This window comes from Amycolatopsis camponoti (assembly GCF_902497555.1).
Taxonomy (GTDB): domain Bacteria; phylum Actinomycetota; class Actinomycetes; order Mycobacteriales; family Pseudonocardiaceae; genus Amycolatopsis; species Amycolatopsis camponoti.
The window spans coordinates 1,593,865-1,709,207 of the sequence record NZ_CABVGP010000002.1; the positions used below are offsets into that span (position 1 = coordinate 1,593,865).

The window sequence follows — 115,343 nt, forward strand, 5'->3', positions numbered from 1 at the left end:
GCCTCGGGGACTTCCGGGTGCCTGCGCACCTGGCGTAGCAGCAGCACGTCGATGAAGTCGCCGTCCCGATGCGTACCGAGCAGCCGCGCCGCGCGTGCGGGGAACCGGTCGGCCGCGGCACGCACCCCACCCGGCACCGCCGGGAGGTCCATTCGGTGCAGCAGCCCGGCGAACGCCGCGTCCGCCGGGATGCGCGTGAGCACCTCGAGGACGTCGTGCCGGACGTCCGGCGCCCAGCGGGACCGGTCCAGCTGACGGAACAGCAGCGGCACGACGTCCTCGCCGGCCGCGTCGAAGGCCGTGATGAACTGTCCCAGCGAGGTCATGTGCCAGCGGGACAACTGCTCGACCGTCGCCATGCTGTAGAAGAGCAGTTCCGGCGATCCCCAGTGGTCGTTGGGGAGATCGTCGAGATTCGCGGCCGCCCACTCCGGCCGGGCGGGGACGAGGTAGGACGTGACGATGCGCTGGCGCAGCAGTCCGCCGCGAAACGCGGCCAACCGGGCGACCGTGTCGTCGTAGACGTCCTGCCGCGCGACGGCCAGCATCGACCGCAGCTGCCGGGCGGCGTCTGTCCACACGGGGTACGCGGCGTCCGTCGCGTCGGTGTGGCGCAGCAGCGGTATGACGTCGTTCGCGCTGACCCGATCGGCGGTGTAGTAAGCGCAGCTCGCCACGAACGCGACAGCGCCGTGGGCCAGCTCTCGGACGGCGACGAGATCGTCGATCGGCGCCATCGAGGTGTTGTAGGCGATGGCACCGCGACACGGGTTCGGTGCGAGCGCGAGCCGGACGCCATCGGCCTCGACGTCCGGCTCCGCTGAGAGCGCCAACGCGCGAAGCGCGGGATCGGTCCCCGTGTGGTGAAGGATCGCCGCCCGCTTGCCGGCCAGGTCCACACCACGAGCGGCGTGCCATGCGGTGAGCTCCGCGAGGCTTTCGTGCTTGACGTCGAGCGGTTCGAGCGCGGCCATCCCGCCACGGCGGGGATGCACGGCACAACGCCACGTATCGGGGATGTCGATCTGGTGCTCACCAGGCATGACGCCATCATGCACGACCGGTCCGGATCCGCCGCGGACCTCGCGGGGCGGCACGGCTCAGCGGTCGGCGGCTCGCTCGCGGCGCCGGTAGCGGGTGGATCAACGGCATGGCTCGCGGTGACGGCGGTTCGAACCGCGTTCGCGGCAGCCTTGACTCTCAAGCCGGTCGAGATCGCATAGTGGGGCGTATGAACGAGCTCTATCCCATCGGCGATGTCGCCCGCCGCACCGGTTTGAGCGTGAGCGCCATCAGGTTCTACGCCGACGAGGGGGTGGTCGCGCCCACCGCTCTCACCGAAGGCGGCTTCCGGCAGTACGACGTGCAGGACATCGCCCGGCTCGAACTCGTGCGCACCCTCCGCGACCTCGGTGCCGGCCTGGACGACGTTCGCCGGGTGCTGGCCGCGGAGGGCACCTTGCGGGATCTGGCCGTCCGGCATCTCCGGCTGGTCGAGGACCAGTTGCGGCAGTTCCACGCGCGGCGCGCGGTGCTGCGGACCATCGTGCGGCAACCCACCACGGCGGAACAGGTGAGCTTGCTGCACAAGCTCGTGTCGATGTCCGACGACGACCGGGACCAGCTCATCAGCGGGTTCTGGGACTTCGTGACCGACGGCCTGGACGTCCATCCCGGCTACCTGGAACGGCTGCGCAGCCGACGGCCGCACCTGCCGGAAGAACCGTCCACCGAGCAGCTCGAGGCCTGGATCGAACTCGCCGAGATCGTGCGGGACGACCAGTTCCGCACAGCGCTGCGGGCCTTCTTCCACCGCGCTTTCGGCACCGAGCAGGGCAAGCTGATGGCCACGCCGGAGATGCTGGCTCGCGCCGAGCGGCAGCGGGTTCTCTACCTGGAGGCGCAGGCCGCGCAGCAGGCGGGTGTGCCGGCGGACTCCCCGCAGGCCCGGGACATCGCCGAGCGCATGGCGGCCGACTCGGCTGATTTCGTCGCCGCCATGACCGGGGACCACGACCTCGACAAGGCCCGCCGCAGCATGGCCGGCTTCGACCGGATCCGGTCGGCGGAGACGCGGGCCAAGATGACCGGGACGAACCTGATGGCCAGGTACAGCACGCTGGTGGCGGTGATCAACGGGACGCCCCAGCCGGACCCGGAGAAGACGGCGACGGTTCAGGAATGGATGGCGTCCGCCCTGCGTCGGGACCCCACCTGAGGGCCGTTTTCGACCACCCGGACGGGGCGACGGACCTCAGGCGAGACAGCTTGCCGCGACGTCGTGGAAGGCGATGGCCAGCGGGTTGGGGTCGTCGGCGCGAGTGGCGAGTACGACCTGGCACGGGTCGATGCCTTCGACGGGCACCGTGGCCAGGTCCGCGCGCACCGTGGGGCGTCGGTCGCCGGCGGGCAGGATGGCGAGGCCGCGGCCGTCGGCGACGAGTTCGAGCTTGTCCTCGAAGCTGTCGTCGAGGCTCGGTTCGAGGGGGCCGCTCCAGAGCGTGGGGGAGCTGGTGCAGGCGGTGAACCGCTCGTCGGCGAGCTCGTCGAGCGTGACGGATTCCTTGCCCGCGAGGCGGTGCGATCTCGGTACCACCAGCACCCTCGGCTCCTCGTGGAGGACGGTGACGCGCAGCTGGTCCGTCCGGAACGGCAGTGGCAACCGCACCACGAGTGCGTCCACCCGGTGCTCGGGCAGGGCGTGCGTGTCCTGCCAGTCGAGGTGGCGGGTGCCCACTCGGGCGTCGGGATGCCGGCGGCGGAGTTCTCGCACCGCCGGGGTGATCACCAGGTCCGCGACATAGCCGACGGTGATCGCCTGCCGGGGCGCGGCCGCGCGCGCGGTCAGCTCGGCTTGGCGAGCGGAGTGCAGCAGCGCCTGCGCTTGGGGGAGGAACGCCCGGCCGGCTTCGGTGAGCCGGCTGCCCTGCGGGGTGCGGTCGAACAGCCGCACGCCCAGCCCGTGCTCCAGGCGCTGGATCTGGCGGCTGAGCGACGGCTGGGCGAGATGCAGCGCGGCCGCGGCGCGGCCGAAGTTGAGGTGTTCTGCGACCACCGTGAAATACCGCACCAGCCGCAAATCGAGGTCCACGCACGTCGAGTCTACGCGTCATGCGTCTCCGGTATGACGACGTGCGGAACAGGTCTTGGACGGCGAGCCGGAAGGGATCTTGACTGGACGTCATGACCGAGTACGAAGGCAAGAACGTCGTGATCACGGGTGGCAGCAGCGGTGTCGGTTTCGCGACGGCGAAGTTGTTCGCCGGCGGCGGAGCGCGGGTTCTGATCACCGGCCGCACCCAGGCCACGCTCGACGCCGCTCTCGAACAGCTCGGGGACAACGCGGTGGCCGTCCGCGGCGATGTGGCGTCGCTGTCCGATGTGGACGCTCTCGCCGACCGGGCGCAGGCGGAGTTCGGTCTGGTGGACGTCCTGTTCGTGAACGCCGGGGTGACTCGGGCCGCGCCCTTCGAGTCGATGTCCGAGCGGGTGTACGACGACCTGTTCGCGATCAACGCCAAGGGCGCCTACTTCACCGTGCAGAAGTTCGTCCCGCTGCTGCGGGAGGGCGGTGGTGTCGTGCTCACCACCTCGGTCGCGAACGTCAAGGGGCTGCCGATGGTCGGCGCGTACGCGGCCAGCAAAGCGGCGCTGCGCTCGATGACCCGGAGCCTGGCCCGCGAGCTGCTGCCGCGGCGGATCCGCGTCAACGCGGTCAGCCCCGGTCCGATCGACTCCGGCATCCTGGAGAAGTCGATGCCGAAGGACGCCGCCGATCAGACCCGGGCGCAGATGACCGCGAACAACCCCATGCTGCGGTTCGGCGACTCGGCCGAGGTGGCGAAGGCGGTGGCGTTCCTGGCTTTCGACGCCACCTACACGACCGGCGCCGAACTTCCGGTGGACGGTGGCGCCTCCCAGCTCTGACTTGGGATGTGGCGAGAGGCGAACATGGTCGGCGCCCGGGGTCAGACGGCCCGCACAGGGGCGGCGGCCAGGCGCCGGGACCGCACGGCGAGGACGATCATGACCGCCGGGATCAGCAGGTCATTGACGAGGACGCCACCGGTGTTGCCGGGGGCATGGTCGCCGCCGGCGAACCACTGGTAGACGTGGCCGGCGAGGGCGCCCCACAGGAACATGCCGCCACCGAGGCCGATGGTGATGCGCTCGCGTGCCGACGCTGAAGCGGCGCGGAAGCCCATGATGGCCAGCCCGAGGTTGGCGAAGGCGATCTCGAACAGGAACGGCGTCCGGGGAAAGCCGATCGCGGTGGCCATCACGTCCGGGAAGGCGAGGAACGCGACGGTCATCCACAGGCTGCCGATGCCGAACGCGCCGATGGCCCACCAGCGTTGCCAGATCTCCAGCCGCTCCTGGGCCGAGGTGACGTGGCGAGCCCGCAGGAAGGCGCCGATGGCCGGGACCACGATCCAGACCAGGGGAAACGCTGACTGGGCGACGTAACCGAAGTTGTCCATGCCCTGAATCTTGCATGGTTAACATTAACTAGTCAACACTCTGTTAGGCTGACGGCGTGGATGACGGACTCGCAGACCTGCTGCACCGCGTGGTCATGCTGCTCGGCGAAGCGGCCCGGCGGCGCACGGACGGCCGGGACGGCCTGACTTACAGCCAGATACGGCTGCTCGGCACGCTGGAGGACATCGAACCGGCGACCCAGCACCGGCTGGCGCAGGCGTTGTCGGTGTCGGATCCGGCGATCAGCCGGGCTCTGCGGTCCCTCGAGGCGGACGGCTTGGTGCAGGTCGTCGTCGACCCCGCCCATGCGCGACGGCGCCTGGTCACGCTCACCGTCGCCGGCCGGAAAGCTTTTCACGACAACGGGAAGCCCCTCTACGACGAGTTCCGTTCCGCGCTCGTCGCCGCCGGGTTCCCTTATGAGCGCTACCTCGAAGACACCCTCCGGCTGGCCGAGCTCCTCGAATCCGGCTGACCGCCTGGGGATCCTCGGCGAAAGTGGACATGATGGGCGGGTGACCACTGAGCCGCCCACTCCGGATCCGCTCGGCCCCGCCCCGCTGCCGGATTCCCCGCCGCTGTCGCTGCTGACGTACCGGCCGCCCGTGGTACCGGCGGAAGAGCTGCCGGTGCTGTCCCACCGGGCGATGGCCTGGGCGGCCGGGGCGCTCGTCGTGCTCGGGGTCGGGCTGGCCGTCGGACTGCTCGTCGCGTTCGGCGGCGGTGGCCACGCCGACCAGCTGGACGCCATCAAGACGGCCGGCACCATCGTGGTCGGCGCCGGGGGCGCGGCGGCCCTGTGGCTGACCGCGCGCCGGCAGCGGACGTCGGAACTGAGCCTGAACCAGGTCCGCGCGGCCCACGCGGCCACCGTCGCCGACGCCGAGGCCCGCAGGATCACCGACCTGTACGGCAAGGCCGCCGACCAGCTCGGCTCGCCGCAGGCCCCGGCCCGGCTAGCCGGGCTGTACGCGCTGGAGCGGCTCGCCCAGGACAACCCGGCCCAGCGCCAGACCATCGTCGACCTGTTGTGCGCCTACCTGCGGATGCCGTACACCCCACCGCGGCGCGAACCGGCGCCGCCGTCGGTGGCCCGGCCGTCGGGGGTGCCGCGGCCGCTGCTGAGCGGCCCGGCCCGGCAACGCGCCTCGGTGCGGCTCGCCCCGCCCGCGCCCCGCGGCGGAACCCCGTCGGCGACCGAGGCGGAACAGGAGTACCAGGTCCGGCGGACCGCGCAGGCCATCTTGTTCCGCCACCTCGTGTACGGCACCGAGGACGGGCCGGTCAGCACGTTCTGGGCGGACATCAGCCTGGACCTCGTCGGCGCCGTGCTCGGGCCGGCCAACCTGATCGGCTGCCGCGTCGTCGCCGTCGACTTCACCAACGTCACCTTCACCGGTGACGTGTGGTTCGACAGGACGCGGTTCGGGCTGAGCGCCGTGTTCACCGGGGCGCGGTTCACGGGCGAAGCCGGCTTCAGCCACGCGCGGTTCGACCACGACGTCCGGTTCGGGCGAGTGACCTTCGACGGCGACGCTCGTTTCGCAGAAGCCGATTTCGGCGGGAGCGCGAAGTTCGACCGGGCGGACTTCCGCGGGCCCGCGGTGTTCACCGGAGCGAAGTTCTCGCAAGCCGCGTCCTTCGCGGATGCGCGGTTCGGGGATCGAGCCGAGTTCGACAAGGCGCGCTTCGTCCAGGGGTGGTTCGGTGGCGCCCGGTTCGGCGGCAACGCCTTCTTCACCCACTCGGAGTTCAGCGCTTACGCGAGTTTCAAGGAGGTCCGGTTCGCCGGTGCGTTCACGCAGTTCGGCAACGCCACGCTCGCCTCGTCGGAGTTCTTCACCGCCGAATTCGGCCGGAACACCGACTTCACCGAAACCCGGTTCACCGGCGACGCTTCGTTCACCATGGCGAAGTTCCCCGAGGGAGTGGAGTTCGTCCGAACGGAGTTCGGCGACGTCAACTTCGGCGGCACCCGGTTCGCGCTGTTCGCGGCGTTCACGGAGGCGAAGTTCGCCGGTGTGACGAGGTTCTACGAATGCCACTTCGGCGATCGGGCCGAATTCCAGCGCACCCGGTTCGCCGCGGACGTGTGGTTCGAGAACACGGAATTCGCCGATATAGCCGTGTTCGGGGCGGCGGAGTTCGGCGGATCGGCGCGGTTCCTCCATACGCGCTTCGGTGACGTCGGCGGGTTCGCCCGCGCGCGTTTCGACGGTGACGTCTTTTTCGACGACGTGCGCTTCGACGGTCCGGTCGGGTTCGTGGGCGCGCGCTTCGCGCGGCCGCTTCGGATCGAGCGGGTGTGGGTCCGCCTGACCGGGCACAAGCGGAAGCTGGAAACGGACAGCACCTGGCCGCCGGGGACGGTGATCCGGGTGCCCGGCGAGGCCGACCCGCTTCCCGAGGGATGGGGAGTGCTGGAGCTGGAGGAAGCCGCCGAGTAGGGGCGGGGCGCGTCGTGCCGATGGGCTCCGACGCGCGGTGGATCGCGCACCGATCAGGTTTCCGCGCCGCGACCGTCTGTACGGGTGAGATCCACTCACGAGAGGCTGGCACGATGCGGAAACTGATCTTCGGCATGAACCTGACCGTGGACGGCTACATCGCCGCGACCGGCGATGACATCGGCTGGAGCGGGCCGCCGAGCGACGAGCTGTTCCAGTGGTGGCTCGACTGGGAGCTGGCGAACGAGCTGTCGCTGTACGGGCGCAAGCTGTGGGAGGCGATGAGCTCCTACTGGCCGACCGGCGACCGGCAGCCCGGCGCCACCCCGGCGCAGATCGCGTTCGCGCGGAACTGGCGGGACACGCCGAAGGTGGTGTTCTCCTCGACGATCGACAAGGTCGACTGGAACACCCGCCTGGTCACCGGCGACGCGGTCGCCGAGATCACCCGCCTCAAGGCCGAGGACGGCGGCCCGATGACCATCGGCGGCGCGACGCTCGCCGGAGCTGCCATGCGGGCCGGTCTGATCGACGAGTACGTCCTGGTCACCCACCCGGTCGTGGTGGGCGGCGGCACGCCGTTCTTCACGGCGCCGCCCAGCTGGGTGAACCTGAACCTGGTGGCGACGCGGACGTTTCCCGGCGGCGCGGTGCTGACCCGCTACGAGACGAGGCGTTGAGCACGGGCCGACGTCGGAGTCCTGTCCGGTCAGAGGGCCGGGGGCAGGTCCAGCCAGGGCTTGCCGGTGACGTCGAAGCCGGTGAGCTCGGCGATCTTCCCGTCGACGACGTGCAGGACCGCTATGGCGAACGGCCGGTACTCGGGGTCGCCGGGGGCGCGGAGGTACAGCGCGGCGGCGGGCATGCGGTTGACCGTCGTGGCGACGCCGCGCCAGTCGTCGTGGCCGCGCTGGAAGAGCCCGCCGGAGACCCAGCCGTCCACCGCGTCCTCGGCCGTCGTGAGCACGGTGCCCGGATCGGGCAGCATCGCGAAGCGCAGGTCGTCGCGCAGCAGGGACGTCAGCCGGTCGAGGTCGTTGCGCTCGTGGGCGTCGATGTAGGACTTCACCACGCCGCGCTCGTCGTCCGACAGCTCGTGGGTGGCCGGGCTCCGCCAGTCGAGGCGGCGGCCGGGCAGCTGTTCTCGCATCGTCACGCGCGCCCGCTGCAGTGCGCTGGTCACCGAGGCGACGGTCAGCTCGAGGGCCTCGGCGGCCTTCGACGCCGGCCAGCCGAGGACGTCGCGCAGGACGAGCACCGCTCGCTGCCGCGGCGGCAGGTGCTGGACGGCGACGATGAACGCCAGCTCGATCGTCTCGCGCGCCACCACCGACTCCTGCGGGTCCTCGGGGAGCATCCGGTCGGGGTACGGCTGCAGGTACGGCAGCTCGGAGTCCGGCAGCTCGGCCGGTACGGGCGTGCGGTCGTTGCGCTTGTCGAGGAAGTCGAGGCAGGCGTTCGTCGCGATCCGGTACAGCCAGGTCCGCGGCGCGGCGTGGCCCTGGAACGTCTCCCGCTTGTTCCACGCGCGCAGGAACGTCTCCTGCGTCATGTCCTGGGCGTCCTCGTAGTTCGCGAGCATCCGGTAGCAGTGCACCTGCAGCTCACGCCGGTGGCGCTCCGTGATGAGCGCGAACCGCGCCGGATCGCCCGAGCGGACCGCCGCGATGAACGTGTCCTCGTCGGCGTCCAGCGGTCCGGCGTTTGTCATGGTCGTCGATCCTTCCACCGGTGCGAGGGGGTCGCCAGAACTGACGACGGGGCGGAGGATTTCTGATCGGTTGACTGCGCCCAGGACTTCGAGGACCTGATCGGCGGGCTGGATCCGGCGTGAGGCCCCGGCTCAGACGGCGGCGAGCCGCCGGAACCGGCTGCCGTGGAACACCAGCGGCGGGGTTCCGGCCGTGCGCACGCGGTGGATCCTCAACAGGGCGATCACGTGGTCGCCGGCCGGGACCTCCGCGTGCGGGGAACACTCCAGCCAGGCACTCGATCCGCTGATGAAGACGCTGTCGTCCGGCCCGGGCTCCCATTCGACGTCGCGGAAGCGGTCGCCTCCGCGGGCGGACAGGCTGAGGCAGGCGTCGTCCTGTCCCTCGGCGAGGACGCTGAGGCCGAGGCGGGGCCGGGCACGCAGCAGGGGCCACGTCGACGACGTTCGCTGGATGCAGATCGACACCAGCGGCGGCGACAGCGAGACCGACGTGAAGGAGCTGGCGGCCATTCCGCGGGGGACTCCGTCGATCAGCGCGCACACGGCGGTGACGCCGGACGGGAAGCAGCCGAAGGCTTCGCGCAGGTGACCTTCGGACGTCACGGGCGGCAAGGCGATCATCGATGTCCTCTCACGATCGGTGGACGCAGGACTCGTACTTCCGGGATCGGGCCCTCGAAACGTTCGACGTCGACGGCCGCGTGCTGGCCCGCGCAGCCCTGTGACAGCCGGGACGACGGGACGTCGGCGGTGAGCACGTTGGGGTTGCCGTGCGCGCACAGCGGACCGGCGGGGTGGTCCTCCACCGGGTCGAACCACGCGCCGGTCGCGAGCTGGACCACGCCGGGCCGGAGAGCGTCATCCAGGACCGCTCCCGCGAGGCAGGCGCCGCGGGTGTTGAACACCCGGACGACGTCGCCGGGCGCGATGCCGCGGGCCGCCGCGTCGGCCGGGTTCAGTCGGATCGGCTCGCGCCCGGCCACCTTGGCCGCCTGGCTTACTTCGCCGGCGTCGAGCTGGCTGTGCAGGCGGGTGCGGGGCTGGTTCGCGATCAGCCACAGCGGTCCGGACTCGGTCGGCGGCAGCCAGGCCGGATGGCCGGGACAGTCCGGGTAGCCGAAGCCCGCCACCGTCGCCGAGGTGATCTCGATGCGGCCGCTGGGTGTGCGAAGCGGGTGGGTGTCCGGGTCCGCGCGGAAGTCGTCGAACAGGGTGTGGTGCTCGCGGCCGGGCGGGAGCCGGAGTTCTCCGTCCGCCCAGAACGCGGCGAACGCCGGTTCCGAGCGCCAGCCCGTGTAGAGGTGTTCCAGCCATTCCCGCGCGGTGCGGCCTTCGGTGAACGCCTCGGAAACGCCGAGCCGAGCGGCCAGCCCGGCGAAGATCGTGTAGTCGTCCTGTGCTTCGCCCGCGGGTTCGGCGATCCGGTGCATCGCGATCACGTGCGTGTCGCGGCGGCCCGAGCCGAGATCTTCGCGTTCCAGCGCGGTCGTCGCGGGTAGCACGATGTCGGCGTGCCGGGCCGTCGCCGTCCAGTGCGGCTCGTGGACGACGACGGTGTCCGGGCGGGTGAACGCGCGGCGCAGGCGGTTGAGGTCCTGGTGGTGGTGGAACGGGTTGCCGCCGGCCCAGTAGACGAGGCGGGTGTCGGGGTAACTGCGGACTTCGCCGTTGTAGTCGTAGGCCTCGCCGGGGTGCAGCAGCAGGTCGGCGATCCGCGCGACGGGGATGAACTCGCCGACCGGGTTCACCCCTTGCGGCAGGTACGGGACCCGCAGTTCGGGTCCGGTGTCGCCGACGTCGCCCATCGAGCCGTAGCCGTGCCCGAACCCGCCGCCCGGCAGGCCGATCTGGCCCAGCATCGCGGCCAGCGCGATGCCCGCCCACACCGGTTGTTCGCCGTGTTCGGTGCGCTGCAGCGACCACGTCACCGTGACCAGTGTCCGGTGTGCGGCCATCTCCCGGGCGAGTGCGACGATGTCGGCGGCCGGGATGCCGGTGATCCCGGCCGCCCATTCCGGGTCCTTGTCGCGCAGGTAGCGCTCGAACTCCGCGTAGCCGACGCAGTAGCGGTCGAGGAAAGCGCGGTCGTGCAAGCCTTCCGCGACGAGCGTGTGGGCCAGGGCGAGCATCAGCGCGGTGTCGGTCGCGGGCCGGATCGGGTACCAGCGGGCGTCCACTGTGGACGGTAGGTCGTCACGCAACGGGCTGACGAGCGCGACGCGGCCGCCGAACCGCGCGAGGTGCCCCGGGGTGCCGTGGACGGTGACCCCGCCGGGGGTGACGAAGACGTTCTTCTCCGGCACGCCGCCGAAGGCGACGATCAGCTCGGTGTGCCCGGCGATCGTCGGCCAGGTCGACGCCTGCCGCAGCACCGCGTGGGTGTCGCCGACGACGTGCGGCAGCAGCACCGACGACGTCCCGTTGCTGTAGCTGTTCCGCGACGCCGTGAAGCCACCGATCGTGTTCAGGAACCGGTGCAGCTGGCTCTGCGCGTGGTGGAACCGCCCGGCGCTGGCCCAGCCGTAGGAACCGCCGAAGATCGCCTGGTTGCCGTGCTCGGTCCGGACGCGGTCGAGTTCGGCGGCCAGGCGGTCGAGGACGTCGTCCCAATGCACCTCGACGAACTCGTCGCGGCCGCGGCGGTCGTCCGGGCCGGGGCCGTCCTCGAGCCAGCCGCGGCGGACCGCCGGCCGGGCCACCCGGCTCGGGTGGTCCAGCGCGGCGGCCAGGTTCCCCAGCAGCGGCGACGGCGCCGGATCGGCCGGGTGCGGCTCGACGCGCAACCGGCCCTCGGCGTCGACTTCGGCCGAAAAGGCTCCCCAGTGCGATGTGCTCGGTTTCATGCCCCGACGGTAACCGCGTCGGCCTTTTCCCTGACCAGGCGAACGAGCGTGCCGTAGTCGCGGGCGTCGGCCAGTGGCGAGAAGCCGCGGATCAGCAGCGTGCCGACGCCGAGCCGGACGTAGTCGAGCAGCGAGTCCGCGACCTGCTCGTAGCTGCCGACCAGCGCGGTCGAGTTCCCGGCGGCGCCGGTCGTCTTGGCCACCGCCGTCCACAGGCGCTCGTCGACCACGTCCCCGGTCGCGGCGGCCTCCAGGAGGCGCTGCGAGCCGACGGCTTCGCTCGAATCGCGGCGGCCCTTGAACTCGCCGGCGCGGTCCTGGGTGAGCCGCAGGATGTCGCGGGCCCGCTCCCACGCCTCGGCCTCGGTGGCCGCGGGGATGGGCCGCAGGCTGACGCTGAACGCGACGTCCCGGCCGGCGGCCGCGCGGACCTGCTCGATGCGCTCGGCGATCCCGGCCAGGGGCTCGCCCCAGAACGCGTAGACGTCGGCGTGCTTCGCCCCGACCCGGATCGCGTCGGCGGACGCGCCGCCGAAGTACACCGGGATCCGCCCGGCCGGGCGGATGTCGGAGATCGCGCCGCGGACCCGGTAGAACTCGCCATCGTGGTCGAACGGCTCGGCCGAGTCCCAGGTCCGCCGGACCACGGACAGGAAGTCGTCGGTGCGGCGGTAGCGGGTGGGCTTGTCGGTGAAGTCGCCGTCGCGGGCCTGGTCGGCGTCGTCGCCGCCGGTGATCACGTGCAGCGCGATCCGGCCGGGGTGGAACGCGTCGAGCGTGGCGAACTTGCGGGCGAGCTGGGTGGGCGCGACGAACCCGGGGCGGTGGGCGAGCAGGACGCCGAGCCGCTCGGTGGCGGCCAGCACCTGGTCCGCGAGCACGAACCCGTCCGGGCTGCTCGCCGACTGGGCGATCAGCACCCGGTCGAACCCGGCTCCCTCGTGCGTGCGGGCGACTTCGCGCAGGTAGCCGGGCTGGATGATCGGCCCTTCGGGCGCGATGATCTCGCTGGCCTGGCGGCCGGCTGCGTAACCGATGAATTCGAGCGTCACGGGGTCTCCTGTCCCAGGGCGCGGGCGGCGGCGAAGATGTCGCCCATCCGCCAGCTTTCGTTGGCGTGGGTGCGGCGCGCCCGGCCCCAGCCGGAGTCGCGCCGGTACTGCGCGGGCCAGTCCGCGGCCCGGACGGCGGTTTCGTCGACGCTGACGGGGGTGCGGCAGTCGGGGTCGACGAAGAGCGCGTCGACCGGGCAGTACAGCTCGCAGAGGAAGCACGTCTGGCAGTCGCTCTGGCGGGCGATGACCGGCGGGGCGTCCGGGACGGCGTCGAAGACGTCGCTGGGACACACCTGCACGCATTTGTCGCAGGCGATGCACCGGTCGGCGAGGACGAGCTCGATCACGCGGCGGCCTCCTGCCCGTCCGTGCGCCAGTGCATGCCGAGGGTTTCCCGCCTGCGCAGCGCCGCTTCCTTGACCCACCGGCCCATGGCGACCAGGGACGCGGTCTCGCGCGCGGCCACGGCGGCGCGGCCTTCTCCGGTCAGCGCGGACTCGACCTCCGTCCACAAGGCATCCAAAGTGGACAAAGAGCGTCGGAGACCGGCTTCGTCGCGGAACATGTTCTTGTCGTACGCGTTCAGCTCGTCCCGGACGACGTCGACCACGGTGGTGGTGTCCACCGCGGACGGCCGTCCGCCCGGCCGGATCCCGGCGCGCCCGATCGGCCGTACCGACGACGAGGAGGTGCCGCGGGCGTACCGGACCGCCGCCCGCCCGGCCCAGGTGCCCGACGACACCGCCCACGCGGAGTTGGGCGAGCCGCCCCCGGAGATCGCGCCCACGACCGGTACCCGGCTCGCGACGTCACCCGCGGCGAACAGACCGGGCACGTCGGTGGCGCAGCCGGGCCCGGTGACGAGCCCGCCGACGCCGCGGATGGTGCCCTCGCCGAGCAGGGTGACCTCGAACGGCTGGGTGTAGGGGTCGATCCCGCGCCGGGTGAACGGCAGCAGGAAGTTGGGCTGCACCAAGGGCATCTTCCGGCGCACCCAGTCCGGCGCCCGGTCGAGCGTGGTGAACACCGGTCCGCGCAGCAGCGCCGAGCCGAGGACGCGGTTGCGGTCCGGCCCGGACGGCAGATCGAGCACGTGGCCGCGGGCGTCGGTGTAGGTGCCGAACAGGTACGTCATCGACCGGGCCATCGTCGAGAACGCCGGGGCGAGGGTGTAGTAGTTCGAGAACTCCATGCCCGACAGCCGCGCCCCGGCCTCGACGGCCATGAGATGGCCGTCGCCGGTGTTGCCGCGCGAGCCGAGCAGGTGCGAGCGGAACGCCGTGCCGCCGGTGGCCAGCACGACCGCGCCCGCGCGCACCCGCCAGTTCCCGCCCGCCTGCCGCCGGACCCCGGCCGCGCCACCGACCGAGCCGTCCGGGCGCAGCAGAAGTTCGAGAGCGGGGTGGTGGTCGAGGATCCGGACGCCGGCGCGGTGGACCAGCCCGCGCATCGCGCGCAGGTACTCGGGTCCTCGCACGTTGTTCGTCCGGTCGGGTTTCCCGTCTCGCACCGGGAACGGGTAGTACTTGTCCAAGGTGGGCAGCCGCTCCCACGTCGTGTGCAGCACCCGTAGCGCCTGCTCGGGGTCCGCGAGCCCACCGGCGTGCGCGTGCCGTTCGGCGACCGCCTGTTCGTGCCGAGCCGGTTCGACGAACCAATGCGTGACCCCGGCGGTCGCGGTGACGCCGCTGGTGCCGCAGTAGCCCTTGTCCACCAGCACGACGTCCCCGCCGGCCTGGGCCGCGGCCAAGGCGGTCCAGGTCGCGGCGAGGCCGCCGCCGACGACGAGCACGCCGGCGCTGAGGTCGAGGTCGTCGCTCATCGGGACTCCGCCAGCTCGGCGACCCCCAGCTCGGCCAGCAGCCGGTGCCGCAGCTCATCGAAATCCGGGTTGCGGCGGGTGCGTTCGCCCTCGAAGTCGACGCGGTGTTCGGCGGCCAGCCGCCCGGACCGCAGCGCGACCACGCGGTCGGCGAGCAGGATGGCCTCGTCGACGTCGTGGGTGACCAGCAGGACGGCCGGGCGGTGCGCGGCGACGAGCCGCCGGACCAGCGCGTGCATCTTGATCCGGGTCAGCGCGTCCAACGCGGCGAACGGTTCGTCGAGCAGCAGCAGCCGGGGTTCGCGGACCAGCGCCCGGGCGAGCGCGACGCGCTGGGCCTCGCCGCCGGACAGCGTGACCGGCCAGGCGTCGAGGTGCCCGGCCAGACCGACCTCGGTCAGCGCGCGAGCCGCGGCCTCGCGGGGAAGGCCGACGGCGACGTTCTGCCACACCCGCCGCCAGGGCAGCAGCCGGTGCTCCTGGAACACGACCATCCGCTCGGCCGGAGCTTCCAGCTCGCCGCCGTCGGGGGTGTCGAGCCCGGCGAGCAGCCGCAGCAACGTCGTCTTGCCGCAGCCGCTTTCGCCGATGAGCGCGACGAACTCGCCGGGCGCGATGTTCAGGTCGAGTCCACTCAGGACGGTCCGGGGCCCGAAGCTCTTGGTCAGCGCACGTACGCGCACGGCGGTGCTCACAGCTTCACCGCGTGGTCGGCGATGGTGATCGGGCCGCTGAGGATCTTGCGCCGCGTGAGCCAGTCGGCCCCGCGCTGCAGCTGCGCGATCCCGTCGTCGTTGATCAGCGCGAGCTTCGTCCGGACGTTCTTGGCGGCCATCTTGTCCAGCACGGCCTGCGGGTAGTGGGAGACGGCGTTGCCGATGTCCAGGGACTCCTCGTAGTGCTGGTTCTGCCACTCGTAGTCGGCCTGGAACGCCGCGATCACCTTGCGGATGGTGTCGGCGTTCCGCTCGGCGTAGTCGCGGCGGACGAGGTAGCTGGTGAAGTCGATCTGGAAGTCCAGCTCGTCGCCGTCGACGAAGATCGGCTTGGCGCCGTACTGCACCTCGGCGATCTCGCGGAAGCCCGACCAGATGGCCCAGGCGTCGATCTTCCCGGCGCCGAACGCGGCCGACGCCTCGGGCGGGTTGAGGTAGGTGACCTTCACCGACTCGCGCGGCACGTGGTACTTCTCGAGCGCGGCGACCAGCAGGAACTCGCCGAGCCCGGCCTTGTTGACCGCGACGGTCTTGCCCGCCAGGTCGGTGACCTTCTCGATGCCGGTGTGGGCCCCGGCGACGATCGCGGTGGTCCGCGGGGTGGACGCGGCCCAGGCGACGTACACGAGGTCGGCGCCGGAGAGGATGGCCTGGTCGGCCGGGGTGGTGCTGCCGCCGAAGCTGAAGTCGGCGGTGCCGCCGACGACGGCTTGCAGGGTGGGCGCGTGGTTGGGGAAGGGGCCGACCCACTCCACGGTGATGCCCTGGTCCTGCAACGTCTTTTCCAGCACGCCGCGGGCCTTGGGGACGGAGATGGTGCTGTAGGTCAGGCGGACCTTGCCCTGCGTGGCACCGCCGGCCGAACCGGTGGCGCAGGCGGCGAGAGGGGTGGCGAGGGCGGTGAGGCCGGCTGCGGCCAGGAACGTGCGGCGCGAGAGTGTCATGGGGGTTCCTCAGGCGGTCAGGCGGGCGTAGGTGGGGTGCCAGCGCAGCAGGCGGCGTTCGAGGAGGCGGGTGACCAGGTCGCAGAGGATCCCGATCACGGCGTAGATGAGCACGACGAGCACGATCACGTCGGTCTGCAGGAACTCGCGGGCGTTGGTGGCCATGAACCCGAGCCCCGCGTCGGCGCCGAGGGTTTCGGCGATGACGAGCGCGAGCCAGGCCGCCGTCAGCGACAGCCGGAGCCCACCGAGGATCGAGGGCAGGGCCCCGGGCAGCACCACCCAGCGGATCCGCGCGGCGCGGCCGAGGCCCACGACGTCGGTCATCTCCAGGAGCTTCGGGTCGATCTGCCGGATGCCGAGCACGGTGGTCAGGTAGAGCGGGACGGCGGTGCCGAGCGCGATCAGGAAGATCTTCCCGGCCTCGCCGATCCCGAACCAGACGATCACCAGCGGCAGGATCGCGAGGAACGGCACCGCGCGGACCATCTGGATGCTGCGGTCCAGCAGTGCTTCGGCCACTTTGGACAGTCCGACGAGCAGCCCGAGCCCGAGACCGAAGCTCGCGCCGATGGCGAACCCGGTCGCCGACCGCTGCAGGCTGGCGAGGAGGTTCGACGGCAGTTCGCCGTCGGCGATCAGGTCGCCCGCCCTTTCCAGTACGCCGCTCGGGGCCGGCAGCACCTGCTCGGGCAGGATTCCGGTCCGCGCCAGCAGTTCCCACAGGGCGAGCACGGCGACCGGTGTCAGCCAGGACACGGCCCGGTGCGGGAACCGGATCCCGCCGGTGCGCGGCCGGTCGAGGGCGCGGGTCATCGCGGATCGAGTCCCGGGTCGACGTACTCGCTCAGCTTCTTGCCGCCGGGGAACAGGCCCTGCCGCACCCAGGTGTCGTAGGTCTTCTGCAGCTGGGCGGCGAGGGCGGCGTCGACGGGGATGCGCTGGTAGGTCGTCTCGTCCGGGCGGACCTGGGCGGCGACGGCCAGGGGCTGGTGGGCGAACTCGGCGTACCACTTGTCGAAGGCGTCGGGGTTGTCCTTCGACCAGGTGTAGCTCTTGTCGACGCGGCTCGCGAAGTCCTGGATGGCCGTGCGCTTGCGTGGGTCGCTCAGCGCCTTGTCGGTGGCCGAGAGGACGTTGAGACCGGAGTTGATCCCGGCGCCGTCGGAGAGGACGCGGGCGCCGAGTTCGCCGCGGGCGCGGGCGGCGTAGACGCTCCAGGTGGCCCAGGCGTCGATGTTGCCGGTCGAGAACGCGCCGTTCGCCTCCGCCGGGGCGAGGAAGTTCAAGGTGACGTCCTTGTCCGACAGCCCGGCCTGCTTGAGCGCACCGATCACGAGGTAGTGCGCGACGCTGCCGCGGGTGGTGGGGGAGATCCGCTTGCCCTTGAGGTCGGCGACGGTGCGGGCGGGGCTGTCCTTCGGCACCAGGAGGTAGGTGCCCTTGCCGCCGTTGCTCCAGGCCGCGGCGACCTTGATCCGGGAACCGCCGGCGATCGCGGTGACGGTGGGGGAGTCGTTGGCGCCGCCGATGTCGATCGCGTCCGCGCGCAGGGCTTCGTGCAGGTTGACCGCCGCGGCGAACTGGGACCACTCGATCTTGTACGGCAGGTTGCCGAGCAGCCCGGCCGCCTTGAGCCGGGACTGCGTGGCGCCGGTCTGGTCGCCCACGCGCAGCACCACCTCGCCGGAAGCGTCCGATGTGGACGAACCGCACGCGGTGAGCGTGGTGAGGCCGAGCAGTGCGGCCACGAGCAGGGCGAGCCGGGGTTTCGAGGGCATGCGGAACTCCCAATGCGGTTTCGGGCCGCGGAGATTCGGTGACGGACGCCGGGCTAAATGGTCACCGGCGTGTGTCTATTTTCCCCCTCGGCCGGGGAGAGTCAACGCCCGCGGCCGGGTTCCCACGAACCGGGAAAGGATCCACTGTGGACCGTAGCGGCGCGCGCGGCGTCGAAGTATTCGCGCAGCGGGCGCCAGCCGGGCACGACGAACCGGCCGCCGGGACCGGTGAAGGTCAGCGTCGGCAGGGCGTAGCGGACGTGGTGTTCGAGGTGCTTCGCGCGGCCGCTGTGCGGCCCGGGCGCGGTGATGTCGAGGACTTCCGGGCACGGGTTCCGCGTCTCGCGCCAGTCCTCACGGACGGCCCGGCGGACTTCGTCACCATCCATGGCCGCGCGCAATGCGTCGACGTCGAGGCCCGGCACGCCCTCGACGGCGGCGAGCACACGCTCGGGGTCGTCGGCCGGGGTGCCGAGCAGGAACGTCGTTTCCCGCAGCCGTTGCAGGACCTGCTCGGCGACGGTTTCCCCTTGCGCCTCGGCGGCTTTCGCGGCGAGCGAGGCGGGCCAGCTCGTCCGGGCCACCCATCGCAGGTGCGGTGGTTTCGGGGCGCCGGTGTGCTCGGTGACGCCGTCGATGAACTTCGCGTACCAGGCGGCTTCCGCGGCCGGGTCCGGTGCTTCGTCCTCGTCGTCGTCGAAGAGGATGCCGAAGACCCGGCGCCACCGGGCGTCCCGCAGCTCCGCCCGCAAGCGGCGGAATTTCGGCTCCGACCCCCACGCCCACGGGCAGGCGGGATCGGTGTATTCGACGACGTCGAGCGCCACGGTCAGTCCTCGGGCACGTCGACCGGGGCCCAGAGACTCGGCAGGTTGACCACGACGCCTTCCTGGCTGCTGCGGGCGATGATGACCACCGCCTCTTCGTCGGTGGGGTTCTCCTCGCGGTGCGGCACGTACGGCGGCACGAAGATGTAGTCGCCGGGCCCGGTTTCGATCCGGATCTCCTCGTCGCCGTCGGCGAAGACGAACACCGGGTGCCCGGACTTGACGTAGATCGCCGTCTCGGCCTCGCCGTGGTGGTGGTCGCCGGAGTTGGTGACCGGCGCGACGTGCGTCTCGCCCATCCACACCTTCGACGAGCCGACGGTCTTGCCCGAGATGGCCTCCAGGCGGGTCATCCCGGTGGTCTGGTTGGTGTCGCCGGTCAGGTCCGCGCCGCGGATGTGCCGCAGCGGCTGGTGCCAGAGGTCGGTCATCGGGTCCCTTTCAGGTCGCGACGCGCGCCGGGGCGGCGTCGGTGAGCAGGTCGGCGATGGTCGTCGCGCGCAGGATCGCGTCGAGCCCGGCTTCGACGTCCGACCAGAACGGGGCCATTCCGGCGGCGGTGCCGTGGTAGCTCAGCGCGGGCCGGGGCTCGCCGCGGACGGAGAGGAACTCGCCGTCGACCGCCACGACGGCGTCCCGCACGGTGACGTCGCCGGCGGCCTTGGCCAGCCAGTAGCCGCCTTCGCAGCCGCGCTGGCTGCGGACCAGCCCGGCCTGGCGCAGGTCGCGGATGACCGCCTTGATGAACCGGGCCGGGATGTCCTGGGTGGAGGCGACGGCTTCGCAGGTGATCGGCCGCGTGGTGTCCGCGGCGAGCTCCAGCAGCACCCTGATCGCGTAGTCCGCCCTGGCCGAGATGCGCATGCCCGCCATCATCCCCGGACCAGGACCGGCCCGCGCGTCCCGGCGCGCAGCGTCTCCAGGAACTGCACGATCTCGGCGGCGACGCTGCGGTGGTCGACGTCGTTGAGCACGTCGTGCCGGCCGCCTTCGACCAGCACGAACCGACCGGCCGGGAGCGTGGCGGCGAACGCGCGGGCGGCCTCGGCGGGCGCCACGCGGTCGGCCTCGCCGTGCAGCACCAGGACGGGAACGTCCGGTGCGGCGACCCGGCCCGCCGCCGGTTCCCGCAGCTCTCCGGGGGCGAACCGGTCGTCGCCGTCGAGCAGGGCGCGGTGGACCGGGCACGCGGTCCGCGCGTCCAGCTCGTCGGCCCAGTCGCCCGGCTCGCCGAGCGGCAGCCCGCTGGCGACCACCGCGGCGACCGGCCGCCGCGTCGCCAGCTCGAGCGCTCGGACGGCACCGGTGTCGTGCCCGAGCAGCACGACGGGCGCCGGTCCGGCCGGATCCGCCTCGCCGGTGGTGACGCGGTAGCCGTCGAAGGCCAGCCGGGTGCCGAGCCGGTGGTACAGCGCCGGGTGTTCGCCGCGGCCGGGCAGCAGCACGACCGTGCCGCGGACGGTCGTGCCTCCGGGTGGGGCCCAGTGAGCGGGGGCGGCGAGGGTCATACGGCGGCCGCCGTGGCGGGCCGGCGCTCGCGGCGGGCCAGTTCCGACCGCACCAGCGGCAGCAGATGCCGGCCGTAGTCGATCGCGTCGTCGAGTGGGTCGTAGCCGCGGATCAGCAGGGTGGTGACGCCGATGTCGACGTAGTCCAGCAGGGCCCGCGCCACCGTCTCGGGCGTGCCGACGAGTGCCGTGGAGTTGCCCGCGGCGCCGGTCGCGGTGGCCAGCGGTGTCCACAGTGCACGGTCGTGGCGGTCGGCCTTCGCGGCCGCGGCCAGCAAGCGGACGCTGCCGACGTTGGCCGGCGGCCCGCCGTCACGCCACTCGCGGGCCGCCTTCGCCGCGCCGCTCGCCGTGATCTTGTCGAGGATCCGTTGCGCGCGTTCCCATGCCAGCTCTTCGGTCGGGGCGAGGATGGGCCGGAAGGACACGCTGATCCCGGGCGGGGTGAGCCGTCCGGCCGCCTTCGCCGCCGCCCGGACGGACGCGATCTGCTCCGCCGTTTCCTTCAGCGGTTCGCCCCACAGCGCGAAGACGTCGGCGTGCTTGCCGCCGACGCGGTACGCCGCCTCGGAGGAACCGCCGAAGTACAGCGGGATCCGCGGGTTCTGCAGCGGCCGCACCTGCGGCGTGTAGTCGTCGAGCCGGTAGTGCTTGCCGTGGTGGGAGAACGCGGACCCGGACGTCCAGGCGCGCTTGAGGATCTCCAGGTATTCGTCGGTGCGCTCGTAGCGCTCGTCCTTGGGCAGGTAGTCGCCGTCGCGGGCCTGCTCGACGTCGCTGCCGCCGGTGATGGTGTGCACCGCGACCCGGCCGCCGCTGAAGTGGTCGAGGGTCGCGAACGCACGTGCCGCCAGCGTCGGCGCGACGAACCCGGGCCGGTGGGCGACCAGGACGCCGAGGCGCTCGGTGTGGGCGGCCGCGTACGCCGCGACCTGCTGACCCTCCGGCCAGCCCGCGCCGTAGCCGATGAGCACGCGGTCGAACCCGCCGTCCTCGTGCGCACGGGCGAACCGGCGGACGTAGGCCGGGTCGATGACCGGCCCTCTGGCGGCCCGGGTCTCGCTCGCGTCCTGGGTGCCGATCATGCCGACGAACTCGACGGGCATCTGCTTTCCTTTCGCCGCGCGGCAAATGCCCCAGTAGCGAACGGCACGGGCGCCCGCGCTGTCAATTGGACATCTCCGGGTGTCCATTTGGTGGACGGCGCTGGCCCGCGCCCGTCCGATCGGCTTATCGTCGGCCCGCTCGCCGACCCTTCCGGAGGACTTCGTGACCACGACCGTCGCCACCGTCCCGCAGCCGGACCTGTCCGCGTTGCCGTCGATCGTCACCCGGCTGGCCGCGCGAGCGGGTGAGCACGACCGGGACGGGACGTTCCCGCACGAGGGCGTCGAACTGGTGCACGCGGCCGGATTGCTGACGACCACGGTCCATCCCCGCTACGGCGGTCCGGGCGCCGGAGTGCTCGACACCGCGCGGTTGCTTTCCGAGCTGGGCCGCGGAGATCCGTCGGTCGCGCTGGTGACCGCGATGACGTTGTTCGTCCACGCCGCGCAAGGCGCCGATCCGGCCTGGCCGGACGAGGTGTACCGAGCGGCGCTCGCGGAGTCCGCGCAGCGGCCGGTGCTGATCAACGCGCTGCGCGTGGAACCGGAGCTCGGCTCGCCGACCCGCGGCGGCTTGCCCGCGACGATCGCGCGCCGGACCGCGGACGGCTGGCGCCTGTCCGGCCGCAAGATCTACTCGACCGGCTCGGTCGGCCTGCGCTGGATGGTGGTCTGGGCCAGAACCGACGAACCCGCCCCGCGCGTCGGCGGATTCCTGGTCCGGGCCGACGCGCCGGGGATCGAGGTCGAGCCGACCTGGGACCACCTCGGCCTGCGCGCCAGCGCGAGTCACGACGTCGTATTCGCCGACGTCCCGGTGCCCGCGGAAGCGGTCACCGGACTGTCCACACCGGACACTCAGCGGCCGCCGGTGCTCACCTTCCCGCTGGCGCTGCCCGCGCTCTACCTCGGGGTGGCGCGCAACGCGCTGGACTGGCTCACGGGGTTCCTCCGGGACCGCGTCCCGAGCGGCCTCGGCAAGCCGCTGGCCACCTTGCCGAGGTTCCAGACCGGCGTCGGCGAGATCGCCGCCCGGATCACCGGCGCGCAGGAGGTCCTTTTCGGACTCGCTCGCCGGGTGGACGAGGGCGACCCGGGGGCCGCGGCCCACGCCGGCGTCGCCAAGGTGCTCGCGACGAGGTTGCTCATCGAGGCGGTCGAGCAGGCCGTCGCCCTCGCGGGCAATCCCGGTCTGACTCGGGCCAACCCCTTGCAGCGGCACTATCGCGACGTGCTGTGCAGCCGCGTCCACACCCCGCAGGACGACGCTGTGCTGACCGGCCTGGGCCGCTCGCTCCTCGGCTGAGTCCTCCGGCCGGCGTCCGAGCGGGCCGGATGCGGGTCAGTCCTGGAGCCGGCAGTCGTCGTGCTCTTCGCGGTGGGCGGTCTGGGCGACCCGTTCCAGCAGGGTTCGCAGCTGTTGTGCTTCGGCGGGATCCAGATCGGCCAGCAGCCGGGCCTCGGCCTTGCCCAGGCGTTCGCGGGCTTCTTCCAGCGCCCGCGTGCCCTTTTCCGTGATGAGCACCCGGCGCGCCCGGCGGTCGACGGGGTCCGGTTGCCGGGTGAGCAAGCCCTCGGCTTCGAGGTCGTCGAGCAGGTAGGTCATCACGGTCTTGTTGAGCGTGAGCTGCTGGGCGAGGGCGAGCTGCGAGCGGGGTGGCCCCGACGCGACGGCCATGAGCACCAGGTAACCCCGGGGGCCGCCGGGCAGGGCGGCGACGGAATCGGTGGCCGTCCGGCGAAACGCGCCGGACACCACGCGCAGCGCCCACCCGAGGTCTCTGTCCAGGCCGAAGGGTTCGTCGGCCGGTGGCTTGCGCTCGGGGGCTCGGGGCGTCACCCGGTGATCGTAGGTGGCGGCCGAGATGGCTTGCAAGGTAGATGAGTTGTCGAGTGGATAGTCTGTCGAGTAGATTATCTGCCATGAACATCGTCCTGTGGGTCATCGCCGGCCTGGTCGCCGCCGGCTTCCTGTTTTCCGGCGGGTTCAAGCTCGCCCTGTCGCACGAGAAGTACGTCGCGGAGCAGCCTTGGGCCGCGGACGCGCCTCGCTGGGCTCCCCGCGCGATCGGCGTGCTGGAGGTGCTCGGCGCGCTCGGCCTGCTCCTGCCCGCGGTGACCGGGGTTGCGCCGGTCCTGGTCCCGTTCGCCGCGGCCGGCCTGGCCCTGGTGATGGCCGGCGCCGTGGTGCTGCACCTGCGGCGTGGTGAGTTCCCGGCGCTGGCGCCGAGCGGGGTGCTGCTGGTCTTGGCGGCGGTGGTGGCGTGGGGCCGGTTCGGGCCGTACGCGTTCTGATCCGGGTCTCTTGCGAACGAAAGGAAATCCCGTGCCCGTAGCCCTCGTGACCGGTGCCAACCGCGGACTCGGCTTCGAAACGGCCAGGCAGCTCGCCGAAGCCGGGTTCGACCTCTATCTCGCTGCTCGTGACGTCTTTTCTCCCGGTCACCCCTTGGACCCCGATCCGGCGCGACTGCACTACCGCGCGCTGCGCGCCGGCCACCCCGACCCCGACCTGACCGCGCGGCTGCTGCGCTACATCCCCGAGCGGGCGGCGCACCGTGCTCGTTTCGAGCCGGTTTTCACCGACAGCCCGGTTCCGCTGTCGTTCCTGTGGGGTATGCGCGATCCCGTGTCCGGGGCCCGGGTCGCCCGGGAACTGCGCAGCCGCAAGCCGGACGCCGACTTCGTCGAGTACCCCGACCTCGGGCACTGCCCCCACATCGAGGCGCCCGAGCGGGTGGCCGCGGACATCCTCGCCCGGACGACGCGGCCGCCTCCGGCAGGTGCAGAAAATCTATGCCGACCGGAGTAGACATTCGCCGTTGGGTGTGTGTAGTGTTCTGTTCATACGGAGAGAGACAACGTCTGGCAGGCGCGGGAGAGGACGTAACTACCCGCGAGGTGAGACAAGACGGTCAGGCAGCGCGGAGCCGATCAAGGAACATGGTTTCGGCTGGTGGCCGGGAGTTGCAGTAACGGTTTTGCAGGACCGGTCAGGTGGCCGGAGCCGATCGGTGAAGGGGCTCCGGGCAGTGACCAGCGGCGTCAGCGTGCTGGGACCGATCAGTGAAAGGGTCCCCGCAGTGGCGTTCGCGGCAAGTGAAGTAGCAGTGCTCAGCAAGAGAAAAACCCAGGAAAGAAGGGAACGGAACCATCATTGGATCGCCCGCGGCGGCAGCACATCGCCGCGCGGGTGCCGCAGTCCCATCGAGTTCGGAGGTGGTGCTCGGTCACGAGTAAGCGATCCCCGCACGATCCGGCTTCGCGCCGGACGCGGGTGCAGGAAGCCGGCGGTCGCGCCGGTTGACAATGGTGAAACCCAACCCTTGAGGACCCCGGGTGCCGTCTTGGCACCCGGGGTCCTTTGTGGCGCGGAGGTGGAATGATTCCTGACCAAGAAGGACCCGGCACGCCCAGCGGAGCCGACAAGTTCGATGATGAGCATTACCCCGCCTACACGATGGGCCGGGCCGCCGACATGCTCGGCGCCACGCAAGGCTTTCTGCGCAGTCTCGACGAAGCGGGCCTGATCACGCCGCAGCGTTCCGCCGGCGGGCATCGCCGCTACTCCCGGCACCAGCTGCGCCTGGCCGCCCGGGTGCGGGAGATGGTCGACCAGGGCACCGCCATCGAGGCCGCGTGCCGCATCGTCACCCTCGAAGACCAGCTGCACGAAGCCCAGCAGCAGAACCGGTCGCGGCGAGATGCCGAAGGCAGCGCAGTCGAAGGCAGTGTCGTCGAAGGCAGCGTCGCCGAATGAAGTGATGCGCCGCCCGGGCGGAACGCGCCGTCGACGTCAGCCGGCCATGACGGGATCGGCGCCGGCCGGCCGGCGGGCGGCGATGACCGCTTCGAGCACAGCGGTCGCGTCGAGACCGGGCTCCCACAGGACGGTGCCGACGACGTGGGCGAGTTTGCGTCGTCGGTGCTGATCGGTGTCGGTGAGCGCGACGTCCGTGGGGCGGCCGTTCTTGACCGCGTGGACCGCGCGGGTCACCAGGACCGCTTCCTGCCGGGTGGTGCCGAGTTCGGCGGCCGCCGCGAAGATCCTTTCGGCCGCGGCGCGTGCGGGGTCGTTCATCGTCGTCTTCCCGGGACGTTCCGGAGCTACGCGGCGGTGAGCCCGGCTCGGTGCAGGGCCGGCCGCCGCGGTTCTTCGGCCAGGACGTCCTCGGCGCGGGCCAGGACGTCGTCGATCGCGCGCAGGCGAGCCGCCGTGCGCCGTTCGGCCTCGGCGGCCCGGTCCCGCACGGCCGCGGCGCGCCGGCGTGCCGTCGAGACGATGGCGTCGGCTTCGGCGCGGGCGAGTTCGAGCATGAGCCGGACGCGCTCGCCGAGCGCGTCCGGGTCGGCGGGGGTGCGGACGAGGCGATTCAGCCGGGCGCGCAGGTCGTCGGCCTCCGAGCGCGCGGATTCGAGGTGCCGCAAGAGAGTTTCGGCCTCGGCGATGGCGGCGTCGCGGTCGAGGGTCAGCAGCCGGATCTCTTCGTTCAGCTCGGCCAGGTGCTCGTCGACCTGGTCACGGTCGTAGCCGCGCACGGCGAGGGCGAAGGACACCGGCAGGGGCAGGGCATCGGAGGTCACCTCGTGCTCCGGTCGCGCAGTGCGGTGTCGAGGGCGGCGAGGCCGGTGGCGGTGCGCAGGGACGGCGGGTCGAGCCGGCCGATGCGGTGGTCGTCTTCGCGCAGCGCGGTGACGAACCGGGCGATGCGCTCGGGTGCCGGGGTGATCGTGGGGCCGCCGAGGTAGCGCACGATGATGAGGTCTTCGCCGGAGCCGGTTTCGATGGCGGCGGCCCAGCCGTGGACTTCGTCCCACAGCAGGGCGACGTCGCGGTCGGGGTAACCGGGCAGGTGCTGGTCGAGGGCGACGTAGGCGGAGACCGGGGTGTCGTGGTCGACCGTGCAGGATTCGAGGCCGATGCCGAGTGCGGTGGTGACGTCGGCGAGGTAGTCCCACAGGGCGGTCAGGGCGGGGTGGCCGGTCGGGATGCGCAGCGATGCGGTCACGGGTGCGGATGCCTTCCAGGACAATGCTTTTGTGGCGGGTGGGCCGGCGCAGGACCGGGCCGGGGTTCCCGGTCCTGCGCCGGGCGGACTCGTCAGGCCCGGATTTCCTTGCGGTCGCCGGTGGTGCCGGCGATGTCGATGCGGCGGGGCTTGGCCTTCTCGGCGATCGGGATGCGCAGGGTCAGGACGCCGGCTTCGTAGCCGGCGGAGATGTGCTCGGTGTCGAGGGTGTCGCCGAGGAACAGCTGGCGGGAGAACACGCCGAGGGGCCGTTCGGAGACCTGCATCTGGACGTCGCCGCCGGGAACGGGCCGTCGTTCGGCCTTGACGGTCAGGACGTTGCGCTCGATGTCGAGCTCGATGGCCTCGGGGCTGACGCCGGGCAGGTCGAAGCAGACGACGAACTCCTCCCCGTCGCGGTAGGCGTCCATGGGCATCGCCGCCGGCTTGGACCAGGTGCCCGGGGTCGCGGTGCCGAGCATCTGCTGGGCGAAGCGGTCCAGCTCACGGAACGGGTCGGTGCGCATCAACATGGGGTTCCACCTCCTGGCTCGATGATCTGGTGTCAACACGCACGACATTTCTAACATGTCATCGGAAGGATGACAAGTGCTGAGTCGTCGAAGGGATGACATCGGGCGGAGCCGGGTCGCTCAGGTAGTGGCGGATGACCGGCGTGACCCACGCTTCCAGCGCGTCACGGCCCATGTTCGCCAGTGGGGGCACCTTCAGCACGTAGCGCGAGATGGCCAGGCCGAGGATCTGTGACCCGAGGAGGGCGGCGCGCTCGGCCGCGCGATCCGGGGCGATCGCGGCCACGGCCGGCGCGACCTGGTCCGTGAACAGCTCCAGCATCTTCGCCGCCGCCGCTTCGCTGGTCGTTGCCGCGCGCAGCAACGACAGGAACCCCGCGTCGTTCTCCCAGACGTCGAAGAAGCGCGGCATCAGCACGCGCCCGAGGTCCTCGGCCGGGACGTCGGTGAGATCGGGCAGGTTCAGGGTGAACTCCGCCGCCGCCGCGAAAAGGCCTTCCTTCGTACCGAAATAGCGGATCACCATCGCCGGGTCCACGCCGACGTCCGCGGCCACGTCGCGCAGGCGGACCCGGTCGAACCCCTGGGCGCCGAAGCGCTTCCGGGCGGCCTCGAGGATCGCGGCGCGGGTCGCGGGGGCGGAACGGCGGCGGGTCTCGGTCATGCCGCCAGCATAAGTCACTGGCGGTTGACTTGCGCTCTCGACAGCCGTTACCGTCTAAGTCACCCGTCGTTGACTTAGGAGGTTTCCGATGGACACCGTGGACGTCGTCGTGGTCGGGGGTGGCCCGACGGGCTGCATGCTGGCCGGGGAGGTGGCGCGGGCGGGCCGGTCGGTCGTGGTCGTCGAGAAGCACGCGGAGGCCTCGCCGCTGAGCCGGGCGTTCGGGACCCACGCCCGGACGCTGGAGGTGCTGGACGCCCGCGGCCTCGCCGACGAACTGGTCGCCACGGGCACCCGGGCGGGCAGCCTGAGCCTGTGGAAGAGCGCGGGCCTCGACCTGACCCGGCTGCCGTCGCGGTTCCCGTTCCTCCTGGTCACGCCGCAGCTCAAAGTGGACACGCTGCTCGAGAAGTACGCGCGGGACCACGGCACGCAGATCGTGCGCGGCGCCGAGGTCACGCACCTCGACCGGCGGGACGACGGCGTCGTCGTGCGGGCCCGGTCCGCGGCCGGGGAAGCGGCGTGGAAGGCGTCCTACGTGGTGGCCGCCGACGGCGCGCACAGCACCGTCCGGCGGCTGACCGGCACGAGCTTCCCCGGCAAGGTCCTGCTGAATTCGATCGTGCTCGCCGACGCGTGGCTCGCCGATCCGCCCGGTGCGGTCATCACCGTGGACGCCGTCAAGGACAGCTTCGCGTTCCTCGCGCCGTTCGGCGACGGGTGGTTCCGCGTCATCGCCTGGGATCGGCGCCACGAAAGCGATCCGAGCCTGGAACCCGGGCTGGTGCGCGACATCCTGCGGCGGACTATGGGTACCGATTTCGGCATGGGGGAGGTCCGCTGGATCTCCCGGTTCCGCAGTGACGAACGGCAGATCGGCGCGTACCGCTCGGGTCGCGTGTTCTTCGCCGGCGACGCCGCGCACGTCCACTCGCCCGCGGGCGGGCAGGGCATGAACACGGGCATCCAGGACGCGGCCAACCTCGGCTGGAAACTCGCCGCCGTCCTCGACGGCGCCGACCCGGCGATCCTCGACACCTACCAGGCCGAACGGCACCCGGTCGGCAAGCTGGTGCTGCGCACGAGCGGCGCCACGATCCGGATGATGACGCTGCGGGCGTGGCCGGCGCGCATGCTCCGCACCCACCTGATCGGCGCGTTGCTGCGCAGCACCCGGTTCTCCCGCAAGGCCGCCGGGATGTTCACCGGGACCGGGATCCGCTACCGCCGGACGTCGTCCGAGCACCGGTTGGCCGGGGCGCCCGTACGGGAGATTCCGTTGCGGGACGGGCGATTGCCGGAAGCGTTGCGCCACGGCGGGTTCGTCCTGGTCGCGGGCAAGGACGCCGGGCACGTGCCCGCGCCGGTGCCGGTGGTGCACCGCACCGACGCCGGGCCGGGGCTGCTGGTGCGCCCGGACGGCTACATCGCCTGGGCCGGCGACGTCCGGTCCGGGGACTGGGCGGCCGTCCTCGAACGGTGGACCGGGCGGAGGGCGGGCTGATGCAGGTCGTCGTCATCCGCTTCACCGTGCGCGAAGAGTGGGCCGGCCGATGGCTGGACCTCGTCGGCGAGTTCACCCGCGCGACGCGGGCCGAGGACAGCAACCTCTGGTTCTGGTGGGCGCGCAGCGTCGACGAACCGAACGTCTTCTTCCTCTTGGAGGGCCATCGCGAGGACGGCGTCGAGGCGCACCTGAGGTCGCCGCTCATCCCGAAGATCCGCCGCGAGTGGCCGGCCGCGCTCGTCGAGACGCCGCGGGTGCTCATGACGACCCTGCCCGGGAACGACTGGCCGGAACTGGCTCTGCTGCCCGTGCCGGGGGCTTCCGGCGGCTGATCCACGGCCGGGTGAACTGCGGCGGAGATGATGTACGCGCCTGTACACCACACCTACTCGCTGGTAGGTTACCGGCCGTCCGGTGTTCCGCCTCATGATTCAAAGGGGAGTCATGATCCGAAAGCCCGCCCGCGTACCGGCGCTCGCCGCCGCGCTCGCGCTGGTCCTCGCCGCCGTGCCCGCCGGGACGGCCGCCGCGCAACCGTCGTCCGATTCCTTCTACTCCTACGACGGTGCCGCGCCGCTGTCGTCGTTCGCGCCGGGGACCGTGCTGAAGACCCGGACGCTGAGCTACCACGTCGTCGGCATCCCGACGCCGGTGCGGGCCGTCCAGCTGCTCTACCGCACCACCGACGCCCAGGGCCGGCCGACCGCGAACGTCACCTCGGTGGTCCGCAGCACCACCGGCGACACCACCAAGGCCGTCTCGTACCAGTCGGCCTACGACTCGCTCGATCCCGCGGACGCGCCGTCGCGGGCGATCGCCGGCGACGTCACCCTGGGCGGCCTGCTGCCCAACGGCGAGTCGCTGCTGCTCACCCCGGCGCTCCTGCTGGGCTACAACGTCGTCGTGCCCGACACCGAGGGGCCGAGCGCCGACTTCGCGGCGGGGCCGGAGTACGGCGCCACCACGCTCGACTCGATCCGCGCCGCGACGAGCTCGCCGGCGACCGGCATGGACGACCGCACGAAGTTCGGTCTCCTCGGCTATTCGGGCGGCGCCATCGCCACCGGGTGGGCGGCCGCGCTCGCGCCCGGCTACGCCCCGGACGTCAACCGGAACCTCGTCGGGTTCACCGAAGGCGGCGTGCTCGTCGACCCCGCGCACAACCTGAAGTACGTCGCCGGCAGCCCGGTCTGGTCCGGTGTCATCCCGATGGCGCTGATCGGCGTCGCCCGCGGCTACGACATCGACCTGAAGCCCTACGCGAGCGCGTACGGCTTGAAGGTGCTGGAGGAGCTGAAGAACGCGTCGATCATCGACGCGCTGGGCCGCTACCCCGGACTGACCTGGCAGAAGATCGCGAAGCCGGAATACGCGAACCCGAACTCCGTGCCGCCGTTCGTCGCGGCGGTCAACCAGGTCAACATCGGCTCGGCGCCGACGCCGTCGATCCCGGGCTTCATCGCGCAGGGCAACGCGGGAATCCTCGAAGGCACCGTCGCCGGGCCGCCGGGCATCGGCGGCGGCGACGGGGTGATGGTCGCCGGTGACGTCCGGGCGCTGGCCCGCCAGTACTGCGCGACCGGCAACGGCTCGATCTCCTACCAGCAGTACGACTTGCTCAGCCACGTCGGTGGCGCGGCGGCGTGGGCGCCGGCGGCGATCGCCTGGCTCGCCGACCGGTTCGCGGGCAAGCCGGCGCCGTCGAGCTGCGGGCGGATCCCGGCGGGCAACTCATTGGCACCGGAACAGCCGGCCTGATCGCGGGTCCGGCGCACGGACCGTCCGTGCGCCGGACCACCCGGCCGGCCCGGTCCGCGCGGTACGGTTCCGCGCGTGACGACCCGGGACCGCAAGCTGCCCAAGGGCCCGCACAGCCTGAGCCGCGAAGAGGTGGCCGAGGCCCAGCGCGCCCGCCTGGTCGAGGCGGTGCTGGCCAACGTCGGCGAACGCGGGTACGCGGCCACGACGGTCGGCCACGTGACGGCGGCCGCGGGCGTGTCCCGCACGTCGTTCTACGAGCAGTTCGCCGACAAGGAAGCGGCATTCCTCGCGGCCTACCGCACGGTGACGGCGGAGTTCCTCGAGCAGGGCGTGGCGCTGGCACTGGCGGCGCCGAACCCGCTGGCGGCGGTCACGGCCTGCGGCGACTTCGTGGTCGGCTACGTGCGCCGGCACCCGGTGGTCGCCCGCGCGGTCCTGCTGGAGATCCACGCGCTCGGTGACGCCGGCCTCGAAGCGCGTGAAGAAGTCCTGCGCGCGGGCGAGGCGGTGTTCGACCGGACGGCGAGCTGGCTGCGCACCACCGAACCGGACTTGGCGCCCCCGCCGCCGTTCACCGCCCGCACGGTCGTCGCCGCGACGATCGAACTGCTGACCCAGGCGATCTGGCTCGCCACGGAAGAGGCCTACGACCAGGCTCGCGAGGCGGTCCGCCACACCTGGCTGCTCGGCCTGTTCGGGCACGGTGCCATTCCCGCGAGTGCCGGCGGGCGCGCTCTGCGACGGTGAAGCGTTCGCCCGCCGCCCGCACACCGGCGAGGTGACGTTCCGGGACGAGCTGCGTCACGGCTGCTCGAGACGGCTGCCCCGGCGCCAGATCGCGCGGGTGTTCAGCGTGTCGCCGATGGTCGTCGTCGGGTCGCCGTCGACCAGCAGGAGGTCGGCGCGGAGTCCTTCGGCGACGCGTCCGCGGTCGGCGAGGCCGAAGCGGCGGGCCGTGGTCGCCGTCGCGGCGCGCAAGGCCCGCTCGGGCGTCAGGCCGGCCGCCACGAGGTACTGCAGTTCCTGGTGCAGGCTCGCGCCGTGTGCCAGACCGCCGAAGAACGTCTCCGCCATCGACGCGTCGGTGCCGGCCAGGATGTCCACGCCCGCGGCGGCCAGCGCCCCCACCGTCTCCAGGACGTCTTCGAGCTTGCCCTGCGGGTAGCGGCCGTAGCTGGAGCGCAGGGTTTCGTCCCACTTCGCGTCGAGGCGGCGGGCGACGCGGGGGTCGTCGGCGAGGGTGCTGCCGGTGATGCCCGTCATCGACGCGTCGAGGCAGACGCACGGCACGACGAACATCCCCGCCTCGGCGATCAGGTCCACGATCTCGGTGGTGTGCGGCCGGTCCATGAACACGTGGACGACACCGTCGATGCCGGCCTCGGCGGCCATCCGGGTGGCGTCGAGGGTCAGCGTGTGCGCCACCGTGAGGGCGCCGTACTTCTTGGCCTCGGCGACGCCCGCGTCCAGCGTGGCCTGGTCGAGCATCGGCAGCCCGGGGTGTCCCTCGACGCTGCCGTCGTCGATCATGAACTTGATGTAGTCGGACCCGCGCGCCAGGAGCTGCGGGACGAACGCGGCGGCCTGCTCCGGCGTGGTGGAGAACGGCATCAGCGGCATGACCGGCGGCAGGTTCCCGGCCGGCCGGAAGCCCTCCGGCATCAGCTCGCTGGGGTGGCCACCGGGCGGGGTGATGGCGAAACCGGACGACCGGATGTCGGCGACCGTGTCGTCCTCGGTGAGGTGCGCCCGGTTCTCGCGCGTGTTCATGCCCTGCATCTCCAGCTCGGTGGTGACGCCGAACCGCAGGGCCAGCGCCTGGGAGCCGGGCGCGGAGTGGACGTGCGCGTCGATCAGCCCGGGCAGCAGGGTCGCGCCCCGGCCGTCGACGACTTCGGCGCCGTCGGGCACCTCGCCGCCGACCTGGCGGATCTTCCGGCCGTCGAGGACGACGGTCTGCACTCCCAGTGTCTTCTCGCCGTCGAAGACCCGGGCTCCGGTGATGGCGGTGACGGCCATGGTGGCCTCGCTTCCTGATTCGCAGTTACATACCTGATGCTATGCAGTTTAAGACTGGTATGCAAATGCGTCAGGTACTACGATCCGGAGGGTGAGTGGTGAGGAGCACCTGCTGGACCAGATCGGCCCGGCCCTGTCGCGGCTGCGCCGGCGCACCCCGGCCTCGGGTCGCGACCTGTCGCGCAACCTGGTGCTGAACGTGGTCGCGGACGCGCCGGACGAGATGACCGTCGGGGGACTGGCCGCCGAGATGGGCGTCGCGCAGCCGGTGGCCAGCCGGACGGTCGCGGCCTGCATCGCCGACGGCCTGCTGCGGCGGGCCGCGTCCCAGGCCGACGGCCGCCGCACGGTGCTCGAGCTCACCGAACGCGGCGACGCAGAGCGGGCCCGGTTCGCGGCCGAGCAGCGCGCGGCGTTCGAAGACATCACGGCCGAGTGGTCGCCGGAGGACCGCGCCCGGTTCGCGCGGCTGCTGGTCCGGTACACCACGGACGCCGGCGTGTGGTCCCGGCGGCAGCGCGGGTGAGCCGGCCGGGACGTAGTTCGTCCTCCAGGCCGCGAAGGACCGCGCTGACCCGGAGGGCTGGCCGCGCCCCCGCTTGACCGCGGCCAGACCTCCGGAACGGTGCGGCTATCGCGTGAACGTGAACCAGTTGATGTTCACGAAGTCCGCCGAGCCGCCCCCGAACGTCAGGTAGACGTCGTGGACTCCGGTCGCCGCGCCGGTGATGTTCGCCGGCACCGTCTGCCACTGCTGCCAGCCGCCGTTGTTCGCGAAGTCGATCTCCGCGAGCACCGGGCCCGACGTGCTGTCCAGGCGGGCCAGGATCGCGCCGCTCACCCCGGCCGCCGCGCCGGAGGCCAGGCGGGCCAGGAACTGGCGCGGCGAGCTGGAACCGAAGTCGATGCCGCTGTACTTCAGCCAGTCGCCGGCGGCGATCCAGCCGACGTCGGTGCCCCCTTCGCTGCACGCTTCGTTCTGCGTGCCGCTCTGGGCGCTGAAGGACTCCGCCTGGATCGTCGAGTAGGCACTGGTTCCCCCGGGCGGGGGAGTCGTGCCGCCGCCCGCGCCCGGGCCGAGCGCGACCGTCCAGGACGTCGGCGCCGGGTCCTGGAGGTGGCCGTCGACCGGCTGGGCGCCCGTCGGGCCGACGTCGTCGTACGGGAAGGCGTAGCCGATCGTCGCGTGCTGGTGGACCAGCCGCGCGTAGTGGTTCGTCGTGGCGTCCTTGTAGTAGTTGGCGGGTGCGACGCCGTCGGGCTGGTTGTTGCCGCCGCCGACGAGCAGGCTGCTGCGGTTGAGCGCGGCGGCGAGGCGGGCGGCGATCGCGCCGCGCGCGTCCCCGCCGGAGTTGTACAGCGGCCCGCTCGCGCAGCCGAAGATGTCGATCGCGCTCGGCTTGGTGAACGGCACGCCGTTGGTGTTGAGCCCGGCGAACACGATCGCGTCACCGCTGACCGTGCCCGTGTAGGAGCCGATGCTGCCCTGGCCGTTGATCGTCAGCGGCGTCGAGCGGTAGTGGTCCCAGACGGCGTTCAGGTAGTTCGTCCAGTAGCCGCCGAAGTCGGTCGGGGAATGGCCGGGCGCGAGCACTCGCACCACCTTGCCGGACGCGTCGGTGACGACCAGCCGGTCCCACGGCGCCCCGTCGGTGGTGTGCTGGGCGCGCAGCCCGTCCGCGATCGCCCCGAGCGCGCCGTCCGGCAGCGGGCTGACCGACTGCGCGCCGGCCGCTCCCGTCGTGGCCATCGACACCGGCAGCGCCACCATGTCGACGTAGCTGATGTTCGCGTAGAGGTTCGCGCTGTTGTAGGTGAACTCGCAGAACGTCCAGTTCGTCTGCCAGTTCGGGTCGGAACTGGTGAAGCCGGGCTGGACGAGCCCGGGTCCCGGGTTGACGAAGAACTGGATCTTCTTGTCCGCCGAGAACCACACCCGGCCGCCGATGATGTAGTCGTGCAGCGTCACCGTGACCTGGGAACCCGAGCCGCCCAGCGGGATGGCGTAGTCCGGGATCGGCGTCACCGGCGAGGACGGGTTGGGCAGCCGGTGGAACTGGCCGTCGGCCGTCACGAAGCCGGGCCAGCCGGAGGTGTCCGCGCCGCTGACGTAGGCGTAGACGGTTCCGTTGCCGGAATTGTTCTTCAGCGTCAACGGCAGTGCCGCCGCGGCCCGCGCTTTCGGCGCGGTGACGGCGGACCACAACGGCGCGCTGGTCACCGCGGCCGCGAGGCCGGCGATGACGAAGGTACGCCTGGACAACATGGCGCCTCCTCGGAGAGGGCGGCGACGTGCGTGGCGGCGACACGTGTCCGCGGGGGTGGGGTCGCCGAACGCTAGGTACGCCGTGCCGGAATGGTCAAGACCACCTGGTCAGGTGGGGTACGAGCGGCCGCCGAGCCTGCCCTCGCGTACAGGCTCGGCATTCGGAGCAATGCTTCGGTGTCCACCCCGAACACCGGGAATCGCAATTCGGAAGATGCTTTCTACTCCATTCGTGGACTACTCATCGGAGACGATCAACTTAGGTTGTCAGCGGCAGCGACCTTTTCCGCTAGCCGTACCACGGCCTGGACCGGTTAGCTGATCACGGGAGCGCGCCGCGCGGGCGGCGCGCGCACAGGGGAGGGGAAACCGATGATCGATGCCACGCCGCCGTAGCGGCTGAAGACCCGGCGGGAGCACTCCCCCCTCCCGCCTGCGAGGTACGACGTCCGGTGCGCCCAGCCCCCAGTACGGTGCGCCGGACGTCGTGCCGCATGCGCGAAGAAGAAGAGTGACCGTCCACAGGGGACGGAGAAGCGTCAGACGCCGGCCGTGGCCTTGAGGTGCCGGCGGGCGCTCTCGGCCAGTTCGTCGATGTTGCGGTCCAGCAACGACTTCAGGTAGCCGGGGCCGATGCCGAAGTCGTCGAACCCGGTGACCAGCGCGCGCAGCTTCTCGATCCGCACGTCGCCGCGCTTGGCCGGCATCTCGACCAGCTTGCGCTCGGCGCGCGTGCCGAGGCGTTCCTCCAGGCCGTCGACGATGTCCTCGATGGCTTCCGACCGCCCGGACGCCACGTTGACGACCTCGTCCCGGATGCCCTGGCCGAGCAGCGAGTCGATCATCAGCATCATGTCGCCGACGTCGAGCAGGTCGCGGGAGACCCCGGAGTGCAGCGTGACCTCACCCGAGAGCAGCTGGCGGGTCAGGGACGGCAGCAGCTGGTGCGACGACTGTCCCGGCCCGACGATGTGCGACAGCCGCAGGACGAGCCACCGCGCGCCCGACAGCGCGCAGACGTGTTCGAGGCACAGCTTGTGGCGGCCGTAGGGCGTGAGCGGGAAGACCGCGCCGCCCTCGCTGCCGACCGACTGGTCGGCGCCGTACATGCCGGTCGAGGCGGTCGACAGGAAGATCACCGTGCGCCCGTCGGCCCGGCAGCGGTTGACGACGTCGTAGACGAGCGTGGACTCGCGCTGGAACGCCGACACGTCGTTGACGAGCACGGTCGACACGCCCGCCGCGATGAGCGTGACGTCCGGGTACCGGTCGCCGAAGTGCTGCCGGGTGTGGTGCGCGATGAAGCCGTTTCCGATGATCTCCATCAGCGGGTCACCGTCCGCTCGTCGGACACTCCGGCCGCGTTCGAGAACACTTCGTCCGCGAGCCGCGCGGTGTCCACGGAAGAGGAGAGCCAAGCCGCTTCGGACTCGTCGCGCCCGGCCAGCGCGGCGACGGCGAACGAGCGCAGCGACAGCTCGAACTGGTGTGCCGGGGGCAGCCAGAGCTCCTCGACGTGGTCCTGTTCTTCGATGCGCAGCACCGGTTGCCGCCCCGGCGGCGGGGTGAAGGCCCGATCCAGCGACAGCGACGCGGCGCTGCCCCACAGTTCGTACCGCGAGCGGTAGCTGTGCTGGAAACCGAAGTCGAGGGACGCGGTGACCCCGCTCGCCGACGTCAGCAGCGCGTGCCCGGCGACGTCCACGCCGCCTTCGTCGAACCGCAGGGTGGCGCCGGTGACCCGGAGATCGGGGCCCAGCAGGAAAAGCGCCGCGCGCAGCGGGTACACCCCGACGTCGAGCAGGGCGCCGCCGCCGAGCGACGGCTGGTAGCGGATGTCGTCGGCGGGCAGCGGCGGGATCCCGAACGACGCGGTGAACGTCCGGAGCTCGCCGAGGCGGCCGGCGTCGAGCAGGTCGCGCACCCGCGTGTGCTGGGGGTGGTGGATGAACGTGAAGTTCTCGCGCAGCACCAGGTTCTGCTTCGTGGCCAGCTCGGCGAGATCCACGGCCTGCTCGAGGTTGAGCGTGAGCGGCTTCTCGCACAGCACGTGCTTCCCGGCCAGCAAGGCCTTCCTGGTCCACTCGTGGTGCAGGCTTGTCGGCAGGGAGACGTACACCGCGTCGACGTCGCCGCTGTCCAGCAGCTCGTCGTAGGTCATGGCGGCGGTGTGGAAGCGGCCGGCGAACTCCGCGGCCTTCTCCGGCGAGCGGGCCGCGACGGCGGTCAGCGCCAGCTCGCCGACGGCGGCCGCGGCGGGCAGCGTGCGCCGCGCGGCGATCGACGAGCAGCCCAGCGCGCCGAGCCGCAGGACCCGGCTCACCGCAGCCCCCGCAGGCACGCGATCAGGCTGCGGGCCTGCACGTTGACGTAGTGGCTGTGCCGCAGCAGCTCGTTGAGCTGGTTCAGGGTGAGCCACCGGAAGTCGGCGAGCCCGGCGTCCGGGAAGTCCGCGGGCACCTCGATGATCTGGTAGTCGCTGTACGCGTGGTGGAACCGGCCGCCCTCTTCGGAAAGCTGGGCGGAGAACAGCACTTGGTCGTCGCGTCTGCCCAGCACCATGTCGAGGAACGGCGGGCGGTCCGCGGCCGGGGTGAGCACGTAGTTGTCGGGGGTGCACTGCACGGTCGGCGCGAGCTCGACCACGTCGAGGTAGCCGGGTTCGACCCGCGCGTTGAGCAGCGCGTGCAGCACCCCGTCGACGCGTTTCACCAGCAGGGCCACCACACCCGCGCCGTGCGGCCGGACCAGCGGCTGCGTCCACTGCGCGACTTCGCGTCCGTTCGTGGTGATGTCGACGGCGATGATGCTGAAGAACAGGCCGAGCTCGTGCGAGATCTCGGCCGGGGTCCGCACCCAGTTCGCGACCTCGCCGAGGGGGAGCGGGCTGGTGCGCACGACGTGCTGGGCCTGGCGCGAGGTGATCCAGCTGAGCACCTCGGTGCGGGTGTGCAGGCTGCCGGTGGGCTGGGCCGACGATCGCGCGACCGCCGCGGCGAGGTCGCTCACGGCGTCGGCCTCGTGGCCCTCGAGCCCGGCGGGCATGCAGGACAGCACCGTGCGGGCGTCCATGTTGACCAGGTTGTCCTGCTTGAGCAGCTCGTGCAGCTGGCCGAGGGTGAGCCAGCGGAAGTCGTCGGGCAGGTCGTCCTCGCCGGCGAACTCCGCGGCCTCGACGATCATGTTCCGGTTGCGCTTGCGGTAGAACCAGGAGCCCTGCTCGGACTGCAGGACGTCGGCCAGCACGGTTTCCGGGTCCGGGTCGCGGAAGTGGTCCAGGTAGGGGACCGGCCGGCCGCCGTGCACGCGCGTGTAGTTGCTCTTGGTCGCCTGGACCGTCGGCGAGACCTGGACGCCGTTGACGTTGCCCGGCTCGGACTTCGCCTGCATCAGGCAGTGCAGGACGCCGTCGATCTCCTTGACGAGGATGCCCAGGATACCGATTTCCGGCTGGTTGATGATCGGCTGCGACCAGTGGGTGACCGGGCCGTGGTCGGTGTCGACCGCCAGCCCTTCGACACCGAAGAAGCGTCCGCTTTCGTGCCGCAGGTTCCCGGATCCGGCGTCGAAACCCCACTGCCGGAGCTCGCCGAACTCGATCCGCTTCACCTCGTGGCGGTGCGCGAGGTTGCGGTCCTCGATCCACTTGGCCACCACGGCGTTCGGCGTCGCGACGCCGTCGGTGGCGGCCGCGGACCTGGCGAGCCGGTGTGGCAACGTCACGTCCGGTTTGCGGAGCAAGCCGGTTCCAGTGTGACGCTCCATGGATTTTCACCTCGCGTGGCCGGCGGACGGGACATCCCTATTTGTAGCGAGGAGAAACTAGGAGGAATGCTGGTCTTTCCGGCGGCGCCGGGGGGACACTAGGCGATTCATTGGATTCCCTGTGCACGGCCCGGTGGGCGCTCCCGGCCGACCTAGGGTGACCGGCGTGGACGTCTCCGGCGGGCATGTCGCCTTCTTCGGTTTTCCGGGCTTCGGGCACATCCGGCCGACGCTGCCGGTCGTGCGCGAGCTGCTTTCGCGCGGGCACGACGTGACGTACGTCGTCGCCGAACGCTTCGCCGGCGTGGTCGCGGAGACCGGCGCGAGAGTGGTGCCCTACCCGTCCGCCTTCCCGGAGTCGATGCCGGACGTCCACACCGCCGACGACCTCGCCGCGGTCCTCGCGCACTACCTCGACGAGGCCTACGCCCCGCTCGCCACCGCGTGGCCGGAGTTCGCGGACCGCCCGGTCGACCTCGTCGTCGAAGATGTGCTGAGCACCGACGTCGGCGGGCTGGTCGCGCGGCGCGCCGGATGTGGCGTCGTCCGGCTGTTCGCCGGGTTCGGCGGCAACGACGAGGTTCCCCTCAACGGCAGCGAAACCGAGCTCGAAGGCCCGCCACTGGATCCCGCGCACCCCGCGCTGGCGGCCTGCGGCGAGCGCGTCACGGCGCTGCTCGGGAAGCTCGGCCTGGACGCCCCGCCGGACTTCCCGCCCGGGGGCGGGGAAGTCGTGGCGAACCTCGTGTTCGTGCCCCGCGCCTTCCAGTTCCGCCCGGAGTGCTTCGGCGACGACTTCGTCTTCGTCGGCCCGACCGGCGACGACGGTGCGGCCGCGGACAGCTGGGCCGCGCCCGGCGCGGACGTTCCCGTCGTGCTGGTGTCGCTGGGCACCTCGTCCAACAGCAACCCCGGGTTCTTCACCGCGTGCGGGCAGGCGTTCGCGGGCACCGGCTGGCGGGTCGTGATGACCACCGCCGGGCACGTCGGCGACGACGTCGCGGCGGCCATGCCCGACAACGTCGAGCTGCACTCCTGGCTCGACCACCGCGCGGTCCTCCCGCACACCGACGTCGTCGTCTGCCAGGCCGGGACGGGCTCCCTGATGGACGCGTTCGGCCACGGCGTCCCCGTGGTCGCCGTGCCGCAGCGCCCGGAGGCGCGGGTGACCGCGCGGCAGGTCGAGCGGCTGGGGCTGGGCCGCGCCCTGCTCGACGACGTGACCGGGGACGACGTGCGCGACGCCGTCCTGGCCGTCGCCGCCGACGCCGCCGTGGCGGCCGAGGTCGCGCGGATGCGGGCGGCCATCAAGGCGTCCGGGGGCGCGAAACGGGCGGCGGACGTGCTCGAACGGGCCGTGCGAGCCACCCATGGGGAGCGGGCATGAGCGACGACGACAAGCTGCGCGGGTACCTCAAGAAGGTCACCGCGGACCTGTACCGGACGCGCGAGCGGCTGCGTGACGCCGAGGACCGGGAGCACGAGCCCATCGCGATCGTGGGGATGAGCTGCCGGTTCCCCGGTGGTGTCCGCTCGCCGGAGGACCTCTGGGACGTCGTGGCCTCGGGCCGTGACGCGATCTCGGGATTCCCCGTCAACCGCGGCTGGGACCTCGACGCGCTCTACGACCCCGACCCGGACCGTGCCGGGACGTGCTACACGCGTCAAGGCGGCTTCCTGCACGACGCGGACGAGTTCGATCCGGAGTTCTTCGGCATCTCCCCGCGCGAGGCGCAGACGATCGATCCGCAGCAGCGGCTCCTGCTCGAAACGGCCTGGGAGGCCTTCGAACGCGGGGGGATCGACCCGGCGTCGCTGCGCGGCAGCAGTACCGGCGTGTTCGCCGGGGTGATGTACAACGACTACGCGACGCGCCTGACCGACCTGCCCGCGAGCCTCGAAGGCTACGTGGGCAACGGAAGTGCCGCGAGCATCGCCTCCGGCCGGGTGGCCTACACCTTCGGGCTCGAGGGCCCGGCGGTCACCGTCGACACCGCGTGCTCGTCGTCGCTCGTGGCGCTGCACTGGGCCGCGCAGGCGCTGCGGCGCGGCGACTGCTCGCTGGCGCTGGCCGGTGGCGTCGCGGTGATGTCGACGCCGGTGACGTTCATCGGGTTCAGCCGGCAGCGCGGCCTCTCACCGGACGGCCGGTGCCGCTCGTACGCCGACGCCGCCGACGGCACGGGCTGGGGCGAGGGTGCCGGGTTCCTGTTGCTGGAAAGGCTTTCCGACGCCCAGCGCAACGGCCATCCGGTGCTCGCGGTGGTGCGCGGATCGGCCGTCAACTCCGACGGTGCGAGCAGCGGGCTCACCGCGCCGAACGGGCCTTCGCAGCAGCGCGTCATCCGCGCCGCGCTCGCCGACGCCGGGCTGTCCGCCGCGGACGTCGACGTCGTCGAAGGCCACGGCACCGGGACCACACTGGGCGACCCGATCGAGGCGCAGGCACTGCTGGCGACGTACGGCCGCGAACGTGCCGGCGGGGCGCCGCTGAGGCTGGGCTCCGCGAAGTCGAACTTCGGCCACACCCAGGCCGCGGCCGGGGTCGGCGGCGTCATCAAGATGGTCATGGCGCTGCGCAACGAGCTGCTGCCGCGCACGCTGCACGCCGAGGTTCCGTCGTCCAAAGTGGACTGGGACGCGGGTGCGGTCGAGCTGCTGCAGGAGGCCGTCGCGTGGCCGGCGGGCGAGCGGCCGCGTCGCGCCGGGGTCTCGTCGTTCGGCGTGAGCGGCACCAACGCGCACACGATCATCGAGCAGGCACCCGCCCTTGAACCCGCTGAGTCCGGAGGCACTGCCGGGCTGGTCCCCGCGGTGTTGTCGGCGAAGAGCCCGGAAGCCTTGCGTGAGCAGGCCGCCCGGTTGCTGTCGCAGGTGGACGGACACCGGCCGGTCGACGTCGCCTACTCGCTGGCCACGACGCGGGCCGCGTTCGAGCACCGGGCCGTCGTGCTGGCGGAGACCGCCGAGGAACTGAAGCAGGGGCTCAGCGAGCTGGCGTCCGTCGGCGAAACCACGCCGGGCAAGACGGCTTACGTGTTCGCGGGCCAGGGAGCGCAGCAGCCGGGCATGGGCCGCGAGCTGTACGCGGCCTTCCCCGTCTTCGCCGAAGCCTTCGACGAGGTCTGCGCGGGCTTCGCCGGACTGCGCGAGCTGATCTTCGAGGGCGGCGACCTGGATCGCACCGAGGTGACCCAGCCCGCCCTGTTCGCCGTGGAGGTCGCGCTCTTCCGCCTGCTGGAGTCGTGGGGACTGACCCCGGACTTCGTCATGGGGCACTCGATCGGCGAGCTGGCCGCGGCGCACGTCGCCGGGGTGTTCTCGCTGGCCGACGCGTGCCGCCTGGTCGCCGCGCGGGCGCGGCTCATGCAGTCGGTGCCCGAGGCCGGCGCGATGGCCGCCCTGCGCGCCACCGAGGAGCAGGTCCGGCCGCTGCTGGGCGAGCGTGTCGCCCTCGCGGCGGTCAACGGGCCCGAGGCCGTGGTCGTCTCCGGTGACGTCGATGCCGTCGAGGAGATCGCCGCGCGGTTCGCCGGGTCGAAGCGGCTGCGGGTCAGCCACGCGTTCCACTCGTCGCACATGGACCCGATCCTGGACGCGTTCCGCGCGGTCGCCGAGACCGTTTCCTATGCGGCGCCGAGGATTCCCGTGGTGTCCAACGTGACCGGTGAGCTGTCGGACGTCGCGTCCGCCGCGTACTGGGTCGACCACGTCCGCGCCACCGTCCGGTTCCACGACGGCATGCGCTGGCTCGCCGAGAACCGCGTGACCCGGTTCGTGACACCCGGGCCGGGCGGCGCGGCCGCCGCGATGGCCGGGGACTGCGTACCGGACGCGGTCGTGGTGCCGTTGCTGCGCCGGGACCGCGACGAGGTGCGCACCTTCACCGAAGCCGTCGGACGGATGCACATCGCCGGGTTCTCCCCGGACTGGGCGGCCGTGTTCGCCGGCCGCGGCGGGCGGGTCGTCGACCTGCCGACCTACGCCTTCCAGCGGGAGCGCTACTGGCTCGACGGGCAGCACGCCGTCAAGCCGGCCGGTGCCCTGTACCGCGTCGAGCAGGTCCCGGCGACCGCCACCAGCCCGGCCGTCGACTGGCACGCCTTGGGCTCCGACGTCCCGCCGGTGGTCTACTTCCGGTGCGAGGCCGAAGGGAACGTCGTCGAAGCCGCCCACCGCTTGGCGCGAGAAGCCCTGGAAGTGCTGCAGACCTGGCTGACCGACGACCGTTACGCGAACTCCAAGCTCGTCTTCGTCACCCGGGGGCTTGCCGGTGCCGCGGTGCGGGGACTGGTCCGGTCCGCGCAGGCCGAACACCCCGGCCGGTTCGTCCTGGCCGATGCCGCCGAACTGCCCGCCGCGTTCGCCGTCGAAGAGCCCGAGGCCACCTACGCCGACGGCGAAGTCACCGTGCCCCGGCTCGTCGAGTCCACTTCGGACGACGTCGGCCGCCTCGAAGGCACCGTGCTCGTCACCGGCGGGGCCGGTTCGCTCGGCGGCGAACTCGCCCGGCACCTGGTGCGCGCCCACGACGTGCGCCGGCTCGTCCTCGCCGGCCGTCGGGGACCGGATTCGCCTGGCGCACAGGAACTTCAGGCCGAGCTGGCGGCCGAAGGCGCCGAAGTCGTCCTCGCCGCCTGTGATGTCGCCGACCGGGAAGCCCTCGCGGAGCTGCTCGGCGAGATCGGCCCGCTGAGCGCGGTGGTGCACGCCGCCGGGGTACTCGACGACGGTGTCGTCGCCTCGCTGACGCCCGAGCGGCTCGACGCCGTGCTGCGGCCCAAGCTCGACGCGGCCTGGCACCTGCACGAACTCACCGAAGGCCTGTCCGCCTTCGTGCTGTTCTCCTCGGCCGCCGGGGTGCTCGGCGGCGCCGGGCAGGGCAACTACGCGGCGGCCAACACGTTCCTCGACGCGCTCGCCGCGCACCGCCGCGCGCAGGGCCTGCCCGCGGTGTCGCTGGCCTGGGGGCCCTGGGTGCCCGACGGCGGGATGACCGGGCAGCTGACCGACGCCGACGTCGCCCGCATGCGCCAGGGCGGCGTCCGGCCGCTGCCGGCCCGCGACGCATTGCGCCTGTTCGACCGCGCCCTGGCCGGTCCCGACGCGCTGGTCGTGCCGATCGACTTCGCCGTCGGCGACCTGGACACCACCCGGCCGCTGCTCGGCGGCCTGGCCGGGGAACCACCCGCCCCGGCCACGCGGCTCACCGGCGATCCCGCCGCCGCCCTCGACCTGGTCCGCGCCCAGGTGGCCGCGGTACTCGGCCACTCGGCGGCGTCCGTGCGCGCGGACCGGCCGTTCGCCGACCTCGGCTTCGACTCGCTGACCGCGGTCGAGCTGCGCAACGCCCTCGGCTGCGAGACCGGCCTCACCCTGCCCTCGACGCTGGTGTTCGACCACCCGACGCCGCGCGCGCTGGCCGAGCACCTGCTCGGCGCGTCCGCTCTCACACCCGCCGAGCCGACGGCCCGGCCGAGCGACGAGCCGATCGCGATCGTGGCGATGAGCTGCCGTTTTCCCGGCGGGGTTCGCACGCCCGAACAGCTGTGGGAACTCCTCGAAGCCGGGCGGGACGTCATCTCGCCGTTCCCCGGCGACCGCGGCTGGGACCTCGACACGCTCTACCACCCGGACCCCGACCACCCCGGCACCTGCTACACGCGCGAAGGCGGCTTCCTCGACGACGCGGCCGGGTTCGACCCGGAGTTCTTCGAGGTTTCGCCACGCGAAGCCGTCGCCATGGACCCGCAGCAGCGGCTGCTGCTGGAGACGTCCTGGGAAGCCTTCGAACGCGCCGGGATCGACCCGTCGGCGCTGCGCGGCAGCCGCACCGGCGTCTTCGCCGGGACCAACGGCCAGGACTACTCGTCGCTGCTGCGGGATTCGGCGGACGACGTCGCCGGGCACCTCGGCACCGGCAACGCGGCCAGCGTGCTGTCCGGCCGCGTCTCCTACACCTTCGGGCTCGAAGGCCCGGCCGTCACCGTCGACACGGCGTGCTCGTCTTCGCTGGTCGCGCTGCACCTCGCGGCGCAGTCACTGCGGTCCGGCGAGTGCTCGCTGGCGCTGGCCGGCGGCGTCACCGTCATGTCCACGCCCGCCGGGTTCGTCGAGTTCAGCCGGCAGCGCGGGCTGGCCGAGGACGGCCGCTGCAAGGCCTTCGGCGACGCCGCCGACGGCACCGGCTGGTCGGAGGGCGCCGGGATCCTGCTGCTGGAAAGGCTTTCCGACGCCCGGCGCAACGGCCGGCGCGTGCTGGCGGTGCTGCGCGGGTCGGCGGTGAACCAGGACGGCTCGAGCAACGGGCTCACCGCGCCGAACGGCCCTTCGCAGCAACGCGTCATCCGCGCCGCGCTCGCCGACGCCGGCCTCGCACCGTCCGATGTGGACGCCGTCGAAGCGCACGGCACCGGCACGCGGCTCGGTGACCCGATCGAGGCCCAGGCGCTGCTCGCCACCTACGGGCAGGACCGCGAGCGTCCCCTGTGGCTCGGCGCGATCAAGTCGAACCTCGGGCACACCCAGGCCGCCGCCGGGGTCGCCGGGGTGCTCAAGATGGTGCTCTCGCTCGACCACGAGGTGCTGCCGCGCACGCTGCACGCCGACGTCCCGTCGGAGCGGGTCGACTGGACCGCCGGGGACGTCCGGCTGCTGACCGAGCCGGTCGCCTGGCCCGCCGATGGCCACCCGCGCCGGGCCGCCGTGTCGGCGTTCGGCTTCAGCGGGACCAACGCGCACGTCGTCCTGGAGGAAGCGCCGGTCACCAGCGCGTCCACTGTAGACAAATCGGCCATGCCGCTGTGGCCGCTCTCCGGCCACACCGAGGCGGCGTTGCCGGCGCAGGCCGCCGCGCTGCTTCCCCTGGTGGGCGAAGACCTCGACGCCATCGGTTCCGCCTTGGCCGCCCGTACGGCGTTCGACCACCGTGCGGTGGTGTTCGCGCCCGACCGGGATTCCGCGCTGCGGAACCTGCGGCTGCTGGCCGAGGGCGGGGAAGGTCCCGGCGTCGTGCGTGGCCGCGTCGCCGGCGAGGGCCGCTCCGCGTTCCTGTTCACCGGCCAGGGCGCCCAGCGCGCGGGCATGGGGCTCGCTCTGTGCGCGGAGTTCCCGGTCTTCGCCGACGCCTTCGACGCGGCCTGCGCGCGGTTCGACCTCCCCTTGCGCGAGGTGATCGCCGAGGGCGGCGAGCGGCTCGACCAGACCCGGTTCACCCAGCCCGCGCTGTTCGCGTTCGAGGTCGCGTTGTTCCGCCTGCTGGAGTCGTGGGGGCTGACGCCGGACTTCGTCATGGGTCACTCGATCGGCGAGCTGGCGGCCGCGCACGTGGCTGGCGTGCTGACCTTGGCCGACGCCTGCACCCTGGTCGCCGCGCGCGGCCGGCTCATGCAGGAGCTGCCCGCGACCGGCGCGATGGTGGCGGTGCGGGCGACCGAGGACGAGGTCCGGCCGCTGCTCACCGCGTCAACGGGGATCGCCGCCGTCAACGGGCCCGCGTCGGTCGTCGTGTCCGGTGTGGAGGACGACGTGCTCGGCATCGCCGCACACTTCACGCGGCTGGGCCGGGAGACCAAGCGGCTACGCACCAGCCACGCGTTCCACTCCCCGTTGATGGACCCGATGCTCGCGCGGTTCGGCGAGGTCGCCGCCGGTCTGTCCTATCGGGACCCGAAGATCGGCCTGGTCTCGAACCTCACCGGCCGGCTCGTCACCGCCACCGGGCCGGAGCACTGGGTCCGGCACGTGCGCGACGCGGTCCGGTTCGCCGAGGGCGTCAGCCTGCTCGCGTCCCGCGGTGTCACCCGGTTCGTCGAGGTCGGCCCGGACGCCGTGCTCTCGGCCATGGTCGGCGACTGCGTCGAGGACGCCGTGTTCGCGACGGCGACCCAGCGCCGGAAGCGGCCGGACGTCGAGGCCCTGCTGACCGCGCTGGCCGAGGCCCATGCCCACGGGTTCTCCCCGGACTGGGCCGCGCTGCACCCCGGCCGCGGCCGGGTCGAGCTGCCCACTTACCCCTTCCAGCGCCGCCGGTTCTGGCCCGGGACGCCCGGACGCGCCGGTGACGTCGCGACGGCGGGACTCGCGGCCAGCCCCCACCCGTTCCTCGGCGCGACCGCCGAGCTGGCCGGGTCCGCCGGCTTCCTCGGCACCGGCCGGCTTTCCCTGCGGACGCACCCGTGGCTCGCCGACCACGGCATCGGCGGTTCGGTGCTGTTCCCCGGGACGGCGTTCGTCGAGCTCGCCGTCGACGCGGGTGACCGCGCCGGCCGCACGCAGCTCGAGGAGCTGACGCTCGGGGCGCCGCTGGTGCTGCCCGCGACCGGGGGCGTCCGGCTCCAGGTCCTGACCGGCGCGCCGGACGAGTCGGGGGCCTGCCCGCTGACCATCCACTCGCGCCCCGAGGACGCGGCTCCCGGCAGCCCGTGGACACTGCACGCGAGCGGCGTGCTGACGCCGGGGCTTCCCGCGCGCGGCGAGGGCCTCGCCGAGTGGCCGCCGCCGGGCGCGGAAACCCTTGATACGGAGGGACTCTACGACCGGCTCGCGGAGAGCGGGTTCGGCTACGGGCCCGTGTTCCAGGGCCTGCGGCGAGCCTGGCGGCACGGCGAGGACGTCTACGCCGAGGTCGAGTTGCCCGAGGATGCCGAAGGGGCGTTCGGACTGCACCCCGCACTGCTCGACGCGGTGCTGCACGCGGCGGCGTTCCTGCCGTTCGCGCCCGCCCCGAACGGGCGGTTGCCGTTCTCCTGGCGCGGCGTTTCCCTGCACGCCGAGGGTGCGCGCGGCCTGCGGGTGCGGCTCACCAAGACCGGCGCGGAATCGCTGGCGATCGCGATCGCCGACTCCGCCGGGCACGCCGTCGCGACCGTGGATTCCCTGGTCCTGCGGGAGTTCTCGCCGGACCAGCTCGCGGCCCGGCCGGACGCGCTGTACCGGCTCACCTGGCCCGTCCACGACGGCGACGCGGTGAACCCGTCGTGGGCGATGGTCGATTCGCTCGCCGAAATCACCGACGTCCCGGACGTCGTCGTGCTGCCCTTCGCGACGCGGCCGGTGCGGGAGGCCACGCACGATGTGCTGGCCCTCGTCCAAACGTGGCTCGCGGAGGATCGCTTCGCCACGGCGAAGCTCGCGCTGCTGACTTCCGGCGCGGTCGTCACCGAAGACGGCGACGGACGGCCCGATCCCGCGCTCGCCGCGGTCTGGGGCCTGGTGCGCTCGGCGCAGTCGGAGCACCCGGGCCGGTTCGCCCTGGTCGACTCCGACGGCTCCGCGGAAGTCGCCGAGGCCTTGGCCGCGGGGGAGAACCAGGTCGCGGTCCGTTCGGGCGTGGTCCGGGTGGCGCGGCTGGCGAAGGAGACCGACGCGCTCACCGTCCCCGCCGGGGACTGGCGGCTCGACATCGCCGACCGCGGCACGCTCGACGGGCTGACCGTCGTGCCTTGCCCCGAGTTCGCCGAGCCGGTCGCGCCGGGCGCGGTGCGGATCTCGGTGCGCGCCGCCGGCGTGAACTTCCGGGACGTGCTCAACACGCTCGGGATGTACCCGGGCCCGGCCACCTCGCCGGGGCTGGAGGGCGCCGGAGTCGTCACGGCCGTCGGCGACGGCGTCACCCGGTTCGCACCGGGCGACCGCGTCATGGGCATGTTCGGGGGCGCGTTCGGGCCGGTGGCCGAGGTCGACGAGCGGATGCTCGCCCGGCTGCCCGCCGGGATGTCGTTCGCGCAGGGCGCTTCGGTGCCGGTGGTGTTCCTGACCGCGCTCTACGCCCTGACCGACCTGGGTGACCTGCGGCCCGGCGAGACCGTCCTGGTGCACGCGGCGGCGGGCGGCGTCGGCATGGCCGCGGTGCAGCTCGCGCGGCTGCTCGGCGCCGAGGTCTACGGCACCGCGAGCACCGGCAAGTGGGACACGCTGCGGGCTTCCGGCCTGGCGGACGACCACATCGCGTCGTCGCGGACGCTCGACTTCGAAGCCGAGTTCCGCGCGGCGACCGGCGGACGCGGCGTCGACGTCGTGCTCGACTCGCTCGCCGGCGATTTCGTGGACGCGTCACTGCGGCTGCTGCCGCGAGGTGGCCGGTTCCTGGAGATGGGCAAGACCGACGTGCGCGACGCCGACCGCGTCGCGGCCGACCACCCGGGCGTCCGGTACCAGGCGTTCGACCTGGTCGAGGCCGGGTACGACCGGATCCGCGAGCTGTTCGACCGGCTGCTGGAGTGGTTCGACGCGGGGGTGCTGACGCCGCTGCCGGTCACCACCTGGGACGTCCGGCGCGCGCCCGCCGCGTTCCGGCACGTCAGCCAGGCCAAGCACGTCGGCAAGGTCGTGCTGACCGTGCCCGCGCCGCTCGACCCGGAAGGCACCGTGCTGATCACCGGCGGCACCGGCGGCCTCGGGCGCCTGCTGGCCCGGCACCTCGCGGGGTCCGGCGTCCGGCACCTGCTGCTGGCGAGCCGTCGGGGCCCGGCGGCCGAGGGCGTCGAAGAACTGCGAGCCGAGCTGTCCTCGCTGGGAGCGGAAGCTTCGGTCGTCGCGTGTGACGCGGCGGACCGGGACGCGCTGGCGAAGGTGCTGGCCGAGGTGCCGGGGCAGCACCCGCTGACCGCTGTGGTGCACGCGGCCGGGGTGCTCGACGACGGGCTCGTCGAAGCGCTCACCCCGGAGCGGCTGGACGCCGTGCTGCGGCCGAAGGTTTCCGCGGCGGCGAACCTGGACGAGCTGACGCGGGACCTCGATCTGTCCGCGTTCGTCCTGTTCTCGTCGGCGGCGGGCGTGCTCGGGGCGCCCGGGCAGGGCAACTACGCCGCCGCAAACGCTTTCCTGGACGGGCTCGCCCGGCACCGGCGGTCGGCCGGGCTGCCCGCGCTGGCCCTGGCCTGGGGTCCGTGGCTGCCGACGGGCGGCATGACGGCGAGCCTGTCCGAGGCCGACGTGCGGCGCATGGCGCGCTCCGGGCTGCCGCCGCTGCCGGCGGACCAGGGCCTCGCGCTGTTCGACGCGGGCCTGGGCGCGCCCGACGCGGTGCTCGTGCCGATGCTGGTCGACTCGCGCGTACTGGGCTCGGGGGACGTCCCGGAGCAGCTGCGCGGAGTGGTCCGGACCGCCGTCCGGCGGCGCACGGCCGCCGCGGGCGCGCCGGAGGCCGACCTGCGGCAACGGCTGGCGGGGACGTCCGGCGAGGACCGGCGGCAAGCGCTGGTGGAGCTGGTGTGCGCGCAGGTGGGCGCGGTGCTGGGCTACGGCGGTACCGAGACCGTCGATCCGCAGCGGGTGTTCAAGGAGCTGGGGTTCGACTCGCTGACCGCGGTGGAACTGCGCAACCGGCTCAGCGCGGCGAGCGGGATCCGCCTGCCGGCGACGCTGATCTTCGACTACCCGACCCCGGCGGCGCTGGCAGGTTACGTCGGCGAGGAGCTGTTCCCGGAAACCGCTTCCGAAGCGCCCGAAGGCGACGAGGACGGGGAGATCCGCGCGGCGCTGGCGGCCATCCCGGTCGCCCGGTTCCGCGAGGCGGGGCTGCTGGACGCGCTGCTGAAGCTGAGCGGGCGCGCACCGGCACCGGCGGCCGATGCCGGGGACGACGAGCTGGGCGACCTCGACGTCGACGACCTGGTGCGGATGGCGCTCGGGCCCGACGAGGCGTGAAACGACGCGCCTGAAACGACGCGCCTGAAACGAGAAGCGGCCGCCCTGGTGACCCCCCGACGGGACACCAGGGCGGCCGTTTCGGTCCGCCGGATCAGTTGTTCAGGAAATGAAGAATCGACGCCGTCCCGCGGCCGTCGTTTTCCGTGACGTCGCACTGCGGACGAAGAACAGCAGGCCGACGACGATGGTGACGCCGCCGCCGATCACGCCGATGGTGTGCTCGCCCGCGTTGATGATGATGGCGACCCCGCCCGCGACGAGGATCAGCCCCATGACGAGGGAAACGAACGGACGGCCGCCTTGTTCTTTGGCCATGGGAAACTCCTTGGAACGATGGACGACGAATCTCTTGTGATCGATTCAAGCACACGGCGATCTGCGTTGTGAGTCCTCGAAAGTCGTCTTCGGACCATCGAAAGTTGACATTCCCGAGTTGCCGGTCGCCCAGGGTACTGGGAAGATCACACCCGAACGGGGGTTGCAACTTTGGTTGCGGTGACAAGCGACCTTGTGATCTAGCACGACGGCGGTGGCTGCCGGTTGACTAGTCCTCAGGCACACAGGAACGGATACGGAGCAGGCGCGTGATCACAGCACGAGATCTGACGAAGCGATACGGGGACACGACGGCCGTCAACGGCCTGTCGTTCGAGATCAAGCCCGGCGTCGTGACCGGTTTCCTCGGGCCCAACGGGGCGGGCAAGTCGACCACGATGCGGATGATCCTCGGCCTGGACGCCCCCAGCGGCGGCTCGGTCACGGTCAACGGCAAGGCCTACCGGGACCTGCCCGCGCCGATGCGGGAGGTCGGGGCGCTGCTCGACGCGAAGGCCGTCCACGGCGCGCGCACGGCGTACCGGCACCTGCAGTGGGTGGCCCAGGCCGGCGGCATCCCGCGCAAGCGGGTGGACGAGGTGCTCGACACCGTCGGCCTCACCGACGTCGCGGGCAAGAAGGTCGGCAACTTCTCCCTCGGCATGTACCAGCGGCTCGGCATCGCGACCGCCCTGCTGGGCGACCCGCCGACGCTGCTGTTCGACGAGCCGGTCAACGGCCTCGACCCCGAGGGCATCTACTGGATCAGGACCCTGATGCAGGACCTCGCCGCCGAGGGGCGGACGGTCTTCGTGTCCAGCCACCTGATGAACGAGATGGAAGAAACCGCCGCGCACGTCATCGTGATCGGCCGGGGCGAGCTCATCGCCGACATGCCGATCGCCGACTTCACCCAGCGCAGCGCGCGCAGCCACGTCCACGTGGTTTCGCCGCAGGCCACCGAGCTCGCCGAGGCCCTCGAACGGGCCGGCGGCAAGGTGACGAAGCTGGACGACGGCTCGCTCAACGTCGTCGGCCTGGACTCGCCGGAGATCGGCGACCTCGCGCTGGAGCGGCGGCTCGGGCTGCACGAGCTGACGCCGGTCCGCGCGAGCCTCGAGGCCGCGTTCATGGACCTCACCAAGGACAGCGTGCAGTACCGCTCGCACAACGGCGCGCCGCCGGAGGAGCACAAGGTACTCGAGACGGTGCGGGCGCTCGCGTCGGAAGGGACTGAATAACGTGACCACCGCAACGGCTTCGCTGCCGGAAACGAAGACCTCGCCCGGCCTCGGCAACACGCTCGCCGCGGAGTGGACCAAGCTCAGGTCGGTCCGCTCGACCTGGCTCGTCGTCATCGCCGCGGCGGTCGTCAGCGTCGGGTTCTCCGTGCTGTTCAGCTTCCTGACCGAGCAGGACTACAAGAACCTGCCGGCCGGGCAGACGACGGACTTCGACTCGGCGGGCACCGCCATGGTCGGGATGAACCTCGGCCTGATCCTCATTTCGGTGCTCGGCGTGCTCGCCGTGTCCGGTGAGTACTCGACCGGGATGATGCGGCTCACGCTGGCCATCACCCCGCACCGCGGCCGGGTCCTGATCTCGAAGGCCATCGTCGTCGGGCTGCTGACGTTCGTGCTCGGCACTCTGTTCGCGGCGGCGGCGTTCTTCATCGGCCAGCTCGTCCTCGGCATCAACCCGGCCATCCCGACGCTGGGCCTCGGCGGCCCGGGCGTGCTGCGCAGCCTGCTCGGCTGGGGCGCGGAGTTCGCGGCGTTCGCGCTGCTGGCCCTGTCGTTCGGCGTGATGATGCGCAGCGCGGCGGGCGCGATCGCCACCGCGATCGGCTTCATCTTCGCCCCGGCGATCCTCGGCGCGCTGCTGCCGACGTGGGTCCAGCGCGACATCCTCGCGTACTTCCCGGCGTCGGCGGCGGAGCAGCTGAGCACGGCCCAGCTCAAGACGGACTCGGTGACGTACCTGGGCCCGCTGACCGGCGGCGGCACGCTGCTGACGTGGGTCGCGGTGGCGCTGGTGGTGGCGTTCTCCCTGATGGGCAAGCGCGACTCCGGCTGAGCGGTCTCCCGCGGCAAGAGGTCGTGAGTGAGAAACAGTGTTCTAACCCTGTTTCTCACTCACGACCTTTTTGCTGCGCCGAGGATGCGGTCGGCGGCCGTGACCGCGCCGCCGCCTTCGTGGGTGTGGTCCCGCATGGCCCGCATGCGCGCGCCGATGCCTTCGTCGGCCGCCACCGCCAGGACCGCGTCGCGGATCGACTCCGGCGTCAGGTCCTCCCGGGGCAGGCGCACGCCGAGGCCCAGCTCCACCACCCGTTCGGTGTTGACCTCCTGCTCGCCGTGCATCGGCACCAGGACGAGCGGGGTCCCGCAGTAGAACGCCTCCATCACGCTCCCCATGCCCGCCGACGTCACGAACGCCGACGCGTGCCGCAGCACCGCCGGGTGCGGAACCCATTGGCGTGCCTCGACATTCGGCGGCAACGTGCCCAGCGACGTCGGGTCGACCCCGCCGCCCAGGGTCATCACCAGGTTCCAGGGCAGGTCCGCGAAAGCGCTTGCGCACTGGCGGAAGAAGTCCGGCTGGTCGTTGAACGCCGACGTCCCCAAGGACACCAGGAGCACCGGGTTGCCGTTCGACGGCGGCTCCCAGCCCGTCAGCGGCCGCTGCGGGCCGAAGCACGGGCCGGTGAACGTGTGCCGGTCGTCGAACGTCTCGCCCGCGTACTGGAAGTCGCGGGGGATCAGGACCAGCTTGTGGTCGCGGCCGTCGTCGAGGAACTGCTCCGCCGTCTGTCCCGGCGCCTCGGCCGCCAGCAGGGCGTTCAGATCGGCCAGGAAGTCGTAGGGCTCGTCGTCGTCCACTGTGGACTTCGCGGGGTAGCGAGCTACGTGCGCGGGCAGCGAGTAGTGCTCGTTGGAGGCGAAACACGCCGACAGCTGGACCGTCGGGCACGTGACGTCGTGGGCGAGCACGCGGCCCGCGATCCACATGGTCGAGTCGAAGGCGAGCACGTCGGGCGGGTCGTCCGCCAGCAGCTTCCGCACGGGCTCCAGCGGCGCGAGACAGCTGGACGCGCCGGTCAGCGCGGCCGCGAGGCGGTGGGAACCCGGGTCGTCACCCGGCTCCCGGTAGCCGAGCGGACGAGCGCCGGTCGCGGCGATCCGGTCGGCGAAGGCGCTGCCGGTCGCGACCGTGACCCGGTGGCCGCGCCGGACGAGCTCGCCGAGCACGTCCAGGACGGGGGTCACGTGCCCGTAGCCGGGCAGGGTGCAGAGCACGACGTGTCGGGTCACCTTGCCATGCTCGCACCGCGCATTCTGGGATTTCGCCAGACGTCCCGCCGCTAGCCTCGGGCGCGAACCCTGGTGGAGGTGGGCGGATGGAGTTCGGCTGGACCGCGGACCAGCGGCAGCGCTACGACCGGACGGTGGCCGACACGCGGGCGGCCTTCCCGGCCGCACCCGAGTACGTGTTCAGCCGCGAGAAGTGGGCCCTGCTGGGCAAGTTCGGCGTCCTCGGCGCCAGCGTGCCCGCGAAGCACGGCGGTGGGGGCCTCACCGCGCTCGACACCGCGCGGGTCTTCGAAGCCGCCGGGCGCGGCTGCCCGGACACCGGCCTCGTCTTCGGGGCCGCCGCGCACCTGTTCGCCTGCACGATGCCGATCGTGGACTTCGCCGGTGACTCGCTGCGCGACCGGCTCCTGCCCGGCCTCGCCGCCGGCGACCTGATCGCGGGCAACGCGATGACCGAGCCCGAAGCGGGTTCCGACGTCGGCGCGCTGCGGACCACGGCCACCCCGGTCGACGGCGGGTTCGTGCTCGACGGCGTCAAGAGCTTCGTCAGCAACGGCCCCGTCGCCGACGTCCTGGTCACCTACGCGGTCACCGACCCGGCGGCCGGCCACTGGGGCATCACGGCTTTCGCGCTCGACGCCCACTCGCCGGGGATCACCTTCGGGGAGCCGTTCGCCAAGCTCGGCATGGAAGGCTGCGTGGCCGCCGAGGTCACCTTCACCGGCTGTTTCGTGCCCGCGGACGCCGTGCTCGGCGAACCGGGCCAGGGCTCGGCGATCTTCCAGCACTCGATGGGCTGGGAGCGGGCCTGCCTGTTCGCGCTGTACCTGGGCGTACAGGACCGGCTGATCGAACGCTGCCTGGAGCACGTGCGCGGCCGCCGCCAGTTCGGCAAGCGGCTCGCCGAGTTCCAGTCGGTGTCCAACCGGATCGTCGAGATGAAGCTGCGGGCCGAAAGCGCCCGCCTGCTGCTTTACCGGGCCTGCTGGGCGCTGGACCAGGGCGAAGACGCGACGCTGTTCGCGGCGCTGTCGAAGCTCGCGGTGTCCGAAGGGATGGTGGCGAGCGCGACCGACGCCATCCAGCTGTTCGGCAGCCGCGGTTACCTGCGCGAGCGGGGGATCGAAGCCGCGCTGCGGGACGCGATCGGCGGCACGATCTTCTCCGGCGCCTCCGACGTGCAACGGCAGCTGGTCGCGATGGAACTGGGGATGTGAGCACGGTGGAACTGCTGCACCAGCTGGTCCTCGCCGCCCGCGAGCGCACTCCGGACGCGCCCGCGGTGCACGACGGCGAGACGACCCTGACCTACCGCGAACTCGACGAGCTGGCCGACCGGCAGGCCGCCGGGCTGCACGCGGCCGGCGTCCGCCGCGGCGACCGGGTGCTGATCTGGGCGGAGAAGAGCGTCGAGGTGGTGGCGCTGATGCAGGCGTCGCTGCGGCTGGGCGCGGTGTACGTGCCGGTCGCGCCGTCGAACCCCGTTTCGCGGGTGCGGCTCATCGCCGAGGGCTGCGCGCCCGCGCTGGTCGTCACCGACACGGTGGCCGACTGGGGCGCGCACCCGCCGCCGCTCAGCTCGTTCGCCGCACTGTCCGATGTGGACGGACGGGTGCCGCTCGAGCACGTCGGGCCGGACGAGCCCGCCTACATCCTGTACACGTCCGGCTCGACGGGTGCGCCGAAGGGCGTCCTGATCAGCCACCGCAACGCGCTCGCGTTCGTCGGGTGGGCCGCGGCGGAGACCGGGCTGCGCGCGGACGACCGGCTGGCCAACCACGCGCCGTTCAACTTCGACCTGTCGGTGTTCGACCTGTACGGCGCGTTCCTCGCGGGGGCGTCGGTGGACCTGGCCGGCGCGGACCTGGCGTATTCGCCCGCCGAGCTGACGGACTTCCTGCACAGCCGCGGGATCACGGTCTGGTACTCGGTGCCGTCGGCGCTGCTGCTGATGATGCGCCACGGCGGCCTGCTCGACCGGCCGGCGCCGTCGTCGTTGCGGGTGTGCGTGTTCGCCGGGGAGCCGTTCCCGATCGCGGGGGTGCAGACGCTGCGCCGCGCGTGGCCGGGCGTCCGGCTGTTCAACTGGTACGGGCCGACCGAGACGAACGTCGTGACCAGCTACGAGGTGACGGCCGCGGATCTCTCGCGAACCGGTGCGCTGCCGATCGGGCGGGCGTGTTCGGGTGCGACGCTGACGCTGTCCCCCGACGGCGAGATCGTCGTCGACGGCCCGACGGTGATGCTGGGGTACTGGGGAGCACCACCGCAGCTGGGCGGCTACCACACGGGCGACGTCGGCCGCTACGACGCGGCGGGCGAGCTGGAGTACGCCGGCCGGCGTGACGCGATGGTGAAGCTCCGCGGCCACCGCATCGAGCTGGGCGAGATCGAGACGGCACTGGCCCGCCACCCGGCGGTCGCGGAGGTGGCGGTGGTGGTGGCGGGAGCGGGCATCGACGCCCGCCTGCGCGCGGCGATCGTCGCGCGCCCGGGCGAGCGCGTGACGCTGCTGGGGATGAAGGCCCACTGCGCGGCGCACCTGCCGAAGTACATGATCGTGGACGAGGTGAGCCTGGTGGCGGAGCTGCCCCGCACGGCGAACGGCAAGACGGACCGGGCCAAGCTCGCCGCCGCGCACTGACTTTCCCGCTGTCCCCAGGGGTCGTGAGTGAGAAACTGGGTTAGAACACTGTTTCTCACTCACGACCGCCCCGGTCTGCAGTGGTGGCAGGTCGTGTCTCGACTGCCCGTCGGGTCCCAGCCTTCGCGAAGCAGGATCCTCCGGACCTCGGCGGCCACGGCGCACGGCGAAGTGTGGACGTCCTGCCAGCCGTAGACCAGTCGCGCTCGCCCGGCGAGTTCGGCGGCGTTGTCGCGGCGACGATCCCGGAAGGCCACGCCGCCGGTTGCGTGGGTGGTACGGCCGTCCAGCCGGATCGTGACCGCGGCGCCATGGCCGTCATAGGTCACGTCCTCCCAGAGGGTCTTCCCGTCCACCGCGAACGGCGTTTGCCGGTCACCGCGGGGCAGCCCGTGCTGCTCCTCGACGTTTTCGAGGTACTCGACCTCGAGTGCGGACATCAACCCGTTGCCGATGAGCTCGAGCCCCCGGCGAATGGCTGCCCGATGGCGATACGGTGGTCGCAGCACGAAACAGTCCTGAACGGCTTGCAACGGAAGCGAACTCCGGCTCACCAGATCGACGACGAGCATCGTCGCCTCGCGGGCGGTTCGCTGTGACACAGCGAGGTCGAGGATGGTGTCCGGTCCGCGGGTACGGGGAGGCGTGGTGTCGAGGGTCGTGTGCCGCAAGGCCCGCGAACGATGAACTACGACACTCGGCGGCTGCGAGACAGCTGAGCTGCTGTAGGGCACGGTGATCTCGACCGGCCGGTCGGCGATCGGCAGCAGCCGCCATTCCTCAGCGGCCGTGTGGTGACTGAGCACCGCGTGAGGCCCGCCGTACAGCAGTGCGGCCGACAGAAGCGCGGACCGAGACGGTTCCCCGGTGAAGGCGGCGTAGATGCGGGGAAGTACGCGTTGCCAGCGTCCGGCGGTCAGGTTGGCCAGGACATCGTCCGGGCTATGGCCATGCGCGCGCAGTTGTCGGAGACTGACTACGCCGTGCTGTCGGGACAGCAGCGTGAGCCAGTCGGGTCTGGAAGCGTCGGGTATCCGGTCAGTCGACCAGCGGCAATTCTGGGGCACATCCCGACGATCCCGCGTCTCGGCGTCACTAAAACGCCGCTCGCGAAATCTGTGGATAACCAAGACCGATGTGGATAACTCGCCCTGGGGTCGTGAGTGAGAAACTGGGTTCTAACCCAGTTTCTCACTCACGACCAGCTGCGGCAGACCGCTCTCAGGAGTTGCGGGCGATGACGTAGTGGGTCGGCAGGTTCAGCCCCGAGCCGTCGGCCAGCGTCTCCGTCGTGCGCAGCAGCAGTTCGCCGCCGTCCACGACGGTGAAGCCCGCTACCTCGTACACCGTCTCCAGCTCGGCCTCGCCCGCCGCCGGCTGCAAGCCGATGCCGAAGTAGATCGACACCCTCTCCAGCTTCGGCAGGTCGTTGGCGGGGTCCGCGATCAGCTGCTGCATGTACGTGTAGCTCGCCGGCGTCAGCTCCTGGTTGAACACGCACCCGCGCGCCCCGGCCAGCGCCGCCAGGTTGCGCGCGCACGCCACCCGGCGGTCGACCGGCAGCTGGTGGATCACGCCCGACAGGTAGATGTTCACGTCGCCGTACCGCGAGCGGAACGCCGCCACCGCCGCGTCGTCGAGCACGTCCAGCAGCTCGAACGCGACGTTGTCGCCGCCGTTCTCGACCCGCGCCCGGTTCAGCGCCGCCTCGGCGATGTCGACGCCGACGACCCGGTCGTACAGCCCGGCCAGGTACTTCGTCTGGGTGCCGTTGCCGCAGCCGAGGTCGACCAGCGGGAGCGCCGGGTCGAAGTGGGCCTTGAACAGCTCGGCGTGCGCCGCCGCGCCGTCGGCGGGCTCGCAGTCCCAGAAGGCCGCGCCCGCGCGGTCCGGGAGGTCCTTCCAGTAGGCCTCCCAGACCTGCCCGTCCTTGTTCGCCATCGTCGGCTTCTCCCGCCGGGTCAGTTCTTCGGCCACGGGATTTCCGGGGCCGCGTAGTACTTCACGCCGAGCGCCGTCCAGCGCGGGCCCTGCGCGGCCAGCCGGGACGCGAACGACGTCCAGTCCTTGCTCGCCTGCGGCGACCAGCCGATCTCGGCGATCGCGGGCAGCCGGGGGAAGGCCAGGTAGCGCACGTCGTCGAAGCTGCGCACGGTGTCCGTCCACAAAGGAGCTTCGACGCCGTCGATGTTCGAGTTCAGCGCGCCGGGCACCACCGCCGTCGGGTCCCAGCCGTACGCGGCCTGGACGCTGATGTCGCCCGCCCACTCCAGGCCGATGTCGGCCGGGACGCCGGGGGCGTACTTCATGTCGAGGTAGGTGTAGACGCACGGCGCCATGATCAGCTTCGCGCCCTTTTGGCTCGCTTCGCCGACCTCGTTCTGGGTGCCGTCGTAGATCCAGAACTCGCCGGTCGCGCCCTTCGGCGGGGTCGCGGTGAGCATCTCCGCCCAGCCCAGCAGCTTCTTGCCGTGCTTGGCCACCATCGGCGCGATCTTCGCCATGAACGCGGTGTACTGCGCGTCGTCGAGGTCCTGGATCTCGTCGCCGCCGACGTCGAGGTAGCTGCCCGGGGTGAGCGCCGCGAGCTGGCCGAGCACGTCGCCGATGAATTTGTACGTGATCGGCTTGTCGACGCACAGGTCCGACCGCGGCGCGGGGGTGAGCCCGGTGTAGACGGGCCCGGCGACGCCGTCGCAGTTGAGCTCGGCGTACGACGACAGCGCGGCGCCGAAGTGCGACGGCATGTCGATCTCCGGCACGACCGTGATGTGGCGGCTCTGCGCGTAGGCGACGATGTCGCGGTACTGGTCCTGCGTGTAGAACCCGCCGGCCCCGCCGCCGGAGCCGGTGCTCGCGCCCTTGGCGGTCAGGTTGGGCCAGCCGGTGATCTGCAGCCGCCAGCCCTGGTCGTCGGTCAGGTGCAGGTGCAGGTTGTTGACCTTGTACAGCGCGATGTCGTCGAGGTACTTCTTCACGTCGGCGACCGGCAGGAAGTGCCGCGCCACGTCGAGCATCGCGCCGCGGTAGGGGTAGCGCGGGTAGTCGAGGATGTGGCCGCCGGGGACCGTGAGCGTCCCGCTGAGCGAGGCGGGCAGGAGCTGACGCAGCGTCTGCACGCCGTTGAACAGGCCGGCGGGCTTCGCGGCCCGGATGGTCACTCCGGACGCGGTGCTGTCGAGCTGGTAGCCCTCGGCCCCGACGCGCGGGTCGGCGCCGCCGAGCAGCAGCGAGATCCCGGGCAGCGTCTGGGCGCGGCCGGGGAAGGCGGGGGCGGTGACCACCGGGACCGCGAACCGGGTCGCGGGGCGGAGCAGCCCGGCGAGGTAGTCGCCGACCTGGCGGGCGTCGGTGCCGCCGGAGGTGAACACCACCGTCGCGGGCCCGAGCCGGTAGCGGACGGCCGGGTCCGGCGTCACCGACACCGGGGCGGGCACGATCTGCTGGAGAGTGGACGCGGCCGTAACCGGCTGCGGTGCGGCGCCGGCGGGCACCCCGGGGGCGAGCAGGCCGAGGAGGGAGAGGAACAGCACCCCACGCCTGACACTTCGAGCGGTCATGAGCCGTCCATTGCGGATAGTGGAAGAAAGTGGCCTCTTTCTCTTAATGGCCTGGTGGGGCGCCAGTCCACCCGTTCGGCCGACGTCTGGGGAGACTGCTAAGCCCGGTTGCTCCGCATGCCGGAACAACTAAGGTTGTGGGCCGACAACCTTCCGTCACCGACTGTCAACCTTTGGCCGTTTTTCGCGCGTGTCCGATCCGCCAAGATCGGGTAGTACGCAATGCCAGGCGCGTCCGCCAGGGGGAAATCCGGCCGGACGCGGTGATCCCGGCCCGTACCGACGACCGACACAGAAACGGGTGACCGACATGACCGAGACGCCGACCGCCGTCCACTACCGCGCGTACCTGCTCGCTTACGACCTGGAGAAGGAAGACCTCTACGACCGCACCCGCACGGCGTTCCTGACCCGCGCCGGAGTGCTCACGGAGCTGGCGTTGCGCGGCAACATCGCCGACGACGACGGCGACGCCGTGCTGGTCAAGTCCGACCCGACGGGCGACCCGGTGCTCGACCGGGTGCTGGCGCAGATCGGCAACGAGAAGCGCAGCTGGAAGTCGTGGCTGCGGCACGACTACAAGGAGACCCTCGACGCGATCGAGGAGCAGCTCGTCGAGCAGAAGCTGCTGACGGTCGAGGAGAAGAAGGTCCTGGGCCTGGTCCCGAAGACCCACGTGACCGTCACCGACCCGGCGCTGGCCAAGGCGCTGCAGGAGCACGCGGTCGAGGTGCTGCACGGGTCTACCCCGGCTTCGCAGGTCGGTGCGGATGATGCCGCGCTCGTCGCGCTGGCGGCCGCTGGGACGGTGCCGAGTGTTGTGACGCGCAAGGAGAGCAAGGGCGAGTATAAGGAGCGCATCGAGGAGCTGACCGACCGGGTGGGCGAGGTGGCGCCTGGGTTGGAGAAGGCGCTGCGCGGTATTCGGTTGACGATGATCGCTGCTCAGGGCGGTCTCGGCTTCAGCGGCTGACGGGCACCCCGAAGCCCCATTGTGACTACGGCCGTGTTCTGGCTTCGGATCGGGGTGCAGGGGGGAGTCTGGGTTCACGCACGGAAGGGCCGGGGCCTCGCGGCCACCGGCCCTTCCGCTTCTTCACCCCTGGGAGGGGTCAACCGAGTGCGGGCATGACCTTGTCCGCGAACAGGTTCAGCGTGCGGGACATCGTCTCGTACGACTGGCCGCCGAAGTCGAGGTTCCACAGGATCACGTCCGGGCCCAGTACGTCGCGGACCTCTTCGATGCGGCCCAGCACCGTGTCCGGTGAGCCCACTACGGCCTTGGCCTCCAGCCCGTCGGTCTCCAGGTCGAAGCTCGCCATCTGGCGGGCCATCGCCGTGTAGCCCTCGTACGCCGGCGACTCCACGTTGTGCCAGGACAGGATCGCTTCCTTGAACGCGTTGAACGACTTCACCATGAACGGCACCGCCAGGTCGCGCGCCTCTTCGTCGGTGTCGGCGATCAGCAGGGGGATGCTCACCGCGAACTTCGGCTTGCGGCCGGAATCTCCGTGGTTCTCGAGGAACGCGCTGCGGTACAGCTCGACGTACTCGCGCTTGCGGGCCATCTCGTTGAGCTGGGTCGAGCTGATCAGCAGGTTGAAGCCCTTGCGGCCGGTCCAGTCGAAGCTGGCCGGGGTCGCCAGCGCGGCCACCCACACCGGCGGGCCGTCCTCCTGGACCGGCGCGGGCAGCGAATTCGCGTTCTCGTACTCGAAGAACGGCGTCTTCTCCGTGACGTCCTTTTCGTTCCACAGCCGCACGACCGCTTCGATCGTGGCGAGGAACCGTTCGCGGCTGGTGTCCATGTCGACGCCGAACGCCTCGAACTCGTACGGCAGGAACGCCCGCGCGAACCCGACGTCCAGGCGGCCGCCGCTCATCACGTCGACCTGGGCCGCGTGCGCGGCTATCTGGATGGGGTGGTGGAACGAGGCCTGGATGCCGCCGGTCATCAGGCGGATGGACTCGGTGCGCGCGGCCACGGCCGACAGGAACGCCAGCGGGCTGGGGGAATATCCGCCGTAGGAGCGCAGGTAGTGCTCGGTCATCTTGACGTAGTTCAGGCCGAGCTGATCGGCGAGCACACTGACTCGCAGCACATCCTGGAAGTACTGCGAGGCGGTCGTGGTCTCCGGGTCGCAGTCCGGCAACAGCGAGACGCCATACTCCACGTTCTGATACCTCCGGCGAATAGGGTGACGAGCCTGGATGGGCCGGCTGCCACCTTTTTCCCCTCGCCGGACCCGCGATAGTGGCCCTAGCAAGCCAACCCTGGGGGAACTCTTAAAGAGTCCCGCACCCGGAGCTGAGGTTTTGCCTAGAGACCCCATGCTAGCCCGGCTTCGCCTCGGAGCGCGTGCGTAGCGTCGCGGCAGCCGCGTCGACACGTCAGGAGAATTCGGTGACTCTGGGATATCTGTTCGGTGCGAACATCTCCGATCCCGACCCGGAGCACGGCGCGAACCTCTACGAGGCGTACCCGGCCATGCGCCGCTCCTACGAGCAGGTGCGCGACTGGACCGGCATCGAACCGCGCGCCCTGCTGCGTGGCGGGCTCGAGTCCCGCAACGACCACGACCGCTTCAGCCTCGCCGGCATCCGGCTGGCCGCGCTGGCGTTCGGCATCCACGACGTCCTCGCCGAGTCCGACATCCACCCGGCCGTCGCCGGCGGCATCAGCCTCGGCGGCCTGATCGCGAGCTCCGTCGCCGGTGCCGTGGACCGCCGCACCCTGTTCGACCTGCTCGTGCGCGAGGCCAAGACGCCGGTGCCCGACCCCGCCCCGCCGGCGCAGGGTGCGGCCATCGCCTTCCTCCCGGTCACCGAGGACCCGACGTTCTACTACGGCGACCGGCGCCCGGGCGTGTACCTCGGCGGCGACTTCGGCGTCCTCGCGAACGGCACCGCCCGGCTGCTCATGCTCAGCGGCACCGCCGAAGCCCTGGACAAGCTGGTCGCGCAGAGCCCGCCCGGCATGATCAGCGTCATCGACGGCCAGCCGTTCGCCGTGCACTCCCCGCTGCGCCAGTACGCGACCGACTTCATGGCGCCGACCGTGAACGCGATGGCCGTGGCCGACCCGCGGATCCCGGTGTGCTCGTTCCTCGAAGAACGCGCGCTGACGACGGCGGACGAGGTCCGCGATCTGTTCCGCCGCAACAAGACCACCACGATGAGCCTGCCGCACGTGTGCGCCGGCCTGAAGGCACAGGGCGTCCGGCTCGCCTTCGTCCTCGGCCCCACGCTGCCCGCCGGCGTCCTCGACTTCCCGTTCCCCGTCGTGCGGATCACCGAACCGCACCACGTCACCGAAGCCATGACCGCGATCTACGACTACGCGGTCGACCTCGTCGCCCCCGGCGTCTGAACCAAGGAGAGTCCGTGAGCACCCGCACGCACGAACGTGCCAGCCTGACCGACCACTGGTTGTCCCTCGACCTCGACGCGTGGACGAGGCACGTGGTGCGGCGGCACTTCAACCCCGAGCTCGGCAGTCCCTACTGGCTCAAGCGGGCGACCGAGCTGTCGTTCGACCCGATGGACATCACGCGGTACGACCAGCTCGCCGAATTCGGGCCGTTCCCGCCCGGCGACCTGCGCGGCATGGACCCCGGCGACCTCGTGCCGCGCACCGTGCCGCGGCCGCTGATCGGGCGCGTCTGGGAGTCCGGCGGCACCACCGGCGACCCCGTGCGCGTGTTCTACACCGAAGACATGATGACCCACCGCGTCGAATGGCGGCGCTGGTCGTACCTGTTCGACGGCTACCGGGCGGGCCGCACCTGGCTGCAGGCGACGCCGAGCGGGCCGCACCAGATCGGCAACGGCGCGATCGAGCTGTCCGAGCAGCTGGCCGGGCTCGTGTACGGCATCGACATGGACCCGCGCTGGATCAAGCAGCTCATCCGCGCCGGCAAGATGAAGGAGCTGGGGGAGTACACCGAGCACGTGCTCGGCCAGATCGTCGACTGCCTGCGCTCCCAGCACGTGCACTACCTCAACACCACGCCCGCCCTGCTGCAGAAGCTGATCGCGCGCCACCCGGAGCTGGTCGCCGCGCTCGACGGCGTCCGCCTCGGCGGCACGCACATGAGCCCGCAGATGTACCAGGACTTCGTCAAGGCCCTCGACGGCGGGCTCGTGCGGTCGGGCTACGGCAACACCTTCGGCAACGCGGTGAGCCTGCACCCCGAGGACGGCGGGGCGATCCTTCCCTACGCGCCGACGTACCCGCAGGTGACGATGTCCGTCGTGGACCCGGAAGACTTCAAGAAGACCGTCGACAAGGGACAGTCGGGCCAGCTGAAGCTGACCGTGCTGCACGAGGACCTGTTCCTGCCCAACCTGATGGAGCGAGACGAAGCGACTCGCTACGACACCAAGGGCGAGTGGCCGGTCGACGGCGTGTACAACGTGCGCCCGCTGCAGGTGAGCCAGGCCGCGCCGGAAGGGCTCTACTGATGGCGGCGCCGAAGGTGGTCGTGATCGGCGCCGGCGTCATCGGCGCTTCGGTGGCCTACCACCTCGCCCGGCGCGGCGCGCGCGTGCACTGCGTCGACCGCGCGGACCGGCCCGCCTCGGGCACCACGGAGGTCGGGTTCGCCACCGCGACGGCGTACCGGCGCTTCCCCAAGTCCTACTTCGAGCTGAACCAGGCGGGCATCGCCGAGCACGCCGCGCTCGCCGGCGAGTACGCACCCGCGCCCTGGTGGCACCGCACCGGGACGGCCGCGTGGACCGACGACGAGTCGTTCACCGGCTACCTCGCCCAGCTCGAAGAGTGGGGCTGCCCGGTCGAGCGGTACGCCGCGGAGGACTCTTCGGTCGTCTTTCCCGCGTCGGGACCGGTCGCCTTCCTGCCCGCCGAGGGCTGGATCGATGCCGTCGCCTTCACCCGCCACCTCCTCGACCAGGCGATCTCCTACGGCGCAACGCTGGAGCTGAACGCCGAGGTGACGTCGGTGTCGGGCGGCGTCGGCCTCGCGGACGGCCGCCGGATCGAAGCCGACGCCGTGGTCAACGCCACCGGCTCGGCCGCCGACGAGATCGGCGCACTGGCCGGTGCGCGCCCGTTCCTCGGCGAGCCCCGGCGCAGCCTGATCGCCCACCTGCTCGTCGACGGCGACCCGCTGCCCTGCATCCTGCGCGCGCCCGAGGTCAGCATCCGGCCGGACGGCCCCGGCCGCGTGGTCCTGCGCTCGGACCGCGTCGACCGCGGCCTGCCCGCGCGCTCGGGCACTCCCGACCCCGAGTTCGTGAAGGATCTCCTGGACCGGGCGGCGAAGGTCGTCCCGCTGCTCGGCACGGCCACCGTGCGCACGGCGAGCGTCGTGGACGCGCGCTGTGCGCGTGACGAACTGCCGAGCGTCGGGCCGTTGTCGGCGGTGCCGGGGTACTACGAGGCCGTCGCGAGCGCCGGGGTCACGCTCGGACCGCTGTTCGGGCGCGCGCTGGCCGGCCGCATCGTCGACGGCGTGGGCGACGAGCTGGTCGACGTCTTCACCCCGGATCGCTTCGGCGCCGGGGGTCGTGAGTGAGAAACAGGGTTAGAACACTGTTTCTCACTCACGACAAGCCGCTGCAGACCTAGCAAGTTCCCCAAAAAAACCGCCGCATAATGATCTCGCACCGGGAAACCGGGGCGAAGGGGTGTAGCTCTCAATTGGCCAGAGCAGCGGTTTCCAACACCGACGGTTGCAGGTTCGAGTCCTGCCGCCCCTGCCACGAACACCAGTACCACCGGTCCCGGTCGGGCCCGCCGAACCGTTGGGAGTGCCCGAGGTGACCATCTGGACCGAGCTGCTCGGCAGCCAGACGCACGTCCTCGGCGAGAAGTACCGGACCCGCGTCATCGAGGCCGGCGACGGCGAGCCGCTGGTGCTGCTGCACGGCGTCGGCGGGCACGCCGAGGCCTACGCGCGCAACGTGACCCGGCTCGGCCGGCGCCACCGCGCGATGGCGATGGACCTGCTGTGGCACGGCTTCTCGGCCAAGCCGGAGTTCACGCACGACGCCGTCGGCACGTACGTCGCGCAGGTGCTCGACCTACTGGACTCCCAGGGCATCGAGCGCGCGCACCTCGAAGGCGAGTCGCTCGGGGGCTGGGTCGCGCTGACCCTCGCGCTGGAGCACCCCGAGCGCGTCGGAAAGCTGGTGCTCAACACCACCGCCGGCGTCAAGTGGGCGCCGGGTTCGGTCAACGAACGCCCCGCCGAAGGGCGTGAGGCCCTGCGTGCCCGCTCTCTGGCCGCCATCGAAAACCCGACGCCGGAGACCATCCGCACCCGGCTGGAGTGGTTGATGGCCACCCCCGACCGCGTCACCGACGAGCTGGTCGAGGTCCGCCGCCGGATCTACGCCGAACCGGCGACCAACGCCGCGCTGCGCACGGTGTTCGAGAACTCCTTCGGGTTCGGCTCCGGGCCGAACCGGAAGATCTCCGAGGACCGGCTGGCGACGGTGAGCGTGCCGACGCTGGTGCTGTGGTCGGACCACAACCCCGGCAGCGGGCCCGACGTGGGCCGCCGGATCGCGAAACTCATCCCGGGCGCGGCCTTCCACAGCGTCGCCGACGCCGCGCACTGGCCCCAGTGGGAGCAGCCCGAGGAACACGACCGCGTGGTCCTCGACTTCCTGGGCCGTGCGGAGTGACCAGCAGGAGGACGAACCCCATGCGCATCCGCAGTCTCGCCTACGTCGGACTGTCCACGAAGGAGGTCGCGGCCTGGGAGACCTTCGCCGCGGACGTTCTGGGCCTGCCCGGCCAGTGGATCGACGACGGGCGCCTGCTGCTGCGCATGGACGAGCGGGCCTACCGCTTCGACGTGCGCCACGGCGAGAGCGAAGCGCTGTCCTGGCTGGGCTGGGAGGTGGCGAGCGCCGCCGACCTGACCGCGCTCGAACACGAGCTGACCGCCGCCGGCGTCGCGGTCACCCGGGCGACCGCCGCCGAGTGCGCCGACCGCCGGGTCGCCGGGATGGTCTGGCTCGAAGACCCGTCCGGGCTGCGCCACGAGCTGTTCTACGGGCAGGAGGCCGACTTCCGGCCGCTGCGCCTGACCCGCGCGCTGGCCGGCTACCGGACCGGCGAGCACGGGATGGGCCACGCCGTCGTCGGCGTCACGAACTACGCCGAAACGCTGGCGTTCCTGGTGGACACGCTCGGCTTCGGCGTCAGCGACACGTTCAAGGGCTTCATCGCGTTCCTGCACTGCAACCCGCGCCACCACTCCATCGCGCTGGTGGAGACCGACGAGCCCGGCCTGCGGCACATCATGCTGGAGACGACGACCCTCGACGACGTCGGCGCGACCATCGACGTCGCCTACGACCGCCGCATCGTCACGCGCACGCTGGGCCGCCACACCAACGACCGGGCCGTGTCGTTCTACCTCGAGACGCCGTCCGGTTGGGAGATCGAGTACGGCTGGGACGGCCTGGACGTGGACACCGCCGACTGGTCGACGCGGCAGCTGGCCGGGCCGACCAGCCTGTGGGGGCACCACCACGTGTCCGGCACCGAGATCAAGACCTCATGACGCCCGACCCGATCGACCCGGACATCACGCAGCTGTCCGGCTGGCAGCGGGAATGGGTCAAGGCCGCCCGCGCCTCGGTCGACGAGGAGGAGCTGGCGCTGCTGTGCCAGGCGGCCACCGACATCCCCAGCCCGACCGGCTGCGAGCGGGAGCTGGCCGAGTACTTCCGCGACGTGATGACCTCGTCCGGGATCGACAGCCGCGTGCAGGCGATCGACGAACGCCAGGCCAACCTCGTCACCCGCGTCGGCACCGGCCGCACGGGCGCGCAGCTGCTCCTGCTCGCCCCGCTCGACACGGCGTTCGCGCCGGGCCGCGAGGACGCGCCGTGGCTCGGGGAACGGCCTCGCGACGACTTCACGCTGCCCGCGCAGCGCTACGGCGACAAGGTCGTCGGGCTCGGCGCGGAGAACCCCAAGGCGTTCGCCAGCTGCGCGCTGGCCGCCGCGCTCGCCGTGCACCGCTCCGGCGTGCCGCTGGACGGGCAGCTGGTGGTCGCGCTCGTCGGCGGCAGCATGCCGGTGCTGGCCGGGGAGCAGTCCTCGCGGCGCAACTCGGGCATGGGCGTCGGCACCCAGTTCCTGATGGACCACGGCCAGTGCTCCTCCGACCTCGCGATCGTGCTCAAACCGGGCTACTCGGTGGTGCACGAAGAGGTCGGGTTCGCGATCTTCCGCGTCGTCGTGCGCGGTTCGGTCGGCTACACCGGCAGCCGGCACAAGGGCAGCTACAACAACGCGATCGTCGCGGCCGCCCGGATGGTCGGGCGGCTGGAGGGCTGGTTCGCCGAGTACACCGCGCGCAACTCCTCGGGCCAGGTGGCGCCGCAGGGCGCGGTCACCGCGATCCGGGCCGGCGACGGGACCAAGCCGGCGTTCAACCCGGCCACCTGCGAGTTCTGGGTCGACCTGCGGGTCAACCCGCGCACCACGGTCAACGCCGTGGCCGGCCAGTTCGAGGCGATCGTCGCCGAGCTGCGGGCGTCGGAGCCCGCCGTCGGGATCGAGGTCGAGCTGGTGGCCGGTCAGGCGGGGTCGGCGACGCCCGCCGACAGCCCGGTCGTCACCCGGCTGGTCCGGGCCTGGGAAGAGGTCGAAGGCCGGCCGCACGTGCCGGGCAAGCCGGGCAGCGGGCTGTCCGACGGCGGCGTGCTGCGCCGCCACGGCATCCCGACCGCGCGGATCGGCCTGCCGATGCCCACTGAGCCCGGGCCGTTCGAAGGGTTTTCCATGGGCGTCGCGGACCTGCCCGCCATGCGCCGGCTGGTCGACCTGCTGGTCGGCGTCGTGGTGGACGTGACCACCCGGCAACGCGCCGAACTGTGTGAGCCTCCCGCGAGCAGTCGAGGAGACAACTGATGACCGACACTGTCGACGACGAGGTCCGCCCGGCGCGGCGGCAGGCGAGCGTCGGCGGCCCCGGCCGCCGGGACTGGTCGACCTGGCCGCGCTACGAGAAGGCGGCGCTCGGCTTCCGCGAGTACTGGTACCCGGTGGCGTGGTCGCGCAAGATCGGCAAGAAGCCGCACGCCGTCCAGGTGCTCGGCGAGAAGATCATGCTGATCCGCGACGGCGGCGAGGTCCGCGCGCTGCACGACCGGTGCCCGCACCGCGGGGTGCCGCTGAGCCACAAGATGTCGTCGCAGGAGTTCCCCGGCACGTGGAGCTGCTGCTACCACGGCTGGACGTTCGACCTGGAGACCGGCGTGCTGGTCGCCGCGATCACCGACGGCCCCGAGTCGCCGATCTGCGGCAAGGTCACCGTGCGCACCTACCCGGTCGAGGAGGCCCGCGGACTGGTCTGGGTCTGGCTGGGTGACGGACCGGCCCGTCCGTTCGAAGAGGACGTCCCGGAGGAGCTGCTCGACCCGGACGCGGTCGTCGTCGGCCGGATCACCGTGCGGGACGGCAACTGGCGCTTCGGCGCGGAGAACGGCTTCGACGACGGCCACGCGAAATGGCTGCACCGCAACGCGTTGTGGACCAAGCGGGTCAAGATGCCGGTGTGGAGCGAGATGAAGGTGATCCGCGACGGGCCGTGGATCACCCGCCGCAAGGACAAGATGCACTACAGCGCCTCGTTCCCCGGCCTCGGCGACTTCCCGAAGAAGAAGTGGTACCGGCGGCGCGAGGGCAACAAGACCAAGGTGTCGCTGCGGCTGCCGGGCACGCTGCGGGTGAAGTACGCGGAGTGGTCGCACTTCGAGTGGTGGGTCGCGGCGTCCGCGGAGAACCACACGTACGTCCAGCTCGCGGTGATGAACCAGGGCAAGTGGCGCAACCGCAAGTTCTGGCTCTACTACTGGACGTGGGCCCGCTGGGTGTTCCACGGCATGTTCAACGACGAGGACCGGCTGATGGTGGAGGTCACCGACGCCCCGCCGGAGCGCCTGTACCGCCCCGACGTCTCGCTGACCGAGTGGCGGCGGATGGTCGAGGAGGAGGCCCGGCGCGGCCCGGTCGAGGAAGTCAAGGAACGTCAGGCCGAGAAGAGGCGGGCGAAGCATGACTGAGCCTTTCCGTTTGGTGATCGGGATGTCCGGCTCCAGCGGGGCGATCTACGGGATCCGCCTGCTGGAGATCCTGAAGGGCATGCCGGAGGTCGAGACGCACCTGGTGGTGACGCCGGCGGCGCGGCAGACGATCGCGTTCGAGACGGACTGGACACCGGATTCCGTCGCGTCGTTGGCGGACGTCACGTACCGGCCGGGCGACATAGCGGCGTCGATCTCGAGCGGGTCGTTCCCGATCGACGCGATGATCGTGCTGCCGTGCTCGGTGCGTTCGCTCGGGGCCATCGCCTGGTCCCAGAACGACAGCCTGCTGGTGCGGGCCGCGGACGTGACGTTGAAGGAGCGGCGGAAGCTCGTGGTGGCGTTGCGCGAAACGCCGTTGCACCTCGGGCACCTGCGCGCGATGACGCAGGTGACCGAGATGGGCGGCATCATCGCACCGCTGATGCCCGCGTTCTATGGGCGCCCGGCGACGCTGGGTGACCTGGTGGACCACCAGGTCGGCCGGCTGTGCGACCTGCTGGGGATCAAGCCGCCGGACGAGCTGGTCGAGCGCTGGCACGGCCCCTCGACCCACTGACCTACTGAGAAAGGCCCCCTCCGCCGGAGGGGGCCTTCTTCATGGGTGGTGGAAGATCGCCCCCACCGGCGGTGGACCGGTGAAGGCGACCTTCAGTCCAAGTAGGACGCCAGCGCGTCCCCGTCCTCCAGCAGAGCGCGGTGGTCCACTCGCGCGACGACCTCCGGCGGTACCCGGCACGAAGGCGGGAACACCGCCGGTGGCACGGGCTTCGTGCAGTCGAAGATCAGCTTGGTCTCCATCGGGCCCTTCTCCTCCCGGTTGTGCCCGTAGGTCACCGGGTTGAGCTGGCCGCCGAGGAAACCCGGCATGATCGTCAGGTCGCGGTCGGCCTGGAAGCGCGTCGCCAGGCACCACAGCGTCTCGACTTCGTTGAAGACGTCGACGTCGTCGTCGACCACGAACACGTGCTTCAGCAACGGGTCCACCGCCAGCGCCGCGCACGCCGCGAGCTTCGGCTCGCCTTCCACGCGCTTGCTCATGGACAGGTACAGGTGCGACCGCGCCATGCCCGACAGCGGCAGGTGCACGCCGGTCACCGTCGGGACGGCTTCCTTGACCCGGCGGTAGATGCTGCCCATCCGGGGGAGCCCGCCCAGCATGCTGTGCTCGGTGTGCGCGTTGAAGACGTCGACGAAGATGGGCTTGCGGCGCATGGTGATCGCGGTGATCTTGACGTACGGCTGCGGGCCGGTGCGGGTGTAGAACCGCGGGTACTCGCCGAACGGGCCTTCGACGGCCGTCGCGTCGGGGTCGGTGTCGATCACGCCCTCGATGACGATCTCCGCGCGGGCCGGCACCTCGAGGTCGACCGTCTTGCAGGGCACCATTTCCAGGGGCTCACCGAGCAGGCCGCCGACGACGTCGAGCTCGCCGCCGATGCCCTCCAGTTTGGACACCGCACCCATGAGCAGGGCCGGGTGGTGGCCGATGACGAGCGCCACTTCCATCGGCTTCTTCTGTTCACGCAGCTTTCGCAGCACGTACGCGGTGTGGTGGGCCGGGTTCACCTGGATGCCGACCTGGGCGCGGCCCTGCTGCTGGTGGCGGAAGATGCCCGCGTTGATCTTGCCGCTGTCCGGGTCGCGGCAGATGGTCACGGCCGAGGTGATGTACTTGCCCGCGTCCAGCTCCTGATGCTTGAGCAGGGGCAGCAGGCCGACGTCGATGTCGTCGCCGGTGAGCACGACTTCCTGTACGGGCGCGGTATCCACGGTGACCGGCTTGATCCCGGACCCTTCGCGCAGCGCGTATTCGGGAACCATCGAGTGGACGTCCGAGCCGATGCTGCGGGCGAGCCGCTCGTAGGTGCCGTGCAGGTTGATGAGCAACGGGATCTCGGAACCGCCGACGTTTTCGCACAGCACCGCCGGGAAGCCGGGGTAGGCGAGGTCGTCCTCCATGCGGTCGACGAGCGCGGTGACCTCGAACTCGGGGTCGACCGGCTTGCGCACGACCTTGATCTGGTCCGGGTCCAGCTCGGCCAGGAATGTCCGCAGATCCTTCGCCATCAAACGCCTTCCGTTCGCACCGTGGCTCGCGAACCGAGTATCGGCCCCGGTCACGGACTCGGCGGGGCACGACCGGCAAGAACTAGGGAAATGCTCCGTCCTCGTCCCGCGGTGGCGCTCGGCAGGGGTTGCCGGGTGCTAAATGGTCTCGTCCACGAAGCCGCGCGTCGTCGTACGTCAGGAGAACGACATGACCGTCACCGCAGCGCCGCCCCGCGAAGCCGCGGCGGCCGAACTGGCCCGGTCCTGGGCCGAGGACCCCCGGTGGCGCGGAGTCCGCCGGGACTACTCCGCCGAGGACGTCCTGCGGCTGCGCGGCAGCGTGACCGAAGAGCACACGCTCGCCCGGCTGGGCGCGGAGCGGCTCTGGAGCCTCCTGCACACCGAGGACTACGTCCACTCGCTCGGCGCGCTGACCGGCAACCAGGCCGTGCAGCAGGTGCGGGCCGGCCTCAAGGCCATCTACCTCTCCGGCTGGCAGGTCGCCGCCGACGCGAACCTCTCCGGCCACACCTACCCGGACCAGAGCCTCTACCCGGCCAACTCCGTCCCGCAGGTCGTGCGCCGGATCAACAACGCGCTGCTGCGCGCCGACCAGATCAGCTGGGCCGAGGACGAAAAGGACGCCCCGCACTGGCTGGCGCCGATCGTCGCGGACGCCGAGGCCGGCTTCGGCGGCGTGCTCAACGCCTTCGAGCTGATGAAGGGCATGATCGCCGGCGGCGCCGCCGGCGTGCACTGGGAAGACCAGCTGGCCGCGGAGAAGAAGTGCGGCCACCTCGGCGGCAAGGTGCTCATCCCGACCTCCCAGCACGTCCGCACGCTGCAGGCCGCGCGCCTGGCCGCCGACGTCTGCGACGTCCCCAGTCTCGTCATCGCCCGCACCGACGCCCAGGCCGCGAACCTCATCACCAGCGACGTCGACGACCGCGACAAGCCGTTCCTGACCGGTGAGCGCACCCCCGAGGGCTACCACCGCGTGCGCGGCGGCATCGAGCCGTGCATCGCCCGCGGGCTGGCCTACGCGCCGTACGCCGACCTGCTGTGGATGGAGACGTCCAAGCCGGACCTCGAGGTCGCGCGCCGGTTCGCCGAGGCGATCAAGGCCGAGTACCCCGACCAGCTGCTGGCCTACAACTGCTCGCCGTCGTTCAACTGGAAGCAGCACCTCGACGACGCGACGATCGCGAAGTTCCAGCGCGAGCTGGGGCACATGGGCTACAAGTTCCAGTTCATCACCCTCGCCGGTTTCCACTCGCTGAACCATTCGATGTTCGCCCTGGCGCGCGGCTACGCCGACGATGGCATGACGGCCTACGTCGAGCTGCAGGAGCGCGAGTTCGCCGCCGAGGCCGCCGGCTACACCGCGACCCGCCACCAGCGCGAGGTCGGCACCGGCTACTTCGACCTCGTCAGCACGGTCGTCAACCCGTCCAGCAACACCGTCGCGCTGATGGACTCCACCGAGAAGTCGCAATTCTACTGAGCAGGCGCCCGGTCATTCTGAGGTTTTCCCCAAACGGTTCCGTGCTAGAAACAAATTGACGACACATCAGCCACGCGAAAACTGGAATTCAGGACGGTTGCCCATGCGCATGCCCGAGAACCTCGAAGACATGGTTTACGGAGTCTATGGAACCACTGAAATCGCGGTGAAGCCATGCCCGTTCACGCAGGCCGAGATCGATGAGCTCGAGAGCACCAACGAAATGCTCATCTACGTGCCCCAGGAGATCTCCGAGGCGCAGATGATCGAGACCGGCAAGCTCAACACGAACTTCCGCTGGGAAGTCGAGCAGAACATGATCAAGAGCCCGATGACCGACGAGTCGCACTGGCTCATCTGCTCGGCCTCGCCGATCCCCGAGATGCTCGGCCAGAGCACGCAGGCCATCTCCCGCGTCTACGACGAAGAGGGCCTCGACGGCATGGACTTCCGCCGGTACCTGGCGTTCGTGCTGACCTACCGCCACCTGACCAACGAGTACCCGGACTTCCGCCAGTGGTGCCTGCTCGTCGGCGGCCACTACGACCGCAGCGGCATCTCGCTGGTCGGCTTCGACAAGCACGGCAACTTCGGGCACCACGGCTGGATGAAGAACTTCAAGGCCAAGATGTCCGGCGGCCGCTACGTCGCCTTCGCCCCGCGCAAGCACATCAACGCCGAGACCGAGCGGCTCGAACGCCCCCGCCGTGGCGCGCGCAACAAGGCCACGCACGACGCGGGCACCGACTGACCCTTTCCGAATTCCAGCACAACCCTGTGCGTGGAGCTGTGCCGTCACTGGAGGAAGAACCATGGCAGACGACGAGCGCGTGGACATCACGCGAAAGCTCGTTGAGTTCGTCGAGAAGCACCTGCTGGACGGCAAGGACGTGGGGGAACTGACCACGACCACGCCGTTGCTGGACTGGGGGCTGCTCAACTCGATCGAAACCACCCGGCTGGTCGCCTATCTCCGTGAGGAGTTCTCCGTGCGCGTCCCGCCCACGGAGATGGTGGCCCGCCACTTCAAGGACATCGAAAGCATCGCCGACCTGGTGACCTCGCTGCGTGCCCCGGTCGCCTGACCCCTGTCTCGGATCTTGAACGGAGAACCTGTGTCTTACGACTACGATGTCGGCATCATCGGCGGTGGCCCGGCCGGTTCCACGGCGGCGTCCTACCTGGCGAAGGCCGGCCTTTCGGTGGTGGTCTTCGAGGGCGAAACGTTCCCTCGCGAGCACGTCGGCGAGTCCCTCGTCCCCGCGGTCATCCCCGTGATGCACGACATCGGGGTCATCGGCAAGGTGGAGGCGGCCGGCTTCCCCCGCAAGTACGGCGCCGCGTGGACCTCGTCGGACACCCGCCCGACCAGCACGCTGGACTTCGACGCCGGTTCGCACGGCCTCGGCGTGGCGGAGATCGCTTACGAGGAGCGTGACCAGGACGGCGTCGACCGCGTCTACGCCTGGCACGTCGACCGCGGCCAGTTCGACTCGTTGCTGCTCAAGCACTCCGAGGAGCTCGGCGCCAAGGTCTACCAGGGCGTCCGCGTCAACCGCGTCGACTTCACCGACCGCGACCGGCCGGTGCTGCAGGCCAAGATCGGCGAGCAGCCGATCGAGGTCGCCGTCCGCGTCGTGCTCGACGCTTCCGGCCGCCAGACCCTGCTGGGCCAGCAGCTCAAGGTCAAGGTGCCGGACAAGGTCTTCAACCAGTACGCCGTGCACACGTGGTTCGAGGGCCTGGACCGCGCGTCGCTGGCGCGGCGTCCCGAGGACGCCGACTACATCCACGTGCACTTCCTGCCGCAGGAGAACACCTGGGTCTGGCAGATCCCGATCACCGAGACCATCACCTCGATCGGCGTCGTCACCCAGAAGGAGAAGTTCAAGGAGCACAAGGACGACCTCGAGGGCTTCTTCTGGAACTCCGTCGGCACCCGGCCGGAGATGCTGGACGCGCTGAAGAACGCCAAGCGCGTGCGGAAGTTCAAGACCGAGGGCGACTACAGCTACGGCATGAAGCAGATCGCCGGCGACGCGCTGGTGCTCATCGGCGACGCCGCCCGCTTCGTCGACCCGATCTTCTCCAGCGGGGTCAGCGTCGCGATGAACAGCGCCCGCCTGGCGGCCAAGGACGTCATCGCCGCGCACAAGGCGGGCGACTTCCGCCGGGAGCGGTTCGACAACTACGTCAACACCCTCCGCAAGGGCGTCAACATCTGGTACGACTTCATCTCGATGTACTACCGGCTGAACGTGCTGTTCACCGCGTTCATCGATGACGACCGGTACCGCAAGGACGTCATCCAGATGCTCCAGGGCGACGTCTACGACGCCGAGGAGCCGGCGGCCCTGACCGCGATGAAGGAGTACGTCGCCGCCGTCGAGGCCGACCCCACGCACCTGTGGCACGGGCACCTCGGCAGCCTCAAGGCCTCGTCTTCGGCGCTGGCCCTGTTCTAGCCCCACACCCCGGTCGTGAGTGAGAAACAGGGTTAGAACACTGTTTCTCACTCACGACCGGCTGCGTCCGATCGGAGAGACCGCATGTCCTCGCTCGACGAGCGCACCACCGCCGAGCCCGCCGCGCCCACCGGGAAACCGGGCCGGACGTGGATCTCCTACCTGGCCATGGTGGTCCTCCCGGTCCTGGCCGCCTTCTTCCTGCTGCGCGTCGGCGGCGGTGACGGCCACGCCCCGGCCGGGCACACCGGTGGCGCGGCGGACCCGGTCGCCAAGCTGCTGTTCGCCCTGCCGGTGATCTTCCTGGCCTGCCGGCTGCTCTCGGCGGTCGCGCGGAAGCTGGCTCAGCCGGCGGTGATCGGCGAGATCTTCGCCGGGATCCTGCTCGGGCCGTCGTTCCTCGGCTGGGTGTGGCCCGCGGCCTACCACTGGATCTTCCCCGACTTCCTGGCCTCGACGATCAACACGCTCGCCCAGATCGGCCTGGTCATCTTCATGTTCCTGGTCGGCTACGAGCTCGACGTCGAGCTGGTCCGCCGCCGCAGCAAGGCCGCGGTGCTGGTGAGCCACGTCAGCGTCGCGATCCCGTTCCTGTCCGGGGTGGTGCTCGCGTTCGTCCTGCACCCGACCCTCGGTGACGGCGTCGCGCGGCTGCCGTTCGCCCTGTTCCTCGCGATTTCGATGAGCATCACGGCGTTCCCGGTGCTGGCCCGGATCATCACCGACCGCAAGATGACGAAGCTGCCGATCGCCGCGCTGGCGCTGAGCTGCGCCGCCGTCGACGACATCACCGCGTGGTGCCTGCTGGCGCTCGTCGTCGCCATCGCGAGCGCGACCTCCATGGCCGCCACCTTGGTGACCGTGGGGCTCACGATCGCGTTCTTCGCGTTCATGCTGTTCGTCGTGCGCCCGCTGCTGCGCCGGCTGTTCGCGCCCACCGAGCAGGGGCAGAAAGCGCTGCCGACGACGGCGGTGGTGTCCGTGCTGCTGGCCGGGCTGCTGCTGTCCGCGCTGGCCACCAACGCCATCGGCATCCACCCGATCTTCGGCGCGTTCCTCTTCGGCGCCGTGACGCCGCGCGGTTCGCTGCCGATCCGCCAGGCCACCGACCAGATGCACGCGCTGACGGTCACGCTGCTGCTGCCGCTGTTCTTCGTCTACACGGGACTCCGCACGAAGTTCGACCTGATCGGCACCGACCCGACGCTGTGGCTCTGGTGCCTGCTGATCGTCGCCGTGGCGATGCTGGGCAAGTGGGGCGGGAGCCTGGCCGCCGCGCGGCTGTCCGGCATCGGCAGGCGGGACGCGTGGTCACTGGGCGCGCTGATGAACTGCCGGGGGCTCACCGAGCTGGCGGTGCTGAACATCGGCCTCGACCTCAAGGTGATCAGCCCGACGATGTTCGCGATGCTGGTGGTCATGACGCTGGTGACCACGGTCGCCACCTCACCCGCGCTCTCGCTGATCGAACGCTACAAGCGCCGGCCCGCGGAACCCCTTCCCGCCGCGTAGGAGCCGGACATGCCCCGCGACATCGCCTTCCTGCCCTACCCGGCCTACGGGCACATGACCCCGGCGCTGCCGGTGGTCGCCGAGCTCGTCCGCCGCGGTCACCGGGTCACCTGCTTCACCTCCGGCGAGTTCGCGGACCGGGTCGTCGCGCTCGGCGCCCGGGCCGCGGCCTACGGCTGCGACCTGTCCACCGCGCAGCCGGACATCACCGACGCCGACGAGGCCGCCCGGGCCCCGCTGCACCTGCTCGAACAGAGCATGGCCGTGCTGCCCGCCGTGGAACGCGTCTTCGGCGGCGGCCCGCCGGACCTGCTCGTCTACGACACGACGCTGTGGGCACCGGGGCGGCTGCTGGCCCGCAAGTACGGGCTGCCGGCCGTGCAGCTCTCGGCCACCGTGGCGTCCAACGAGCACTTCTCGCTCACCAAGGAGAACCAGGCCTACGGCGAGGCGGTCGACCCGGCGCACCCGGCGATCGCCCGGTTCGTCACGCGCCTCGGCGAGCACCTGGCCGCCCACGGCCTCGGCGACCTGACGCTGGAGGAGTTCTTCACCGGCGGCGACGAGTTCACGCTGGTGTTCCTGCCGCGGGCGTTCCAGCCGGCGGGGGAGACCTTCGACGAGCGGTTCGCCTTCGTGGGCCCGCCGTCGAGCCCGGCCGCCCGGACGTGGCGGCCGCCCGCCGACGGCCGCCCGGTCGTGCTGATCACCCTGGGCACCACCGTCAACGACCGGCCGGAGTTCTTCCGCACCTGCGCCGAAGCCTTCGCGGACCTGCCCTGGCAGGTGGTGCTCACCCTGGGGAAGCGGGTGGACCCGGCCACGCTGGGGCCGCTGCCGTCCCATGTGGAGGCCCACCGGTGGGTCGCGCACGGCGACGTCCTGCCGCACTGCTCGGTGTTCCTGTGCCAGGGCGGGATGGGCAGCCTGATGGAGGCACTGTCCTTCGGCGTCCCCGTGATCGCCGTGCCGCACCACCCGGAGCAGCACATCAACGCCCGGCAGATCCGGCGGCTCGGGCTGGGTGCCTCGCTCGACAAGGAGACCGTGACCGCCGAGCGGATCCGGGACGCGGTCCTGGCGGTCGACGAGGACGAGGCCGTGCGGCGGCGCGTCCAGCTCATGCGGCGCGAGGTGCACGCCGCGGGCGGAGCGGTCCGCGCCGCTGACGAGATCGAGGCCAGGGTCGCCGCCGCGCACCCGGCCGGAGGGAGCCGGAAGTGACCGAGCCGTCGTCGTTGCCCGTCAAGCGGAGCTGCCCGTTCGACCCGCCCGACGAGTACCGGGCCCTGCCGGGGATCAGCCCCCTGGCGTTCGACGCCAGTCCCGGTCCGGCCACCGGCTGGCTGGTGACCAAGCTGTCCGACGTCCGCGCGGTGCTGGCCGACGCCCGGTTCAGCCACCGCAACGACCTCGTCGCGCTCGCCGTGCCGCCGCCGTTCCCGATGGACACCTACGCACCCGAACCGGCCGCGCCCGGCGCGTTCCCGAAGATGGACGGCGCCGAGCACGCGCGGTACCGGAAGCTGATCGCGAAGTACTTCACCGTGCGGCGCACCCGGGAGCTGGTCCCGGCCGCCGAACGGATCGCCGGCGAGCTGCTGGACGCGATGGCCGCGGGCGGCACGGAAGCCGAGCTGGTCGCCGCCTACGCCGAGCCGCTGGCCACCCGGCTGATGTGCGAGCTGGTCGGCGTCCCGGAGTCCGATCGCGAAGAACTGCTGCACCACTTGAACGTCGTGGCCCGGATGCGGTACTCCCTGGAGGAGCTGATCGCCGCGATCACGGTCGTCGGCGGCACGCTGGAGCGGCTCGTCGACGCGGCGTTCGACGACCCGGGCGAGGACATGCTCGGCGAGCTGGCCCGCACCGGCGAGCTGGACCGGCCGGAGCTGGTGAACCTGGCCTGGGCGCTGGTCGGCGGCGGCTTCGACACGACCACGAACATGCTGGCCCTGGGCACTTTCGCGCTGTTCGAGCACCGCGACCAGCTCGAGCGGCTGCGGGCCGACCCGGCGTTGTGGCCCAACGCCGTCGAAGAACTGTTGCGCTACTTGACGGTCTCGCACCTCGGCGCGAGCCGGGCGGCCCTGGCAGACGTCGAACTGGGGGACCAGGTGATCCGCGCGGGCGAGACGGTCGTCGTCGCGCTCCCGGCGGCCAACCGCGACCCCGGGCGCTTCCCGGACCCCGACCGGCTCGACATCGGCCGGGCGACCCAGGGCCATGTCGCGTTCGGCCACGGCGTGCACCAGTGCATCGGCCAGCACCTGGCCCGGTTCACGATGCGGGTGGGGTTCGAGGCGCTCTTCACCCGTTTCCCGGCACTGCGGCTCGCGGTCGAGCAGGAGCAGGTCCCGCTGCGCGACGACATGCTGCACTACGGGGTCCACGCGCTGCCCGTCACCTGGACCTCCGGAGTCGTCTAGGCACCGCACTAGACCTGACCTGTCCGCCGTGGACAGCGTTGCGGCGCCTGTGTTGCCGTGGACGTCGAGCAGTCTCCCCAGGAAGGAAGCCGCCCGCCGATGGAGCGTGAGATGACGGGTTTTGCGAGCACTCCGGGCGAGCCGGTCGCCGTGGTCGGGCTTTCCTGCCGCCTCCCGGGCGCGGACGGGCCCGCCGCCTTCTGGCGGCTCCTGACCGAAGGCCGCAGCGCGATCACCGAGGTGCCCGCCGGCCGGTGGGACCCGGCGGAAACCGGCGTCCGCCAGGGCGGGTTCCTCGACGCCGTCGACCGCTTCGACGCCGCCTTCTTCGGCATCTCGCCGCGCGAGGCCACCGCGATGGACCCGCAGCAGCGGCTGGTGCTGGAACTCGCGTGGGAAGCGTTGGAGCACGCCGGGATCGTGCCCGCGAGCCTCGGCGGAAGCGCCGCGGGTGTGTTCGTCGGCGCGATGTGGGACGACTACGCCGCGCTCGTGCACGCGAACGACGCCGAAGCGATCAGCCACCACACCATCACCGGCGTGCACCGCAGCCTGCTCGGCAACCGCGTCTCGCACCTGCTGGGCGTGCACGGCCCGAGCTTCACCGTCGACTCCGGGCAGTCGTCCTCGCTCGTCGCCGTGCACCTGGCGGTGCAGAGCCTGCGCCGCGGCGAGTGCCCGGTCGCGCTGGCGGGCGGGGTCAACCTGATCTTCTCGCCGGGCAACGCCGTCACGACGGCTCGTTTCGGCGGGCTTTCGCCGGACGGTCAGTGCTTCACCTTCGACGCCCGCGCCAACGGTTTCGTGCGCGGCGAGGGCGGCGGGCTCGTCGTCCTCAAGACGCTCTCGCGGGCCCGGGCCGACGGCGACGAGATCCTCGCCGTCATCCGCGGCACCGCGGTCAACAACGACGGTGCCGGCGACGGCCTGACCGTCCCGGACGCCCGGGCTCAGGCCGCGGCCGTCCGCGGCGCCCACGCCGACGCCGGGATCGAGCCGGCCGCGGTCGGCTACGTCGAGCTGCACGGGACTGGGACCAAAGTCGGCGACCCGATCGAGGCCGCCGCGCTGGGCGACGTCTTCGCCGCCGGACGCGCCGAGCCGCTGCCGGTCGGGTCGGTCAAGACCAACGTCGGGCACCTCGAGGGCGCGGCGGGCATCGCCGGGCTGCTCAAGGCGTTGCTCGCGGTGCGGCACGCCACCCTGCCCGCCAGCCTCAACTTCGCGACGCCGAACCCGGCGATTCCCCTGGACGAGCTGAAGCTGCGTGTCGTGGCGGAAACCGCCGAGTGGGACGCCGGACGCCGGATCGCCGGGGTCAGCTCGTTCGGCATGGGCGGGACCAACGCCCACGTCGTGCTGGAGTCGGCCGACCCCGTCGCGCCCCGCTCGACGACGGACACCGCGGCGCCGTGGCTGCTCTCGGCCCGCACCGCACCGGCGTTGCGGGCGCAGGCCGCCGCGCTGCTGTCCCATGTGGACGAATACCCGGAACTGTCCGCAGTGGACATCGGCTGGTCGCTGGCCAACCGCCGCACGGCCTTCGAGCACCGCGCGGTCGCCGGGAGCCGGGACGCGCTGCGCGCGATCGCCGACGGCATGGGCGTCACCCAGGGGGTCACCGCCACGAGCGACGACCGCGTCGTCTTCGTCTTCCCCGGCCAAGGCGGCCAGTGGGCCGGAATGGCCGCCGAGTTGCTGGATAGTTCATCGGTGTTCGCCGCGCGGCTGGCCGAGTGCCGCGACGCGCTCGCGCCGCACCTCGACTGGGACGTCCTCGATGTCCTCCGCACAGGCACACCTTCGCTCGACCGCACCGACGTCCTGCAGCCGGTGTTCTGGTCGGTCGCGGTGTCCCTGGCCGCCGAGTGGCGGGCGCACGGAGTCGAGCCCGCAGCGGTGCTCGGCCACAGCCAAGGCGAACTGGCGGCCGCCGTCGTCGCGGGCGCGTTGTCCCTGGACGACGCGGCGCGGATCGTCGCGCTGCGGGCCAAGCTGCTGGCCGAACGGATGGCGGGCAACGGCGGCATGCTGTCGGTCGACCTGCCGGTCGCGGCCGTCACCGAACTCCTCGCCGCGTACCCCGGCCGCCTGTCGGTGGGCGCGGTCAACGGTCCGGCGACGATGGCGGTCTCCGGTGACCTCGACGCCCTCGACGAGCTACAGGCCGAGCTGACCGCGCGCGGGGTGCGCTGCCGCCGGATCGCCATCGCCTACGCGTCCCACTCGGCCCAGGCCGAGCCGCTCGAGGACGAGCTGCTGCGGCTGATCGCCGGAATCCGGCCGCGAGCGACGCGAATCCCGTTCTATTCCTCGACCGCGGGCGGTCTGCTCGACACCGAGCGGCTCGACGCGGGCCACTGGTTCGCCAACCTGCGGCAGCCGGTGCTGTTCGACCCGGCGATCCGAGCCGCGTTGGACGCCGGGATGGGCGTGTTCGCCGAGGTCAGCCCCCACCCGGTGCTCGTCGGCGGCATCCTGTCCACGGCGGCTGACCACGACCGCCCGGCGGCGGCGGTCGGCACGCTCCGCCGCGGCGACGGCGGACCGGCCCGGTTCGCGACATCGGTCGCCGAGCTGTGGACCCGAGGCGGCGCCGTCGACTGGACGGCGGAGTTCTCCGGCGGCGGCCCGATCGACCTGCCGACGTACGCCTTCCAGCGCGAGCGCTTCTGGCTTGTGGACCACCTCGCCGAAACCGCGGGCGACCCCGCCGAAACTGTCGGTACCCACCGATACGCTGGTAGCCGGGGGGCGGAGGCCCGCCCGGAGACTTCCACCCCGCCGTCCCACGACCTCCTCGAAACGGTCCGCGCCCACACCGCACTGGTCCTCGGCCACCCCGGCCCCGACGCGATCGACCCCACGGCGTCGTTCAAGGACCTCGGCTTCGACTCGATCGTCGGCGTCGAATTCATCACCCGGCTGTCCGCCGCGACCGGCCTGAAGCTGCCCGCGACCGCGATCTTCGACCACCCGACCCCGGCCCGGCTCGCCGCGATGCTGCGCGGCGAGCCGTCCGCGACCTCCCCGGCCGTCGCGACCCGCGCCGACGAGCCCATCGCGATCGTCGCGATGAGCTGCCGCTTCCCCGGCGGCGTGCGCTCGGCCGACGAGCTGTGGCAGCTCGTCGCCGACGGCCGGGACGTCATCGGCGGCCTGCCCACCGACCGGGGCTGGGACCTCGACGACCTCTACGACGCCGACCCGGGCAAGGCCGGCAAGTCCTACGCCCGCCACGGCGGCTTCCTCACCGGCGTCGCCGAGTTCGACGCGGACTTCTTCGGCATCTCGCCGCGCGAGGCCCTGGCCATGGACCCGCAGCAGCGGCTGCTGCTGGAGACCACGTGGGAAGCGTTCGAGCGCGCGGGCATCGACCCGGCGTCGCTGAAAGGCAGTCGCACCGGCGTCTACGTCGGTGCCACGTCGTCCGAGTACGGCCCGCGCCTGTTCGAAGGCGGCGAAGGCTTCGACGGCCACCTGCTCACCGGCACCACCGGCAGCGTCGCGTCCGGCCGGCTGGCCTACGTCCTCGGCCTGGAGGGCCCGGCGCTGACGGTCGACACCGCGTGCTCGTCCTCGCTGGTCGCGCTGCACCTCGCCGTGCGCGCGCTGCTGGCGGGGGAGTGCACGCTGGCGGTGGCCGGCGGCGCGGCCGTGATGGCCGGCCCCGGCATGCTCGTCGAATTCAGCCGCCAGCGCGGCCTTTCCCGCGACGGCCGGTGCCGCGCGTTCTCGGCCGACGCCGACGGCACGGGCTGGGCCGAAGGCGCCGGCGTCGTGCTGGTCGAGCGCCTGTCCGACGCCCAGCGGCTCGGTCACCCCGTCCTCGCCGTCGTGCGCGGCACGGCGGTCAACTCCGACGGCGCGTCCAACGGCCTGACCGCGCCGAACGGTCCCTCGCAGCAGCGCGTGATCCGCTCCGCGCTGGCCGACGCCGGACTCGCACCGTCCGAAGTGGACGTCGTCGAGGCCCATGGCACCGGAACCCCGCTGGGCGACCCGATCGAAGCCCAGGCGCTGATCGCCACCTACGGCCAGGACCGCGAACGGCCGCTGCTGCTCGGCTCGCTGAAGTCGAACCTCGGGCACACGCAGGCCGCGGCGGGCATCGGCGGCGTGATCAAGATGGTGCAGGCCCTGCGCCACGGCGTCGTGCCGCGGACCCTGCACGCCGACGAGCCCAGCCCGCGCGTCGACTGGTCCGCCGGCGCGGTCGCCCTCGCCTCGGCGGAGCAGCCGTGGCCGGAGACCGGCGCGCCCCGCCGGGCCGCGGTGTCCTCGTTCGGCATCAGCGGAACGAACGCGCACGTCATCGTCGAGCAGGCCCCGGAAATCGCTCCGGTGGTGTCCGAAGAGGACGGACTGGGCGTCTGGGTGCTGTCCGGCCGTTCCGAAGCCGCGGTGGCGGACCGGGCATCGGTGCTGGCGGACACGCCGCACGGCGTCGCCGGCGTGGGCTGGTCCCTGGCGACGACGCGGACCGCCTTCGAACACCGGGCCGCCGTGGTCGGCACCCGTGACGAACTGCTGACCGGCCTGGGTGAGATCGCCACGCGGACTCCGGGAGCGTCGGTGGTCACCGGCGTCACCGGCCCGGTGGGACGGACGGTCTTCGTGTTCCCGGGCCAAGGCGCGCAGTGGGTCGGCATGGCGGCCGGACTGCTCGACGAGTCGCCCGTCTTCGCGCGGCGGTTCGTGCAATGCGCGACGGCGTTGGAGTCCTTTGTCGACTGGTCGCCTGTGGACGTCCTGCGTGAGGGCGCGTTGGACCGGGTCGACGTGGTGCAGCCCTTGTCGTGGGCGGTCATGGTTTCCCTGGCGGCACTCTGGCAGTCGTACGGCGTCACGCCGGACGCCGTCGTGGGTCACTCCCAGGGCGAGATCGCGGCGGCCGTCGTCGCGGGTGGACTGTCCCTTGAGGACGGTGCCCGCGTGGTCGCGTTGCGCAGCAGGGCGATCGCGGCCGGGCTGGCGGGCAAGGGCGGGATGGCCTCGATCGCGCTGGACGCCGAGCGGGTGAAGGCGTTGCTCGACGACCGGATCTCGATCGCGGCGTTCAACAGCCCGTCGTCGACCGTCGTGTGCGGCGACCCCGCTGTCCTGCGGGAACTGGTGGCACGCTGCGAGAACGACGGGGTCCGCGCGCGGGTGATCCCGGTGGACTACGCGTCGCACTCGGCGCACGTGGAGGCGATCGAAGCCGAGCTGCGTGAGGTGCTCGCCCCGATCCGGCCGCGCACCGGCGAGATCCCGTTCTACTCGACCGTCACCGCCGAACCGGCCGACACCGCGACCCTCGACGCCGGCTACTGGTACCGCAACCTGCGTCAGCCGGTCCTGTTCCGCGACACCGCCGACGTCCTCGCCGAGCGCGGGCACCGGTTCTTCGTCGAGGTCAGCCCGCACCCGGTGCTCGGCGGCGGGCTCCAGGAGACCTTCGAAGAAGCGGCCGTGGTGGGGACGCTGCGCCGCGGCGAAGGCGGCCTCCGCCGGTTCCTGCTCTCGCTGGCCCAGCTCTGGACCCACGGCCACGACATCGACTGGTCGGTCCTCTACCCGAGCCGGCGCACGGTGAGTCTGCCGACGTATCCGTTCCAGCGGCAGCGTTTCTGGCTCGAACCGGCGGTCAAGCGCACCGACGACAGCGGGTTCTGGACCGCGCTCGACACCCTCGGCCTCGCCGACGACACGCCCTGGAGCGACGCGCGGATCGCGTTGACCCGGTGGCGGCAGCAAGCCGATCTGGACGGCTGGCGCCACCGCATCGCCTGGCGCGCCCTGCCCGAACCGGCCGCGACGCCGCTCACCGGCACTTGGCTCGTGGTCACGCCCACCGCGGGCGCGCTCACCGGGTTCGGCGTCGAGGTGCTCGTCACCGCGGACGACGACCGCGCCACCCTCGCCGAGCGGCTGGCCGGGCGGACACCCGACGGTGTCCTCGCGCTGACGACCTCCGACGACCCGATCCACGCGGTCACGAGCACGGCCGTGCTCGTCCAAGCGCTCGGCGACGCCGGGATCGACGCACCCCTGTGGTGCCTGACCAGCGGCGCGGTCGCCCCGCTCGACACCGACCCGGCGCCGGAGCCGGCGCAGGCCGCGGTCTGGGGCCTCGGCCGGGTGGCCGCGCTGGAGCACCCCGGCCGCTGGGGCGGGCTGATCGACCTGCCCGCGACCTGGGACGCCGGCACCGCCGAAAAGCTGGCCGCGGTGCTGGCCGGCGACGAGGACCAGGTGGCGATCCGGCCGTCCGGGGTGTTCGCCCGCCGGCTGGTTCCCGCGTCCCCCCGGGGCAAGACCCGCACCTGGGAGACCCGGGGCACGGCGCTGGTCACCGGCGGCACGGGTGCGCTGGGCAGACGCCTCGCCCGGTGGCTCGTCGCGCGCGGTGCCGAGCACGTCGTCCTGACCGGCCGTCGCGACGCCGACGTGGCCGAGCTGGGCCCCCGGGTGAGTGCCGTGATCTGCGACGTCACCGATCCGCACGCCCTCCGGGAGCTGGTCGACGGCCTCGACGACCTCCGGACCGTCGTCCACGCCGCGGGCGTCGGCACACTCGCCGCGCTCGACGACACCGACCCCGCCGCGATCGCCGAGGTCCTGCGGGCCAAGGTGCTCGGCGCGCAGCACCTCGACGACCTGCTCGGCGACCGCGAGCTGGACGCCTTCGTCCTCTTCTCTTCGATCTCCGGTGTCTGGGGTGTCGCCGACCACGCCGCCTACGCCGCGTCCAACGCCTACCTCGACGCCCTCGCGCTGCGTCGCCGGGCGCTCGGCCGGACCGCGCTGTCGGTGGCCTGGGGTCCGTGGGCGGGCGGCGGCATGATCGCCGAGACCCTGCACGACGTCCTCGCCCGCCGCGGCGTCCCGGTCATCGAACCCGAGCCGGCGCTCGCCGGCCTCGGGCAGGCGCTGGGCCACGACGACGCGTTCGTCGCGCTGGCCGAGATCGACTGGCCGGTGTTCGCCGAGGTCTTCACCGCCGTCCGGCCGAGCCCGCTGCTTTCCGAGCGGCCCGAGGTGAAGCAGCTCCGCGAAGAGTCCCCGGACGCTTCCGGCTGGGCCGGGCAGCTCGCCGCCCTCGCCGGGCCGGAGCGCGAAAAGCTCGTGTCCACTTTGGTCCGGCAGCAGGTCGCGGCCGCGCTCGGGCACTCGAGCCCGGAGAGCGTCGACGTCCGGCGCGCGTTCAAGGACCTCGGTTTCGACTCGCTCACCGCCGTCGAGCTGCGCAACCGGCTGAGCGCGGCGACCGGGCTGAAACTGCCGAGCACGCTCGTGTTCGACCACCCGACGGCCGCGCTGCTGACCGAGCACCTCCTCTCCGAGGCCGCCCCGGAGTCCACTGTGGACGCCACGTCGGCACCGGTCGCGGTGGCTGACGACGACCCGATCGCCATCGTCGCGATGGGCTGCCGCTTCCCCGGCGGGGTCACCTCGCCCGAGCAGCTCTGGACGTTGCTGACCGACGGCGTCGACGCGATCTCCGGCCTGCCCGCCGACCGCGGCTGGGACCTCGGCTCGCTCTACGACGCCGACGCGAGCCGCCCCGGCACCACCTACGCCCGGCACGGCGGGTTCCTCGCCGACGCCACCCGGTTCGACCCGGCGTTCTTCGGGATCTCGCCGCGCGAAGCCGTCGCGATGGACCCGCAGCAGCGGCTGCTCCTGGAGGTCTGCTGGGAGGTGTTCGAGCGCGCCGGGATCGACCCCACCGCGTTGCACGGCACCCCGGCCGGTGTCTTCGTCGGCCTGACCGACCAGGCCTACGGCTCGGGCAGCGGCTCCGAGGGCGAGGACTACCTGGTCACCGGCGCGGTGTCCAGCGTCGCCTCCGGCCGGATCGCCTACGTCCTCGGCCTCGAGGGCCCGGCCGTCACGGTCGACACGGCGTGCTCGTCTTCGCTGGTGGCACTGCACCTCGCGGCGCAGTCGCTGCGGTCCGGCGAGTGCTCGATGGCGCTCGCCGGCGCGTCGATGGTGATGTCGACGCCGAGCCAGTTCCTCGGCTTCAGCCGCCAGCGCGGCCTCGCGCCCGACGGCCGCTGCAAGCCGTTCGCCGCCGCCGCCGACGGGTTCGCCCTCGCCGAGGGCGTCGGCGTCCTGCTGGTGGAGCGGCTGTCCGACGCGCGCCGCCACGGGCACCCGGTGCTCGCGGTGCTCCGCGGGTCGGCGATCAACTCCGACGGCGCGTCGAACGGCTTGACCGCCCCGAACGGCGGCTCCCAGCAGCGGGTCATCCGCGCCGCGCTGGCCGGCGCGGGACTGCGACCGTCCGAAGTGGACGTCGTCGAGGCGCACGGCACGGGCACCCCGCTGGGCGACCCGATCGAGGTGCGGGCGCTCATCGCGGCCTACGGGCCGGATCGCGAACGGCCACTGCTCGTGGGGTCGCTGAAGTCGAACCTCGGGCACACCCAGACCGCGTCCGGGGTCGCCGGGGTGATCAAGATGGTCGAGGCGATGCGGCACGGGCAGCTGCCGAAGACGCTGCACCTCGACGAGCCGACCACGGAGGTCGACTGGTCGTCCGGCGTGGTCGAGCTGGCGGCCGAGGACCGGGCGTGGCCCGAAACCGGGGCCCCGCGACGCGCGGGCGTGTCGGCCTTCGGCATCAGCGGCACCAACGCGCACGTGATCCTGGAACAGGCCCCCGAAGCGGCACCCCCGGTCGACGCGTTGCCGACCACCGTGGGGACCTGGGTGCTGTCGGCCCGGTCCGAGGCGGCCGTGCGCGAGCAGGCGGCGGCGCTCGCGGAGACCGAGCACGGCGTCGCCGAGGTCGGCTGGTCGCTGGCCGGCACCCGGCCGGCGTTCGAGTACCGGGCCGCGGTGGTCGGCGACCGGGACGAACTCCTGGCCGGGCTGCGCGAGCTGGCCGCGGGCGGCCCCGTCAGCACCGGGACCGCGGGCGAGACCGTCTTCGTCTTCCCCGGTCAGGGCGCGCAGTGGGTCGGGATGGCGGTCGGGCTGCTCGACGAGTCGCCGGTGTTCGCCGAGCGGATCGCGGAGTGCGCGGCCGCGCTGGCCCCGTACGTCGACTGGTCGCTGACCGAAGTCCTGAGCGACGCGGAGGCCCTCGAACGGGTTGACGTCGTGCAGCCGGTGTCGTGGGCGGTGATGGTGTCCCTGGCGGCACTTTGGCGGGCGCACGGGGTCGAACCCGACGCGGTCGTCGGGCACTCGCAGGGCGAGATCGCGGCGGCTGTGGTCGCGGGTGGGCTGTCTCTCGAGGACGGTGCACGCGTGGCGGCGTTGCGCAGCAAGGCGATCGCCGCCGGGCTCGCCGGACTCGGCGGGATGGCGTGGATCGCCGCCCCGGAAGCCGAGGTCACCGCGCTGCTCGAGCCATACGGCGGCCGGATCTCCGTCGCCGCGGTGAACGGGCCGCGCTCGGTCGTCGTCTCCGGCGAGGTCGAGGCTCTGGAAGCCCTGCTCGCCGAAGCCGGTGAGCTGCGCGTGCGCCGGATCCCGGTGGACTACGCCTCGCACTCGGCCGCCGTCGAGACGATCGAAGCCGAACTGCGCGAGGTCCTCGCGCCGGTGCGGCCCCGGACGTCGGCGATCACCTACATCTCCGGCGTCACCGGCACGCCGGTGGACACCGCGACGCTCGACGCCGGGTACTGGTACCGCAACCTGCGTCAGCCGGTGCGGTTCCACGACGCCACCAAGACGCTCGTCGAAGCCGGACACCGGTTCTTCGTCGAGGTCAGCCCGCACCCGGTGCTCGGCGGCGGGATCGAGGAGACCCTCGACGAGACGGACGAGAATGCCGCGGTCGTCGGCACCCTGCGCCGCAACGCGGGCGACCTCCGGCGATTCCTGACCTCGCTGACGCAGCTGTGGGCCCACGGCCACGACGTCGACTGGCCGGTCCTCTACCCGGTCAAGCGCACCGTTGCGCTGCCGACCTACCCGTTCCAGCGACAGCGGTTCTGGCTCGAACCCCGGTCCGCGGCCCCGGTCGTCCGATCCACAGTGGACGAACTGCGGTACGAAGTCCGCTGGAGCCCCGTGGCCACCCCTCGGGCCGCCACGCTCGACGCCGGCTGGCTGGCCGTGGTGCCCGCCGGGCACGACGCGCGGGACCTGCTCGGCCCGGACGTCCGCGTGCTCGAAGTATCCACAGAGGACCGTGAGGAGCTGGCGGAGCTGCTGGCCGTCGAAGCACCGCCCGCCGGGGTCGTCTCCCTGCTGGCGCTCGACGACCGGTCGCACGCCGAGCACCCCGTGCTCACCGCCGGGCTCGCCGGCAACGTCCTGCTCACCCAGGCGCTGGCCGACGCCGGGATCGCCGCCCCGCTCTGGTTCGCGACCCGCGGCGCCGTCTCGGCCGACCCGGGCGAGCCCCTGGTGAACGCCGCGCAGGCGATGGCGTGGGGTCTCGGCGGGATCCTCGGGCTCGACCAGCCCGACCGCTGGGGCGGCCTCGTCGACCTGCCGCCCGTCACCGACGCCGCGACCGCCGGCCGGTTCGCGGCGGTCCTCACCGGTCACGACGGCGAAGACCAGGTCGCGCTGCGGTCGTCCGGGGTGTTCGCCCGGCGGATGGTCCGCGCGGCGGTGTCCCCGCCCGTCCGCTGGCGGCCGCACGGCACCGCGCTGGTCACCGGCGGCACCGGCGCGCTCGGCGGTCAGGTCGCCCGCTGGCTCGCCGCGAACGGTGCCGAGCACCTGGTGCTCGTGAGCCGCAAGGGCGAAGCCGCGCCCGGAACCACGGAACTCGCGGGCGAGCTGTCCGCGCTCGGCGCCGAGGTGACCGTCGCCGCCTGCGACGTCTCCGACCGCGACGCCCTGCGTGACCTCCTGGAAGAGCTGCCGCCGGTGAACGCCGTCGTCCACACCGCGGGTGCGGTGCACGTCGAACGGCCGATCACCGCCGTGACCCTGGCCGACTTCGCCGAGCTGGCCGAGGCCAAGGTGCGCGGCGCGCGGAACCTCGACGAGCTGTGCGGGGACCTGGACGCGTTCGTCCTGTTCTCCTCCGGCGCCGGCGTCTGGGGCAACGCGGGCCAGGCGGGCTACGCCGCCGCGAACGCCTACCTGGACGCGCTCGCCCACCAGCGCCGCGACCGCGGGCTGCCGGCGACGTCGATCGCCTGGGGTGCCTGGGCGGGCGGCGGCATGGTCGACGAGAACGTCGGCGCGCAGCTCGAACGGCGTGGCGTCCCGATGATGCGGCCCGAGCTGGCCGTCACCGCGATCCAGCCGTCGGTCGACACCGGCGGCCCGGCCAGCGTCGTCGCCGACATCGACTGGGCGAAGTTCACCCCGCTCTACACCGCCGCGCGGCCGCGCCCGCTGCTGCGGGAACTGCCCGAGGCGCAGCAGGAATCCCCTGTGGACAGTGACGACGAGCTGGCGAAGCGGCTGGCCTCCGCGTCGGAGAGCGAACGCGACCGGGTCGTGCTCGACCTGGTGCGCGCCGAGGTCGCGGTGGTGCTCGGCTTCCCCGGCCGCGACGCCGTCCGGCCGACGCAGACGTTGAAGGAACTGGGCTTCGACTCGCTGACCGCGCTCGACCTGCGCAACCGGCTCAGCGCGGCGACCGGCTTGAAGCTGCCCGCCACGCTGGTCTTCGACTACCCGACCCCGGCCGCCGTCGCGAAGCACCTGCTCGCCGGGCTGGTCGCCGACGAGCCGACCGAAGCCGACGACCTGGCCGGTGAGCTGGACCGGATCGAGGCCGCGCTGGCGGCCCTGGCCCCCGGCGACGCGGCGGGCGAGCTGGTCGCCGCCCGGCTGCGGAAGCTGCTGTGGAAGTGGGACGACAACGGCGAAGACGAAGACGACGGCCTGGAACTCGACACGGCGACCGACGACGAGATGTTCGCGGCGATCGACCGAGAACTCGGAATCTCTTGACGTGACCGGAAAACCTTCCCAGGAGCGGACGCAGATGCGCAACGAGGACAAGCTCCGTGACTACCTCAAGCGGGTCACGGCCGATCTGAAGCTGGCCAACCGCCGCCTGCACGACGTCACCGAGCGCCGCGCCGAACCGATCGCCGTCGTGTCGATGAGCTGCCGGTTCCCCGGCGGGGTCACTACCCCGGACCAGCTGTGGGACCTGCTCGCCGAGGGCCGGGACGCCGTCTCGCCGTGGCCCGCCGACCGCGGCTGGGATCCGGACCTCTACGACCCCGACCCCGAGCGGATCGGCCGCAGCTACGTCCGCGACGGCTGCTTCCTGACCGACGCCGCCCAGTTCGACCCGGCGTTCTTCGGGATCTCCCCGCGCGAGGCCGTGGCGATGGACCCGCAGCAGCGGCTCCTGCTGGAGACCACCTGGGAGGCCTTCGAACGCGCGAAGCTCGACGCGGCGGCCCTCCGCGGCAGCAAGACCGGCGTGTTCGTCGGCGCCAGCAACCAGGGCTACGCCGGGGGCATGGTCACCGCGCCCGAGGGCCTGGAAGGGCTGCTGCTGACCGGCGGCTCGGCCGCCGTGCTGTCCGGCCGGCTCGCCTACACCTTCGGGCTGGAGGGCCCGGCCGTCACCGTCGACACGATGTGCTCGTCGTCGCTGGTCGCCCTGCACCTGGCGGTGTCCGCGCTGCGCAACGACGAGTGCACGATGGCCCTGGCCTGCGGCGCGACCGTGATGGCCAACCCCCGCAACTTCGTCGAGTTCAGCCGCCAGCGCGGCCTGTCCGCCGACGGCCGCTGCCGCGCCTTCTCCGCCGACGCCGACGGCACCGGCTGGGGCGAGGGCGTCGGCGTCGTGCTGCTGGAGCGGCTCTCCGACGCGCGCCGCAACGGCCACCCGGTGCTCGCGGTCATCCGCGGCACCGCGATCAACCAGGACGGCGCGTCCAACGGCCTGACCGCCCCCAACGGGCTTTCCCAGCAGCGCGTGATCGAGGCTGCCTTGGCCAACGCGCGCCTGGCGCCCGAGCAGGTCGACGTCGTCGAGGCGCACGGCACCGGCACCAAGCTCGGCGACCCGATCGAAGCGCAGGCCCTGCAAGCCACCTACGGCCGCGACCGCGAACGGCCGCTGCTGCTGGGCACGGTCAAGTCGAACATCGGCCACACCCAGGCGGCCTCCGGCGTCGCCGGCGTGATCAAGATGGTCCTCGCCCTGCGGGCGGGCGTCCTGCCGAAGACGCTGTTCGTCGGCGAGCCGACCCCGCACGTGGACTGGTCCGACGGTGCGGTTTCGCTGCTCACCGAGCAGCAGGAGTGGCCCGAGACGGGGGCGCCGCGCCGGGCCGGGGTGTCGTCGTTCGGCGGCAGCGGTACCAACGCGCACGTCGTGCTGGAAGGCGTCACCGAGGAACCCTCTGACTTCGAAGAATCCACTGTGGACACCGCGGTGTGGGTGCTGTCGGGGCGGTCCGACGCCGCGCTGAAGGCTCGCGCGGCGGAGCTGGCCGAGCTGACGGACGCCAACCTCGCCGACGTCGGCTGGTCCCTGGCCCGGACGCGCTCGGCGTTCGAGCACCGCGCCGCCGTGGTCGGCCGGGACCTGCCCACGCTGCTCGCGGGCGTCCGCGAGATCGCCGAATCCGGCACGGCCGCGGGCGTCGGCGGCGAGGCCCAGGCCGTGGGCGGCACCGTGCTGGTCTTCCCCGGCCAGGGTGCCCAGTGGGCCGGGATGGCCGTGGACCTCCTCGGTGAATCGCCGGTGTTCGCGGCACGGATGGCCGAGTGCGCCTCCGCTCTGGAACCCTTCGTGGACTGGAAGCTGACCGACGTCCTCGGTGACGCGACGGCCCTCGAACGCGTCGACGTCGTGCAGCCGGTTTCGTGGGCGGTCATGGTGTCGCTCGCGGCGCTGTGGGCGGCCCACGGCGTCACGCCGGACGCCGTCGTCGGGCACTCACAGGGCGAGATCGCGGCCGCCGTCGTCGCGGGTGCCTTGTCCCTGGACGACGGCGCCAAGGTCGTCGCGCTGCGCAGCAAGCTGATCGCCGCCCGGCTGGCCGGCCTCGGCGCGATGGCGTCGGTCGCCGCGCCCGAAGCGCAGGTCGAGGCGCTGCTCGCGGAGGGTGTCTCCATCGCGGCGGTCAACGGACCCGCCTCCGTGGTGATCTCGGGCGAGATCGCCGCGGTCGAGGAGGTCCTGGCCCGCGCGGAAGCCGAAGGACTGCGGGTACGCCGGATCCCGGTCGACTACGCATCGCACTCCGCCGTGGTCGAGGTCCTCGAAACCGAACTGCTCGAAGCCCTGGCGGACCTCGAACCCCGCGCCCCGCGGGTCACGTTCGTCTCCAGCGTCACCGGCGAGACCGCCGAGACGCTCGACGCCGCCTACTGGTACCGCAACCTGCGGCAGCGCGTGCGCTTCCAGGACGCCACCGAGACCCTCATCGCCGAAGGACACCGGTTCTTCGTCGAGTCGAGCCCGCACCCCGTCCTCGGTGGCGGCCTCCAAGCGACCCTCGACGACGCGCTCGACCCCGGCGCGGCCGCCGTCGTCGGCACGCTCCGGCGTGGCGAAGGCGGCTTGACGCGGTTCCTGACCTCGCTGGCTCAGCTGTGGACGCAGGGCCAAGACGTCGACTGGACGGCCGTCTACCCGGACGCGCGCCCGGTCGCTTTGCCGACATATCCTTTCCAGCGGCAGCGCTACTGGCTCGAGACCCCCGTCGAGACCGTGGCCGCGGCCGACGCGGAGTTCTGGGCCGCCGTCGAGGACGGCGCTCTCACCGGGGAGCTGGGCGTCACCGCCGAAACGCCGTGGCAGGAGGTGCTGCCCGCGTTGGCGGACTGGCGCCACCGCCGTACCGAGCTGTCCACAGTGGACCAGTGGCGGTACCGGATCACCTGGCAGCCGGTCGCCGAGCCGGTACCCGCGTTGGCGGGGACCTGGCTGGTCGTGCACGCGCCGGACGTCTGCCTCGACGCCCTGGAGAAGGCGGGCGCGGTCGTCCGCACCCTGCGCGTCGAGGAGTCCGACGACCGCGCGTCACTGGCCGGGCGGCTGCGGTCCGAGACCGGCCTCGCGGGCGTGCTCTCGCTGCTCGCGCTGGACGAGAACGAGCAGGCGACGCACCCGGTGCTGCCCACGGGTCTCGCCGCGAACCTCCTGCTCTCCCAGGCCCTCGGCGACGCCGGGATCACCGCGCCGCTGTGGCTCGCGACGCAGGGGACGGCCGTCGTCGTGCCCGGCGACGAGGCACCGAACCCGGGCCAGGCCACGACGTGGGGCCTCGGCCGGGTCCTCGCCCTCGAGCACCCCGACCGCTGGGGCGGCCTGGTCGACCTGCCGGAGACCCTCGACGAGCAGGCCGCGGCCCGGCTCTGCGCCGTCCTCACCGGCATCGGCGACGAAGACCAGCTGGCCGTCCGCGAGTCCGGGCTGTACCAGCGCCGCTTGCGCCGCGCGCCGGTCGAGGGCACCGCCCCCGAGTGGCGGACGAGCGGCACCGCGCTGATCACCGGCGGCACCGGCGGGCTCGGCGCGCACGTCGCCCGCTGGCTCGTCGGCCGCGGGGCCGAGCACCTCGTGCTCACCAGCCGCCGCGGTCCCGACGCACCCGGGGCTGCCGAGCTGCGCGAAGAACTGACGGCGCTCGGTGCCGAGGTGACGATCGCCGCGTGCGACGTCGCCGACCGCGAGGCGCTGACTTCGCTGGTCAGCGGCCTGAAGGACGTTCGCACGGTGGTGCACACCGCCGGCGTCGGCCTGCTCGCCCCGCTGGCCGACACGACGTTGCCCGAGTTCGAAGAGGGTGCCCGCGCGAAGCTCGCCGGCGCCCGTCACCTGGACGCGTTGTTCGGCGAGGCCGACCTCGACGCGTTCGTGCTGTACTCTTCGGTCGCCGGCGTGTGGGGCAGTGGCGACCACGGCGCGTACGCCGCCGCGAACGCCTTCGTCGACGCGCTCGCCGAGAGCCGCCGCGCCCGCGGGCTGGCCGGCACCTCGGTCGCCTGGGGCATCTGGGCCGGCGACGGCATGGTCTCCGACGTCGTCGCCGACCAGCTCAAGTGGCGCGGGATCCCGTTCATGGCCCCGGAACCGGCCCTGCTCGGGCTCGGCCAGGTGCTCGACCACGACGAGCCGTTCCTGGCCGTCGCCGACATCGACTGGGAGCGGTTCGTCCCGGTCTTCACCGCCGCCCGCCCGCGGCCGCTGCTGTCCGAGGTGCCCGAGGTCGCGGCCGTGCTGGCCGCCGAGTCCGAGGTCACCGAGGAGCAGACCGGTGCGGCGGGCGTCCTGCGCGCCAAGCTGTCCGCGCTGTCCGAAGTGGACCAGGACCGCGAGCTGCTCGCGCTGGTCCGCAAGCACGCGGCCGCCGTACTGGGCTACGCCGGACCGGAGGACGTCGACTCCTCCCGCGCGTTCCGCGAGCTGGGCTTCGACTCGCTGACCGCGATCGAGCTGCGGAACCGGCTGACCGCCGCCACCGGCCTCAAGCTGTCCGCCACCCTCGTGTTCGACTACCCGAACGCGACGACGCTGGCGCGGCACGTCCGCACCGAGGTCCTCGGCACTCCGGCGGCCGCGGTGGCGACGGCGGTCACCGCGACCGACGAGCCCCTCGCCATCGTCGGCATGAGCTGCCGGTTCGCCGGTGGCATCGGCAGCCCGCAGCAGCTGTGGGACCTGATGATGGCCGAGGCCGACGCCATCGGCGAGTTTCCCGGCGACCGCGGCTGGCACCCCGGCACCCTCTACGACGCCGACCCCGACAGCGCCGGCCACAGCTACACCCGTGCCGGCGGGTTCCTCTACGACGCGGCCGAGTTCGACCCGGGCTTCTTCGGCATCAGCCCGCGGGAGGCCCTCGCGATGGACCCGCAGCAGCGCGTCGTCATGGAAGCCTCCTGGGAGGCCTTCGAAGACGCCGGGCTCGACCAGGCCGCCGTCCGCGGCAGCCGCACCGGCGTGTTCGTCGGCGCCAGCGGCCACGACTACGGCCAGCGGCTGCGCGAGGTTCCCGAAGGCGTCGAGGGCCACCTGGTCACCGGCGGCACCGGCAGCGTCACGTCCGGCCGCGTCGCCTACACCTTCGGGCTCGAGGGCCCCGCGGTCACCATCGACACGGGCTGCTCGTCGTCGCTGGTCGCCCTGCACCTGGCCGGCCAGGCACTGCGGTCGGGGGAGTGCGACCTCGCGCTGGCCGGTGGCGTCGCGGTGATGTCGACCCCGGCGCCGTTCGTCGCCTTCAGCCGTCAGCGCGCGCTGGCCGCGGACGGCCGCAGCAAGCCGTTCTCCGCCGAGGCCGACGGCATGGGCCTGGCCGAGGGCGTCGGCATGCTGCTCGTCGAACGGCTTTCCGACGCCCAGCGCAAGGGCCACCGCGTGCTGGCCGTGGTCCGCGGCACCGCCACCAACCAGGATGGCGCCTCCAACGGCCTGACCGCGCCGAACGGCCCGTCGCAGCAGCGCGTGATCCTCTCCGCGCTCGCCGCGGCCGGCCTCGAACCGTCCGAAGTGGACGCCGTCGAGGCGCACGGCACGGGCACCACCCTCGGTGACCCGATCGAGGCCCAGGCCCTGATGGCCACCTACGGACGTGAGCGGGAAGCGCCGCTGTGGCTCGGCTCGGTCAAGTCGAACATCGGGCACAGCCAGGCCGCCGCGGGTGCCGCGGGCGTCATCAAGATGGTGCTGGCCATGCGCCACGGCGTCCTGCCGCGCTCGCTGCACTCGGAACACCCGTCGCCGCACGTCGACTGGTCCGTCGGATCCGTCGAACTGCTCACCGAGGCCACGCCGTGGCCGGACAAGCCCGGACCGCGCCGCGTCGGCGTGTCCTCGTTCGGCGTCGGCGGCACCAACGCCCACGTCGTCCTCGAACACGACCCCTCGCCCGAACCCGTCGTCGAACGCGAGCCGGTCACGGGACCGGTGCCGTGGGTGCTTTCGGCCCGCTCGGCGGCCGGGCTACCCGCGCAGGCCGCGAAACTGGCCGCCGCCGCGGCCGCGGACATCGCGGACATCGGCCGGTCCCTCGCTTCGACGCGGACCGCGTTCGAGCACCGGGCCGTGGTGCTGGGCGACGACCGTGACGCGTTGCTGGCCGGGCTCGCCGACCTGACCACCGGGACGCCGAGCGCCTCGGTGGTGACCGGGGTGGCTTCCGCGGTGGGGCGGACGGTGTTCGTGTTCCCCGGCCAGGGTGCGCAGTGGGCCGGGATGGCGGTGGGCCTGCTGGACTCGTCGCCGGCGTTCGCCGAGCGGTTCGCGGAGTGCGCGGCCGCGCTCGAATCCTTTGTGGACTGGTCGCCGTTCTCCGAGCTGCGCGACGGCTCGCTGGACCGGGTCGATGTCGTGCAGCCCCTGTCGTGGGCGGTGATGGTCTCCCTCGCCGCGCTCTGGCGGTCGCACGGTGTCGAGCCGGACGCCGTCGTCGGGCACTCCCAGGGCGAGATCGCCGCGGCGGTCGTCGCCGGGGGACTGTCCCTGGTGGACGGTGCCCGCGTGGTGGCGTTGCGCAGCAAGGCGATCGCCGCCGGGCTCGCGGGTCGGGGCGGGATGGCGTCGATCGCGCTGGACGCGTCTCGCCTGGCCGCCCTGCTCGACGACCGGATCTCGATCGCGGCGTTCAACAGCCCGGCTTCGACGGTGGTCTGCGGTGACCCGGTGGCGTTGGAAGCCCTGGTCGCGCGCTGCGTGGCTGACGGCGTCCGTGCTCGCGTGATCCCGGTGGACTACGCCTCGCACTCGGCGCACGTGGAAGCGATCGAGGGCGAACTGCTCGACGTGCTCGCCGCGGTCGAGCCGCGGACCGGCGACGTCCCGTTCTACTCGACGGTGATCGCCGAGCCGATCGACACGGCGACACTGGACGCCGGGTACTGGTACCGCAACCTGCGTCAGCCGGTCCTGTTCACCCAGACCATCGAAGCGCTGGCGGCGCGCGAGCACACCGTCTTCGTCGAGGTCAGCCCGCACCCGGTCGTCACGTCCGCGATCGCCGAAGCCGTCCCGGACGCCATCGCCACCGGCACGCTCCGGCGCGGCGAGGGCGGCCTGGCGCGGTTCCGCACGTCGCTGGCCGAGCTGCACGTCCGCGGCGTCGACGTCGACTGGGCGCCGGTGTTCCCGGGCGCCGCGACAATCCCGCTGCCCACCTACGCCTTCCAGCACCAGCGCTACTGGCTGGACGCCCCCACCGGCGCCGACGCGCTGGGCGACGAGTTCTGGGCCGCCGTCGAGCAGTCCGACTTCGGGGCACTCGCCGCCTGGCGCGCGAAGCGGCACGCCGGGTCCACTGTGGATGGCTGGCGGTACCGGGTCGAGTGGACGCCGCTCACCGTCGCTACCGACACCACCGTGGCGGGCTGGCTCGTCGTCGGACCCGACCCGCACGGCCTCGCCGACGGCCTCGGTGCGCGGCCGCTGGAGCTACCGTCCGAAGTGGACCGTGAGCGGTGGGCCGAGCTGCTCGGCGAGGCGGGACCGTTCCAGGGCGTGCTCTCCCTGCTCGATGGTCTCGTCCCGAACCTGACGCTGCTGCACGCTCTCGGCGACGCGGGCATCGACGCGCCGCTCTGGTGGGCCACCAGCGGCGCGGTCAGCACCGGCGCCACCGACCCCATCCGCGCCGCCGGACAGGCCCTGACCTGGGGCTTCGGCCGGATCGCGGCCATGGAGTACCCCCAGCGCTTCGGCGGCCTCGTCGACCTCCCGGCCGAGCTGGACGCCCGCGTCTTCACCCGGCTCGCCGCCATCCTCGGCGCACCCGGCTTCGAAGACCAGGTGGCCGTCCGGGCTTCCGGCGTCTTCGGCCGCCGGCTGGTCCGCGCGGCTCCGGCCCGCGAGACGGCGACGCCGTGGCGGGCCTCCGGCACCGTGCTGCTCACCGGCGGCACCGGCGGGGTCGGCCCGCACCTGGCCCGCTGGCTCGCCGGCGCCGGGGCCGAGCGGCTGGTCCTCACCAGCCGGCGCGGTCAGGACCTCCCCGAGCTGACCGCCGAGCTGGCCGACCTCGGCACCGAGCTGACCGTCGCGACCTGCGATGTCGCCGACCGCGACCAGCTGGCCGAGCTGCTGGAATGCCTGCCGGATCTCACCGCGGTGGTACACGCTGCCGCGGTGCTCGACGACGGCGTCCTCGACGGGCTCACCGACGAGCGGATCAGCGGCGTCCTGCGCCCCAAGGCCGACGCCGCGCGGCACCTGCACGAGCTGACCGCGGACCGCGACCTCTCGGCGTTCGTCCTGTTCTCCTCGCTGGCGGGCACGCTCGGCGGGCCGGGCCAGGCGAGCTACGCCGCGGCCAACACCTACCTCGACGCGCTCGCCCGCGAACGCCGCGCCGCGGGTCTGCCCGCGACGGCCGTGGCGTGGGGCGCGTGGGCCGGTGGCCGGGGCGAGGGCCTGGCCGCGCAAGGCCTGCCCGCGATGGCGCCCGAGCTGGCCGTCCTCGCCCTGCAGCAGGCCCTGGACGAAGACGAGACCGTGCTCGCCGTCGCCGACATCCGCTGGGCCCGCTACCGCAGGACCCTGGCCCAGGGCCGGCCGAGTGCCGCGCTGCTGGGCATCCCCGAAGCGGCGGCGCCGGAAGCTCCCGAAACCGGGTGGGCCGAGCGGCTGGCCGGGCTGAGCGAGGACGAGCAGCAGCGGCTGGTCCTGGAGCTGATCCAGGCCCAGGCCGCGGTGGCGCTCGGCTACCCCGGACCCGAGTCGATCGAGCCGGACCGCGCCTTCCGTGACCTCGGCTTCGACTCACTCACCGCCGTCGACCTGCGCAACCGCCTCGGCGAGGTCACCGGCCTGCGGCTGCCGGTCACGCTGGTCTTCGACCACCCGACCGCGGTCGTGCTCGCCGGGCACGTCCGGCGTGAGCTGGTGGGCGGCGCGGACGACACCGTGGCCGAAGCCGCCGCCCCGGTGGCGGCGGGCACCGACGAGCCGATCGCGATCGTCGCGATGTCCTGCCGCTACCCCGGTGGCGTGACCGATCCCGACGCCCTGTGGCGGCTCGTCGCCGACGGCGTCGACGCGGTCGGCGAGTTCCCGGCCGACCGCGGCTGGGACGTCGAAGGGCTCTTCGACGCCGACCCGGACAAGCCCGGCACGTTCTACACGCGCGGCGGCGGCTTCCTGCACGACGCGGCGGAGTTCGACCCCGCGTTCTTCGGGATCGCGCCGCGCGAGGCACCCGCGATCGACCCGCAGCAGCGGCTGCTGCTGGAGACGTCGTGGGAGGCCGTCGAGCGCGCGGGCATCGACCCGGCGCTGCTGCGCGGCAGCCGGACCGGCGTGTTCGTGGGCTCCAACTACCACGACTACGGCTCCCGGGTGCGGCACGCGCCCGGCGAGTTCGAGGGGCACCTGGCGACCGGCAGCGCGGGCAGCGTCGCGTCCGGCCGGATCGCCTACACCTTCGGGCTCGAAGGCCCGGCGGTCACGGTCGACACGGCGTGCTCGTCGTCCCTGGTCGCGCTGCACTGGGCGGTCAAGGCCCTGCGTTCCGGCGAGTGCGAGCTCGCGCTGGCCGGCGGCGTCACGGTGATCTCCTCGGTCGACACGTTCGTCGAGTTCAGCCGGCAGCGCGCGCTGTCACCGGACGGCCGGTGCCGCGCGTTCTCCGCGGACGCCGACGGCGCGGGCTGGGCCGAGGGCGTCGGCATGGTGCTGGTGGAACGGCTGTCCGACGCGCGCCGCAACGGGCACCCGGTGCTCGCGGTCGTGCGCGGCAGCGCGGTCAACCAGGACGGCGCGTCCAACGGCATGACCGCGCCGAGCGGGCCCGCGCAGCAGCGCGTCATCCGCGCGGCACTGGCCGACGCGGCACTGACACCGTCCGATGTGGACGCCGTCGAGGCGCACGGGACCGGCACCACGCTGGGCGACCCGATCGAGGCGCAGGCGCTCATCGCGACCTACGGTCAGGACCGGGAACGGCCGCTGTGGCTGGGCTCGGTGAAGTCCAACATCGGGCACACCCAGGCCGCGTCCGGCATCGCGGGTGTGATCAAGATGGTGCAGGCGCTGCGCAACGGCGTCCTGCCGCGGACGCTGCACGCCGAGACGCCGTCGCCGCACATCGACTGGTCCGCCGGGCAGGTGCGGCTGCTGTCGGAGCCGGTCGAGTGGGCCGCGAACGGCCACCCGCGCCGCGCGGCGGTGTCCTCGTTCGGGGTCAGCGGCACCAACGTGCACACGATCATCGAAGAGGCCCCCTCAGCGGCCGATCCGGTGGAAGCGGTGACGTCGCAGCGGTTCAGCGTCTGGCCGGTGTCGGCCCGGTCCGAAGCCGCACTGCGCGGCCAGGCCCGGCGCCTGCTGACCTTCACGGAGTCCGAAGTGGACACCGCTGACGTCGCCCGTTCTTTGTCTGCCCGCGCGAAGTTCGCGCACCGCGCGGTGGTCGTCGGCGAGAACCTCGGCGAACTGCGCGACGGACTGGCCGCGCTGGCCGCGGACCGGCCCGCCGCCGGGCTGCGGCAGCACACCGCGCGCACCGGGCGGACGGCGTTCCTGTTCACCGGGCAGGGCGCGCAGCGGCTCGGCATGGGAAGTGAGCTGTACGAGCGGTTCCCGGTCTTCGCCGATGCCTTCGACGCGGTCTGCGGGCACTTCGACCTGCCGCTGCGCGACGTCGTCTTCGGTGACGACCCGGCCCGGCTCGACCGGACCGGCTTCACGCAACCCGCGTTGTTCGCCGTCGAGGTCGCGTTGTTCCGGCTCCTGGAGTCGTGGGACGTCCGCGCGGACTTCCTGGCCGGCCACTCGATCGGCGAGCTGGCCGCGGCGCACGTCGCCGGGGTGCTTTCGCTGGCCGATGCGGCGAAGCTGGTCGCCGCGCGCGGCCGGCTGATGGAGGCGCTGCCCGAGGGCGGGGCCATGGTCGCGATCGCCGCTCCCGAAGCCGAGGTCGTCCCGCTGCTCGACGAGCGCGTCTCGCTGGCCGCGGTGAACGGGCCCGAAGCCGTCGTCGTCTCGGGTGAGACCGAAGCCGTGCTGGCCCTCAAGGAGCACTTCGCGGCGCTCGGCCGCAAGACCAAGCGGCTGGACGTCTCGCACGCGTTCCACTCGCCGCTCATGGACCCGATGCTCACCGAGTTCGCGGCGGTCGCGGCGGGGCTCACCTATCGGCAGCCGCGGATCCCGGTCGTGGCGACCGGCGACGTCGCGACGCCGGAGTACTGGGTGCGGCACGTGCGGGAGGCCGTCCGGTTCGCCGACAGTATCCGCCGGCTGGCCGACGAAGGCGTGAACCGGTTCGTCGAGCTGGGCCCGGACGCGGTGCTCGCCGCGCTCGTCCCGGACTGCGCCGGACCGGCCGAGCTGAGTGTGGGATCGTTGCTGCGCAAGGGACACGACGAAGAACGGTCGCTGCTCGTCGCGCTCGCCGGTCTGCACACCGCCGGCGCCGACGTCGACTGGGCCGCGGTGCTCGCCGGCGGCGGGCACGTCGAGCTGCCGACGTACGCGTTCCAGCGCGAGCGGTATTGGCTGGACGTCCCGGCCGTGACCGGCGACGTCACCGGCGCCGGGCTCAGCGCACCGGACCACCCGCTGCTGGGCGCGGCGGTGTCGCTGGCCGGTTCCGACGGCGCGTTGTTCACGAGCCTGTTGTCGGCGACCAGCCACCCGCTGCTCGCGCAGCACGTCGTGCTCGGCAGCGTGCTGCTGCCGGGGACGGCGTTCATGGAACTGGCCGTGCACGCCGCCGACCAGGTCGGCTGCGAACGCGTCGAGGAGCTGACCCTCGCCGCACCCCTGGTGCTGCCGGAGACCGGCGGCGTCCGGCTGCAGGTCGCCGTCGGCGGCCCCGACCGGTTCGGCACCCGCTCGATCGACATCTACTCCCGCGCCGGCGACGCCATGGAGGACGAGCCGTGGACCACGCACGCCAGCGGCACGCTCGCCGCGACGGCGGCCCCCGCGGCCGGTGACCTGACCGGGACCTGGCCGCCGGCCGGCGCCGAGCCGATCGACCTCGACGGGCTCTACGACCGCATCGCGGCCAACGGGTTCGCCTACGGGCCCGCGTTCCAGGGGCTGCACCGCGCCTGGCGCGCCGGCGACGAGATCTTCGCCGAGGTCGACCTGCCGGACGAGGAGCGGGCGGAAGCCGAGCGCTTCGGCCTGCACCCGGCGTTGCTCGACGCGGCTCTGCACACCGTGGCCCTGCGCGACGAAAGCCGGGCGGTGCTGCCGTTCGCGTGGTCGGGCGTGACCCTGCACGCGGGTGGCGCGTCGGCTCTGCGCGTGCGCGTCACCGGGCAGGGCGACGACACGGTGGCCCTGGCGGTCGCCGACCAGGACGGGCTGCCGGTGGCCACCATCGGTGCGCTGACGCTGCGGCCGGTCTCGGCCGAGCAGCTCGACGTCGCGCGCTCGGCGTACCACGAGTCGCTGTTCCGGGTGGGCTGGGTGATGGCCCCGATCACCCCGGTCAGCCACTCGGCGGCGGAACGCTGGGCGGTCGTCGGGCACGACGTCGGCGTCCGCGTCACCAAGGCCCTCGGCACGGCCGGCGTCCCGGTGGAGTCCTACCCGGACTTCGACGCGCTCGGCGCGGCCGTGGCGGCGGGTGCCCCGGTGCCCGAGGTGGTCGTGATGACCAGCGGCCCGCAGGAGGACGAAGACGTCGCGCGGGCGGTCCGGACGGCCACGCACGGCGCGCTGGAGCAGGTGCAGGAGTGGCTGGCGAGCGAGCGGTTCGCCGGTTCGCGGCTGGTGTTCGTCACCCGGGGCGCGATCGCGACGCGGGTCGGCGAAGGCATCACCGACCTCGCGACGGCGGCGGTCGTCGGCCTGGTCCGCTCCGCGCAGTCGGAGAACCCCGGCCGGTTCGTGCTGGTCGATCTCGACGACCGCGAAGTCTCCTACGCGGCGCTCCCGTCCGCGGTGGCCTGCGGCGAGCCGCACGTCGCGGTCCGGGTCGGCGCGATCCAGGTACCGCGGCTGGCGCGCGTCCCGGCCACCAGCCCGGCGCCGGTCCCCGAGTGGGACCCCGAGGGCACGGTGCTGATCACCGGCGCCACCGGGACGCTGGGCACGCTCGTCGCCCGGCACCTGGTGACCGCCCGGGGAGCGCGCAGGCTGGTGCTGACCAGCCGGCGCGGACCGGCCGCGGAAGGCGCCCGCGAGCTGGTCGACGAGCTGACGGCGTGGGGCGCGGACGTCACCATGGCGGCTTGCGACGTCTCTGACCGGGACTCGCTGGCCGCGCTGCTGGCCTCCGTGCCCGCCGAGCATCCGCTGACCGCGGTGGTGCACACGGCCGGTGTCCTCGACGACGGCGTCGTGTCGGCGCTGACGACCCGTCAGCTGGACACGGCCCTGCGGCCCAAGGTCGACGCGGCGTGGCACCTGCACGAGCTGACGGCCGGGATGAACCTGGCCGGGTTCGTGGTGTTCTCGTCGCTGGCCGGCACGTTCGGCGGCACGGGCCAGGCGAACTACGCGGCGGCCAACGCGTTCCTCGACGCGCTGGCGCACGTGCGCCGGGCGCAGGGGCTGCCGGGGCTGTCGCTGGCGTGGGGCCTGTGGGCCGAGCGCAGCGGCATGACCGGCAAGCTCGGCGAGGCGGATCTGTCCCGGTTGGCACGCGGCGGCGTCGAGCCGATGCCGTCGGAGGAGGGGCTGGACCTGTTCGACGTGGCCTGCACCCTCGACGAGGCGGTCCTGCTCCCGGTGCGGCTGGTGGTGGAGGCGATGCGCGACCGCGTCGGCGAAGACGCGATCCCGGTGATCCTGCGCAGCCTGATCCGCACCCCGGTCCGCCGAGCGGTCCGCGCGACGACGGCCCCGGCCGACCCGGTGGACAGCCTGACCCACCGCCTGGCGGGAATGTCGGAGGCGGAGCGCGACGGAGCATTGCTGGACCTGGTCCGCACGCACGCGGCCACGGTGCTGGGCTACGCGGGCCCGGACGCGATCGAGCCGGACCGCGGGTTCTTGGAACTGGGCTTCGATTCGTTGAGCGCGGTGGAGCTGCGGAATCTCCTGGGCGCGGCCACGGGGTTGCGCCTGCCGGCGACGCTGCTGTTCGACTACCCGTCGACCACGGTGCTGGTGGGGTACTTGAGGTCCGAGCTGGTCCCGGACGTCCCGGCGGCGATCCTCCCGGCGCTGGCGGAGCTGGACCGGGTGGAGTTCGCGTTGCCGGAGCTGCTGGCGGACTCGTCGGCCCGGGCGACGTTGGGTACGCGGCTGCAGGAGCTGCTGGCCCGGGTGAACGGCGCCTCCGCAACGGTTACCGCGGTGGAGGAGAAGCTGGAGTCCGCGACGGACGACGAGATGTTCGCCCTGATCGACGAGCTGGACCTCGACTGAGCCGGTCTGCCGCGGCTGGTCGTGAGTGGGAAACAGTGTTCTAACCCTGTTTCCCACTCACGACCCCGCCGGGCGCGAAGTTTAGGGATTTGCGGGTCCGGCGTGCGGTTCACTCGAGGCGACCACGCCGTGAACCTGGAGGTACCTGGTGGCACTGTCTTCGGACAAGGACAAGGTCGTCGAAGCGCTCCGGGCGTCCTTGCGGGACAACAAACGGCTGCGCGAACAGAACGACCGGCTCGCGGCCGCCTCCAGGGAACCGATCGCCGTCGTCGCGATGGGCTGCCGTTTTCCGGGCGGAGTGAACGACCCCGAACAGCTCTGGGATCTGCTCCGCACCGGCACCGACGCCATCGGAAGCTTCCCCGCCGACCGGAACTGGACCGCCGCCGAGCTCGCCGGCAGCAACACCGCCGAGGGCGGGTTCCTCGACAATGCCGGCGACTTCGACCCCGGTTTCTTCGGCATCTCGCCGCGCGAGGCCCTGGCCATGGACCCGCAGCAGCGTCTGCTCCTCGAAGTCTCGTGGGAAACCTTCGAACGCGCCGGGCTGGACCGGAAAGCCCTGCAAGCCAGCGACACCGGCGTCTTCATCGGCTGCAGCAACCAGGCCTACGGCTCCACCGACTTCGACACCCTCCCGGACGAGGTCCGCGGCCACCTGCTCACCGGCAGCGCCGTGTCCGTCGCGTCGGGCCGGATCGCCTACACCTTCGGGCTCGAAGGCCCCACCGTCACCGTCGACACCGCCTGCTCGTCCTCGCTCGTCGCGCTGCACCTCGCCGTGCAGGCGCTGCGCGCGGGGGAGTGCTCGATGGCGCTCGCCGGCGGCGTCACCGTGATGGCCACGCCCGCCGTCTTCGTCGAGTTCACCAGCCAGGGCGGGGTTTCCGCCTCCGGCCGCTGCCAGTCGTTCGCCGACACCGCCGACGGCACCGGCTGGGGCGAAGGCGCCGGTGTGCTGCTCGTCGAACGGCTGTCCGACGCGCGCAAGAACGGCCACCCGGTCCTCGCCGTCCTGCGCGGCTCCGCCGTCAACTCCGACGGCGCCTCCAACGGCCTCACCGCCCCCAACGGTCTTTCGCAGCAACGCGTCATCCGCGCCGCGCTCGCCAACGCCGGCCTCAAACCGTCCGAAGTGGACGCCGTCGAGGCACATGGCACCGGCACCACGCTGGGTGACCCGATCGAGGCGCAGGCCCTGCTCGCGACGTACGGACGCGACCGCGAGCACTCGCTGCGGCTCGGCTCGATCAAGTCCAACATCGGGCACACCCAGGCCGCCGCCGGCGTCGCCGGCGTGATGAAGATGGTCCTGGCCCTGCGCCACGGCGAGCTGCCCCGCACGCTGCACGTCACCGAGCCGTCCGCGCAGGTCGACTGGACGCGCGGCGCGGTCGAGCTGCTGACCGAGCACACCGCCTGGCCCGAGACCGGCGCGCCCCGCCGGGCCGGGGTCTCCTCGTTCGGCGTCGGCGGCACCAACGCCCACGTCGTGCTCGAAGCCGCGCCCGCATCCGCGCCCGAGGAAACCGAAGTGCCGCAAGGCCCGTCGGCCTGGGTGCTGTCGGGCCGCACCGCCGGAGCCCTGCGCGAGCAGGCCGACCGGCTGCGCAAGCACGTCACCGAAGAAAGGCCGGCCGACGTCGGCCTGAGCCTGGCCACCGCCCGCACCGCCTGGGAACACCGCGCCGCCGTGGTCGGTGCCACCGTCGAAGACCTGGTCCGCGGCCTGGACGCGCTCGCGGACGCGACGCCGTCGGCCGAGGTCGTCCAGGGTGTCGCCGCACCCCTGGGCAAGACGGCCTTCGTCTTCCCCGGCCAGGGCGCGCAGTGGGCCGGGATGGCTGTCGGCCTGCTCGACGAGCCCCTCTTCGCCGCCCGGATCGCCGAGTGCGAAGCCGCGCTCGCCCCGCACGTGGACTGGACCCTGACCGACGTCCTCGGCGACGCGGACGCGCTGGCCCGGGTCGACGTCGTGCAGCCGGCCTCCTGGGCCGTGATGGTCTCCCTGGCCGCGCTCTGGCAGTCGGCGGGCGTCAAGCCCGGCGCCGTCGTCGGGCACTCCCAGGGCGAGATCGCCGCCGCCGTCGTCGCGGGCGCACTGTCCCTTGAGGACGGTGCTCGCGTGGTTGCTTTGCGGAGCAAGCTCATCGCCCAGCAGCTCGCCGGCAAGGGCGGGATGGCCTCGGTCGCGCTGTCCGTCGCCGAGATCACTCCGCGGCTGGACGAGCGGATCAGCGTGGCCGTGGTCAACGGCCCGGGCTCGGTCGTGCTCTCCGGCGAGCCGGACGCGCTCGACGAGCTGATCGAAACCGTGGTGGCCGAAGGCGTCCGCGCTCGCCGGATCCCGGTGGACTACGCGTCGCACTCCGCGCACGTCGAGGCCATCGAAGACGCCCTGCTCACCGCGCTCGCCCCGATCACCCCGCGCGAAGCCGCGATCCCGCTCCACTCCTCGGTGCTCGGCGAGCGGATCGACACCCGCACGATGGACGCCGGCTACTGGTACCGGAACCTGCGTCGGACGGTCTTGTTCGACACGGCCGTGCGTGGCCTCGCCGAGGCGGGGTTCACCACGTTCGTCGAGGTCAGCGCCCACCCCGTGCTCGCCGCGGCCATCCAGGAGACCCTCGACGAGCCCGTCGTCGTCGGCTCGCTGCGCCGCGGGGAGGGCGGCTTGCCCCGCTTCCTGACGTCGCTGGCCGAGCTGTGGACCCGCGGTACGCCGGTCGACTGGGCCGGGCTCTTCCCCGGCGCGCGGCGGGTGGACCTGCCCACGTACCCCTTCCAGCGCGAACGCTACTGGCTGACCCCCGCCGAGAAGGCCACAGGCGCGGCCGACGACCACTTCTGGTCCGCTGTGGACAGTGGCGACGCCGACGGGCTCGCCGCTTCGCTGGACGTGGACGCGACCGCGCTCGCCGGCGTCCTGCCCGGCCTCGCTCACTACCGCAGGCGTCAGCACGAACAGTCCGTTGTGGACGGCTGGCGCTACCGCATCGCGTGGCAGCCGGCGACTCCGTCCGCAGCCGAGCTGACCGGCCGGTGGCTGGTCGTCGCTCCCGCCGGCCACCCGGCCGGCGACCTCGTCGAGGGCCTGGCCGCGCACGGCGCCGAGCCGGTCCTGGTGACCGTCGAGCCCGGCGCCCCGCTCCCGGAGCTGCCCGCCGAAGGCGTGACCGGCGTCCTGTCCTTGCTCGCCTTCGCCGAAGACGGCCTCTACGCCACCATCGAGCTGGTCCGGGCGGTCGCCGCGCCGCTGTGGCTGCTGACCCGCGGCGCGGTCTCCACCGGCCGTTCCGACCGGCTGACCCACCCCGCGCAGGCGCAGATCTGGGGCATGGGCCGGGTCGTGGGCCTGGAGCACCCCGACCGCTGGGGAGGCCTGGTCGACCTGCCCGAAACCCTCGACGACCGCGCGCTCGGCCGCCTGGCCCGGGTGCTCGCCGACGCGAGCGAGGACCAGGTCGCGATTCGCGCGTCCGGTGCCTTGGTCCGCCGCCTGGTCCCGGCACCGTTCGGCCGTACCGCACGCGAATGGCGGACGAGCGGAACCGCCCTGATCACCGGCGGCACCGGGGCGCTCGGTGCGCACGTGGCCCGCTGGCTGGCGGGTGCGGGTGCCGAGCACCTCGTCCTGACCAGCCGCCGCGGTCCCGACGCCGACGGCGCCGCCGAGCTGCGCGAAGAGCTGACGGCGCTCGGTGTCGAGGTGACCATCGCCGCCTGCGACGTCGCCGACCGCGACGCCCTGGCCACCCTGCTCGCCGGCATCGAACCCCGCACCGTCGTGCACGCGGCCGGGGTGGGCCGCTCGGCCGCCCTCGCCGACACCGACCGCGCCGAAGTCGCCGACACGCTGCGCGCGAAGGTCGAGGGTGCCGCCCACCTCGATGCCCTGCTCACCGGAGACCTCGACGCGTTCGTGGTGTTCTCCTCCAACGCGGGTGTCTGGGGTGGTGGTGGCCAGGCCGCGTACGCCGCGGCCAACGCCGCCCTCGACGCCCTCGCGCAGCACCGCCGGGACCGCGGCCTGACCGCGACCTCCGTCGCCTGGGGAGCCTGGGCCGGCGCGGGCATGACCGCCGACGGCTCCGCGGAGCAGCTGAGCCGCCGGGGCATCCGCGCGATGGACCCCGCCCTCGCGCTCACCGCGTTGCACCAGGCCCTCGACGCCGACGAGACGTTCCTGGCCGTCGCCGACATGGACTGGGCCCGGTTCGCCCCCGCCTTCACCGCGGCCCGCCCGCGCCCCCTGCTCGACGAGCTGCCCCAGGTCCGCGCGGCCCTCGCGGACACGCCCGTCGAGGCGGATTCCCCCTTGCGGCAGAGGCTTTCCGGCCTGACCGAGGCCGCGCGGGCCGAAGCGCTGCTCGACCTCGTGCGGGCCGAGACCGCCGCCGTCCTGGGCTACCCCGGGCCGGGCTCGATCGAGCCCGGCCGGGCCTTCCGCGACCTGGGCGTCGACTCCCTGATCGCCCTGGAGGTCCGCAACCGGCTCGTCGCGGCGACCGGGCTCAAGCTGCCCGCCGTCGTGCTGTTCGACCACCCGGACCCGCGGCGGCTCGCCGCGCTGCTGGGACACCGGTTGCTCGACGCCGGCCCCGTGGCGGCCGATCGGCCGGTGTCCCGGGTGGACACCGACGAGCCGATCGTCATCGTGTCGATGGCGTGCCGCCTGCCCGGCGACGTGCGCACGCCGGAAGACCTGTGGGACCTGGTTTCCGCCGGCGCCGAGGGCCTCTCGGCCTTCCCGGCGAACCGCGGCTGGGACCTCGACGGGGTAGGCGGGTTCGTCCACGACGCCGACGAGTTCGACGCCGGCTTCTTCGGGATCTCGCCCCGGGAAGCCCTGGCCATGGACCCGCAGCAGCGGCTGCTGCTGGAGAGCGCGTGGGAGGTCTTCGAGCGCGCCGGGATCGACCCGCGTTCGCTCCGCGGCAGCGCCGCCGGCGTGTTCGTCGGCTGCGGCACCCAGGGCTACGCGACCGGTCACACGGAGGCGGCCGAAGAGGTCGAAGGGCATCTGCTCACCGGGAACGCCGGCGCGGTCGTGTCCGGGCGGGTGTCCTACGTGCTCGGTCTCGAAGGCCCGGCGGTGACCGTGGACACGGCGTGCTCGTCGTCGCTGGTGGCGCTGCACCTGGCCGCGCAGTCGGTTCGCTCCGGCGAGTCGTCGATGGCGGTGGCCGGCGGCGTGACGGTGATGGCGACGCCGGGCGCGTTCCAGGAGTTCGCCAAGCAGGGCGGCCTGGCCGGCGACGGCCGGTGCAAGTCCTTCGCCGACGCGGCCGACGGCACCGGCTGGGGCGAGGGCGTCGCGCTGGTGCTGGTCGAGCGCCTGTCGGACGCCCGGCGGCTCGGCCACCCGGTGCTCGCGGTCCTGCGCGGCTCGGCGATGAACCAGGACGGCGCGTCGAACGGCCTGAGCGCCCCGAACGGCCCGTCGCAGCAACGCGTGATCCGTGCGGCGCTGGCGAACGCGGGCCTCGAACCGTCCGATGTGGACGCAGTGGAGGCGCACGGGACGGGCACGACGCTGGGCGACCCGATCGAGGCGCAGGCGCTGCTGGAGACCTACGGCCAGGACCGGGAGCGCCCGCTGTGGCTGGGCTCGGTGAAGTCCAACGTGGGCCACACGCAGGCCGCCTCGGGCGTGGTCGGCGTGCTCAAGATGGTCCTCGCGATGCGCGGCGGAACGCTGCCGAAGACGCTGCACGTGGACCGGCCGTCGGACCGGGTCGACTGGACGTCCGGTGAGGTGCGCCTCCTGACCGAGGCCCAGGAGTGGCCTGCCGGTGACCGGCCGCGCCGCGCGGGTGTGTCGTCGTTCGGCGTCAGCGGGACCAACGCGCACGTCATCCTCGAAGAGCCGCCGGTCGTTCCGGCTGTTCACAGTGAACCGTCCACCGGCGTGGTGCCGTGGGTGCTTTCGGGCCGAACCGGGGAAGCGGTGCGGGAGGCCGCGCGCGGCCTGTCCTCCGTCGACGGCGACCCGGCGGACATCGCCCTCGCGCTCGCCGCGCGGTCGGCCTTCGAGTACCGGGCCGTGGTCGTGGGCGACGGCCGTGACGACCTGCTCGCCGGGCTCGCCGCGACGACCCCGGGGCCGGCGGAGCCGGGCAAGACGGCTTTCCTGTTCTCGGGCCAGGGTTCGCAGCGCGTCGGGATGGGGGCCGAGCTGTACGAGCGGTTCCCGGTGTTCGCGGACGCGTTCGACGCGGTGTGCGCGCTGGTCGACGCCGACCTGGAGCGGCCGTTGCGGGAGGTCGTCTTCGGCGACGCCTCGGCGCTCGATCGGACGGGGTACACGCAGCCGGCGCTGTTCGCGGTCGAGGTGGCGCTGTTCCGGTTGCTGGAGTCGTGGGGCGTGGTCCCGGACCACGTGGCCGGCCACTCGATCGGTGAGATCGCCGCGGCGCACGTCGCCGGCGTGCTGTCCATCGAGGACGCTTGCCGGCTCGTCACCGCGCGGGCGGGACTCATGCAGGCGTTGCCCGCCGGCGGCACGATGCTGGCCGTCGAGGCCACGGAAGACGAGGTTTCGGCGGTCCGGACCGACGGTGCGGGCTTGGCCGCGGTGAACGGGCCCACGGCCGTGGTGGTGTCCGGCGAGGCCGACGCGGTCGCGTCGATCGAGCGGCACTTCGCCGGGCTGGGCCGGAAGGTCCGGCGGCTCACGGTGTCGCACGCGTTCCACTCGGCGCTGATGGACCCGATGCTGGCCGAGTTCGCCCGCGTGGCCGGGTCCTTGTCCTTCAGCGCGCCCACGATCCCCCTGGTGTCCACCGTGTCCGGACGGCTCGCCGGCGACGAGATCCTGACCCCGGATTACTGGGTGCGTCAGGTCCGCGAGCCGGTGCGGTTCGCCGACGCCGCGGTCGCACTCGCCGGTCTCGGCGTCACGCGAGGGCTCGAACTCGGCCCCGACGGCGTGCTCTCGGCGCTCGCCGGGTTCCCGGCGGTTCCCTTGCTGCGCAAGGACCGTGACGAATACCGGAGCCTGCTCACCGCGCTGGCCGACGCGCACACGCGCGGTCACACCGTCGACTGGCCGTCCGTCCTGCACGCCGCGCACCCCGGTCGTCCCGGTGGCGCGGTCACCCTGCCGACGTATCCGTTCCAGCGCACGCGTTTCTGGCTCGAGACCCGGCCGGCCCCGGACGCGCGGTTCTGGGCGGCCGTCGAGAACGGTGACCTCGAAGCCTTGACGGCCTGGCGCGAGCGTGGACCGGCCCCGGCCGGCCAGTACGAGGTCACCTGGACGCCCGTCGACGTCGGCGAGAGCCGCCTCGACGGCCGATGGCTCGCGGTGGTCCCCGCCGGCTCGGACCCGCACTTCGCCGATGACGTCCTCGAAGTCACCTCCGCCGACGACCGTGCCTCGCTCGCCGCGCGCCTGCGGGGCCGGGACGTCACGGGCATCCTGTCTACTTTGGACGTGACCGGGCAGCTCTCGCTCGTCCAGGCCCTCGGTGACGCGGAGATCGACGCGCCGCTGTGGTGCGTCACCCGGGCCGCGGTCGCCGCGGCGGAGGGCGACGTGCCGGACCCGGAGCAGGCGATGGTCTGGGGGCTCGGGCGCACGGTCGCGCTGGAGCACCCGCACCGCTGGGGCGGCCTCGTCGACCTGTCCGCCGATGCCGACGAGGAGACGTTGCGCGCGGTCCTCGACAGCGAGACCGGCGAGGACCAGGTCGCCATCCGCGGCTCGGACGTCCTGGCCCGCCGGCTCGTCCGTCGCACCGCACCGCCGTCGGTCCCGTGGCAGCCGAGCGGCACGGTCCTCGTCACCGGCGGCACCGGCGCTCTGGGCCGGCACGTCGCACGGTGGCTGGCCGGTGCCGGCGTCGAGGGTCTCGTCCTGACGAGCCGCCGCGGCCCCGACGCGCCGGGTGCCGACGACCTCAAGACCGAGCTGACCGCACTCGGCGTTCGCGTCGACGTCCTGGCCTGCGACGTCACCGACCGCGCCGCCCTCGAAGCGACGCTCGAGTCCGCCGGCGACCTCACCGCCGTCGTGCACACCGCCGGTGTCCTGGCCGACGGCGTCCTCGAAGCCCTCACGCCCGAACGCCTGGCCGAGGTCGTCGACGCGAAGGCCGTCGCCGCCCGGCACCTGCACGAACTGACCACCGGGCTGGAGGCGTTCGTCCTCTTTTCCTCGTGCGCGGGCACCTTCGGCGCGGCCGGGCAGGGCAACTACGCCGCCGCGAACGCCTACCTCGACGCCCTCGCCGAACAGCGCCGGGCCCAGGGGCTCGCCGCGACATCGATCGCCTGGGGCCCGTGGGCCGACGGCGGCATGGCCACGGCGTCGGCCGCCGAGGAGCACCTCGGCCGCACCGGGCTCGCCCCGCTGCGGCCCGACCGCGCCGTCGCCGCGCTGCGGGCCGCGGTGGACGGTGGCGCGGCGGCCGTCACCGTCGCCGACGTCGACTGGGAGCGGTTCGCCGCCGCGCTCACCGCGCACCGGCCGAGCCCGCTGATCGCCGGGCTGCCCGAGGTGCGGCAGCTCGCGCCCGCCACGACGGACCGGCTCGAGCTGTCCGCCCCGGATGCCGACCGGCAACTGCTCAAGCTGGTCCGCGAGCAGGTCGCTCTCGCGCTCGGCCACCGGTCGGCCGACGACGTCGCGGCCGGCCGCACCTTCAAGGAGCTCGGCTTCGACTCGCTGACCGCCGTCGAGCTGCGCAACCGCCTCGACACGGCGACCGGGCTGCGGCTCCCGGCCACGCTCGCCTTCGACTACCCGACCGCGACGGCGCTGGCCGCGTACCTGCGCACCGAGCTGCTGGGGGAGGCCGAGGCCGAACAGACGGCGGTCGTCCGGAACGCCGACGAGCCGATCGCCAT

The 115,343-nt window shown here is 72.4% G+C and carries 75 protein-coding genes, 1 tRNA gene and 1 pseudogene (2 of these 77 only partly in view); 41 read left to right on the plus strand and 36 right to left on the minus strand.

All coding sequences use genetic code 11. From position 1 onward, the window contains the following. On the minus strand, nucleotides 1–974 hold the 5' portion of the coding sequence (locus AA23TX_RS28115) for a DUF4132 domain-containing protein (protein ID WP_155545814.1). Its footprint begins 2,053 nt before the window's first position; 974 of the gene's 3,027 nt are visible here — the first part of the coding sequence; its start codon is at nucleotides 972–974; its stop codon lies off the left edge, out of view. On the opposite strand from AA23TX_RS28115, the gene AA23TX_RS28120 reads away from it, so the two are divergent. Continuing rightward, nucleotides 942–1,223 carry a hypothetical protein gene (locus tag AA23TX_RS28120; RefSeq protein ID WP_155545815.1) on the plus strand — a complete coding sequence of 94 codons (282 nt, stop codon included), beginning with the start codon at nucleotides 942–944 and terminating at the stop codon, nucleotides 1,221–1,223. The two genes, AA23TX_RS28115 and AA23TX_RS28120, sit on opposite strands and share 33 nt — an antisense overlap. A gap of 8 nt (nucleotides 1,224–1,231) precedes the next feature. Further along, entirely contained in the window at nucleotides 1,232–2,218 is a 987-nt protein-coding gene (locus tag AA23TX_RS28125; protein WP_155545816.1) for a MerR family transcriptional regulator, read from the plus strand. 36 nt (nucleotides 2,219–2,254) lie between these two features. Here AA23TX_RS28125 and AA23TX_RS28130 read toward each other — a convergent pair whose 3' ends face one another. After that, nucleotides 2,255–3,091, minus strand: coding sequence for a LysR family transcriptional regulator (locus AA23TX_RS28130; protein WP_155545817.1), 837 nt, complete (start codon nucleotides 3,089–3,091; stop codon nucleotides 2,255–2,257). Between the two features lie 92 nt (nucleotides 3,092–3,183). Here AA23TX_RS28130 and AA23TX_RS28135 point away from each other — a divergent pair, with 92 nt between their 5' ends. Further along, nucleotides 3,184–3,927 carry a glucose 1-dehydrogenase gene (locus tag AA23TX_RS28135; RefSeq protein ID WP_155545818.1) on the plus strand — a complete coding sequence of 248 codons (744 nt, stop codon included), beginning with the start codon at nucleotides 3,184–3,186 and terminating at the stop codon, nucleotides 3,925–3,927. 41 nt (nucleotides 3,928–3,968) lie between these two features. On the opposite strand, the gene AA23TX_RS28140 is transcribed toward AA23TX_RS28135, so the two are convergent. Then, the gene (locus tag AA23TX_RS28140) at nucleotides 3,969–4,481 is read right to left on the minus strand and encodes a DUF6790 family protein (protein ID WP_155545819.1); all 513 of its coding nucleotides are present in this window, start codon (nucleotides 4,479–4,481) and stop codon (nucleotides 3,969–3,971) included. Nucleotides 4,482–4,537: 56 nt separating this feature from the next. On the opposite strand from AA23TX_RS28140, the gene AA23TX_RS28145 reads away from it, so the two are divergent. The 3 genes from AA23TX_RS28145 to AA23TX_RS28155 all read left to right on the plus strand — a co-directional run bounded on the left by AA23TX_RS28145 (nucleotide 4,538) and on the right by AA23TX_RS28155 (nucleotide 7,609). Beyond that, complete coding sequence (locus AA23TX_RS28145) at nucleotides 4,538–4,957, plus strand: MarR family winged helix-turn-helix transcriptional regulator (protein ID WP_155545820.1); 420 nt, start codon at nucleotides 4,538–4,540, stop codon at nucleotides 4,955–4,957. Nucleotides 4,958–4,997: 40 nt separating this feature from the next. Further along, entirely contained in the window at nucleotides 4,998–6,929 is a 1,932-nt protein-coding gene (locus AA23TX_RS28150) for a pentapeptide repeat-containing protein (protein WP_155545821.1), read from the plus strand. Nucleotides 6,930–7,042: 113 nt separating this feature from the next. Next, complete coding sequence (locus AA23TX_RS28155) at nucleotides 7,043–7,609, plus strand: dihydrofolate reductase family protein (protein WP_155545822.1); 567 nt, start codon at nucleotides 7,043–7,045, stop codon at nucleotides 7,607–7,609. 29 nt (nucleotides 7,610–7,638) lie between these two features. Here AA23TX_RS28155 and AA23TX_RS28160 read toward each other — a convergent pair whose 3' ends face one another. The 15 genes from AA23TX_RS28160 to AA23TX_RS28230 form a co-directional block, all read right to left on the minus strand. Continuing rightward, entirely contained in the window at nucleotides 7,639–8,640 is a 1,002-nt protein-coding gene (locus AA23TX_RS28160) for an RNA polymerase subunit sigma-70 (protein ID WP_155545823.1), read from the minus strand. A 132-nt stretch (nucleotides 8,641–8,772) separates the two neighbouring features. Beyond that, nucleotides 8,773–9,264 carry a flavin reductase family protein gene (locus AA23TX_RS28165; RefSeq protein ID WP_155545824.1) on the minus strand — a complete coding sequence of 164 codons (492 nt, stop codon included), beginning with the start codon at nucleotides 9,262–9,264 and terminating at the stop codon, nucleotides 8,773–8,775. Further along, nucleotides 9,261–11,486, minus strand: a complete 2,226-nt coding sequence (locus tag AA23TX_RS28170) for a molybdopterin-dependent oxidoreductase (RefSeq protein WP_155545825.1) — start codon at nucleotides 11,484–11,486, stop codon at nucleotides 9,261–9,263. The genes AA23TX_RS28165 and AA23TX_RS28170 overlap by 4 nt, the downstream gene beginning before the upstream one ends. Then, nucleotides 11,483–12,538: an LLM class flavin-dependent oxidoreductase gene (locus AA23TX_RS28175; RefSeq protein ID WP_155545826.1), complete on the minus strand. Its 1,056-nt coding sequence runs from the start codon at nucleotides 12,536–12,538 to the stop codon at nucleotides 11,483–11,485. The genes AA23TX_RS28170 and AA23TX_RS28175 overlap by 4 nt, the downstream gene beginning before the upstream one ends. Then, the gene (locus tag AA23TX_RS28180) at nucleotides 12,535–12,888 is read right to left on the minus strand and encodes a 4Fe-4S binding protein (protein WP_155545827.1); all 354 of its coding nucleotides are present in this window, start codon (nucleotides 12,886–12,888) and stop codon (nucleotides 12,535–12,537) included. Before AA23TX_RS28180 ends, AA23TX_RS28175 begins: the two co-directional genes overlap by 4 nt. Continuing rightward, nucleotides 12,885–14,363, minus strand: a complete 1,479-nt coding sequence (locus AA23TX_RS28185; protein ID WP_155545828.1) for an FAD-binding protein — start codon at nucleotides 14,361–14,363, stop codon at nucleotides 12,885–12,887. The genes AA23TX_RS28180 and AA23TX_RS28185 overlap by 4 nt, the downstream gene beginning before the upstream one ends. Then, nucleotides 14,360–15,058 carry an ABC transporter ATP-binding protein gene (locus tag AA23TX_RS28190; protein WP_155545829.1) on the minus strand — a complete coding sequence of 233 codons (699 nt, stop codon included), beginning with the start codon at nucleotides 15,056–15,058 and terminating at the stop codon, nucleotides 14,360–14,362. The genes AA23TX_RS28185 and AA23TX_RS28190 overlap by 4 nt, the downstream gene beginning before the upstream one ends. Continuing rightward, nucleotides 15,055–16,023: an aliphatic sulfonate ABC transporter substrate-binding protein gene (locus AA23TX_RS28195; RefSeq protein ID WP_155545830.1), complete on the minus strand. Its 969-nt coding sequence runs from the start codon at nucleotides 16,021–16,023 to the stop codon at nucleotides 15,055–15,057. The genes AA23TX_RS28190 and AA23TX_RS28195 overlap by 4 nt, the downstream gene beginning before the upstream one ends. A gap of 9 nt (nucleotides 16,024–16,032) precedes the next feature. Next, nucleotides 16,033–16,839, minus strand: coding sequence for an ABC transporter permease subunit (locus AA23TX_RS28200; RefSeq protein ID WP_155545831.1), 807 nt, complete (start codon nucleotides 16,837–16,839; stop codon nucleotides 16,033–16,035). After that, nucleotides 16,836–17,804, minus strand: a complete 969-nt coding sequence (locus AA23TX_RS28205; protein ID WP_155545832.1) for an ABC transporter substrate-binding protein — start codon at nucleotides 17,802–17,804, stop codon at nucleotides 16,836–16,838. The genes AA23TX_RS28200 and AA23TX_RS28205 overlap by 4 nt, the downstream gene beginning before the upstream one ends. Before the next feature lie 101 nt (nucleotides 17,805–17,905). Beyond that, nucleotides 17,906–18,631 (minus strand): DsbA family oxidoreductase, encoded by a 726-nt coding sequence (locus AA23TX_RS28210; RefSeq protein ID WP_230862737.1) that lies wholly within the window; start codon nucleotides 18,629–18,631, stop codon nucleotides 17,906–17,908. 2 nt (nucleotides 18,632–18,633) lie between these two features. Then, nucleotides 18,634–19,062: a cupin domain-containing protein gene (locus AA23TX_RS28215; RefSeq protein WP_155545833.1), complete on the minus strand. Its 429-nt coding sequence runs from the start codon at nucleotides 19,060–19,062 to the stop codon at nucleotides 18,634–18,636. Nucleotides 19,063–19,072: 10 nt separating this feature from the next. After that, the gene (locus AA23TX_RS28220) at nucleotides 19,073–19,495 is read right to left on the minus strand and encodes an RrF2 family transcriptional regulator (protein ID WP_196425563.1); all 423 of its coding nucleotides are present in this window, start codon (nucleotides 19,493–19,495) and stop codon (nucleotides 19,073–19,075) included. An 8-nt stretch (nucleotides 19,496–19,503) separates the two neighbouring features. Then, nucleotides 19,504–20,139 carry an alpha/beta hydrolase gene (locus AA23TX_RS28225; protein ID WP_155545835.1) on the minus strand — a complete coding sequence of 212 codons (636 nt, stop codon included), beginning with the start codon at nucleotides 20,137–20,139 and terminating at the stop codon, nucleotides 19,504–19,506. Beyond that, nucleotides 20,136–21,245: an LLM class flavin-dependent oxidoreductase gene (locus tag AA23TX_RS28230; protein WP_155545836.1), complete on the minus strand. Its 1,110-nt coding sequence runs from the start codon at nucleotides 21,243–21,245 to the stop codon at nucleotides 20,136–20,138. Before AA23TX_RS28230 ends, AA23TX_RS28225 begins: the two co-directional genes overlap by 4 nt. Nucleotides 21,246–21,408: 163 nt before the next feature. Between AA23TX_RS28230 and AA23TX_RS28235 the strand changes: the two genes are divergently transcribed. Beyond that, the gene (locus AA23TX_RS28235; RefSeq protein ID WP_155545837.1) at nucleotides 21,409–22,551 is read left to right on the plus strand and encodes an acyl-CoA dehydrogenase family protein; all 1,143 of its coding nucleotides are present in this window, start codon (nucleotides 21,409–21,411) and stop codon (nucleotides 22,549–22,551) included. 36 nt (nucleotides 22,552–22,587) lie between these two features. Here AA23TX_RS28235 and AA23TX_RS28240 read toward each other — a convergent pair whose 3' ends face one another. Next, complete coding sequence (locus AA23TX_RS28240) at nucleotides 22,588–23,085, minus strand: MarR family winged helix-turn-helix transcriptional regulator (protein ID WP_230862738.1); 498 nt, start codon at nucleotides 23,083–23,085, stop codon at nucleotides 22,588–22,590. 83 nt (nucleotides 23,086–23,168) lie between these two features. On the opposite strand from AA23TX_RS28240, the gene AA23TX_RS28245 reads away from it, so the two are divergent. From AA23TX_RS28245 to AA23TX_RS28255, 3 genes are all read left to right on the plus strand, one after another. Further along, on the plus strand, nucleotides 23,169–23,540 hold the full coding sequence (locus AA23TX_RS28245) for a DoxX family protein (protein WP_155545838.1): 372 nt from the start codon (nucleotides 23,169–23,171) through the stop codon (nucleotides 23,538–23,540). Between the two features lie 31 nt (nucleotides 23,541–23,571). Further along, nucleotides 23,572–24,057 carry an alpha/beta fold hydrolase gene (locus tag AA23TX_RS50970; RefSeq protein WP_196425564.1) on the plus strand — a complete coding sequence of 162 codons (486 nt, stop codon included), beginning with the start codon at nucleotides 23,572–23,574 and terminating at the stop codon, nucleotides 24,055–24,057. 570 nt (nucleotides 24,058–24,627) lie between these two features. Beyond that, nucleotides 24,628–25,005: a helix-turn-helix domain-containing protein gene (locus tag AA23TX_RS28255; protein ID WP_155545840.1), complete on the plus strand. Its 378-nt coding sequence runs from the start codon at nucleotides 24,628–24,630 to the stop codon at nucleotides 25,003–25,005. Between the two features lie 36 nt (nucleotides 25,006–25,041). Here AA23TX_RS28255 and AA23TX_RS28260 read toward each other — a convergent pair whose 3' ends face one another. The 5 genes from AA23TX_RS28260 to AA23TX_RS28280 form a co-directional block, all read right to left on the minus strand. Then, nucleotides 25,042–25,326, minus strand: coding sequence for a hypothetical protein (locus AA23TX_RS28260; RefSeq protein WP_155545841.1), 285 nt, complete (start codon nucleotides 25,324–25,326; stop codon nucleotides 25,042–25,044). 26 nt (nucleotides 25,327–25,352) lie between these two features. Beyond that, nucleotides 25,353–25,829 carry a DivIVA domain-containing protein gene (locus AA23TX_RS28265; RefSeq protein WP_230862739.1) on the minus strand — a complete coding sequence of 159 codons (477 nt, stop codon included), beginning with the start codon at nucleotides 25,827–25,829 and terminating at the stop codon, nucleotides 25,353–25,355. After that, entirely contained in the window at nucleotides 25,826–26,254 is a 429-nt protein-coding gene (locus tag AA23TX_RS28270; protein ID WP_155545842.1) for a DUF6292 family protein, read from the minus strand. Before AA23TX_RS28270 ends, AA23TX_RS28265 begins: the two co-directional genes overlap by 4 nt. 92 nt (nucleotides 26,255–26,346) lie before the next feature. Then, nucleotides 26,347–26,787: an Hsp20/alpha crystallin family protein gene (locus tag AA23TX_RS28275; RefSeq protein WP_155545843.1), complete on the minus strand. Its 441-nt coding sequence runs from the start codon at nucleotides 26,785–26,787 to the stop codon at nucleotides 26,347–26,349. 58 nt (nucleotides 26,788–26,845) lie between these two features. Beyond that, on the minus strand, nucleotides 26,846–27,451 hold the full coding sequence (locus AA23TX_RS28280) for a TetR/AcrR family transcriptional regulator (RefSeq protein ID WP_155545844.1): 606 nt from the start codon (nucleotides 27,449–27,451) through the stop codon (nucleotides 26,846–26,848). A gap of 88 nt (nucleotides 27,452–27,539) precedes the next feature. On the opposite strand from AA23TX_RS28280, the gene AA23TX_RS28285 reads away from it, so the two are divergent. From AA23TX_RS28285 to AA23TX_RS28300, 4 genes are all read left to right on the plus strand, one after another. Then, nucleotides 27,540–28,955 (plus strand): FAD-dependent monooxygenase, encoded by a 1,416-nt coding sequence (locus tag AA23TX_RS28285; RefSeq protein WP_155545845.1) that lies wholly within the window; start codon nucleotides 27,540–27,542, stop codon nucleotides 28,953–28,955. Beyond that, the gene (locus AA23TX_RS28290; RefSeq protein WP_230862740.1) at nucleotides 28,931–29,290 is read left to right on the plus strand and encodes a putative quinol monooxygenase; all 360 of its coding nucleotides are present in this window, start codon (nucleotides 28,931–28,933) and stop codon (nucleotides 29,288–29,290) included. Before AA23TX_RS28285 ends, AA23TX_RS28290 begins: the two co-directional genes overlap by 25 nt. Nucleotides 29,291–29,402: 112 nt before the next feature. Then, the gene (locus tag AA23TX_RS28295; RefSeq protein ID WP_155545846.1) at nucleotides 29,403–30,716 is read left to right on the plus strand and encodes a lipase family protein; all 1,314 of its coding nucleotides are present in this window, start codon (nucleotides 29,403–29,405) and stop codon (nucleotides 30,714–30,716) included. Nucleotides 30,717–30,791: 75 nt separating this feature from the next. Continuing rightward, nucleotides 30,792–31,466 (plus strand): TetR/AcrR family transcriptional regulator, encoded by a 675-nt coding sequence (locus tag AA23TX_RS28300; RefSeq protein ID WP_196425565.1) that lies wholly within the window; start codon nucleotides 30,792–30,794, stop codon nucleotides 31,464–31,466. Between the two features lie 54 nt (nucleotides 31,467–31,520). Here the strand turns inward: AA23TX_RS28300 and AA23TX_RS28305 are convergent, their stop codons facing one another. Further along, nucleotides 31,521–32,738, minus strand: a complete 1,218-nt coding sequence (locus AA23TX_RS28305; protein WP_155545847.1) for an amidohydrolase family protein — start codon at nucleotides 32,736–32,738, stop codon at nucleotides 31,521–31,523. Between the two features lie 91 nt (nucleotides 32,739–32,829). On the opposite strand from AA23TX_RS28305, the gene AA23TX_RS28310 reads away from it, so the two are divergent. Next, a complete protein-coding gene (locus AA23TX_RS28310; RefSeq protein WP_155545848.1) occupies nucleotides 32,830–33,264 on the plus strand; it encodes a MarR family winged helix-turn-helix transcriptional regulator in 435 nt (144 codons plus the stop codon). 105 nt (nucleotides 33,265–33,369) lie between these two features. Here AA23TX_RS28310 and AA23TX_RS28315 read toward each other — a convergent pair whose 3' ends face one another. The 4 genes from AA23TX_RS28315 to AA23TX_RS28330 all read right to left on the minus strand — a co-directional run bounded on the left by AA23TX_RS28315 (nucleotide 33,370) and on the right by AA23TX_RS28330 (nucleotide 38,769). Further along, nucleotides 33,370–35,004: a beta-1,3-glucanase family protein gene (locus AA23TX_RS28315; protein ID WP_155545849.1), complete on the minus strand. Its 1,635-nt coding sequence runs from the start codon at nucleotides 35,002–35,004 to the stop codon at nucleotides 33,370–33,372. Nucleotides 35,005–35,543: 539 nt separating this feature from the next. Continuing rightward, nucleotides 35,544–36,329, minus strand: coding sequence for an NAD-dependent epimerase/dehydratase family protein (locus tag AA23TX_RS28320; protein ID WP_155545850.1), 786 nt, complete (start codon nucleotides 36,327–36,329; stop codon nucleotides 35,544–35,546). Next, entirely contained in the window at nucleotides 36,329–37,345 is a 1,017-nt protein-coding gene (locus AA23TX_RS28325; protein ID WP_196425566.1) for a Gfo/Idh/MocA family protein, read from the minus strand. The genes AA23TX_RS28320 and AA23TX_RS28325 overlap by 1 nt, the downstream gene beginning before the upstream one ends. Next, complete coding sequence (locus tag AA23TX_RS28330; protein ID WP_155545852.1) at nucleotides 37,324–38,769, minus strand: NDP-hexose 2,3-dehydratase family protein; 1,446 nt, start codon at nucleotides 38,767–38,769, stop codon at nucleotides 37,324–37,326. Before AA23TX_RS28330 ends, AA23TX_RS28325 begins: the two co-directional genes overlap by 22 nt. Nucleotides 38,770–39,010: 241 nt before the next feature. On the opposite strand from AA23TX_RS28330, the gene AA23TX_RS28335 reads away from it, so the two are divergent. Both AA23TX_RS28335 and AA23TX_RS28340 read left to right on the plus strand, forming a co-directional pair. After that, a complete protein-coding gene (locus AA23TX_RS28335; RefSeq protein ID WP_439328793.1) occupies nucleotides 39,011–40,156 on the plus strand; it encodes a macrolide family glycosyltransferase in 1,146 nt (381 codons plus the stop codon). Next, nucleotides 40,153–50,418, plus strand: a pseudogene (locus tag AA23TX_RS28340) (type I polyketide synthase); the annotation flags it as partial. The gene AA23TX_RS28335 and the pseudogene AA23TX_RS28340, both read left to right, overlap by 4 nt. Nucleotides 50,419–50,520: 102 nt before the next feature. Here the strand turns inward: AA23TX_RS28340 and AA23TX_RS28345 are convergent. Further along, nucleotides 50,521–50,736, minus strand: coding sequence for a hypothetical protein (locus AA23TX_RS28345; RefSeq protein ID WP_155545855.1), 216 nt, complete (start codon nucleotides 50,734–50,736; stop codon nucleotides 50,521–50,523). A gap of 269 nt (nucleotides 50,737–51,005) precedes the next feature. Between AA23TX_RS28345 and AA23TX_RS28350 the strand changes: the two genes are divergently transcribed. Together AA23TX_RS28350 and AA23TX_RS28355 are read left to right on the plus strand one after the other, a co-directional pair. Further along, on the plus strand, nucleotides 51,006–51,977 hold the full coding sequence (locus tag AA23TX_RS28350) for an ABC transporter ATP-binding protein (RefSeq protein WP_155545856.1): 972 nt from the start codon (nucleotides 51,006–51,008) through the stop codon (nucleotides 51,975–51,977). 1 nt (nucleotide 51,978) lies between these two features. Beyond that, nucleotides 51,979–52,812 (plus strand): ABC transporter permease, encoded by an 834-nt coding sequence (locus tag AA23TX_RS28355; RefSeq protein ID WP_230862741.1) that lies wholly within the window; start codon nucleotides 51,979–51,981, stop codon nucleotides 52,810–52,812. Nucleotides 52,813–52,871: 59 nt separating this feature from the next. On the opposite strand, the gene AA23TX_RS28360 is transcribed toward AA23TX_RS28355, so the two are convergent. Next, nucleotides 52,872–54,050 (minus strand): macrolide family glycosyltransferase, encoded by a 1,179-nt coding sequence (locus tag AA23TX_RS28360; protein WP_196425568.1) that lies wholly within the window; start codon nucleotides 54,048–54,050, stop codon nucleotides 52,872–52,874. Nucleotides 54,051–54,136: 86 nt separating this feature from the next. Between AA23TX_RS28360 and AA23TX_RS28365 the strand changes: the two genes are divergently transcribed. After that, entirely contained in the window at nucleotides 54,137–55,267 is a 1,131-nt protein-coding gene (locus tag AA23TX_RS28365; protein WP_155545858.1) for an acyl-CoA dehydrogenase family protein, read from the plus strand. Then, nucleotides 55,264–56,694 (plus strand): AMP-binding protein, encoded by a 1,431-nt coding sequence (locus tag AA23TX_RS28370; RefSeq protein ID WP_155545859.1) that lies wholly within the window; start codon nucleotides 55,264–55,266, stop codon nucleotides 56,692–56,694. The genes AA23TX_RS28365 and AA23TX_RS28370 overlap by 4 nt, the downstream gene beginning before the upstream one ends. A gap of 59 nt (nucleotides 56,695–56,753) precedes the next feature. Here AA23TX_RS28370 and AA23TX_RS28375 read toward each other — a convergent pair whose 3' ends face one another. The 3 genes from AA23TX_RS28375 to AA23TX_RS28385 form a co-directional block, all read right to left on the minus strand. Further along, the gene (locus tag AA23TX_RS28375; protein WP_338422514.1) at nucleotides 56,754–57,824 is read right to left on the minus strand and encodes a hypothetical protein; all 1,071 of its coding nucleotides are present in this window, start codon (nucleotides 57,822–57,824) and stop codon (nucleotides 56,754–56,756) included. Nucleotides 57,825–57,915: 91 nt separating this feature from the next. Beyond that, nucleotides 57,916–58,671, minus strand: a complete 756-nt coding sequence (locus AA23TX_RS28380) for a class I SAM-dependent methyltransferase (protein WP_155545860.1) — start codon at nucleotides 58,669–58,671, stop codon at nucleotides 57,916–57,918. After that, complete coding sequence (locus tag AA23TX_RS28385) at nucleotides 58,656–60,254, minus strand: beta-N-acetylhexosaminidase (protein ID WP_155545861.1); 1,599 nt, start codon at nucleotides 60,252–60,254, stop codon at nucleotides 58,656–58,658. Before AA23TX_RS28385 ends, AA23TX_RS28380 begins: the two co-directional genes overlap by 16 nt. Before the next feature lie 310 nt (nucleotides 60,255–60,564). On the opposite strand from AA23TX_RS28385, the gene AA23TX_RS28390 reads away from it, so the two are divergent. Continuing rightward, nucleotides 60,565–61,227, plus strand: a complete 663-nt coding sequence (locus tag AA23TX_RS28390; protein WP_155545862.1) for a GOLPH3/VPS74 family protein — start codon at nucleotides 60,565–60,567, stop codon at nucleotides 61,225–61,227. 139 nt (nucleotides 61,228–61,366) lie between these two features. On the opposite strand, the gene AA23TX_RS28395 is transcribed toward AA23TX_RS28390, so the two are convergent. Continuing rightward, on the minus strand, nucleotides 61,367–62,428 hold the full coding sequence (locus tag AA23TX_RS28395) for an LLM class flavin-dependent oxidoreductase (RefSeq protein ID WP_155545863.1): 1,062 nt from the start codon (nucleotides 62,426–62,428) through the stop codon (nucleotides 61,367–61,369). Nucleotides 62,429–62,658: 230 nt separating this feature from the next. Here AA23TX_RS28395 and AA23TX_RS28400 point away from each other — a divergent pair, with 230 nt between their 5' ends. The 9 genes from AA23TX_RS28400 to AA23TX_RS28440 all read left to right on the plus strand — a co-directional run bounded on the left by AA23TX_RS28400 (nucleotide 62,659) and on the right by AA23TX_RS28440 (nucleotide 70,887). Next, complete coding sequence (locus AA23TX_RS28400; protein ID WP_155545864.1) at nucleotides 62,659–63,624, plus strand: ACP S-malonyltransferase; 966 nt, start codon at nucleotides 62,659–62,661, stop codon at nucleotides 63,622–63,624. Between the two features lie 14 nt (nucleotides 63,625–63,638). Continuing rightward, on the plus strand, nucleotides 63,639–64,718 hold the full coding sequence (locus AA23TX_RS28405; RefSeq protein WP_196425569.1) for an arylcarboxylate reductase: 1,080 nt from the start codon (nucleotides 63,639–63,641) through the stop codon (nucleotides 64,716–64,718). After that, nucleotides 64,718–65,794 carry an NAD(P)/FAD-dependent oxidoreductase gene (locus AA23TX_RS28410; protein WP_155545865.1) on the plus strand — a complete coding sequence of 359 codons (1,077 nt, stop codon included), beginning with the start codon at nucleotides 64,718–64,720 and terminating at the stop codon, nucleotides 65,792–65,794. The genes AA23TX_RS28405 and AA23TX_RS28410 overlap by 1 nt, the downstream gene beginning before the upstream one ends. 108 nt (nucleotides 65,795–65,902) lie before the next feature. After that, a tRNA-Trp gene (locus AA23TX_RS28415) sits at nucleotides 65,903–65,981 on the plus strand. 57 nt (nucleotides 65,982–66,038) lie between these two features. Continuing rightward, nucleotides 66,039–66,908: an alpha/beta fold hydrolase gene (locus tag AA23TX_RS28420; RefSeq protein ID WP_196425570.1), complete on the plus strand. Its 870-nt coding sequence runs from the start codon at nucleotides 66,039–66,041 to the stop codon at nucleotides 66,906–66,908. Nucleotides 66,909–66,928: 20 nt separating this feature from the next. After that, a complete protein-coding gene (locus AA23TX_RS28425) occupies nucleotides 66,929–67,795 on the plus strand; it encodes a VOC family protein (RefSeq protein WP_155545867.1) in 867 nt (288 codons plus the stop codon). Beyond that, nucleotides 67,792–69,153 carry a M20 family metallopeptidase gene (locus tag AA23TX_RS28430; protein WP_155545868.1) on the plus strand — a complete coding sequence of 454 codons (1,362 nt, stop codon included), beginning with the start codon at nucleotides 67,792–67,794 and terminating at the stop codon, nucleotides 69,151–69,153. Before AA23TX_RS28425 ends, AA23TX_RS28430 begins: the two co-directional genes overlap by 4 nt. Next, on the plus strand, nucleotides 69,153–70,307 hold the full coding sequence (locus tag AA23TX_RS28435) for a Rieske 2Fe-2S domain-containing protein (protein WP_155545869.1): 1,155 nt from the start codon (nucleotides 69,153–69,155) through the stop codon (nucleotides 70,305–70,307). Before AA23TX_RS28430 ends, AA23TX_RS28435 begins: the two co-directional genes overlap by 1 nt. Continuing rightward, a complete protein-coding gene (locus AA23TX_RS28440) occupies nucleotides 70,300–70,887 on the plus strand; it encodes a UbiX family flavin prenyltransferase (protein ID WP_155545870.1) in 588 nt (195 codons plus the stop codon). Before AA23TX_RS28435 ends, AA23TX_RS28440 begins: the two co-directional genes overlap by 8 nt. A gap of 92 nt (nucleotides 70,888–70,979) precedes the next feature. On the opposite strand, the gene AA23TX_RS28445 is transcribed toward AA23TX_RS28440, so the two are convergent. Next, nucleotides 70,980–72,398 carry a UbiD family decarboxylase gene (locus AA23TX_RS28445; protein WP_155545871.1) on the minus strand — a complete coding sequence of 473 codons (1,419 nt, stop codon included), beginning with the start codon at nucleotides 72,396–72,398 and terminating at the stop codon, nucleotides 70,980–70,982. 190 nt (nucleotides 72,399–72,588) lie between these two features. Here AA23TX_RS28445 and aceA point away from each other — a divergent pair, with 190 nt between their 5' ends. From aceA to AA23TX_RS28495, 10 genes are all read left to right on the plus strand, one after another. Continuing rightward, nucleotides 72,589–73,884 (plus strand): isocitrate lyase, encoded by a 1,296-nt coding sequence (aceA, locus tag AA23TX_RS28450; protein WP_155545872.1) that lies wholly within the window; start codon nucleotides 72,589–72,591, stop codon nucleotides 73,882–73,884. A 130-nt stretch (nucleotides 73,885–74,014) separates the two neighbouring features. Next, the gene (locus AA23TX_RS28455; protein WP_155545873.1) at nucleotides 74,015–74,635 is read left to right on the plus strand and encodes a hypothetical protein; all 621 of its coding nucleotides are present in this window, start codon (nucleotides 74,015–74,017) and stop codon (nucleotides 74,633–74,635) included. Between the two features lie 61 nt (nucleotides 74,636–74,696). Then, nucleotides 74,697–74,969, plus strand: a complete 273-nt coding sequence (locus AA23TX_RS28460) for an acyl carrier protein (protein WP_155545874.1) — start codon at nucleotides 74,697–74,699, stop codon at nucleotides 74,967–74,969. A gap of 30 nt (nucleotides 74,970–74,999) precedes the next feature. Next, nucleotides 75,000–76,349, plus strand: coding sequence for an NAD(P)/FAD-dependent oxidoreductase (locus AA23TX_RS28465; RefSeq protein ID WP_155545875.1), 1,350 nt, complete (start codon nucleotides 75,000–75,002; stop codon nucleotides 76,347–76,349). 84 nt (nucleotides 76,350–76,433) lie between these two features. Then, nucleotides 76,434–77,861: a cation:proton antiporter domain-containing protein gene (locus tag AA23TX_RS28470; protein ID WP_230862742.1), complete on the plus strand. Its 1,428-nt coding sequence runs from the start codon at nucleotides 76,434–76,436 to the stop codon at nucleotides 77,859–77,861. Between the two features lie 9 nt (nucleotides 77,862–77,870). Continuing rightward, on the plus strand, nucleotides 77,871–79,085 hold the full coding sequence (locus tag AA23TX_RS28475; protein WP_155545876.1) for a macrolide family glycosyltransferase: 1,215 nt from the start codon (nucleotides 77,871–77,873) through the stop codon (nucleotides 79,083–79,085). Continuing rightward, on the plus strand, nucleotides 79,082–80,290 hold the full coding sequence (locus AA23TX_RS28480) for a cytochrome P450 (RefSeq protein WP_155545877.1): 1,209 nt from the start codon (nucleotides 79,082–79,084) through the stop codon (nucleotides 80,288–80,290). The genes AA23TX_RS28475 and AA23TX_RS28480 overlap by 4 nt, the downstream gene beginning before the upstream one ends. Before the next feature lie 111 nt (nucleotides 80,291–80,401). Beyond that, the gene (locus AA23TX_RS28485) at nucleotides 80,402–92,158 is read left to right on the plus strand and encodes a type I polyketide synthase (RefSeq protein WP_196425571.1); all 11,757 of its coding nucleotides are present in this window, start codon (nucleotides 80,402–80,404) and stop codon (nucleotides 92,156–92,158) included. A gap of 34 nt (nucleotides 92,159–92,192) precedes the next feature. Next, the gene (locus AA23TX_RS28490; protein ID WP_155547360.1) at nucleotides 92,193–106,484 is read left to right on the plus strand and encodes a type I polyketide synthase; all 14,292 of its coding nucleotides are present in this window, start codon (nucleotides 92,193–92,195) and stop codon (nucleotides 106,482–106,484) included. 154 nt (nucleotides 106,485–106,638) lie between these two features. Then, nucleotides 106,639–115,343, plus strand: the 5' portion of a protein-coding gene (locus AA23TX_RS28495) for a type I polyketide synthase (protein ID WP_155547361.1). 4,606 nt of this gene lie beyond the right edge of the window; the window shows 8,705 of its 13,311 coding nt (coding positions 1–8,705); its start codon is at nucleotides 106,639–106,641; its stop codon lies beyond the right edge, outside the window.

Bases quoted from the DNA above. Each gene is read 5' to 3' on its own strand.
- AA23TX_RS28165 (WP_155545824.1), bottom strand. From the start codon at position 9,264: ATGATCGCCTTGCCGCCCGTGACGTCCGAAGGTCACCTGCGCGAAGCC.
- AA23TX_RS28460 (WP_155545874.1), top strand. From the start codon at position 74,697: ATGGCAGACGACGAGCGCGTGGACATCACGCGAAAGCTCGTTGAGTTC.
- AA23TX_RS28425 (WP_155545867.1), top strand. From the start codon at position 66,929: ATGCGCATCCGCAGTCTCGCCTACGTCGGACTGTCCACGAAGGAGGTC.
- AA23TX_RS28440 (WP_155545870.1), top strand. From the start codon at position 70,300: ATGACTGAGCCTTTCCGTTTGGTGATCGGGATGTCCGGCTCCAGCGGG.
- AA23TX_RS28275 (WP_155545843.1), bottom strand. From the start codon at position 26,787: ATGTTGATGCGCACCGACCCGTTCCGTGAGCTGGACCGCTTCGCCCAG.
- AA23TX_RS28255 (WP_155545840.1), top strand. From the start codon at position 24,628: ATGATTCCTGACCAAGAAGGACCCGGCACGCCCAGCGGAGCCGACAAG.
- AA23TX_RS28410 (WP_155545865.1), top strand. From the start codon at position 64,718: ATGGCGGCGCCGAAGGTGGTCGTGATCGGCGCCGGCGTCATCGGCGCT.
- AA23TX_RS28125 (WP_155545816.1), top strand. From the start codon at position 1,232: ATGAACGAGCTCTATCCCATCGGCGATGTCGCCCGCCGCACCGGTTTG.
- AA23TX_RS28490 (WP_155547360.1), top strand. From the start codon at position 92,193: ATGCGCAACGAGGACAAGCTCCGTGACTACCTCAAGCGGGTCACGGCC.
- AA23TX_RS28445 (WP_155545871.1), bottom strand. From the start codon at position 72,398: ATGGCGAAGGATCTGCGGACATTCCTGGCCGAGCTGGACCCGGACCAG.
- AA23TX_RS28315 (WP_155545849.1), bottom strand. From the start codon at position 35,004: ATGTTGTCCAGGCGTACCTTCGTCATCGCCGGCCTCGCGGCCGCGGTG.
- AA23TX_RS28225 (WP_155545835.1), bottom strand. From the start codon at position 20,139: ATGACCCTCGCCGCCCCCGCTCACTGGGCCCCACCCGGAGGCACGACC.
- AA23TX_RS28485 (WP_196425571.1), top strand. From the start codon at position 80,402: ATGACGGGTTTTGCGAGCACTCCGGGCGAGCCGGTCGCCGTGGTCGGG.
- AA23TX_RS28430 (WP_155545868.1), top strand. From the start codon at position 67,792: ATGACGCCCGACCCGATCGACCCGGACATCACGCAGCTGTCCGGCTGG.
- AA23TX_RS28345 (WP_155545855.1), bottom strand. From the start codon at position 50,736: ATGGCCAAAGAACAAGGCGGCCGTCCGTTCGTTTCCCTCGTCATGGGG.
- AA23TX_RS28185 (WP_155545828.1), bottom strand. From the start codon at position 14,363: ATGAGCGACGACCTCGACCTCAGCGCCGGCGTGCTCGTCGTCGGCGGC.
- AA23TX_RS28215 (WP_155545833.1), bottom strand. From the start codon at position 19,062: ATGACCGACCTCTGGCACCAGCCGCTGCGGCACATCCGCGGCGCGGAC.
- AA23TX_RS28135 (WP_155545818.1), top strand. From the start codon at position 3,184: ATGACCGAGTACGAAGGCAAGAACGTCGTGATCACGGGTGGCAGCAGC.
- AA23TX_RS28435 (WP_155545869.1), top strand. From the start codon at position 69,153: ATGACCGACACTGTCGACGACGAGGTCCGCCCGGCGCGGCGGCAGGCG.
- AA23TX_RS28160 (WP_155545823.1), bottom strand. From the start codon at position 8,640: ATGACAAACGCCGGACCGCTGGACGCCGACGAGGACACGTTCATCGCG.
- AA23TX_RS28295 (WP_155545846.1), top strand. From the start codon at position 29,403: ATGATCCGAAAGCCCGCCCGCGTACCGGCGCTCGCCGCCGCGCTCGCG.
- AA23TX_RS28475 (WP_155545876.1), top strand. From the start codon at position 77,871: ATGCCCCGCGACATCGCCTTCCTGCCCTACCCGGCCTACGGGCACATG.
- AA23TX_RS28385 (WP_155545861.1), bottom strand. From the start codon at position 60,254: ATGACCGCTCGAAGTGTCAGGCGTGGGGTGCTGTTCCTCTCCCTCCTC.
- AA23TX_RS28470 (WP_230862742.1), top strand. From the start codon at position 76,434: ATGTCCTCGCTCGACGAGCGCACCACCGCCGAGCCCGCCGCGCCCACC.
- aceA (WP_155545872.1), top strand. From the start codon at position 72,589: ATGACCGTCACCGCAGCGCCGCCCCGCGAAGCCGCGGCGGCCGAACTG.
- AA23TX_RS28365 (WP_155545858.1), top strand. From the start codon at position 54,137: ATGGAGTTCGGCTGGACCGCGGACCAGCGGCAGCGCTACGACCGGACG.
- AA23TX_RS28140 (WP_155545819.1), bottom strand. From the start codon at position 4,481: ATGGACAACTTCGGTTACGTCGCCCAGTCAGCGTTTCCCCTGGTCTGG.
- AA23TX_RS28195 (WP_155545830.1), bottom strand. From the start codon at position 16,023: ATGACACTCTCGCGCCGCACGTTCCTGGCCGCAGCCGGCCTCACCGCC.
- AA23TX_RS28280 (WP_155545844.1), bottom strand. From the start codon at position 27,451: ATGACCGAGACCCGCCGCCGTTCCGCCCCCGCGACCCGCGCCGCGATC.
- AA23TX_RS28390 (WP_155545862.1), top strand. From the start codon at position 60,565: ATGACCGAGACGCCGACCGCCGTCCACTACCGCGCGTACCTGCTCGCT.
- AA23TX_RS28260 (WP_155545841.1), bottom strand. From the start codon at position 25,326: ATGAACGACCCCGCACGCGCCGCGGCCGAAAGGATCTTCGCGGCGGCC.
- AA23TX_RS28330 (WP_155545852.1), bottom strand. From the start codon at position 38,769: ATGGAGCGTCACACTGGAACCGGCTTGCTCCGCAAACCGGACGTGACG.
- AA23TX_RS28220 (WP_196425563.1), bottom strand. From the start codon at position 19,495: ATGCGCATCTCGGCCAGGGCGGACTACGCGATCAGGGTGCTGCTGGAG.
- AA23TX_RS28200 (WP_155545831.1), bottom strand. From the start codon at position 16,839: ATGACCCGCGCCCTCGACCGGCCGCGCACCGGCGGGATCCGGTTCCCG.
- AA23TX_RS28230 (WP_155545836.1), bottom strand. From the start codon at position 21,245: ATGCCCGTCGAGTTCGTCGGCATGATCGGCACCCAGGACGCGAGCGAG.
- AA23TX_RS28305 (WP_155545847.1), bottom strand. From the start codon at position 32,738: ATGGCCGTCACCGCCATCACCGGAGCCCGGGTCTTCGACGGCGAGAAG.
- AA23TX_RS28205 (WP_155545832.1), bottom strand. From the start codon at position 17,804: ATGCCCTCGAAACCCCGGCTCGCCCTGCTCGTGGCCGCACTGCTCGGC.
- AA23TX_RS28170 (WP_155545825.1), bottom strand. From the start codon at position 11,486: ATGAAACCGAGCACATCGCACTGGGGAGCCTTTTCGGCCGAAGTCGAC.
- AA23TX_RS28245 (WP_155545838.1), top strand. From the start codon at position 23,169: ATGAACATCGTCCTGTGGGTCATCGCCGGCCTGGTCGCCGCCGGCTTC.
- AA23TX_RS28285 (WP_155545845.1), top strand. From the start codon at position 27,540: ATGGACACCGTGGACGTCGTCGTGGTCGGGGGTGGCCCGACGGGCTGC.
- AA23TX_RS28320 (WP_155545850.1), bottom strand. From the start codon at position 36,329: ATGGAGATCATCGGAAACGGCTTCATCGCGCACCACACCCGGCAGCAC.
- AA23TX_RS28155 (WP_155545822.1), top strand. From the start codon at position 7,043: ATGCGGAAACTGATCTTCGGCATGAACCTGACCGTGGACGGCTACATC.
- AA23TX_RS28455 (WP_155545873.1), top strand. From the start codon at position 74,015: ATGGTTTACGGAGTCTATGGAACCACTGAAATCGCGGTGAAGCCATGC.